This is a genomic window from uncultured Ellagibacter sp., from assembly GCF_934617235.1.
Classification (GTDB): Bacteria; Actinomycetota; Coriobacteriia; order Coriobacteriales; family Eggerthellaceae; genus Ellagibacter.
The window spans coordinates 1-115,343 of record NZ_CAKTTZ010000001.1; the positions used below are offsets into that span (position 1 = coordinate 1).

98 protein-coding genes and 1 tRNA gene (1 of these 99 running past the window's edge) are annotated in these 115,343 nt (G+C 59.7%); 22 read left to right on the forward strand and 77 right to left on the reverse strand.

Going from position 1 to position 115,343, the window contains the following annotated elements:
* Positions 1–231: 231 nt before the first annotated feature.
* From hisS to Q0G85_RS00030, 6 genes are all read right to left on the reverse strand, one after another.
* Positions 232–1,599 carry a histidine--tRNA ligase gene (gene hisS / locus Q0G85_RS00005; RefSeq protein WP_297153329.1) on the reverse strand — a complete coding sequence of 456 codons (1,368 nt, stop codon included), beginning with the start codon at positions 1,597–1,599 and terminating at the stop codon, positions 232–234.
* A gap of 138 nt (positions 1,600–1,737) precedes the next feature.
* Positions 1,738–5,559 (reverse strand): phosphoribosylformylglycinamidine synthase, encoded by a 3,822-nt coding sequence (locus tag Q0G85_RS00010; protein WP_297153334.1) that lies wholly within the window; start codon positions 5,557–5,559, stop codon positions 1,738–1,740.
* A gap of 27 nt (positions 5,560–5,586) precedes the next feature.
* On the reverse strand, positions 5,587–6,234 hold the full coding sequence (locus Q0G85_RS00015) for a hypothetical protein (RefSeq protein ID WP_297153337.1): 648 nt from the start codon (positions 6,232–6,234) through the stop codon (positions 5,587–5,589).
* A 119-nt stretch (positions 6,235–6,353) separates the two neighbouring features.
* On the reverse strand, positions 6,354–7,235 hold the full coding sequence (locus tag Q0G85_RS00020; RefSeq protein WP_297153339.1) for a phosphoribosylaminoimidazolesuccinocarboxamide synthase: 882 nt from the start codon (positions 7,233–7,235) through the stop codon (positions 6,354–6,356).
* A gap of 104 nt (positions 7,236–7,339) precedes the next feature.
* Positions 7,340–9,043 carry an ATP-binding protein gene (locus Q0G85_RS00025; RefSeq protein WP_367116842.1) on the reverse strand — a complete coding sequence of 568 codons (1,704 nt, stop codon included), beginning with the start codon at positions 9,041–9,043 and terminating at the stop codon, positions 7,340–7,342.
* A 14-nt stretch (positions 9,044–9,057) separates the two neighbouring features.
* Positions 9,058–9,768 carry a response regulator transcription factor gene (locus Q0G85_RS00030; protein ID WP_297153343.1) on the reverse strand — a complete coding sequence of 237 codons (711 nt, stop codon included), beginning with the start codon at positions 9,766–9,768 and terminating at the stop codon, positions 9,058–9,060.
* A 329-nt stretch (positions 9,769–10,097) separates the two neighbouring features.
* On the opposite strand from Q0G85_RS00030, the gene Q0G85_RS00035 reads away from it, so the two are divergent.
* The gene (locus Q0G85_RS00035) at positions 10,098–11,387 is read left to right on the forward strand and encodes a Tat pathway signal protein (protein ID WP_297153346.1); all 1,290 of its coding nucleotides are present in this window, start codon (positions 10,098–10,100) and stop codon (positions 11,385–11,387) included.
* Between the two features lie 49 nt (positions 11,388–11,436).
* Here the strand turns inward: Q0G85_RS00035 and Q0G85_RS00040 are convergent, their stop codons facing one another.
* Positions 11,437–14,406, reverse strand: coding sequence for an S-layer homology domain-containing protein (locus tag Q0G85_RS00040; RefSeq protein WP_297153348.1), 2,970 nt, complete (start codon positions 14,404–14,406; stop codon positions 11,437–11,439).
* A 248-nt stretch (positions 14,407–14,654) separates the two neighbouring features.
* Between Q0G85_RS00040 and Q0G85_RS00045 the strand changes: the two genes are divergently transcribed.
* The gene (locus tag Q0G85_RS00045; RefSeq protein WP_297153351.1) at positions 14,655–15,809 is read left to right on the forward strand and encodes an FAD:protein FMN transferase; all 1,155 of its coding nucleotides are present in this window, start codon (positions 14,655–14,657) and stop codon (positions 15,807–15,809) included.
* A 634-nt stretch (positions 15,810–16,443) separates the two neighbouring features.
* On the opposite strand, the gene purB is transcribed toward Q0G85_RS00045, so the two are convergent.
* The 9 genes from purB to Q0G85_RS00090 all read right to left on the reverse strand — a co-directional run bounded on the left by purB (position 16,444) and on the right by Q0G85_RS00090 (position 24,867).
* Positions 16,444–17,787 (reverse strand): adenylosuccinate lyase, encoded by a 1,344-nt coding sequence (purB, locus tag Q0G85_RS00050; RefSeq protein WP_297153354.1) that lies wholly within the window; start codon positions 17,785–17,787, stop codon positions 16,444–16,446.
* Between the two features lie 78 nt (positions 17,788–17,865).
* A complete protein-coding gene (locus Q0G85_RS00055; protein ID WP_297153357.1) occupies positions 17,866–18,537 on the reverse strand; it encodes a TrkA family potassium uptake protein in 672 nt (223 codons plus the stop codon).
* Positions 18,538–18,606: 69 nt separating this feature from the next.
* Positions 18,607–19,269 carry a TrkA family potassium uptake protein gene (locus Q0G85_RS00060; protein WP_297153360.1) on the reverse strand — a complete coding sequence of 221 codons (663 nt, stop codon included), beginning with the start codon at positions 19,267–19,269 and terminating at the stop codon, positions 18,607–18,609.
* Between the two features lie 91 nt (positions 19,270–19,360).
* Positions 19,361–20,137: a CMP-2-keto-3-deoxyoctulosonic acid synthetase gene (locus Q0G85_RS00065; protein WP_297153363.1), complete on the reverse strand. Its 777-nt coding sequence runs from the start codon at positions 20,135–20,137 to the stop codon at positions 19,361–19,363.
* A 258-nt stretch (positions 20,138–20,395) separates the two neighbouring features.
* A complete protein-coding gene (locus tag Q0G85_RS00070; protein ID WP_297153364.1) occupies positions 20,396–20,734 on the reverse strand; it encodes a PspC domain-containing protein in 339 nt (112 codons plus the stop codon).
* Positions 20,735–20,753: 19 nt separating this feature from the next.
* Positions 20,754–21,623, reverse strand: coding sequence for a hemolysin family protein (locus Q0G85_RS00075; RefSeq protein WP_297153367.1), 870 nt, complete (start codon positions 21,621–21,623; stop codon positions 20,754–20,756).
* A 90-nt stretch (positions 21,624–21,713) separates the two neighbouring features.
* A complete protein-coding gene (locus tag Q0G85_RS00080) occupies positions 21,714–22,592 on the reverse strand; it encodes a hemolysin III family protein (protein ID WP_367116843.1) in 879 nt (292 codons plus the stop codon).
* 5 nt (positions 22,593–22,597) lie between these two features.
* Entirely contained in the window at positions 22,598–24,379 is a 1,782-nt protein-coding gene (locus Q0G85_RS00085) for a PH domain-containing protein (RefSeq protein WP_297153369.1), read from the reverse strand.
* On the reverse strand, positions 24,379–24,867 hold the full coding sequence (locus Q0G85_RS00090) for a PH domain-containing protein (protein WP_297153371.1): 489 nt from the start codon (positions 24,865–24,867) through the stop codon (positions 24,379–24,381). Before Q0G85_RS00090 ends, Q0G85_RS00085 begins: the two co-directional genes overlap by 1 nt.
* Positions 24,868–25,104: 237 nt before the next feature.
* Between Q0G85_RS00090 and Q0G85_RS00095 the strand changes: the two genes are divergently transcribed.
* Positions 25,105–25,548, forward strand: a complete 444-nt coding sequence (locus Q0G85_RS00095; RefSeq protein ID WP_297153373.1) for a GatB/YqeY domain-containing protein — start codon at positions 25,105–25,107, stop codon at positions 25,546–25,548.
* A gap of 627 nt (positions 25,549–26,175) precedes the next feature.
* Here Q0G85_RS00095 and Q0G85_RS00100 read toward each other — a convergent pair.
* The 4 genes from Q0G85_RS00100 to Q0G85_RS00115 form a co-directional block, all read right to left on the reverse strand.
* Complete coding sequence (locus Q0G85_RS00100; protein ID WP_297153375.1) at positions 26,176–26,400, reverse strand: hypothetical protein; 225 nt, start codon at positions 26,398–26,400, stop codon at positions 26,176–26,178.
* A gap of 77 nt (positions 26,401–26,477) precedes the next feature.
* Positions 26,478–29,108, reverse strand: coding sequence for a ferrous iron transporter B (locus Q0G85_RS00105; RefSeq protein ID WP_297153378.1), 2,631 nt, complete (start codon positions 29,106–29,108; stop codon positions 26,478–26,480).
* 146 nt (positions 29,109–29,254) lie between these two features.
* Positions 29,255–29,494 (reverse strand): FeoA family protein, encoded by a 240-nt coding sequence (locus Q0G85_RS00110; RefSeq protein ID WP_297153382.1) that lies wholly within the window; start codon positions 29,492–29,494, stop codon positions 29,255–29,257.
* Positions 29,495–29,650: 156 nt separating this feature from the next.
* Positions 29,651–29,935 (reverse strand): FeoA family protein, encoded by a 285-nt coding sequence (locus tag Q0G85_RS00115; protein WP_277012178.1) that lies wholly within the window; start codon positions 29,933–29,935, stop codon positions 29,651–29,653.
* Between the two features lie 278 nt (positions 29,936–30,213).
* Between Q0G85_RS00115 and thrC the strand changes: the two genes are divergently transcribed.
* Together thrC and Q0G85_RS00125 are read left to right on the forward strand one after the other, a co-directional pair.
* Positions 30,214–31,797, forward strand: coding sequence for a threonine synthase (gene thrC, locus Q0G85_RS00120; RefSeq protein ID WP_297153386.1), 1,584 nt, complete (start codon positions 30,214–30,216; stop codon positions 31,795–31,797).
* 44 nt (positions 31,798–31,841) lie between these two features.
* Positions 31,842–32,186, forward strand: coding sequence for a winged helix-turn-helix domain-containing protein (locus tag Q0G85_RS00125; RefSeq protein WP_297153389.1), 345 nt, complete (start codon positions 31,842–31,844; stop codon positions 32,184–32,186).
* A gap of 15 nt (positions 32,187–32,201) precedes the next feature.
* On the opposite strand, the gene Q0G85_RS00130 is transcribed toward Q0G85_RS00125, so the two are convergent.
* The 13 genes from Q0G85_RS00130 to cpaB all read right to left on the reverse strand — a co-directional run bounded on the left by Q0G85_RS00130 (position 32,202) and on the right by cpaB (position 42,297).
* Positions 32,202–32,525 (reverse strand): hypothetical protein, encoded by a 324-nt coding sequence (locus Q0G85_RS00130; RefSeq protein ID WP_297153391.1) that lies wholly within the window; start codon positions 32,523–32,525, stop codon positions 32,202–32,204.
* Positions 32,522–32,764: a hypothetical protein gene (locus Q0G85_RS00135; protein ID WP_367116844.1), complete on the reverse strand. Its 243-nt coding sequence runs from the start codon at positions 32,762–32,764 to the stop codon at positions 32,522–32,524. Before Q0G85_RS00135 ends, Q0G85_RS00130 begins: the two co-directional genes overlap by 4 nt.
* Positions 32,765–32,868: 104 nt before the next feature.
* Complete coding sequence (locus Q0G85_RS00140) at positions 32,869–33,393, reverse strand: hypothetical protein (RefSeq protein WP_297153394.1); 525 nt, start codon at positions 33,391–33,393, stop codon at positions 32,869–32,871.
* Complete coding sequence (locus Q0G85_RS00145; protein ID WP_297153396.1) at positions 33,393–33,803, reverse strand: hypothetical protein; 411 nt, start codon at positions 33,801–33,803, stop codon at positions 33,393–33,395. Before Q0G85_RS00145 ends, Q0G85_RS00140 begins: the two co-directional genes overlap by 1 nt.
* Before the next feature lie 53 nt (positions 33,804–33,856).
* Positions 33,857–35,935, reverse strand: coding sequence for a molybdenum cofactor biosynthesis enzyme (locus tag Q0G85_RS00150; protein ID WP_297153399.1), 2,079 nt, complete (start codon positions 35,933–35,935; stop codon positions 33,857–33,859).
* Between the two features lie 58 nt (positions 35,936–35,993).
* A complete protein-coding gene (locus Q0G85_RS00155) occupies positions 35,994–36,518 on the reverse strand; it encodes a TadE/TadG family type IV pilus assembly protein (RefSeq protein WP_367116848.1) in 525 nt (174 codons plus the stop codon).
* Positions 36,506–36,748 carry a hypothetical protein gene (locus Q0G85_RS00160; RefSeq protein ID WP_297153402.1) on the reverse strand — a complete coding sequence of 81 codons (243 nt, stop codon included), beginning with the start codon at positions 36,746–36,748 and terminating at the stop codon, positions 36,506–36,508. Before Q0G85_RS00160 ends, Q0G85_RS00155 begins: the two co-directional genes overlap by 13 nt.
* A complete protein-coding gene (locus tag Q0G85_RS00165) occupies positions 36,745–36,966 on the reverse strand; it encodes a Flp family type IVb pilin (protein ID WP_297153404.1) in 222 nt (73 codons plus the stop codon). Before Q0G85_RS00165 ends, Q0G85_RS00160 begins: the two co-directional genes overlap by 4 nt.
* 20 nt (positions 36,967–36,986) lie before the next feature.
* Positions 36,987–37,661, reverse strand: coding sequence for a type II secretion system F family protein (locus Q0G85_RS00170; protein WP_297153407.1), 675 nt, complete (start codon positions 37,659–37,661; stop codon positions 36,987–36,989).
* A 254-nt stretch (positions 37,662–37,915) separates the two neighbouring features.
* Positions 37,916–38,893: a type II secretion system F family protein gene (locus Q0G85_RS00175; RefSeq protein WP_297153410.1), complete on the reverse strand. Its 978-nt coding sequence runs from the start codon at positions 38,891–38,893 to the stop codon at positions 37,916–37,918.
* The gene (locus Q0G85_RS00180) at positions 38,863–40,188 is read right to left on the reverse strand and encodes a CpaF family protein (protein ID WP_297153413.1); all 1,326 of its coding nucleotides are present in this window, start codon (positions 40,186–40,188) and stop codon (positions 38,863–38,865) included. Before Q0G85_RS00180 ends, Q0G85_RS00175 begins: the two co-directional genes overlap by 31 nt.
* Positions 40,185–41,453: a P-loop NTPase gene (locus Q0G85_RS00185; RefSeq protein WP_297153416.1), complete on the reverse strand. Its 1,269-nt coding sequence runs from the start codon at positions 41,451–41,453 to the stop codon at positions 40,185–40,187. The genes Q0G85_RS00180 and Q0G85_RS00185 overlap by 4 nt, the downstream gene beginning before the upstream one ends.
* Positions 41,443–42,297 (reverse strand): Flp pilus assembly protein CpaB, encoded by an 855-nt coding sequence (gene cpaB, locus Q0G85_RS00190; RefSeq protein ID WP_297153419.1) that lies wholly within the window; start codon positions 42,295–42,297, stop codon positions 41,443–41,445. The genes Q0G85_RS00185 and cpaB overlap by 11 nt, the downstream gene beginning before the upstream one ends.
* A 151-nt stretch (positions 42,298–42,448) precedes the next feature.
* Here cpaB and Q0G85_RS00195 point away from each other — a divergent pair, with 151 nt between their 5' ends.
* Positions 42,449–42,607 carry a hypothetical protein gene (locus Q0G85_RS00195; RefSeq protein ID WP_297153422.1) on the forward strand — a complete coding sequence of 53 codons (159 nt, stop codon included), beginning with the start codon at positions 42,449–42,451 and terminating at the stop codon, positions 42,605–42,607.
* Between the two features lie 5 nt (positions 42,608–42,612).
* Here the strand turns inward: Q0G85_RS00195 and Q0G85_RS00200 are convergent.
* Together Q0G85_RS00200 and Q0G85_RS00205 are read right to left on the reverse strand one after the other, a co-directional pair.
* Positions 42,613–42,687, reverse strand: a tRNA-Val gene (locus Q0G85_RS00200).
* Between the two features lie 40 nt (positions 42,688–42,727).
* Positions 42,728–43,549 carry an arylamine N-acetyltransferase gene (locus tag Q0G85_RS00205; RefSeq protein ID WP_297153425.1) on the reverse strand — a complete coding sequence of 274 codons (822 nt, stop codon included), beginning with the start codon at positions 43,547–43,549 and terminating at the stop codon, positions 42,728–42,730.
* A gap of 152 nt (positions 43,550–43,701) precedes the next feature.
* Here Q0G85_RS00205 and Q0G85_RS00210 point away from each other — a divergent pair, with 152 nt between their 5' ends.
* From Q0G85_RS00210 to Q0G85_RS00220, 3 genes are all read left to right on the forward strand, one after another.
* A complete protein-coding gene (locus tag Q0G85_RS00210) occupies positions 43,702–44,160 on the forward strand; it encodes a hypothetical protein (RefSeq protein WP_297153428.1) in 459 nt (152 codons plus the stop codon).
* A 254-nt stretch (positions 44,161–44,414) separates the two neighbouring features.
* Positions 44,415–45,494 carry a DUF262 domain-containing protein gene (locus Q0G85_RS00215; protein WP_297153431.1) on the forward strand — a complete coding sequence of 360 codons (1,080 nt, stop codon included), beginning with the start codon at positions 44,415–44,417 and terminating at the stop codon, positions 45,492–45,494.
* 10 nt (positions 45,495–45,504) lie between these two features.
* Entirely contained in the window at positions 45,505–46,554 is a 1,050-nt protein-coding gene (locus Q0G85_RS00220; RefSeq protein ID WP_297153435.1) for a DUF262 domain-containing protein, read from the forward strand.
* A gap of 156 nt (positions 46,555–46,710) precedes the next feature.
* Here Q0G85_RS00220 and Q0G85_RS00225 read toward each other — a convergent pair whose 3' ends face one another.
* The 8 genes from Q0G85_RS00225 to Q0G85_RS00260 all read right to left on the reverse strand — a co-directional run bounded on the left by Q0G85_RS00225 (position 46,711) and on the right by Q0G85_RS00260 (position 57,232).
* On the reverse strand, positions 46,711–46,989 hold the full coding sequence (locus Q0G85_RS00225; RefSeq protein WP_297153438.1) for a hypothetical protein: 279 nt from the start codon (positions 46,987–46,989) through the stop codon (positions 46,711–46,713).
* A gap of 95 nt (positions 46,990–47,084) precedes the next feature.
* Positions 47,085–49,496 (reverse strand): methyltransferase domain-containing protein, encoded by a 2,412-nt coding sequence (locus tag Q0G85_RS00230; protein WP_297153441.1) that lies wholly within the window; start codon positions 49,494–49,496, stop codon positions 47,085–47,087.
* A gap of 27 nt (positions 49,497–49,523) precedes the next feature.
* On the reverse strand, positions 49,524–51,161 hold the full coding sequence (locus Q0G85_RS00235) for a VWA-like domain-containing protein (RefSeq protein WP_297153443.1): 1,638 nt from the start codon (positions 51,159–51,161) through the stop codon (positions 49,524–49,526).
* Between the two features lie 8 nt (positions 51,162–51,169).
* Positions 51,170–53,476, reverse strand: a complete 2,307-nt coding sequence (locus Q0G85_RS00240; protein ID WP_297153446.1) for a leucine-rich repeat domain-containing protein — start codon at positions 53,474–53,476, stop codon at positions 51,170–51,172.
* Positions 53,477–53,621: 145 nt separating this feature from the next.
* The gene (locus tag Q0G85_RS00245; RefSeq protein ID WP_297153449.1) at positions 53,622–53,957 is read right to left on the reverse strand and encodes a hypothetical protein; all 336 of its coding nucleotides are present in this window, start codon (positions 53,955–53,957) and stop codon (positions 53,622–53,624) included.
* 223 nt (positions 53,958–54,180) lie between these two features.
* Positions 54,181–54,456: a hypothetical protein gene (locus tag Q0G85_RS00250; RefSeq protein ID WP_158048850.1), complete on the reverse strand. Its 276-nt coding sequence runs from the start codon at positions 54,454–54,456 to the stop codon at positions 54,181–54,183.
* A gap of 83 nt (positions 54,457–54,539) precedes the next feature.
* Positions 54,540–54,899: an oxidoreductase gene (locus Q0G85_RS00255; protein ID WP_297153456.1), complete on the reverse strand. Its 360-nt coding sequence runs from the start codon at positions 54,897–54,899 to the stop codon at positions 54,540–54,542.
* A gap of 17 nt (positions 54,900–54,916) precedes the next feature.
* On the reverse strand, positions 54,917–57,232 hold the full coding sequence (locus Q0G85_RS00260; protein WP_297153459.1) for a molybdopterin-dependent oxidoreductase: 2,316 nt from the start codon (positions 57,230–57,232) through the stop codon (positions 54,917–54,919).
* A gap of 445 nt (positions 57,233–57,677) precedes the next feature.
* Between Q0G85_RS00260 and Q0G85_RS00265 the strand changes: the two genes are divergently transcribed.
* Complete coding sequence (locus Q0G85_RS00265; protein WP_297153463.1) at positions 57,678–58,454, forward strand: hypothetical protein; 777 nt, start codon at positions 57,678–57,680, stop codon at positions 58,452–58,454.
* A 177-nt stretch (positions 58,455–58,631) separates the two neighbouring features.
* On the opposite strand, the gene Q0G85_RS00270 is transcribed toward Q0G85_RS00265, so the two are convergent.
* From Q0G85_RS00270 to Q0G85_RS00280, 3 genes are all read right to left on the reverse strand, one after another.
* Positions 58,632–59,150 carry a peptidylprolyl isomerase gene (locus tag Q0G85_RS00270; protein WP_297153466.1) on the reverse strand — a complete coding sequence of 173 codons (519 nt, stop codon included), beginning with the start codon at positions 59,148–59,150 and terminating at the stop codon, positions 58,632–58,634.
* A gap of 62 nt (positions 59,151–59,212) precedes the next feature.
* The gene (tig, locus tag Q0G85_RS00275) at positions 59,213–60,523 is read right to left on the reverse strand and encodes a trigger factor (RefSeq protein ID WP_297153468.1); all 1,311 of its coding nucleotides are present in this window, start codon (positions 60,521–60,523) and stop codon (positions 59,213–59,215) included.
* A gap of 173 nt (positions 60,524–60,696) precedes the next feature.
* Positions 60,697–60,930 carry a hypothetical protein gene (locus Q0G85_RS00280; RefSeq protein WP_297149368.1) on the reverse strand — a complete coding sequence of 78 codons (234 nt, stop codon included), beginning with the start codon at positions 60,928–60,930 and terminating at the stop codon, positions 60,697–60,699.
* Positions 60,931–61,401: 471 nt separating this feature from the next.
* Between Q0G85_RS00280 and Q0G85_RS00285 the strand changes: the two genes are divergently transcribed.
* Positions 61,402–62,007, forward strand: a complete 606-nt coding sequence (locus tag Q0G85_RS00285; protein ID WP_297153469.1) for a hypothetical protein — start codon at positions 61,402–61,404, stop codon at positions 62,005–62,007.
* A 256-nt stretch (positions 62,008–62,263) separates the two neighbouring features.
* Here Q0G85_RS00285 and Q0G85_RS00290 read toward each other — a convergent pair whose 3' ends face one another.
* Positions 62,264–63,943: an MFS transporter gene (locus Q0G85_RS00290; protein ID WP_297153472.1), complete on the reverse strand. Its 1,680-nt coding sequence runs from the start codon at positions 63,941–63,943 to the stop codon at positions 62,264–62,266.
* Between the two features lie 659 nt (positions 63,944–64,602).
* On the opposite strand from Q0G85_RS00290, the gene Q0G85_RS00295 reads away from it, so the two are divergent.
* Both Q0G85_RS00295 and Q0G85_RS00300 read left to right on the forward strand, forming a co-directional pair.
* Positions 64,603–66,285, forward strand: a complete 1,683-nt coding sequence (locus Q0G85_RS00295; protein WP_297153475.1) for a helix-turn-helix transcriptional regulator — start codon at positions 64,603–64,605, stop codon at positions 66,283–66,285.
* Positions 66,286–66,327: 42 nt separating this feature from the next.
* Positions 66,328–70,317 carry an acyl-CoA dehydratase activase gene (locus Q0G85_RS00300; RefSeq protein ID WP_297153478.1) on the forward strand — a complete coding sequence of 1,330 codons (3,990 nt, stop codon included), beginning with the start codon at positions 66,328–66,330 and terminating at the stop codon, positions 70,315–70,317.
* 173 nt (positions 70,318–70,490) lie between these two features.
* Here the strand turns inward: Q0G85_RS00300 and Q0G85_RS00305 are convergent, their stop codons facing one another.
* From Q0G85_RS00305 to Q0G85_RS00335, 7 genes are all read right to left on the reverse strand, one after another.
* Complete coding sequence (locus Q0G85_RS00305; protein WP_297153481.1) at positions 70,491–71,405, reverse strand: 3-phosphoglycerate dehydrogenase; 915 nt, start codon at positions 71,403–71,405, stop codon at positions 70,491–70,493.
* Positions 71,406–71,515: 110 nt separating this feature from the next.
* The gene (locus Q0G85_RS00310; protein WP_297153484.1) at positions 71,516–72,598 is read right to left on the reverse strand and encodes an S-layer homology domain-containing protein; all 1,083 of its coding nucleotides are present in this window, start codon (positions 72,596–72,598) and stop codon (positions 71,516–71,518) included.
* A gap of 257 nt (positions 72,599–72,855) precedes the next feature.
* The gene (locus Q0G85_RS00315; protein ID WP_297153486.1) at positions 72,856–73,767 is read right to left on the reverse strand and encodes a DmsC/YnfH family molybdoenzyme membrane anchor subunit; all 912 of its coding nucleotides are present in this window, start codon (positions 73,765–73,767) and stop codon (positions 72,856–72,858) included.
* 9 nt (positions 73,768–73,776) lie between these two features.
* Complete coding sequence (dmsD, locus tag Q0G85_RS00320) at positions 73,777–74,418, reverse strand: Tat proofreading chaperone DmsD (protein ID WP_297153489.1); 642 nt, start codon at positions 74,416–74,418, stop codon at positions 73,777–73,779.
* A gap of 117 nt (positions 74,419–74,535) precedes the next feature.
* Complete coding sequence (locus Q0G85_RS00325; RefSeq protein ID WP_297153492.1) at positions 74,536–75,399, reverse strand: DmsC/YnfH family molybdoenzyme membrane anchor subunit; 864 nt, start codon at positions 75,397–75,399, stop codon at positions 74,536–74,538.
* 1 nt (position 75,400) lies between these two features.
* Positions 75,401–76,024, reverse strand: a complete 624-nt coding sequence (locus Q0G85_RS00330) for a DMSO/selenate family reductase complex B subunit (protein ID WP_297153495.1) — start codon at positions 76,022–76,024, stop codon at positions 75,401–75,403.
* 14 nt (positions 76,025–76,038) lie between these two features.
* On the reverse strand, positions 76,039–78,504 hold the full coding sequence (locus tag Q0G85_RS00335) for a DMSO/selenate family reductase complex A subunit (protein ID WP_297153646.1): 2,466 nt from the start codon (positions 78,502–78,504) through the stop codon (positions 76,039–76,041).
* Between the two features lie 388 nt (positions 78,505–78,892).
* Between Q0G85_RS00335 and Q0G85_RS00340 the strand changes: the two genes are divergently transcribed.
* Entirely contained in the window at positions 78,893–80,536 is a 1,644-nt protein-coding gene (locus Q0G85_RS00340) for a LuxR family transcriptional regulator (protein ID WP_297153498.1), read from the forward strand.
* Positions 80,537–81,033: 497 nt separating this feature from the next.
* Here the strand turns inward: Q0G85_RS00340 and Q0G85_RS00345 are convergent, their stop codons facing one another.
* The 5 genes from Q0G85_RS00345 to Q0G85_RS00365 all read right to left on the reverse strand — a co-directional run bounded on the left by Q0G85_RS00345 (position 81,034) and on the right by Q0G85_RS00365 (position 87,380).
* Positions 81,034–81,690 carry a vancomycin high temperature exclusion protein gene (locus tag Q0G85_RS00345; RefSeq protein ID WP_297153501.1) on the reverse strand — a complete coding sequence of 219 codons (657 nt, stop codon included), beginning with the start codon at positions 81,688–81,690 and terminating at the stop codon, positions 81,034–81,036.
* Positions 81,691–81,846: 156 nt separating this feature from the next.
* On the reverse strand, positions 81,847–84,402 hold the full coding sequence (gene leuS / locus Q0G85_RS00350; RefSeq protein ID WP_297153504.1) for a leucine--tRNA ligase: 2,556 nt from the start codon (positions 84,400–84,402) through the stop codon (positions 81,847–81,849).
* A gap of 78 nt (positions 84,403–84,480) precedes the next feature.
* Positions 84,481–85,473 carry an ATP-binding protein gene (locus Q0G85_RS00355; protein WP_297153507.1) on the reverse strand — a complete coding sequence of 331 codons (993 nt, stop codon included), beginning with the start codon at positions 85,471–85,473 and terminating at the stop codon, positions 84,481–84,483.
* Positions 85,474–85,483: 10 nt separating this feature from the next.
* Positions 85,484–86,488, reverse strand: a complete 1,005-nt coding sequence (locus Q0G85_RS00360) for a hypothetical protein (RefSeq protein ID WP_297153510.1) — start codon at positions 86,486–86,488, stop codon at positions 85,484–85,486.
* 4 nt (positions 86,489–86,492) lie between these two features.
* Complete coding sequence (locus tag Q0G85_RS00365; protein ID WP_297153514.1) at positions 86,493–87,380, reverse strand: LytTR family DNA-binding domain-containing protein; 888 nt, start codon at positions 87,378–87,380, stop codon at positions 86,493–86,495.
* 283 nt (positions 87,381–87,663) lie between these two features.
* Here Q0G85_RS00365 and yihA point away from each other — a divergent pair, with 283 nt between their 5' ends.
* Positions 87,664–88,251: a ribosome biogenesis GTP-binding protein YihA/YsxC gene (yihA, locus tag Q0G85_RS00370; RefSeq protein ID WP_297153518.1), complete on the forward strand. Its 588-nt coding sequence runs from the start codon at positions 87,664–87,666 to the stop codon at positions 88,249–88,251.
* A gap of 99 nt (positions 88,252–88,350) precedes the next feature.
* Complete coding sequence (locus Q0G85_RS00375) at positions 88,351–89,577, forward strand: glycosyltransferase family 4 protein (RefSeq protein ID WP_297153521.1); 1,227 nt, start codon at positions 88,351–88,353, stop codon at positions 89,575–89,577.
* A gap of 173 nt (positions 89,578–89,750) precedes the next feature.
* Here the strand turns inward: Q0G85_RS00375 and Q0G85_RS00380 are convergent, their stop codons facing one another.
* From Q0G85_RS00380 to ngr, 3 genes are all read right to left on the reverse strand, one after another.
* Positions 89,751–91,268 carry an IMP dehydrogenase gene (locus Q0G85_RS00380; RefSeq protein WP_297153523.1) on the reverse strand — a complete coding sequence of 506 codons (1,518 nt, stop codon included), beginning with the start codon at positions 91,266–91,268 and terminating at the stop codon, positions 89,751–89,753.
* Between the two features lie 215 nt (positions 91,269–91,483).
* A complete protein-coding gene (locus Q0G85_RS00385; RefSeq protein WP_297153526.1) occupies positions 91,484–93,106 on the reverse strand; it encodes a lipopolysaccharide biosynthesis protein in 1,623 nt (540 codons plus the stop codon).
* Positions 93,107–93,321: 215 nt separating this feature from the next.
* The gene (ngr, locus tag Q0G85_RS00390; protein WP_297153529.1) at positions 93,322–93,930 is read right to left on the reverse strand and encodes a nigerythrin; all 609 of its coding nucleotides are present in this window, start codon (positions 93,928–93,930) and stop codon (positions 93,322–93,324) included.
* Between the two features lie 224 nt (positions 93,931–94,154).
* Here ngr and Q0G85_RS00395 point away from each other — a divergent pair, with 224 nt between their 5' ends.
* Positions 94,155–95,594: an aminopeptidase gene (locus Q0G85_RS00395; protein ID WP_297153532.1), complete on the forward strand. Its 1,440-nt coding sequence runs from the start codon at positions 94,155–94,157 to the stop codon at positions 95,592–95,594.
* Between the two features lie 261 nt (positions 95,595–95,855).
* Here Q0G85_RS00395 and Q0G85_RS00400 read toward each other — a convergent pair whose 3' ends face one another.
* Positions 95,856–97,151 carry an ATP-binding protein gene (locus tag Q0G85_RS00400; RefSeq protein WP_297153534.1) on the reverse strand — a complete coding sequence of 432 codons (1,296 nt, stop codon included), beginning with the start codon at positions 97,149–97,151 and terminating at the stop codon, positions 95,856–95,858.
* Positions 97,152–97,452: 301 nt separating this feature from the next.
* Positions 97,453–97,995 (reverse strand): metallophosphoesterase family protein, encoded by a 543-nt coding sequence (locus Q0G85_RS00405; RefSeq protein WP_297153537.1) that lies wholly within the window; start codon positions 97,993–97,995, stop codon positions 97,453–97,455.
* A 404-nt stretch (positions 97,996–98,399) separates the two neighbouring features.
* On the opposite strand from Q0G85_RS00405, the gene Q0G85_RS00410 reads away from it, so the two are divergent.
* Both Q0G85_RS00410 and Q0G85_RS00415 read left to right on the forward strand, forming a co-directional pair.
* The gene (locus tag Q0G85_RS00410) at positions 98,400–98,849 is read left to right on the forward strand and encodes an Hsp20/alpha crystallin family protein (protein ID WP_158048917.1); all 450 of its coding nucleotides are present in this window, start codon (positions 98,400–98,402) and stop codon (positions 98,847–98,849) included.
* A gap of 175 nt (positions 98,850–99,024) precedes the next feature.
* Positions 99,025–99,654: an NUDIX hydrolase gene (locus tag Q0G85_RS00415; protein ID WP_297153540.1), complete on the forward strand. Its 630-nt coding sequence runs from the start codon at positions 99,025–99,027 to the stop codon at positions 99,652–99,654.
* 113 nt (positions 99,655–99,767) lie between these two features.
* On the opposite strand, the gene Q0G85_RS00420 is transcribed toward Q0G85_RS00415, so the two are convergent.
* From Q0G85_RS00420 to Q0G85_RS00475, 12 genes are all read right to left on the reverse strand, one after another.
* Positions 99,768–100,061, reverse strand: a complete 294-nt coding sequence (locus Q0G85_RS00420) for a YerC/YecD family TrpR-related protein (RefSeq protein ID WP_297153543.1) — start codon at positions 100,059–100,061, stop codon at positions 99,768–99,770.
* A gap of 4 nt (positions 100,062–100,065) precedes the next feature.
* Positions 100,066–101,655: a citramalate synthase gene (cimA, locus tag Q0G85_RS00425; protein WP_297153546.1), complete on the reverse strand. Its 1,590-nt coding sequence runs from the start codon at positions 101,653–101,655 to the stop codon at positions 100,066–100,068.
* A gap of 178 nt (positions 101,656–101,833) precedes the next feature.
* Positions 101,834–102,853, reverse strand: a complete 1,020-nt coding sequence (locus Q0G85_RS00430) for a radical SAM/SPASM domain-containing protein (RefSeq protein ID WP_367116846.1) — start codon at positions 102,851–102,853, stop codon at positions 101,834–101,836.
* Entirely contained in the window at positions 102,814–103,371 is a 558-nt protein-coding gene (locus Q0G85_RS00435; protein WP_297153549.1) for a hypothetical protein, read from the reverse strand. Before Q0G85_RS00435 ends, Q0G85_RS00430 begins: the two co-directional genes overlap by 40 nt.
* Before the next feature lie 20 nt (positions 103,372–103,391).
* Entirely contained in the window at positions 103,392–103,874 is a 483-nt protein-coding gene (locus tag Q0G85_RS00440) for a hypothetical protein (RefSeq protein WP_297153552.1), read from the reverse strand.
* A gap of 315 nt (positions 103,875–104,189) precedes the next feature.
* On the reverse strand, positions 104,190–104,435 hold the full coding sequence (locus tag Q0G85_RS00445; RefSeq protein ID WP_297153555.1) for a hypothetical protein: 246 nt from the start codon (positions 104,433–104,435) through the stop codon (positions 104,190–104,192).
* On the reverse strand, positions 104,432–104,650 hold the full coding sequence (locus Q0G85_RS00450; RefSeq protein ID WP_297153558.1) for a hypothetical protein: 219 nt from the start codon (positions 104,648–104,650) through the stop codon (positions 104,432–104,434). Before Q0G85_RS00450 ends, Q0G85_RS00445 begins: the two co-directional genes overlap by 4 nt.
* Before the next feature lie 313 nt (positions 104,651–104,963).
* A complete protein-coding gene (locus Q0G85_RS00455) occupies positions 104,964–105,215 on the reverse strand; it encodes a hypothetical protein (protein WP_297153561.1) in 252 nt (83 codons plus the stop codon).
* Between the two features lie 163 nt (positions 105,216–105,378).
* Entirely contained in the window at positions 105,379–105,648 is a 270-nt protein-coding gene (locus Q0G85_RS00460) for an AbrB/MazE/SpoVT family DNA-binding domain-containing protein (protein WP_297153564.1), read from the reverse strand.
* A gap of 898 nt (positions 105,649–106,546) precedes the next feature.
* Positions 106,547–108,880 (reverse strand): carbohydrate-binding domain-containing protein, encoded by a 2,334-nt coding sequence (locus tag Q0G85_RS00465; RefSeq protein WP_297153566.1) that lies wholly within the window; start codon positions 108,878–108,880, stop codon positions 106,547–106,549.
* A complete protein-coding gene (locus Q0G85_RS00470; RefSeq protein ID WP_297153570.1) occupies positions 108,850–109,548 on the reverse strand; it encodes a DUF4956 domain-containing protein in 699 nt (232 codons plus the stop codon). The genes Q0G85_RS00465 and Q0G85_RS00470 overlap by 31 nt, the downstream gene beginning before the upstream one ends.
* Positions 109,549–109,637: 89 nt before the next feature.
* Positions 109,638–110,459 carry a polyphosphate polymerase domain-containing protein gene (locus Q0G85_RS00475; RefSeq protein WP_297153574.1) on the reverse strand — a complete coding sequence of 274 codons (822 nt, stop codon included), beginning with the start codon at positions 110,457–110,459 and terminating at the stop codon, positions 109,638–109,640.
* Between the two features lie 402 nt (positions 110,460–110,861).
* Here Q0G85_RS00475 and Q0G85_RS00480 point away from each other — a divergent pair, with 402 nt between their 5' ends.
* The 3 genes from Q0G85_RS00480 to Q0G85_RS00490 all read left to right on the forward strand — a co-directional run bounded on the left by Q0G85_RS00480 (position 110,862) and on the right by Q0G85_RS00490 (position 114,841).
* Positions 110,862–111,560: a response regulator transcription factor gene (locus Q0G85_RS00480; RefSeq protein WP_297153577.1), complete on the forward strand. Its 699-nt coding sequence runs from the start codon at positions 110,862–110,864 to the stop codon at positions 111,558–111,560.
* 30 nt (positions 111,561–111,590) lie between these two features.
* Complete coding sequence (locus Q0G85_RS00485; RefSeq protein WP_297153579.1) at positions 111,591–112,964, forward strand: cell wall metabolism sensor histidine kinase WalK; 1,374 nt, start codon at positions 111,591–111,593, stop codon at positions 112,962–112,964.
* A 245-nt stretch (positions 112,965–113,209) separates the two neighbouring features.
* Positions 113,210–114,841, forward strand: coding sequence for an S-layer homology domain-containing protein (locus tag Q0G85_RS00490; RefSeq protein WP_297153582.1), 1,632 nt, complete (start codon positions 113,210–113,212; stop codon positions 114,839–114,841).
* A 129-nt stretch (positions 114,842–114,970) separates the two neighbouring features.
* Here Q0G85_RS00490 and Q0G85_RS00495 read toward each other — a convergent pair whose 3' ends face one another.
* Positions 114,971–115,343: the 3' portion of a coproporphyrinogen III oxidase family protein gene (locus Q0G85_RS00495; RefSeq protein ID WP_297153586.1), read on the reverse strand. It continues 968 nt past the right edge of the window; the window shows 373 of its 1,341 coding nt (coding positions 969–1,341); its start codon lies beyond the right edge, outside the window — the gene reads right to left on this strand; it ends in the stop codon at positions 114,971–114,973.

The following is a 115,343-nucleotide window of genomic DNA, read 5'->3' on the forward strand; positions in this document are numbered from 1 at the left end:
CCACTATATAGAGTGAAGGCTCACTCTATATAGGCATCCTCTCTCAACTACGACTCCCCCTGTTACAGAAAGAGACTGGACGCTGCGCGCTTTCGCCCTATAGAGGCACACCCCCCGTTCCATCGAGACGCCTTCCACTACAGAAAGAGGCCGGCACTCCCCGAGCACCCGGCCTCCTCATGGACGGGGCGACGCCAACGGCATTCGCCCCAATAGCTATCTTTGTTAGCGCTACTCGACTTCTGCGAGCGCTTCGCTCATCTGCTCCAGCGTAAGGACGGCGCCGTCGTCGGAGAACTTCGCGAGAACCGCCTTTACTGCCGCCAAGTCGACCAGGCGCTCGGCATGCGACGTCATGTTGCGCACCTTCACCTTACCCGCGGAAAGCTCATCGGGCCCAAGGATGGCGACCATCGATGCGCTCAACTTATCGGCAAGCTTGAATTGGCTTTTCAGGCTGCGCTTCTGGTGATCCATGTCGGCAGACTGGCCCGCATCGCGGAATGCCTGCACGAGCGAGAACGCCTCGGCGTGCACCGAGTCGTCGACGCATGCGACGAACAGATCGCAATGCTGTGCACGGGGAAATTCGACACCCGCCGCCTGCAGGGCAAGCGCGCAACGCTCGTATCCGAGGGCGAACCCGAGGCCCGGCGTCGGGCGTCCGCCAACTTCCTCGACGAGCTTGTCGTAGCGACCGCCGCCGCCAATTGCGTTCTGGCTTCCCATGCCGTTGTCCACCTGAACCTCGAACACGGTTCGGGTGTAGTAATCCAGGCCACGCACCAATTTATAGTCTTCCACGTAGGAAACGCCCGCCGCATCGAGGTACGCCTTCACCGCTTCATAGTGCTCGCGGCAATCGGGGCAAAGGTGATCGGAGATCTTCGGGGCGTTCTCCATCACGTGAACGCAGCCCTCGTTCTTGCAGTCGAAAGCGCGCAGCGGGTTGATTTCGGCGCGCGTCATGCACGTCTCGCACAGCTCTTCGGCGTGGTCGTTCATGTAGGAGCGAACGAGCTCGCGATAGGCGGGACGGCACTTCTCACACCCCATTGAGTTGATGAGCAGGCGCATTGACTCGCGCGGGATGCCGATCGTCTCGTAGAAGCGCATGAGCATGATGATGGCTTCGGCGTCGATCGTCGGCTCCTCGGCACCCAGGCATTCCACGCCCACCTGGTTGAACTGGCGCTGACGACCCTTCTGCGGGCGCTCCGCGCGAAACATGGGGCCCGCGTACATCAATTTCGCGGGCGCACCACCCTGGGGAACGAGGTCATGCTGCGCCACCGCGCGCACAACGCCGGCCGTGCCTTCGGGACGAAGCGACAGACGGCTTTTGCTCTTGATGGTGCCGCCGTCGATGAGGCGCTTGAGATTCTCACCCGAAACAGCGGTGAACATCTCCTTGGACACGACGTCGGTCGCCTCGCCGATGCCGCGAACGAACAGGTCGGTCTGCTCGAATATCGGCGTCTCAATGGGCACATAGCCATAACGGGCGAAGACGGAGAACGCCGTCTCCTTGAAATGCAGCCAAAACGCCGCCTCGTCAGGTAGAAAGTCCCTCGTGCCTTCAGCAGCCTGCATTGCCATTGCGCCCACCTTTTCCTTCGTTTAGCTTGATTGCGATTTGCATTGTAACGTAAATGAAGCGCGGGCTCCGATTGCCCGCGCTTCAACATATTCCATCGGGGAGTGGCGACCGTGCCAGAATCGGCCGCCGCCCGCCCCTTACTTAAAGTACTCCACACCGCCTTCGATGAGCGGCTGGTACGTGAAGTCCGGGATGTTGCGATAGAGCCCAGCGCCCGAGCGCTCCGTGTGGCCCATCTTGCCGAGCACGCGGCCATCGGGACTTGTGATGCCCTCGATGCAAAGCACGCTGCCGTTGGGATTGACCGAAAGGTCCATCGACGGCTTGCCCTCCGCATCGACGTACTGCGTTGCCACCTGGCCGTTCGCAATGAGCTTCTCGAGCAATTCGGGGCTTGCGACGAAGCGGCCCTCGCCATGGCTGATGGCGACGGTGTGCGTGTCCCCCACCTTGCACTCGGAAAGCCACGGGGAAAGCGACGACGCCACGCGCGTGCGGACGAGGCGGCTTTGATGGCGGCCGATCGTGTTGAAGGTGAGCGTCGGGCATTCGTCGGTCATGGGAACGATGTCGCCGTAGGGCACGAGGCCGAGTTTGACAAGCGCCTGGAAGCCGTTGCAGATGCCGAGCATGAGACCGTCGCGGTTCTGCAGCAAGTCGCGCACTGCCTCGGTCACCTCGGGAGCGCGGAAGAACGCCGTGATGAACTTCGCCGAACCATCGGGCTCGTCACCGCCGGAAAAGCCACCGGGAATCATGACGATCTGGCTTTCGCGGATGGCGGCAGCAAGAGCAGCAATGCTCTCGGCGACCGCATCGGGCGTGAGGTTGTTCACGATGAGCGTGGTCGGCAGGGCGCCGGCACGTTCGAATGCGTGCGCCGTGTCGTACTCGCAGTTCGTTCCCGGGAACACGGGGATGATGACGCGCGGTTTCGCAATCGAGCCGCCATAAACGAGCGGCAGCTTATCGTCGCAGGTGATAGGCGCAACGTCGGCATCGTCGGAACCAGACTGGGCAGCCGTGCTGCGATACGGGAACACCGACTCGATCGAGCCTTCCCACGCATCCTGCAAACGAGCCAAGTCGATAACCTCACCTGCAGCCGCGAACGCGTACTCCTCGGTCGTCACGCCAAGAAGGGCAACGTCGAGGCATTCGGTCGCCTCGGGGAGCGTCGCGCCATCGGCGAGCTCGACGATGAAGCTTCCGTATGCGGGCGTGAAGAGGGCGTCGGCGTCCACATCCTCGAGAGCCACACCGATTCCGTTACCCACACACATCTTGAACAGGGACTCCGCCGCGCATCCGTAGCCAGGCGTCGAGACGGCGAGCGCCGCGCCCGACCCGATAAGCTCCTCAACCGCAGCGATGGCCGCAAGCTCATCTTCAGCAGCAGGTGCCACGTCGTTGGCATCGTAGCAGCGCGGAGCAATCAGCGCGATGCGATGGCCAGCACCCTTGAATTCGGGGCTCGTCACACGATCGACCTTGCCGACTGCAGTCGCAAAGGAGACAAGCGTCGGAGGAACGTCGAGATCTTCGAACGAACCCGACATGGAGTCCTTTCCCCCAATCGAGCCCAGCCCCAGATCGAGCTGCGCCTGGAGTGCACCGAGAACAGCGGCGGCAGGCTTGCCCCAGCGAACCGGATCGTTGCGCAGGCGCTCGAAGTATTCCTGGAACGTGAGGTACATATCAGCGCGCTTGAAGCCCGTGGCCACCAGGCGCGAAACGCTCTCGACGACGGCGATATAGGAGCCGACGAACTGATTCTTCTCGGTGAGGTAGGGGTTGAAGCCCCATGCCATGCCGGAGCAAGTCGTGGTCTCGCCGTCGACCGGCAACTTCGCCACCATAGCGAGCGCAGGCGTAAGCTGGTTTTTGCCGCCGAACGGCATGAGCACGGTCGCCGCGCCGATTGTGGAGTCGAAGCGCTCGGAGAGCCCCTTGTTGGAGCAGACGTTCAAGTCGCGCACGAGCGATTCCATGCGATCGGCAAGCGTGTCGCCCGCCCATGCGCGCTCGTAGGCGGCGCCCGCCTCGATGTGCACGTCCTGGTGCTTCGGGGCACCGTTCGATGCCAAAAACTCGCGGCTCACATCGACGATCGCCTTGTCGTTCCAGAAGATGCGCACGCGCGGCTCAGCGACCACCTCGGCGATCACCGTCGCCTCGAGGTTCTCTTCCTTGGCATACCCGAGGAATTCTTCCACATCGGCAGCGGCGATGGCGCAGGCCATGCGCTCCTGGCTTTCGGAGATGGCGAGCTCGGTGCCATCGAGACCGTCATATTTCTTCGGGACCTTATTGAGATTGATGCGCAGGCCGTCGGCGATCTCGCCCAAGGCCACCGACACGCCGCCTGCGCCGAAATCGTTGCAGCGCTTGATAAGGCGGCAGGCCTCGCCGCGACGGAACAGCCTTTGAAGCTTGCGCTCGACAGGGGCGTTGCCCTTCTGCACCTCGGCACCACAGTGCTCGAGGCTTTCCAGGTTATGCGCCTTCGACGATCCCGTTGCGCCACCGATGCCGTCGCGGCCAGTGCGACCGCCCAAAAGCACGATGACATCACCCGGCTCGGGTTTCTCGCGACGAACATGGTCGGCCGGGGTCGCCGCAACGACGGCCCCGATTTCCATGCGCTTGGCAACGTATCCCGGATGGTAGAGCTCGTGAACGGAGCCCGTGGCCAGGCCGATCTGGTTACCGTAAGACGAGTAGCCGGCAGCAGCCGTCGTCACGAGCTTGCGCTGCGGCAACTTGCCTTCGAGCGTATCGGAAACGGGAACCGTGGGATCGCCCGCACCAGTCACGCGCATGGCCTGGTAAACGTAGCTGCGTCCCGAAAGCGGGTCACGGATAGCGCCGCCCAAGCACGTGGCCGCACCGCCGAACGGCTCGATCTCGGTGGGATGGTTGTGCGTCTCGTTCTTGAAGAGGTACAGCCAGTCCTCGTCGTGGCCGTCGACGTCGACCTTGCACTTCACGGTGCAGGCGTTGATTTCCTCGGACTCATCGAGCCCGGTCAGGATGCCCTGGGATTTCAGCCACTTCGCGCCGATCGTGCCCATGTCCATAAGGCAGATGGGCTTCTCGTCGCGACCGAGCTCATGGCGCAGCTCGAGATAGCGCTCGTAGGTTTCGCGCACCTGCTCGTCGTCAATCACGACGTTGGTGAGCTCGGTGCCGAACGTAGTGTGACGGCAATGATCGGACCAGTAGGTGTCGATCATCTTGATCTCGGTGATGGTGGGGCAGCGCTTCTCGCCCGCGAAATACTGCTGGCAAAACGCGATATCGGCAAGGTCCATCGCCAAACCGCGCTCATCGATGAACGCGGAGAGGCCCGCCTCATCCAGATCGAGGAACCCTTCGATCACTTCGACGGGCTTGGGCGTCGGATGGGCGATCTGGAGCGTCTCACGTGCGGAAAGGCACGCCTCGCGCGTCTCGACCGGGTTGACGACGTAGTGTTTCACCGCAGCGAGGGCGGCGTCGGTGCACTCGCCTTCGATAACGTAAACCTGCGTGAAGGCAACCTCAGGACGTTCTCCCTGGCTGATGAACTGGATGCACTGCGATGCGGAGTCGGCGCGCTGGTCGAACTGGCCGGGCAGCGCCTCGACGGCGAACACGTGAACATCGGCAGGAGCCGAGGCGATTCCGGAGATGGCCTCCCCTTCCGCGGCAAGCTGCTTGGCGCTTTTGTCCGAGAATTCGACGCCCTTAACGGGGAATTCGCGCGAAGCGTCATCGACTTGCGGTTCGGAGAAGACCGTGGGGATGCAGCGCTCGAATAGTTCCTCGTCGATGCCCTCGACGTCGTAGCAGTTGATCAGGCGCAGGCGGGCCGCCTTCGCGAGCCCCTCGGGCACGGCAGTGTGCAATTCGGCGAGCAGCTGCTGCGCTTCAACGTCGAAGCCGGGCTTCTTCTCCACGTAAACACGCGAAACCATGATGATCCTTTCCAGGGTGGCAGGCGATTACTTGTCGGCGGGCTTTGCGGCGTCGGCGGCACTAGCCGCATCGGCCGTCTTTGCGGCATCAACCTTCTTGCGGCCGAACAGACCGCGCTTGGGCTTGATCTGCTCCTCGGCGACCTCCGCAGCGGCATCTTCCTTCTGCTTTTCCGCCTCGCGCTCGGCTGCGCGCTTCGCCTTCTCGGCACGGCGGCTCTCCTTGGTGTTCTGAGACTCCATTTCCATCTGGTACTTGCGGCGACACTTGCGAATCTTGGAGAAGTCGAGGTAGAACGCAAGGATGATGAGAACGTAGGACGAGCCGAGCGTCACGTAGCTGATCCAAGCCGGCTCCCACGAACGCGCGAACCACGAGAGCGCAACCATGATGACCGCAGCGATCAGGACGACCCACCAAAGGCGACGCAGGCGCTTATATTCCGCCGTGGGCGGGTTGTAGTACTTGCGGTCAAGCTCGTTTTGCTTGGCGCGCTCGGCTTTGCGGCGAGCCTTCTGCTCCGCCTTCCTCTCCTGAGGGGTCTTCGTCGAGGACTGGATATGCACCGAAGCGGCAGCCTTCGTTTTCGGCTTTGCCGAAGCCGCGCTCTTGCGCGTCGCACCCTTAGGGCCCTCATCTTGATAGCGGTCGTTCATGTAGTTACGTTGTGACATGCGATGGTTCTTTCTCGTGGACACTTACTTCAAAAGCCGTGGAAACCTTGGCCGGACGCCGTCGGCGGACAGACCTTTCCCCTTCCACCTTGTGCAAGGCTTACGCGAGACGAAATTCCTTATGCGAACGGGAATTTCTCGCCCGTGATCTTCTCGTAGGCCTCGATATACTTCTCGCTCGTGCGCTTGATGACATCCTCGGGAAGGCGAGGCGGCTTGGTGCCGGATTCCTTGTCCCAATGCGCGGTGAGCCAATCGCGGACGTACTGCTTGTCGAAGCTCGACTGGCTTTTGCCCGGCTCGTATTCGTCGCCCGGCCAAAAACGCGAGGAATCGGGGGTGAGGACCTCGTCGGCCAAGATGAGGCGGCCGTCAACGCGACCAAATTCGAACTTGGTGTCGGCGATGATGATGCCGCGGTCAGCCGCATGGTCGCGTGCGGCGGTGTAGACCTTGATGGCAGCGTCGCGCAGCTCGGCAGCCTCTTCGTCGCCAATGAGCTCAGCACAGCGCTCGAAGCTGATGTTCTCGTCGTGGTCGCCGATTTCCGCCTTGGTGGAAGGCGTGAAGATGGGCGTTTCAAGCTTGGAGGAATTCACGAGGCCAGCGGGAAGCTTGATGCCGCACACCGTGCCTTGCCCCTGGTACTCCTTAAGGCCGCTGCCGGCGAGATACCCGCGCACGATGCACTCGACGGGATACATGTCGGCCTTCTTGACCAGCATGAATCGCCCTTCCAGCTTGTCGGCATAGGGCTTGAAGCGCTCCGGCAAGTCGGCAACGTCGGCGGAGATGAGGTGGTTCTCGATCACGCCATCGAGCAGCTTGAACCAGAAGCACGAAAGCTGCGTGAGCACCTGGCCCTTGTGGGGAATCTCGTCCTCAAGGATGTAATCGAACGCGGAAATGCGATCGGAGGTTACCACCAAAAGACGATCGTCCAAATCGTAAAGGTCGCGAACTTTGCCTTGCGCATCGGGTTCGATGTCGATAACGCTCATGATTTCAGGTCCTTTCAAAACCTCGTTGCGAATATGCGGCGCGCGGGAACGAGCCCGCGCGTTGACGCGCGATAATGAGTCGCGACCCATTATCGCGCACTACCTTACTTTTTGCGATTGGAAGTGGCTTTTCCATCGGACGAACGTTGCTGACGAGCGCCCGAGAGCAGCTGCTGACGATGCTGCTGTTTTTGCTGCTGACGCTGGCGTTGCTGCTCGCGCTTGTCGTTCGAGCGCGTGCGCGCCTCGTCGTAGAGGGGGAAATGGAGGGTGAAGCAGGCGCCTTTGCCCTTCTCGCCTTCCACCTGCACCCAGCCGCCATGGCGATCGACGATTTCCTTCACGACCGCAAGCCCGATTCCCAAGCCGCCGCTCGCGCGGTTGCGCCCGGCGTCCGCACGCCAGAAGCGCGAGAAGACCATCTTCGCCTCCTCGGGGGAAAGGCCGATACCCGTGTCGCGCACGGCGATCGAGGCCATGATGTCGCCCTTCGAAACGGTGACCGATACATGTCCGCCTTCGGGGGTATAGCGCACCGCGTTCGAGATAAGGTTGGCCGTGGCCTGGCGAATCATGTCGGGATCGCCCACGACGAGCACGCCCTTCTCGGCGCGGTACTCGAAGGTGAGCCCGGAATCGGCAACGAATGCCTCGTGCGTGGAGACGATGCTTTGGATGAGCTCGCCTACGTCGACCACTTCCTCTTTCATGGGGGTGGCGCGGTTCTCCAGGCGGGAGAGCTTTAAGAGCGCGTCGACCAGCCGGCTTAAGCGCTGCACCTCGGAGTTCACGGTTTCCAGGCGCTCGGCGTCGGCTTCGAAGACACCGTCGACCATCGCCTCGACGGTGGACTGGATAGCCATAAGGGGCGTGCGCAGCTCGTGAGCGACGTCCGTTGTGAGGCGACGCTCCAGCTCGCGGTCCTTCTCGACCGATTCCGCCATCTCGTCGAAGGTCTCGCCCAGGCGAGCGATTTCGTCCTCGCCGTGGAGTTCGGTGCGCGCAGAAAGATCGCCTTCCTTGATAGCGCGGGCCGTTTTCGTCATGCGATTGATAGGGGCCACGAGATTGCGCGCGAACAGAAAGCCGATGCACGACGCGAGCACGATGGCCACCAACGACGCAAACAGCATCGCTTGATAGGAATTCTCGCGGAACTCCTGGTCGGGCCCGCGCATAAGCGTGTCGGACCCGTAAACCCAAATGCGCACGGAGCCAACGACCTTGTCGTCGACCACAATTTTGGCGAGCGCCACCTTCGACGCATCCTTCGGCTCGAAGGAACTCGTGGCGTTCGGGATGCCGTTGATGCGGTTCGAGGAATCGAAGACGGCGACGTCGTTCTCGTCGACGACCTTGATAGCGATGCCCGGCGTGACCTCGAGCGCAGCTTCGACGGGCGTAAGGGCCGCAGCGCTTTTGATGGTAAGCGCGCTGTCCGACTCCATCCGCTCTTCGATGCGGCTGGCGGTCGTCTCCGCAAGGGTCTCCATGTTGGACGCGGTATAGGTTTGGAAATGCTGCTCCCACACAAAAGAGATGACGCCGATGGCGACAAGGCCGGTCATCGCGGCGATAAGGGCAAAGGCCAAGGTGACGCGCGCAGTATAGGACAGGCTCGTCCAGCCGAATTTGCGGCGGCGCTCCTTTCGCGCGAGCTTTCCCTGATGGGGTTCACCCGTAGAAGGCCGCTCTTCGGGGAAGTCGGACATGACGCGAATGCGGGCAGCCTCGCCGCCCGCATTCGCAGAGAGACTCGACGACCCCTCGGCCGTCGAGTCGTTATGGATTGGATTCGTTTCGCTCACGGGTCACCCGCAGGCTATTTCCCGGTTTTCGTGGGATCCTCGAAACGGTAGCCCACGCCATGGACGGTATGCAGCCACTTCGGGTTGCGTGGATTGTCGCCGATCTTCGCACGCAGGTTCTTCACGTGCGAGTCGATGGTGCGCTCATAGCCCTCGAAGTCGTAGCCGAGCACCTTCTCGACCAGCTCCATGCGCGAATACACGCGGCCAGGGTAGCGGGAAAGGGTGGTCAGCAGCTTGAACTCGGAAGCGGTCAGGTCGACTTCCTCGCCCTTCACGAGAACCTTGTGGCCGGAAACGTCGATTGTGAGGTCGCCGAACTCGAGGACTTCGCGCTGCGGCTCGGAGTCGGCATGCACACGGCGGAGCAGGGCGCGCACGCGCGCGACAAGCTCGCGGGGGCTGAAAGGCTTCACCAGGTAATCGTCGGCGCCCAGCTCGAGTCCGATGATACGATCTTCCACCTCGCCTTTCGCGGTGAGCATGATGATGGGCACATCGGAGTTGTCGCGGATGGCGCGGCAGACGCGCTCGCCGGGAACGCGGGGAAGCATAAGGTCGAGAACGACCAGGTCAAAGTGATGCTTCTGAAATTCTTCGAGTGCTTCTTGGCCATCGCCTACGGCGGTTACCCAATAGTTCTCGCGCTCGAGATAAGCAGCGACGGCGTCGCGGATCGCCTTCTCGTCTTCCACAAGAAGAATGCGTCGGGTTTCATTGTTCATTGACGTCTCCTAACATGGGATTTCCCTACGTACATGGTGCATGCACAAGGTCTGCGGACCGCGCATCGCAAACGCTTTGCGGGGCGACCCGTCAGTTTCGTCTTTGGGTTTATTGTAGCAATTGGCCGTATTCTCGCGCGAGGTGTAGGCGAAATGACACAATTACCACCATGCCAACGAAACGACCCACTCCAGGAAAGAACAGCGCGCACGCGCAAAGAAGCCCTCGCCAGAGCTCTCGGCGGGGCACTTCGGCGAGCTATCATCCGCGCGCGAATCATGCGCCGACGGTCCGCGCCGCTGAGGGGAGCCCGAAGCAGGGCATCTCTGTGCCCTCTCCAAGCGGCGGGCAAATCCTGCTTACCCGACGTCATTTCCTTTACGGTGCCATCGGCATCGGGGCCCTCGCCGTCGTCGGCGGAGGCATCGGCGCAGGGGTGAGCGCCGCCTCGAAGTCGAACGAGCCCACGTTCAACACGCTGACCGTCCCCAAAGACGCCGTCTCATCGTGCTCCGCCGCAACGCCGGGCGATTTCACCGAGATAGAAGATTCAAGCACCGTGCTCGGGCTTTCCGGAACCTATGAGCTTCCTTACGGAACGCTCATCTGGGCAAGCGATGATTCCGTTGCCGCGTGCCTTGTACCCGAAGACGGCTCGAAGCCGCTCACCAAAGTGGTGCTGCTCTCGCTTTCGTCGGGCAATCAGACCACCGCCGTTTCCCAGGCGAAAGGCCAAGACGAAGGCTTCGAGATTTATGACGTGCGCGCGTGCGCGACGGGCGTCATTTGGACCGAGGCGAATATCCTCGATGGAACGTGGCGCATCTACAGCGCAGCACTTTCGAACGGATCGCTTGGAGCTGCGGCTTTGGCGGAAGAAGGCGGCTCCGATTGGGAAACCCCGACGCTCGCCGCCTCGAGCGGATATGCGTTTTGGCAGGTCCTCCCCAAGAAGGACGGCGCCGCAAGCAAGGAAGCGTCGCGGCTGATGCGCGCCCGCTTCGGGTCGAGCGACGCCGAGGAGGCCTACACCTCGAACGGCCGCATGTGCACACCGCCCTACGCGACGGGCGACTCCGTCATCATCACCCCGCGCGCCGCGGCGTCTTCGTCGCGCTACCAGCTCACGCGCATCGATGCGCAATCCGCGAGCATGGTCGACTCCCTCGTGCTGCCCTCTTCGATGAAGCCGCTCGAGGCGGGCTATGGCGACACGGGGTTCATGTTCTCGTTCGAAGCGATTTACAACTTCGGCGAAGGCATCGCTAACCTGGGAACATACATTCCCGCAAACGCCGTGCAGCCCGAGGCCGATACGGCGGGCAACGACGCCTACAGCTCAGTGCCGTGGTTCCGCCATGGCGTGACCCCCACCGCCCCGCCCGCGTGGTGCGGCGGATGGGTCATCGCGAAGGACTCGTACAACGTGTGCGGATTCGACCCCTCGAACAAGCAGTATTTCATGCTCGAGGTGAAATCGGGCGCGCCGAGCTTCGGCGACTACCTTGCATCGACGGGGTCGGTCAAGCGCGTGGTCACGTATTCCAACATCGACAACACCACGCTTCAGGGCGAATCTCAGCAATACTGCTGCGTGCGCGTCTGGGAACCGGCCTAACAGCCCCCAGCCCGCGCACGCTTCTCATGAGGTAAGGCTCCTACTGGTTTTACAGGATGCCCTTTTCAAGTGCATTCGAGAGAACCATTGCGACGCGTTCGCGCGCGATGAGCTCGCCCGGAACGAGCCAGTGCGTCCCATCAGCCGATTCGTAACCGCTGACCACGCCTTGCTGAACCGCCCAGGCCGCAGCGGACTTCGCCCAAGGGGAAATGCTCTCGGCGTCGGAGAGGGACGAAAGCGACGACTCGTCGGCTCCAGACACGCCCTTCAGGTTGGCGAGAATCTGGAGAAGCTGCTCCATCGTGACCGCGTCGTCGGGGCCGAACGCTGTGCGAGCACCCGTTTCGTCGGCATAGCCGTTGATGATCCCATTCTTAACCGCCCAGTTCACAGCACCCGTATACCACATACCGCTGCGCACGTCGGAGAATGCGGTCTCGTTTTCCGCAGTGCTTGCAACATAGGAACCCTCGGCGGAGGGATCGGCGTAGCGCCAAAGAATCATCGCGAGCTCGGAGCGCGTGAGCGACACGCCAACGCCGAACAGCGACTCCTCGCTGTATCCGCGCATGAGGCCGGCGTCCGCAACCTTCTTCACGCCAGGCGCGTACCATGCGCTTGCGTCAACATCGCGGAACATCTCCTCGATCGGAGGGGTGCCGGGGTCGGGATCTTGCGCATCGGGGTCGTAGGTTTTCGCCACTTCCGAACTACCGGGAGTTGCGCCCTGACCACCGGTGGCCGCGATATCCGACTTCCGAGAAACCGCGACATCAGCGGCAACTCCGTCGCCCGCCTTGTACTTGGAGGGGTCCCCAATCGAGCCCTCGCCCGCCGCGGGGACGTTGCCACCCGTTGCCACAACGGTCGCTACGCCGACCTTGCCTTCGCCACCGATGCCCGCGCCGCCGTTTCCAAGGCCCAGGCCAACCGAGCCGCCCGTAGCAGTAAGCGAGCCCTCGCCGACGATGGAGCCGCCGTCGAGCTTCACGCCCGCGCCGCCGTTGCCGCCGGTCGTGTCGACCGAGCCGCCCGTGGCGACAAGCGACGAGCCGGCCGGGATGGTGACCGTCGCACCCTTGTTCACCACCAGGGCAGACTGCGCGTCGGAGCCCGACGTGATACCGCAACCAGTAATCGAGTTCGCGCCCTTAAACGTGACGCTGCCGTTCACCGCAACTGGCGCTTCGGGTACTTTCACCTGGTAGTTTCCATCGGAGAGGAAGTTAGCATGCGAAACGATTGTGGCATCTTCGAGCGTCGAGCCGTCGTTGAGCGCAATCTGTCCCACAAAGGACGCCGAGTTCTTCGCTGAAAGCGTGCCGCCGTTCACTTCGACCGCCCCGTACGCCACGGAATCGTCGAGGGTAAGCTTCGCGCCCTTCTCGACAACGATTTTCACGCTGGAGAGCACCTTCATGTTGTGCAGTGTGACGTCGGCACCTGCGGGAATAGTGAGCGTTTCGGTGGCAAAGTTCCCGTTTTCGCCCTTGCCGATGGTCCCGTACGTGCCAGACTCGTGCGAGCCGTAAATGTCGGTCAGCGTGGAGGGGATGGTCGCGTTGCCCGTCTCGGCGATGGTGTAGGGCTCCATGTCCCACGAAGTCGTGCCCTCGGGAAGGTCGGCGATGCGCTCGGCAAGCGTCTTGTCGTTGTCGTAGATGCGCATTTCCACCGCGTTGCTCTGCTCCGTGCGAGCGCCGGAGGTCACCGTGGCAACCACCTGATAGGTTCCTGATTTTGCGGGAGTGCCGGTGATGAAGACGGAGCCCATCGTCACCCCTGCCGCCATGCCACTGCCTTCAGGGGAAATGGAGACGCTCACCTTATCCTGGCGCACGCCGTCGTTTTTCGCCCAGTCATTCCAGGACGTCCACTCGCCGTCGCCCTCTTTCACCTCGACGTCGAGCTTGTTGTTCTCCGACGAACTGCTGCCACCGCTCGCCCCGCCGCCGGCAGACGCGAGGGCGATGCCGTCGTGATCGAGGCTCATCATGCTCGTGCCGTCGACGACGAAGCACTGCAGCTTGCCGGTAAGCCGAACCTGGATCTGCTGCTGGACCTCGAAGGAGAGCATTTCGGCAACGGAATCCGCCGAGCCATCGTCCTTCGTCGCTTCGGCGGTGAGTTTCACCTGATAGGTGCCCGCCGCGGGAGCCGTGCCCGAAAGCGACACCTGGCCATCTTCGACTGTCACGGAAAGACCCGCCACGTCCTTGCCCTCGGCATCAGTGACGGCAGCCGAGAACTTTGCGTCCGCCGCCTTCGTCCCCTTCGTTTCGAACGCGAGCTTCTGGTCGACCGTGCTGCCTTCGACCGCGGGGGAAAATGCCTTGTCACCTGCAAAAACAAGCGAGAGCGCCTCGTACGTTTCGACGGGCTTGCTGATGTTTTCGGGCTCTTGGGTCGACCCGGTGTAGGTTGCCGTGCCGTTGTTCTCGATTTTACCCGTAGCAAACGTGCAATCCTCGAAAGTCGCCTCGCCGTTCACGATAGGCGTGTTGGAGAAGGTGCAGTTGGAGAACTTCACCTTCGCGCCTTTTTCGACAGTGACCGTTGCACCCTTTTCCCCGGATTTCGCGAAGAAGTTCACGCGGTCGATAGCAATATCGCTGCCTGACGGAATCACAACGGAAAGCGCACTTGCGTATCCGACATCGACCGTTTTCGGGCCCTGACTGAAAAAGCCCTCGGAATAGCCGGCGATTTCGGTGAGCGACGAGGGGATGGTCACCGTCCCCGAATCCGAAAAGCTGGTTCCGACGTGGACTTTCGTGTACCCGTTTGACACGGCCTGGCCGAGATAATAAGACAGTCCGTAAGAGCTGTCGTCCACGTAGTAATACCCGTCGCTCTTGCTCAGCGGCTGGATTCCGCCGTCGTTACTTGTCGATGCACCATTGTCGGCGAAAGCTGCCGCAGGCGTGCCTACCATACCCGCAGCGAGCACCGTTGCAACGCCGGCACGCGCCGCCGCTTCCCATGGCTTAACTGCTTGCGTCTTCCGTTTCTCCATATGTTTCCCAGCCTTTCTGTGGGCTCATTTCGGGACAATCAATTCATGTCACCCCGTGTCGGCAAGGAAGTTTACCACAGTTGACATATATTGGTAAGCCGTGTATAACTTTTTTTGATACATTTCACGCCTGATTTCAAGGAACACCGGTGAACGATTACACAAGCAGCCCGGATGTCGATTCGAGCAACAGCCACCGCGCGTCCTGCCCTTCCTCGGCAGGCATGCTCCAACCTTCTTCGGCTGACATGCCGCAGCCTTCCTCCGAGGACGCACCCCGCCCTCCCCTGGCGGACGCGTTCCATTCTTCCTCAGTGCAGGCGTTCCATTCTTCTTCGGCGGATGAACCCCACCCCGAGGAAATCCAGTGGCGCGAGCGTTGGTTCCACGCATTCGACACGACCTGCCTCGTGAAGGCACGCGCAAGCGAAGGCGACCTTGATCAGGTAGTTTCCCTTTGCACAAGATACGAGCGGCTCCTCAGCCACACGCTGCCCGAAAGTGATATCTGGGCCGTGAACCATGCAGAGGGCAAGCGCACGAAGGTTGATCCGGAAACGGCGGCGCTCGTTCGCGAGGCGCTTCGATATTGTTCGAAATCGGGCGGCCTTTTCGATATCACGCTGGCACCGCTCGCCCGCCTTTGGAATTTTCACACCGCGCGCGTCCCCTCGGAAGACGATGTTGCCCGAGCGCTTCTACACGTAGGCTGGCAGCGAGTCGATGCGACCGCCGACACCATCGTCGTCACCGATCCCAAGGTGGAGATAACGCTTGGAGGCATCGCGAAAGGCTACATCGCCGATTGCGTGCGCGACTTGCTGGCAACGCGAGGAGTGCGGGACGCGTTCATAAGCCTTGGCGGGAACGTTGTCGTCATAGGGCAATCACCTCACGGCAGGCCGTGGAACGTCGGTGTTCGCTCGCCTGATTTCCATCGCGACCAGCAGAAAAAGCGAATCGAGTACGAGGCTATCGCCCGTTCGCCGCACGGCATCGACACGCGTGCGCTTCACGATTTGGAAAGAAAGCCCGAAAAGCCCCTGTGTGTTCTTTCCTGTTCTGATTTGTCGGTGGTAACGAGCGGAATCTACGAGCGATGTTTTCTCGACAAGACGACGGGAAAGATGTATCACCACCTTATCGACCCGAAAACGGGATACCCCTGCGAAAGCGACCTCGCGGGCGCAACGGTGCTTTCGCGCACGTCGTTGGAAGGAGACGGCCTGTCGACGGCGCTCGTCATCATGGGGCGCGAACGCGCTGCGGCCTTTATCCGCGAACAGACCGATGCCGCCGTCCTCCTCGTTGGGCGAGACGGAACCGTGGCCATTGCTGGTAACGAGAAGATTCTCGAAGAGACCCGAGCTGGCGAGATACCCGGCGTCGAGCTCCTGAAGTAACGCGCGGGCGCGAGAACTGCGCGAAAAGCGAGAGCTGCGGGTGCCCAAAATCGAGGGTTCGCCCGTCAACGCGGGGCGCGCCCGCGAACGCGGGAAATGCAGGTTGTACGAGGTCTCTGGCTGAACGAGAGCGCGAGGGTTTGCACGAACCGAGCGAGACGCGCGCGGCGAGAGAATCAAGGGGCACGAAGCGCGGATTGCACGAGAATAGGCTCACTCCGTAGCATTGTTAGGCACCTATTTGTACAAAAACGACAGTAAGTTGTGACGGAATGGTGAAGATGAGCGATTTCGAGCTTCAATTGTCCCAAAATCGTCCCATACAAGACAATTATTGAAATAGTTATTCCACATTTTTTATTATAATGGGGTCTACTTTACAGTTTCGTCATAAAAAAGTGGCATTTTCGTACAAAAACTCTCAGCCTCAAGCGCCGAGGCGGATTGCAAGTTGCCGAGGGGCTCGAATCACCCGAAACTCAAGAGCATCAGCATCAGCACCAGCACCTCTAACCAGACGTACTTTTCGTCCAGCGGAACAGCCGACCCAAAAGCTTTTCCATCAAAAATGGGCGTTGGCCTGCGCCAACGCCCACTGATAAACGCCCCTTGCGTTCTACAAGCCTAAAAGCCTCTAGAACTCCAGCCCTTCGAGACGCTTGAAGACCTCGTCTTTGCGCGTGAGGAAATCCCACGGGTCGAAAATCTCGTCGAGCGTTTCCTTCGAAAGCTTTGCCTCGGGGTCTGCCTCCAAACGCTCGCGATAGGTCGGTCCCTCGACGGCATTCTGGATGTCTTCCCACACTTTCATGGCGTTACGCTGCACGATGACGTATGCCTCTTCGCGCGTGATGCCCGTCTGCACGAGCGCAAGCAGCACCTTCGAAGAGAAGATGAGCCCGCGGGTGCGCCACAAGTTGTGCTCCATCTTGTCGGGATACGTTTGCAGGCCGTCCAAGATCCACTGCATCTTGCCGAACATGTAATCGAGCGCAGTGAACGAGTCGGCTAGCGCCACGCGCTCGGTACCCGAATGCGAAATGTCGCGCTCGTACCAAAGCGCCACGTTATCAAGCGCCACCTGGGCATTCGCCTTCACCACGCGAGCGAGGCCGCAGACACGCTCAGCCGTGATGGGATTGCGCTTGTGCGGCATGGCCGACGAGCCCTTCTGGCCCTTCTTGAACGGCTCCTCAGCCTCGATCACGTCAGACTGCTGAAGCAAGCGCACCTGCATGGCGATGGACTCGAGCGTCGCCGCGGCGCATGCGAGCGCGCACATCACCTGCGCGTGACGATCGCGCGCGAGCACCTGAGTCGAAAGCGGGTCGGGCGTAAGACCCAGCTTCTCGCACACATACTGCTCGACGAACGGGTCGATGGAGGAATACGTGCCCACCGCGCCCGAGATCGCTCCCGTCGCAGCAACCTCGCGAGCCTGCTCAAGGCGCGTCTGCGCACGCTTCAGCGCCCATGCCCAGCTGCCGAACTTCATGCCGAAAGTCATCGGCTCGGCATGGATGCCATGGGTGCGGCCCACGCACAGCGTATTTTGGAACTCGAAGGCGCGGCGCTTGCACGTCTCGCCAAGCTGCTTCACGTCGGCCAAGATGATGTCGATCGCCTGGGTGATCTGGTAGGAAAGAGCCGTATCCCCCAGGTCGCTGCTGGTCATACCGTAGTGCACCCAGCGCGACGGCTTCTCCTCGCCCTCCGGCACCTCGGCGTCGATGTACTCGGCCATGTTGGTGGTAAAGGCGATGACGTCGTGGTTGGTAACCTTCTCTATCTCGTCGATGCGCTCGACGGTGAAGTCGGCATGGTCGCGAATCCACTTCGCTTCCTCTTTCGTAATGCCGGCTTTCCCCAGCTCAGCCTGAGCCTCGCACGCGAGAATCTCGATTTCCTTCCAGATGAAGAACTTGTTTTGAAGCTCCCAGATGGCGCCCATCTCAGGACGCGTATAGCGGTTGATCATTGCGCTTGCTCGCCTTTCCCGTGTTAATCGTTCCCGTTTCGTTTTCCGCTTAGCATACTATACGCTCGCGCGCGCAGGTTAGAGCCCCTTGAACAAAGCGCGCACGCGGTCGAGCGCTTCGGTGTCGGCGACGACGACCGCCTTGTCGCCGGGGTGCAGCACGGTGTCGTGGCGCACCACCTCGACGTCATCGGCCGTGTCGACGGCAACGATCAGGCTGCCGTCGGGCATGGGGATGTCGCGCACGAGCACCCCGTCGGCGTTCGAGTGGTAGCGCATGCGTGGCACCGTGACCTCGGAAAGCGCGACATTACCGTGCGTAAGCGAGGACACAACGCTCACCGAACCCATGAGGGCCTCTTCCTCGATCATGTTCGCAATGAGCGTCGTGGAAGACACGCTCTCGATGCCGACCTCGTGGAAGATGCGCATGTTCTTCGGGCTGTTCACGCGCGCAATACAACGGGGCACGTTGAACACGCGCTGCGCGATTTCGCACGACACGAGGTTGCTGTCATCCTGACCGGTCGTCGCGACGAACACGTCGGCGTGGCGGATGCCCGCGTCCTCCTGGAACTTCGAGTCGCAGCCGTCGCCGTGGATGATGAGGTAGCGGCCCGTGAGCTCCACCGACAGCCTGTCGGCGGTGCGTCGGTTCTGCTCGATGACCGCGACCTCGTTACCGCTTTTCAGCAGCACGTTCGCAAGGTAGGCGCCGATCTTGCCGCCGCCGTTGATCACTACATACATGGATGCCCTTTCACAGAGAGGGAGCTATCTTGCGCAAGGCGTGAAACGCGATGCGGCCAGGCTGGCTTCCTACTCTTGAATATACTTGCTGAACAGGGGAATCAGCTCGTGGCGCACGCACGCGAGCACCGAGTCCCCATGGTAGAGCACGCTTTCCTTGTTGGGAATGGAGCTCGCCGATCCGTCGCCGCGCTCGAAGGCGATGATGCGGATGTCGTGGTCGCGCTCGAGTTCGCCCACGCGAATCGTCCGTTTCCCCTCGCGAGAGCTCAAATCGAGGGAAAAGCGCAGCACCTCGAATTCCCCGAAGGTGTCGATATGCGCGCCATGGCCCGACACCACTTTCGAGAACACGTCCTCGGCAACGAGCGATGTGCCGCACACGTAATCGATACCAAGTTGCATGTAGGCGCGCTCGTGGTCGGGGTTGTACAAGCGCGCGATCACGTGGGGAACGCCAAACAGATGGCTCGCGACCTCGGCGACCATGAGGTTCGTGTTGTCGAGCTGCGTGACTGCCGCAACGACATCGCATTCGTCCACACCCGCCTTCACGAGGGTTTCCTCGTCGAATCCAACACCCTGCAACGTGGAGCCGTTGAAATTCCGACCGAGGTTCGCGAACGCGTCGGCGCTCTTGTCGATCACGCAGACATTGCTCCCGTTGTCGGAAAGCATGTTGGCAAGCTGGGAGCCCACGCGCCCGCATCCCACCACGATGACATTGCTCATAAAACGCCTTTCGCCGTATCGCCGTTAGGGCATAAGCATAGCGCATACGGAAAAGAAAAGGCCGGACGTGCGCCCGGCCTTCAACCATACGTTAGATTTTCGACATTTCCCGAAGCGTATCGCGGAACCAATTGTCGTAGTTCGGCGGGCAGTACTTCTGCGCATTCGAGTAGCTGATGGTGTAGCCATACCCCTTCGCGAGACCCGCGACATGGGCGTTGATAGCTTCTTCCCACGAGCTCCAACCGGTGGAACCCCAGCCCCACGCGTTGTGCGGCAAGAAGCAGTTCGTGCCCTTGGTGGACTCGGTGTTGGAAATGGCCGGCGACCAACGAGGGTCGACGCCGTTGTTCCACGCAGCGGTGGCGAACGTCTCGCCTTGACCGGCAAGCGGGGAACCTGCGAGATAATTGTTGATGCGAGTTGTCCACTCGGAGATGAAGGCGTCCTTGCCGCAGCTCCAATCCACTTCGGTGAGCTGGGACATCGCAGACGCGGCATCGGTGGAGCGGGCCTTGGCAAGCGCCTGCTCGGCAGCCTGGATGCGAGCCTGCTCCTCGGCGAGGGCAGCTTGCTCGGCAGCAATGCGCTCGGCTTCCTTCTCAGCTTCGACAGCCTGTACGCCCTGGGAAATGTCGCGCGATGCGGGCTGCGACAAAACGCCGCCAACCGACGCGTCGGATACGTTGGATACAAGCGCCTCAGAAGCCGGCGCGGAAGAAGCCGTGCCACCGAACGGAGACGACGAGCCGCCTGCCGCGGCAAGGCCGTAGCCGAAGCAGCCGACCGCCACGACGGAGGCGCACCCGATCGCGGCAATTTTCGCGACCAAGCCCGTCTTCTTCATATGCTTTTGACGTGTTTCCACGCAGTGTCAACCTTTCTCGAACAGCACGAGACCTAACCGCCAAGGCGGTGACAGCGTGTTGAATTGTGAGTGGGATTGCTGCCTGAGTAAGAGCTTATGCTGTTGTTTGCAAGGCAAGATTTTACCCTATGCGGGGGTCTTCGCGCAAAATCTTGTGGAGGGCGCTCCACGGTTTGTTCGATAATCTACGAGATAAAATCTGTTGCGCCTGATGATTATTATTCCCGTTTTAGAATCAAAGCCAAGCGAGCTTCACACTTAGCGGAACGAACGCGGCGGCTTCGGCGGCAAATGGCCAACCCCCACATAGGTCTGTCGCTCGTTTTCGACCGGCGGCGCACTGCAATCAATAGGCCCGAATTTGTCGGAAGACGCCGACTCGGGGCGGACATCGAACACGTCCTCGGAAACCGACGATTTAGGCAAAACAAAGATCATCGCCACATAGGCAACAGCAAGAAGACCGCCCGTGAGAAGCGAGCCCGCAACGACGATGATGCGCACGATGATCGGGTCGATGCCGAAGTAGCGCGCGGCGCCAGCGCACACGCCGCCAAGGCGTGCACCCGCAGCTCGCGTAAGCTTCTTTTCGGCCACGATGCCCCTTTCCCTCGCCTTAGTGCGCTCGCGCCTCCGACACCTCCTCCGATTCGGTCGAAGCGCCGGCCCCGTCGGCCAGGCGCTCCACGCGAATGGTGGAGATGCGCGAGCGGCGCATGCGTTCGATCTTGAACGAATAACCGCCCAGCGTGAACTCGTCGCCCATCTCCGGCACGAAATCGAGCGTGTCAATCAACCAGCCGGCGATGGTCTCGTAGTCCTCCGATTCGGCAACCGGCCAGCCAAGCGCCGCCGCCTCGTCGATCGGAAAACGCCCGTCGACGCGCCATACGCCATCGGAGACCTCAGTGATTTCCTTGCCTTCCATGTCGTACTCGTCGACGATTTCGCCCACGATTTCCTCGATGATATCCTCGATGGTAATTAAACCATCGGTTCCACCGTACTCATCCACCACGATGGCCATCTGTTGCCGATTCGTTTGCATTTCCTTGAGCAGCGGGAAGATGTCCTTGGACTCGGGAACGAACAGGGGCTCGAAGGCGTACTTCGCCGCAAGGTCGTCCTCGTGGCCGTCGATAAGCGGCCCGACGAGGTTCTTGTAGTGCACGATGCCGATGATATGGTCGGCGTCTTCGTGGAAGATAGGAAGGCGCGAGTAGCCCGTGCCGTGCATGCGCTCGACCGCCGTGCGCACGGTTTCGGTGTCCTCGACCATGATCATGTCGACGCGCGGCTGCATGATCTCGTGAACCGACATGTCGCCCAAGTCGATGATGTCGTGGATCATGCGCTTCTCGTCGTCGGCAAGCTCGTCGTTGTCGGCGACGATGTCCTTGATTTCCTCCTCGGAAACCGTCTGCTTCTTCGCCGATCCAAAACGTGAGAAGAAACCGGTCAAGCCCTTCTGCTCCTCGTCGCCCATCGCAACCATTCACTCCTTGTACTCATCGGGGATGTCAACCCCGATAAACTCGCTGGTCACGCCGCGCGGGCGCAACCGGTCGATTCGCCGCTACATCACATACAGCGCCACGGCCAGAAACTGCAGCACGCTCGCCGCATCGACCATCACGTGGAACACCGAATGCATGTAGGGAATCTTCTTCAACACATAGAATATGCACCCGATCGAATAGACCAGGCCGCCCGCCACCAAGAGCACGAGGCCCTCCATGGGAAGGTTCGCCAAAAGCGCCGGCAGATACCAGATAACGCACCACCCCAAAAGAAGGTAGAGCACCGCCGAGATCCAGCGCGGGCGGAATACCCAAAACGCCTCGCAGGCAACGCCCGCAAGTGCGACGACCCACACGAACACCGCCAGGTAGATGCCGCCATCATTACCTAGCGTGACCAGGCAAAATGGCGTGTATGTTCCCGCGATGAACAGATAGATTCCGCTGTGGTCGAGCACTTTGAACACGCGCTTGGCGCGATCCACCGCGATAGCGTGATAGAGCGTGGACATGAGGTATTCCACCAGCATGGTGATGGTGTAGACAAGCGCCGCGGCCAGCTTCACGCCGCCGCCCGCGCGCACCGCAATCACCACGAGAATGGGAATCGCTGCGATGGAGAGCAGCGCCCCGATGCCGTGCGTCACCGAGTTGGCGATTTCCTCGCCAAGCGTGTACTCGCGCACGTTGCGGCGAGCGCGATCGGCGTTTGCGGAAGTGTTGGCGGGTTCGTCTTTGTGTTCGCGCGCTTCGGAAATGGTGCGCGGCTTGAACTGGGAAGGAGTCCATGCGCGAGGCGCGGAAGGATGACCCTGCGCACACGACGGAGACGTGCTAGTCAGAGGAGCGTCGTGAGAAGCGGCAGGCCCAGGCGCTGAAGGATCTGGCGCCGAACTTCGGCCGCCTTTCGAATCGGATGTCGCATGTGTGTCCATGGCTATCACTCTATCACATTTCCCCCTGGGGTAAGCCACGCCAGCCATGCGGCGGCATCTTCTTCACATGCGTCGATCAGCCTGGTCGAGGTGCCCTGCAAACCCGCAGCCGTTCGCGCGGTAACGGTCGCCACCTTCGCACGGCGCTGGAAGGGGTTCGACTTCGAGAAGCCGAACTGGATCTTCTCGCGTGGCAAGCAAACCGAGACCGAGCCGAGGCCGCCGTTTTCTACCTGCATAAAGCGCCTGTTGAACGAGAACCACGACGAGCGCGCCCAGAGAATCGCGCTTATGGCCGCAAGCACTTCGGCGACCGCGCACGCGACGTAACACACAAGGGCGATGCGATCGAACCAGAAAAGCTCCCCCGCCGTCATGAAATCATCGCCGCAGGTGCTGATGCCGAACGCGACGCCCAGCTGGAGAAGCGCGAGCGCCACCGCGCACCACAGCCCCCAGCCCTGGATGATTGTGCGCCTGACCAGCGCCCGGCGAAGCGCGACCTTGGGAACGCGGCGGCGCTCGGCGGGCAGGTCGGCGAACTCGGGGATAAGCCCCGCGAGAATCTCGGGCACGCGATCGACCTTCACGAAGGGATGGATGACAAGCGCGCCCTCGGAAAGCGAGTCCTCCATGCTGCCCGACCCGCTCGACGCGTCCACTTTCCCAAGCGACACCTCGCAGAAGCCGAAGATGCGCCTGGCGAAGCTCTGCTTCACTATGACGGATTGCACGCGATCGACCGACACGCCGTGGAAGCGGTGCTGAAGAAGGCCGCGCTCGACCTCAATGCGGTCGCCGCGGCGGCGCGCCTTGAAGCCCCCGAAGGAGATGCAGGTGCCAAGCGCCGACATCATCCAGATGAGCAGGGACAACGCGATGAAGGCAGCGGCGATAAGGGCGATGAGGCTGTTCCCGAAAAGTGCGAGGCCCGCATCGGCAACCGCCCCCGCGACGGCGCCGCCCGCATCCCCCGCAACCTGCGAGATGATATCGGCGACCTGGGAGAACGCGCCGATGATGCCGACGACGACAAGCAGCAGCGTCGTGTTGTTGGAAAGCCCGGTGAGAATGAGCTCGCCGTTGGTCATGCCGTACTGGAAGGAGATGCGCCCCGTGTCGACCTCGCGCCCAGCGAACACGCCGCGCACGTCGTCCCACACCTCGGCAGGCGCATCGAGCACGTTGCCGAAGTTGCTCGAGGCGTCAGCTTCCCGAGAAGGCGCCCCGACGGCCGCTGACTTGCGCGCGAACAGGTCGGCCCGCAGCGCTTCCGCGTCCGCCTTGCGCAGAAACGGCACCGACACGGCCTTGTTCGAGGCACCGCCCGCCGTGTCGATTTGCACCGTGCACACACCGAACACCCGCTGGAGCAGCGAGGCAACCTGATCGACCGATTGAATGCGCCGATAGGGCACATGGACACGCTTCTTATTGAAAATGCCTGAATAGAAGCTGAATTCCTCGTCGCCGAACTCGTACCAGATATGCTTGTATGCCGCGAGGTGGTAGAGCAGGCTCACGGCGAACGAAATGACCACCGTGACAAGAAACACCAGGACGATGATGATTACGGCAAGCCCGCCGTTCACGTACCCGCCAAGGCTGTCGGGATCGAACAACTCGGGGATGAGCTGGGGAAGCACGCCAACGAGGAGCACCGCGAACACCGCAGCGGCACCCTGCAGCCCGCCAAGCCAGATATAGCTGGAATGAACCGCATGCTTCTCGCGGTTCTCGCGGACCGCGTGCTTCTCACGGTTCTCGCGGTTCTCGGGCCCGCCCATTACATGTCCTCGCGCGCGAGGCGGGCAAGCTCAGCCGCGCGGTCGCGCACCTGGTCAGCGACATCGTTTGCGAGCCCAGGGATGACATGCTCGCCGGCTGCCGTGGCGACGGTGACGCTCGAGAGCCCGAACGCGCGCAGAATCGGCCCCTGGCGCGTATCGGTGTTCTGAACGCGGATGAAGGGGATGATGTAGCGCTTGCGCCAGATGATGCCCTTGGCGATGTCGAGGTAGTCGTCGTGAAGCTCGTAGCGCCAGCGGATGTAGCGAATGGGTGGCAGCACGGCGAGGAAAACGACGAGCAGCACCGCAGCGACGACCGAGAGCACGGCAACGACGGCGAAAGCCCAGGGAGCCGGATCGACCGCGGCGCAGATGACGAAGGGGACGGCGCAGCAAAGGTAGCCGAGCACGATCCAGATGGCGTCGTTCGCCCGCCACACGTTTTTCACCCGAGAATCGAGCTTGCTTTGGGGGATACCGTTCATGGGGAGAGCCTTTCTCGAATGCGCACACGGCGCGAACGCTTTCCCCATAATAGCAAGCGGAGGCAAATTTTAGGTAAAGCGAATGGGGAAGCCAGCGCCTCGCAAAGGCGATATCGGCATTGCACCTGCTCACGGCATCGATGACATTTGTCACCTTTTTGCAGAAGCCTGCATGGCCCAGCCAAATTGTGTACGATGGGGAGGCTGAATCGATTGCGCAGCAGAAAAGAGGGAACCATGAAATACCAGGAGCTGCAAGACGAAATCAAGGCCGCGCTGAAGGCGCACGACAAGGCGCGGGTGTCGATCCTGCGCCAAGTGCACGGCGAGGTGAAAAACATCGAGGTCAACGAGCGCCGCGACATCACGGATGCCGACGTCGACGCCATGCTCAAGCGCGTGATCAAGCAGACGAAGGAGACGCTTGAGGGCTCCATCAAGGCCGCGAACAACCAGGAGCGCACCGACCTTCTGACCGCGCAGGTAGAAATCCTCGAGTCGTATCTCCCCAAGCAGGTTTCAGGCGACGAGCTTGTCGCGCTCATCGAGAAGACGCTCGCCGAGACTGGCGCCTCCTCGAAGAAGGAAATGGGGAAGGTGATGGGAGCACTCACGAAGGCGACCGGCGGCAACTTCGACAAGGCGCAAGCCGCAGCCGAGCTTGGCAAACGCCTCGCCTAGCGCAGGGCCCGTTAGTCGCTTTCTGCAGCGCCCGACTGTTCGATGCCCGCAAGGGTCTCGAACGGCCGGGCGCTGTGTTTTTTGCGGCGAGCGACGTACGTTGCGCGGGTCGACCATACGGAAAGTCGGGCGCGGGGAAGCTGCGCGGAAGGTCGCGGGCGCGATTGCCGTGCGGGGAGTCCATACGGAGGCAAAAAAACGCCCGCGGGCGTTTTCGTTTCGAAGGAGAGGAGGCCGGTGAGGGCGAGGGGGGGGTGAGCCCTCACCGGCTAGTGTGATGGATGGCCAGACGAGAGGAGCCTCCACCACCGGGTCAGCATTAAGAGGTGTGCTGGTCAGAGGGTTCTTTTTTCCTGAGAGAGGGAGGGGGTTTCGAACCCTTGCTTCTGACATTTGTTATCTTAGGTTAACCTTACGAATGAGTCAATGGGGTTAACCGTGGTTTACAATTCCTCCACAAATGTCTTGCGATTTGGTAGGAGAATTCGCAGGCACCGCGAGCGACGTTGGCAGAAGAAGACCCGCAGGGCACCCCACGCGCCGTTTCGCGCAAGAACCCTCCCCAAACGCAAGGAGGGCCGAGCGCTTTCGCACCCGGCCCTCGCTTCATCTCACGTGAACGACGCGCTACCTGAGCGCCTTGTTCATGTCAGCCACCATGCAGTCGACGGCGCCGCAGCCAGAACAGCCATGGCAGCTTCCGCATCCTCCGCGAGAGCTATCGCCGTCCCCGCAGTGGTCGTGACAATCGCACAGGCCGCGCGTCACAATGCGGCGCACCGCCAACACGGCCAACACGGCGATGACAAGCGCGACGACGATCGTCGACGGCGTCCAAACCAAACCCATCATAGGTGCGCCTCCTTTCTCACCGTTCGATATCGGGGACGCGCCCGAAAGCGCATCCCCAAAGTTTCACTAAGTAGACTTTACGCCGCTTCGTTCTCGGTTTCAAGCTTGCGAGCGACCTTTTCGTCCTTCTTGTCGTAATTCGGCATCGGGCGGAAAATCTGGAAGAGCATGAGCACCGCGATGATAATGGCGATCACCGTCCAGATGCCGAAGCTCACCTCGCCCAAAGCCAGGCCAACGAACTGATAGAGCATGCAACCCACGCACCACGCGAAACCGCACATGTAGCCGATGGTGATCCAGAACCACTTAGCCGAACGCTGTTGCTGGCGAATGGTGCCCATTGCCGCGAAGCACGGTGCGCACAGCAGGTTGAAGGCGCAGAAGGCGACGATTGCAGCGGTCGATCCGCCGAGCATCTGGGCAAAGCCGTACCACAGCTGCGGGTCCGCTTCGCCGAAGTCGCCGAGCTGGGTGATGATGCCGACGGTCGCAACGACGTTCTCCTTCGCAACAAGGCCGGTGACGGCGGTTGCAGTTGCCTGCCAGTTCGCGAAACCGAGCGGCGCGAAGATCCAGGCCAGCAGGTTGCCAAGGCCCGCCATGAGGCTGTACTCCATGTAGTCGGGCGCCTCGGAGTCAAGCAGGCCGAAGCCTTCGCCCGCATCGCCGAAGTTCATAAGGAACCAAATGACGATGGTGGACAGGAAGATGATGGTACCTGCTTTGATGATGTAGCCCTTCACGCGCTCCCACATCGAGAGCAGGATGTTCTTCACGCCCGGCATGTGGTACTGCGGAAGCTCCATGATAAACGGCGTGGTCTCGCCAGCGAAGAGCTTGGTCTTTTTCAGCATGATGCCGGAGATGATGATTGCGACGACGCCCATGAAGTAGAACATCGGGGCAACATACCAGGTAGCGTCGGAGTTGCCAGAGGCAATCGCGCCAAACACGAGGGCGATAATCGGCATCTTCGCACCGCAGGGGATCATGGTGGTGGTCATGATCGTCATGCGGCGATCCTTCTCGTTCTCGATGGTCTTGGTCGCCATGACGGCAGGCACGCCGCAGCCGGAAGCGATGAGCATCGGGATGAAGGATTTACCGGACAGGCCGAACTTGCGGAAGATGCGGTCCATGATGAAGGCGACGCGGGACATGTAGCCGCACAGCTCCAGGAAACCAAGGAGCAGGAACAGAATGACCATCTGCGGGATGAAGCCGATGACGGCGCCAACACCTGCGACGATGCCGTCCATGACGAGCGACTGGAGCCACGGGGCGACGTCGGCTGCCTCAAGAGCGTTGCCGATGATAGCGCCAAGACCCGGGATCCACAGGCCCCAAGAGCCATCGGAGGGGTCGGGCTCTTCGACTTCAAGAGCGGCCTGGTAATCGGCGAAGGTGATCGACTGCTCCTCGACCTCGCCGTCGTCGCCCTCGACCTCCATCGTGGCAACAGCATGCTTGGCCTGGGCCTCTTCATCGAACGCCGCAATCGTTGCCTGGGCGTCGTCGTACTCGGCAACGGCATCTTCGTACTCGGCCATAGCGTCGACGTCGGTGGCGTCTTCGGGAGCCTCAGGCTCAGCTAAGGCCAGTGCGTCGAGCACTTCCTGGGAGTCATCGGAGGGAAGGCCCGAGACCTCGTCCTCGCCGAGGATGTTCTCAACGTAGGCGGTAATCTGCGCCTGGGCGTCTTCGTACTCGGCCGTGGCCTCGTCGAACGCCTCGCCGCCGGTGTAGAGCCAGCCGTCGCCGGAGATGCCATCGTTGGCCCAGTCGGTCACAACGCCGCCGCCGACAGAAACGGCCAGCCAGTACACGAAGAACATGATGACGATGAAAATCGGCAGGCCGAGGAAGCGGTTCGTGACGACACGGTCGATCTTCTGAGTGGTGGACATGCCCTTGGTCGACTTCTTCACCGTGTCGTCGACGACACCGGCGATCTCGTCGTAGCGAGCGGAGGTCACGATGGATTCCGCGTCGTCGTCAAGCTCGGTCTCGAGCGCATCGCGGATGGCGTCGACCGTTTTCTTATCAGCATCCGTCAGCTTGAGCTGGGCAATCGTGCGATCCTCGCCCTCGAGCACCTTGATGGCGAACCAGCGGGCCGTCGCAGGGGAAACCCTCGAGCCGAGAACGTCGATGATCTTCGCAAGCGCCGTCTCGATCTCGTCGGAGAAGCGGATCTGCGGCGCGGCGGGAACGCCCTTCTTGCCGAGCTCAATCGCGGTCTTCACAAGTTGGTCCATGCCGCGGCCCTTGAGCGCCGAGGTGGGAACGATCGGACAGCCGAGTTCGCGGGAGAGCTTGTCGACGTCGATCTTGTCGCCATTCTTCTCGACGAGGTCCATCATGTTGAGGGCGATGACCACAGGCAGGCCCAGTTCGAGGATCTGCGTGGTCAGGTACAGGTTGCGCTCCAGGTTGGTCGCGTCGATCAGGTTGATGACGACGTCTGGGTCGCCATCGAGCAGATAGTCGCGCGCGACGATTTCCTCGGGCGAATACGGCGAGAGCGAATAAATGCCAGGGAGGTCAGTAACCGTGACGTCCTTGTCCTTGGTGTACTTGCCTTCCTTCTTTTCAACAGTAACGCCAGGCCAGTTGCCAACATATTGGTTGGCTCCGGTCAGGTCGTTGAACATGGTCGTCTTGCCGCAGTTCGGGTTGCCGGCAAGCGCAATGCGAATTCCCATGATCTACCTTTCCAAAATCAACGATGCTTACCTTTGCTGCTTCGCCGAAACGGCGGCACCCTGAAGGGTCGGTGCGGTCGCTTCGATAAGTTAGATGACACTAACCGCCAAGCAAAGAAAAAGGCCCCAGAAAGGCCCTGCTCGAACTAAAGAACGAGCACGCTTTCGGCTTCGCTCTTGCGCAGCGAAAGCTCATAGCCGCGAACGGTGACCTCGATAGGATCGCCGAGCGGCGCCACCTTGCGAACGAAAACCTCGACGCCTTTGGTGATGCCCATGTCCATGATGTGACGCTTGAGGGCACCTTCGCCCACAAGGCGACGCACCGTGGCGGTCTCACCGATGGCGACATCGCGCAGCGTCTTGTTCTGACCCGCTTCTGCCATAGTTCCTCCTCCTTTTCCTTCCTGTCTCAAAAGTCGTCCTATTGCCGTAGCTTTCCCGAAGTCACGGAAATGGGCACGATGCGCCCTTAGCTGCGGCTTAGCTTTTCACGGGGCTGCCGCACTCCCCTTTGCGGAAAGTGCAACCGCCCACGAAAACTAACGGGTAATGATTCGCTGCGCGACCTGCTTGTTCAGAGCGACCTGCGCACCTTTGACCTCGACGATGAAGTTGCCCGCCTGCTCGGAGACGACCTTCACTTCAGCGCCGGCGACAAAGCCGAGATTCTCGAGATGATGAAGCACGTCGCCCTTTTCGCGAACCTTGACAACGGTGCCCGTCTCGCCCGTCTTCATGAAGGTGAGCGGCATCTGCGCCATGGAAGGTCCCGCAACAGTTGCGGTGCTCATGCCTTTGTCCATCGCCATTGCTTCCTGCATCATAACTACCTCGTCTTTCTTTGCTAACCGTGGTTAACATCTAGTTATCATATGCCATCGCTGGCTCGGTTTGGAAGCCTTGGTGAACTTTTTTTGTTTCCTGCGGCTAATCTCCATAATTCGCCGTGGTTAATTTTCTGTTACGAAGTGCCTTAAGACCGAATGCCGAAGCAACGGCTGCAATAATGGTTGAATTGCAAAAAATGCGGATAATTTCCCATCGAGATGTTTTCGCAGATAGTATAGTAAGCATGACTTATCTGAACGCGGAAGGTTGCAATATGAAAGACAGCTTCGCCCCGGCCGCAGGCGTAAACGAGAACTTCTATTCCGACACGCGCGGCCTCGTGAGCGACCCCGTCCCCTTCACGAAGGCGGTTATTGACGGCCTAGCCCATGGAGGCGGCCTCTACGTCCCTGCTCACGTGCCGACACTTTCAATCGACGAAATCTGCAGTTTGGCGGAAATGCCCTATTTCAAGCGCGCCACCACGGTTTATCGCGCCTTCGGCGTCGACCTGCCGACCGAGCGCGTAGAGGCACTCATGGAGAGCGCTTACGGCGACCAGTTCGACGACGAGCGCATCTGCCCGATCACCTCGCTCGATGAGAACACCCACGTGCTCGAGCTGTGGCATGGCCCCACGAGCGCGTTCAAGGACATGGCACTGCAATGCCTGCCCCGCTTCTTCTCTGCAAGCGCCGAGGCGCTTCGCGAACGTGGGGAGCTTGACCACGACTTCCTCATCCTGGTGGCAACTTCGGGCGACACGGGCAAGGCCGCGCTTGAAGGCTTCAAGAACGCCGAGCACGTGCGCATCGGCGTGCTGTTCCCCGATGGCGGCGTGAGCGACATCCAGCGCAAGCAGATGGTCACGACCACCGGCGACAACGTGCAGGTCTGGGGCGTGCGCGGCAACTTCGACGACTGCCAGACCGGCGTGAAGAACGTCTTCGGCGACGAGACGTACGCCGAGAAGCTGCTCTCCGAGCACAACGTGACCCTATCGAGCGCAAACTCCATCAACTGGGGGCGGCTCATGCCCCAGATCGTGTACTACATCTCGAGCTATGCCGAGCTGGTCGCCAAGGGCAAAGTCGAAGCCGGCAAGCCGATCGATGTCTGCGTCCCCACGGGCAATTTCGGGAACATCCTCGCCGCATGGTACGCCAAGCGCATGGGAACCCCAATCGAGATGCTCTTTTGCGCGAGCAACGAGAACCGCGTGCTCACCGACTTCATCAACACCGGCACCTACGACATCTCTGAGCGAGACTTCGCGCTGACACCGTCACCGTCAATGGATATCCTGGTGTCTTCCAACCTGGAGCGCCAGCTGTTCGAGCTTTCCGGGCGCAATGCGGACGCAGTTCGCGGCTGGATGTCCGACCTGCGCGAGAAGAAGTGCTTCCGCGTCGACGCCGATACCTTCGCCGCGGTGCGCGCCGAGTTCGCGGCCGACTCCGTCGACAACGAGACCTGCCTTTCAACCATTAAAGAAGTTTTCGACGCCAACGGCTATCTTTTCGACCCGCACACCGCGGTCGCCTACAAGGTCGCCGAGCAGCTGCGCGGAGAAAACCCCGTGCTCATCGCGAGCACGGCGCATTGGGCGAAGTTCGGCGACAACGTATATCGCGCGCTTCACGGCATGGCACCCGGCGAACCGCTTCCCGAAGAGGCTGCTGCGCTTTCGGGATGCCAGCTCAACGAGCTGATCGCCAACGAGACCGGGCAGCACAACGTGCCCGCCAACCTAGCAACCCTCGACGCGGCGCACGTGCGCTTTGAAGAGGTTATCGATAACTCAACCGAGGACATCGAGCGCGCCGCCACGGCGTTTCTCGGCAAGGGCAACGACTAATCGCAACATCAAGGATAAAGGACACCATCGATAAAGGGGAACCCATGAGCAAGCTCACCAATCTCACTCCAACCATCAGGCTTTCTATCAAGAACCCGAATTCCGAAAGCGGATCGGTGTTCGGCCGCGGCATCGCCGATCTATGCCTCGGCGTGCGCGAAAAGGGCTCGCTGAACGCCGCCGCGAAGAGCATCGGCATGGCGTACAGCAAGGCCTGGCGCATCATCAAGGAAACCGAAGCAGCCTTGGAGATTCAGCTGCTCAATCGCGATGGCGCCCACGGAAGCAGCCTCACCGATGAGGGTAACAAGCTCCTCGACTCCTACCTCGAAATCGCCGAGCGCGTTCAGGAAGCCGCGGAAAAGGAATTCCACAAGCTCGTCGGCTAGGCACCAACCGCCCGATTAATGGGCGCACCCCGCAAAATCGACGGAAACCCTCACACCTGCGGCGCCTTTCGGAACCGCAATATGGAGTACGAGGTCCCGCGCGATTGGCGAAGCTTCAACGTTATCTTCTTGGCGCACGTCCCTGGGGCGTGCGCTTTTACTTTCCCCCTTGGCGGCAAGGGGTTTGCAAGCAGCCTCTTGGTAGTCGGGCGGCTCTTCCGGATCGAATCCGCTCTCACCCGCATCCTGGGCAGCAGACGACTCGAACCGATGCAAGCATCCATAGCAGGTGTCCATGTCGTCGAACACTCGCGCCTTGCACACAGGGCACACTTTCATTTCGATAGTCCTTTCCGCTCACTTCGCGCCGCGTAGGCAGTAAGCCCCACGCGATCCCCTTCCGAGAACCACGCCCCGCATTCGGCGAAGCGCTCGATGGTCGCCACTGCACGAGGACAGCGCAAGCGTCTCATCGGGCCCACTGCACGATAGGATTCGAGTACCACGCCGCACCGATCGACGAACGCGATGTCGAGCTTTCGAACCATGCCGACGGTATGCACGTCGTTACAGGGCATGAGAATCAAAGGCTCGCTGCACCTGTGCCGCAAGAGCAAACCCCGTGCTCTTGAGAGGGTATCGGTAGCCACCATGAGCTGCGATCGAGTTCGATCATCCAACGTCACCCCTCGCCTACCGTGCACTGCACGACCACGCTTGTCCCCACTCCCACAGGCACGCACGACACCATCGCCCATCGGCATATCCCTTCCTCTTTTACGAAAACCGAACATCCTTCAACTCCCGTTCTCGACTCCACCCAACCTTTGCTTGAAAGCTGCTCCCGCAATCGCGAAAGCTCGTCCTCCGCCGATTCCGCGCACGAGAACCCGACGACGCCGCCTGCTTCCGCCACGCGCACCGACCTGGCGGAATCAAGCGCAAAGAGCTCCTCCTCGAACCATGAGGGCAACGCTTCTTCCCCCGTTTGCTCGCCGGCAAATGATGCCACGGCGCCGTCATCACTTGCGGCCGACCCGCCCCCGAGCACAAGCTGCGCCCGAGCCCCTTCTTCTCCTGCGGAAAACGCACGCCCCATCTTCGTTGCCGCATTCGCAACGTCGAGCGCATCGTCAATCGCAATCGCAAGCACGACAGCGGCCGCAATCGAAAGCAAGGCGGTAAGGACCCGTTGCCTCTGCCCCATCAGAACAGCACCCCCGGCTTATAGACGTCCACCACCAATTCCGTCGAATGTTCCAGCTGCGGAAGTGACACACCGAAAACAGAGGACTTCAAGCCCAAACCGAAGAGCGTCGGGGTGAAGCGAAGAGTTGCACGGAACCGCTTTTGCCCGAACGATTCGCCCGCAACAGATACGCTTGCTTCCAAGTATTCCTTCTCCGCTATGCCCATCCCTTCCTCGATTGCACTAAGGGCGGCATCGCAGCTTTGCGTTGCGTCCTCGCCATAAGCGGGGGACGTCGCGAACACGCGTACCGCGTTGCGGGCGAGCCTATCGAATGCGGCGCACTCCGAGAAGAAGAGCATTGCGTTCATCGCGATTACCGCAACGATGACAAGCACCGGGATCATCACGGCGAGCTCGACGGTCATCTGCCCTTGTTCGTCAAGGCGGCAGGTTCGCTTCCTTTTCTCTAGGGTCCTCATTAATGCCACACCCTTGTTCCCGTGATGCTCGCGACAGCTCCCCGAAGCGCATCGGCAGCAGCACTGATAAGACCACCCGTTGCCTGCTTCAACGAATCAGGCAATGTGATGGTTATGGGAATCGTCCCGCCGCCGAGAGGGAAATCAATCTGAACGATTTCGATTGCGCCGTCCTCCCCTTCAAGAGCCCGCAACGCTTCGTCTTCGACCTTACCGATAAGGGAGTCGAACAAGCTTGTCGACGACCCAGATAGCGATAGCGCTCCACTACGGATTACCTGATAGCGGGCAGAAAACGAACCTGAATCAGCCGCGGCAACATACCCCGTGCTCACGAGTACGGGCTTCAGCGCATCCAACTTCGCTGGCGCAAATCCCGCCGCTTCGACAAGATCGGACAGCTTATCCGCCGCCCATTTGCCCAAGCCGCTCGCACTGACAAGCGGTATCGAGTCGAGCGAATGACGAATAGCATCGTCGAGCGCCTCTTGTCCCTCGCAATAAACGCGAAGGGAGCGCGACCACATATCTAAAACGAAGCGCGGAGCGCCAAGCACCGAGCCCCCTTCTTCGGCCAAACCATCGAGAAGCGAGGAGATGACCGTGCGCCCCTCTTCGCTCTCCTCTTCGAGCAGCGTTGCGCCGGAAACAGCGGCACGCGCCCCAAGCGAAGAGGTTCCCTGTACAAACGAACTTGCGAATCCCGTGTCCGCCGGAGCTGCAACAAGGTTCACGACCATCGAGATAGCCCCCTTGTATCCAGGGGGTTTCGCATCGATGCGCATTCCCCCGATTTCGGAGAGCGCCTCTTTGCACTTTTCAAGCAGCCCGCCCGCCTTTTCTTTCGCCGCTCCCGCCGCCTCGTCCTGCTTCTTTCGGGCGGCTGTGTAGTCCGCAGCAGCCCGCGCCACGGCGTTGTAGTGGTACTCAAAGCCATTCGAGATAGAGCTCGACGCCGCAGCAACCTTGCCCAAGCTCAAAACCGAAAGACGGCAGAGGTCGCACATCGGGTAATTTCCCGCTTCCATCTGGGCAATGGAAGCCGACCCCATGCTGGGAGACGCATTTGGGCATCCACCCCATGCATGAAGCGTCGTCTCACCCGCTTCGTTCTTTCCAAGCGGAAAGACAGGGTCGGTATAGAGCCTTGTCGCCTTCATTTCCATCGTGTTTTTAGGAAGCAAGGGGAAAAGAGCGTCGAAAGAATCCCCCGTATCGAGCACGAACCCACGCGACACCTCATCAACTGCGAAACGATAGAACACCTTGCGCAAAGCGGAATTAGCCTGCTCTTCCATCGTCGAAGACTGAGGAACTTCGTTTTCGTAGCGCGCCGAGTAATAGGCCTTCGCACGATTGAGCGCAACGGAAAACGACCATGCATCGACCGTACGGAACAAAGGATTGTCCGTCGGGGAAATGCTCGAAAGCGCTCCCGCGCGTTCATACATGCAGTACGCAGGGTCATCGCCGCAATCGCGCTTGAAGCCCGCCTCCTTTGACGAGTTAGCCTCCTTCGCAGCCTCTTCCGCCTCCTCAGATGCTTGCTTGAGCGCTTCGGCATCCTCGTTTACGGCATCGGCGGCATCAGCGAGCGCCTTCGACGCCCCCACTTCGATCGCTTCCCCTTGCGCAGGGACAAGCGTTGCCACGCCAAGATAGCTCGCACCCATGACGCCACCCGAATTGGAACTTGCCGTCGCATAAGCGTTCGCTGCCGCGAGAAAAGGCAGGGCCTCCTGAAGGGTATTGAGCCCCGAAGCAGCACGCTCAGCAAATGTATTTCTCGATTGAAGCACCTTAGACCCCAGGTCAATCAGCTCAATTCCCAGTTCTGCCGCAGGCGGAGCACAAAGCGCGACAACCCCCAAACCGAATAGCGCCGCGCTTGTCAGCGAGAGGGAAAGGACGACAGCGTCGCATACGCGCACGGCGATCATGAATTCGGCAACCTCGTTTTCCGCGGCGAGAACGCAGGCATCGGCAACGTCTTGGATGTCCGCGGAAGCCGAGGAAACCCGATATACCTGAGCCGCCGAAAACACGAGCGACAAGGCGACCAGCAACGCAACAGCCATGCCGAGCGTCGAAAAGCCCCCGTCGTCATCCCAAAAGGCACCACGCCCTTTTGCGCGCTTACGCCTCATCAGCCCACGCTCCAATCCATTCAGAAGGCGACCTTCCCGCCGCGGCCTGGGCAACCCATGCTGGCTGCGTTGGAGCCGAGGCCTCGACGGAAACTTCGAAAGCATCGCCATCGTTCACTATCCCCAGAAGGCGAGCCCCCACCCCGATGAGCGGCAGCGGCTTCGCCTTCGTCGTGATGCGCACGCGAACAGCATCGCTCGCCTCGCCACCCTCGAGTTCAACTTCCCACGTGCACCCACCCTGGTGGACATGAAAGCAATCCTGCTCGGGCACCGCGCCTAAACGTCTCAGGGCAAACGCCTTGCATGTTCCCGACGGATCGCCCTCGGGAGTTGTCGCAAGAAGCCGGCACGTCTCCGCAGCAGCCTGCTGCATGACGATGCGGTCATAGAGCAGAATGCCCGGCTGCACGAGCAGCACTACCAAAGCCAACGCGACAGGAAGCGCGAATGCCGCTTCTATGGTTGCCTGACCAGCGTCTTCATGAAAAACCTTGCATATTAAAACGCGAATATGTCCGCCACCGACCCCAAGGCAACGAGTTGCAGATGATGGGACGCCGACATGAGCGCGTGCTCCACGAACAGCCCTTCCCCCATTGCTTTGGCAAGCGCTCCGAGCCCCATCACCGCGCACAAAACGCCAGTGAGCACCACGGCGTATTCCACCGTACCCTGCCCCTGCTCCGAGCGCATCTTGTCCGCAAGAAGCGCGAGCGCGCCCTTTGCCCTCGGGTTCGTCACAACCCGTTGATACCGTTTGCGATCGCATCCCAAAGCTCCTGGATTTTCGGGCGGAACAAGGTTATGGCGACTATCGCGATGACGACGAGCACACCGACGAGAATCGCGTACTCGGTCGTGCCCTGCCCCCTTTCGCAAGCGAGCTTCGACCTCATCGCGCACCATGCGCCTATTGCACGCTGTTCGACCGCGGCACGAACCTTTCTCATAAACATCATCTTGCATGCACCTTTCCTTTCTAAAATCCGCCGATCAGCTCAAGGAGCATCGGCCCTAACACCAAGATGAGCATCGCGGGGAGCATGAGCGCTCCAGTTGGAATCATCATCTTCACCGGCGCTTTCGCAACCTGCTCCTGCTTAAGCGCGCGATACGATGCCCGCGCCTCGCGTGCCGTCGCCTCAAGCCCCTCCGCAAGCGAAGAGCCGTAGCGCAAAGACCGGATCACGGACTCGATTGCCCGAGAGAAAAGCGCCGAGTCGTAGGTTCCGGCGGTATCGCGAAGCGCTTCGTCCCTGCGAGCCAGCCCCAACGCCCATTGCTGCCGAGCCGACGCCAGAGAACGAGAGAGCAGCGTGTCGAAGTGCTCGATATACACATCAAGGCTCCTATCGAACGACAAGCCGCTCCTTAAACCAAGCGAGATTACCTCAAGCATTTCGGGCAGATGCCGTTCGAGTTCTTCCGCCCGCACCTTTTTCCCTTTGACAACGGCCCTCTTCGGAGCCGACCAGCCCCACGCCGCGCCCGCTACCGCAAGCAGAACAGCAAGCTCGAAGGAAAGCGCGCATCCGAGGAGGGCACCCGCTGCAGCTGCGAAAACCGCCAGGCGAACCCGAGCGTCGGCAAACCCCGCAATCGACACCGACGAGGCCAAACCCGCCTGCCGAATGTCTCTAACGAGGGAATCCACCCGCCGAGGGGAAACCGGACGAAGCCTACCTGCACGCGCGACACGGCTACGTGCTTCAAGCAGGGAAATCACTCCATTCGAGAAGCCCCCGTTCCCGCGAGATACCGCCACTTCCGAGCCCGCAAGGGAAGCGCGGCGCCTTGCCGCAGCACGACTTCGCTCACGCGCCCGAACGGCTCCGATTGACGCGGCGAACCCCGCGCCGAATGCTCCGACGCCCGCAATCACCGCAAGGGCGCTTTCTCCCGCAACCATCACTCCACCTCGACCTTCAGCATGTGGCGCACGATGACGATGCCGGCGATTTGCATGGCAACCGCAATGCAGAGAAGCGCCATCCCTGCGAAACTCGAGAAGAAAGGCCCCAGGAAGTCATCACTCACCAGGGAAAACAGTGCAATGAGTACAATCGGCATCACGCTGACGATGCGCGCCGACAACTTCGCCTGGGCAGTTTGGACACGCAACGAGCGCGTAAGCTCGAGCTCGCCTTCCACAGTGTCTCGCGCTGCATCGAGCACGCGTTCCATGCTTCCCCCCGTTTGATGCTGCACGTCAAGCGCGACGGAGACAAAGGCAAGCTCAGGAACCGAACCTCTTTCCTGGAAGACGGAAAGCGCCTCATGGGTGCTTCCTCCGGTTTCGAGAAGATGGGCCGCACGCTGAAACAGCACCCCGACGGGGCCTTTCGTGGCTGCTCCAACCTGCTGCATCGTCTGAAGAAGCGATTGCCCTGCCCGAAAGCACACTGCCATCGAGCGCAGCGCATCGGGAACAGCCTCACGCATGCGCTCGCGACGCCTGTCCTCCGAACCCTTCGCGTAAATCGCGCACGCTGCGGCAACGCACAAGGCGAGGGCCGCACCGCATATTGGAGCCGCAGTGATCGCAGCGCCCCCCACTCCGACGACGAGCATCGCAGCTAAAACGAGCGACAGCAACGATTCTTTGGTCGCTATGAAGCCAAGCCCCTCCACGGCCGTGAGCAAGTTTGAAACCGACGTACGAGCCTGCGCGTTGCGAAGAACCGCTCGGGCAACAGGGCGCATAAGCCCCACCCCGTTGCGCACAAGCCACGAGACCCAACCCGCCCTGCCCTTTTCGTTGCCGATCGAGAACGCGGCCGAGCGAGGCTTCTTTGCTAGTCGCCTCGCAACAGCGCTCCCCAAAACGGCAGCGCCCCCGAACGCCGATAAGGCCGCTACGACGCACAGAGCAACATTTCCTTCCACGATTGCACCTCCTTATCGGTCGCAATCCCCAACTTCACCAAGTCGCCCACCCATTCCGGTGCAGAGAGCCACGCACCCGCACCGCCGCAGATATCCCGCTCATAAATCGGCGCAACAATGCACTCCCTTATGCTTTCACCTGGAGAAATCACTGCAATTTGAGAAACCATCCGCGAGCCGTCTGCTCCGCGAGCCGTTTGGACGATGAGGTCGAAAGCGCTCGCAATCTGCGACTCGATGACGTCAACGGGCAAATCGGCAACAAAGCGCACCATGGTCACCAAGCGAGAAATCGCCTCCTTGGGAGAGTTCGCGTGAAGCGTAGTAAGCGACCCCTCATGCCCCGTGTTCATGGCGGAGAGCATGTCGAGCGCCTCACCGCCGCGGCATTCGCCCACAATGATCCGATCGGGGCGCATGCGAAGCGCGTTCGCGACCAAATCGCGAATGGTGACCTCCCCCACCCCTTCCGCATTGCGCGGACGAGCTTCAAGGCGCACGACGTGAGGATGCTCCAAAAAGCGCAGCTCAGCGGAGTCCTCTATCGTAATAATCCTCTCATCAGGGGGAACATGACAGGATAGGGCATTGAGAAGCGTTGTTTTGCCACTTCCCGTTCCACCGGAAACCGCGATGTTCTTGCGAGCTCGAACCGCCCAGATGAGCAAGCGCCGAACGCCTTCCTCAATCGATCCGCTCTCCACCATGTCCTGCAAGGTGATGACTCGCGAGGAGAACGTCCGAATCGTGAGCATCGGGCCGTCGAGCGCAAGCGGAGGCACGATGGCGTTCACGCGATGCCCCTGCGCAAGGCGGGCGTTCACCATAGGCGACGATTCATCGATTCGACGGCCAAGCGGCCCGATGATGCGGTCGATCAGCACCCGCACCTCATCATCGCTCGCAAAGGAGAACTCGCTTCGGTGGAGCATGCCGTCGCGCTCGTAGAACAGCGAACGCGATCCGTTCACCATGATTTCGGTTATCGACTCATCTGCCAAAAAGGACTCGAGCGGTCCGAATCCCAGCATGGAGTCAATCAACGTGTCAGCGAGTGCTTCCTGCTCAGCAAGGCTGGTATCGAAGCGACCGCTTCCCTCGAACGCCGCTCGGCAAACCGCTCGGATCTCGTTGCGCGCCCGTTCGGGATTGCCCTTGGCGAGCGACGCTATGTCGTCGGCGGGAAGCTGCTCGCGAACTCGCTCCTTCAACCACTCGAGCAACTCATCGCGAGTCGCCCGAGAAGCGGCAAGGGTCTCATTTCCCGCAGCTCGAACGCGATCGAGAAGCGTCATGGCAGCACCCCCTCTCGGCGAGTGCGCCTAAAGGAGAAAAACCCGCGCGAAGGCGCCTCGGGCTCTTTGGATGAAGCCAATGGGCCCGTAGGCTCCCCGAGCACCTCGCCCATAAGCTCTCTCACGCTTTGCGCGAAGGGATTGCGCGAGGAAACCAAATCGTAAGCAAGCCCTGTACCGAGCGCCTGCTCGACTTCTGCTCCGCCATCTTTAAGTTCAGCGGCATGCGCACCCTGCATCGCGCACGACACATCAATTGATGAGAACAGCGAGCGCTTCGAGCAGCGATTCGCGACGAACAGGAAGGGGCTTGCCGCAATCCCGCAACGGGCGCACAGCTCGACCGCATGCTTGCAGGCCCGAAGAGAGGACACGCGCTGATCAACGAGGAACAACGCCCTCGACGATCGCTCGAGGAGCACCGCATGCTGTTCTCCCCAGTTCGCGCCCGTATTTGCAACGATTGCGTCGAAGTGAGCCATCGCCGAATCGAGCAACTCAGGCAATTCATGTGTTATCGCTTCGGATTGCTCGAGCCTTCTCGGTGCAGCGATAAGGCAAAGCCCCTGCTCATCGCGCGGCAAATCGGACAGAGAAACAGCGCCAGAAAGCACCTCATCAACTCCGTAAGCACGCTTGGCTCCGAGCAGTTCGCGCATGTCCCCGAATTGGAAGTCGCAGTCGAGAAGCAGTGTTTTTACGCCCATTGAAGCTAACGTCGCCGCCGCAACCGCAGATACCGCGCTCTTGCCCGCGCCGCCGCTTCCGCTGACGACGGTAATCAGGGAGGCTCGTTTTTCACCCGCAGAAACGACAGGTTTTGGCGAAACTGATTTCGCGCGGGGAATCGAGCAGGGGTCGGTCTCCCTTTCGGAATCGCACGAGCCCGAAGCTCCTGCGCGTACCTGCCGCTTGCGCGCTGCATAACGTTCAGCAAGCGCCTGGTGGGTCATCGTCTCGTCTATTCCCGCCGCCTTCGTCCGACTATGAAGCGAGCCGGACGGCTGCGAACAGAGCATCGACACGCAGCGCCTTGGATTGTCGCGTTTCACCGCCGCAGCCAAGTTAATCGGCTCGACGTCAGGGCAAGAGACCACCCATATTTCCTCAATCGAGGCGCTTTTCGCGGCCAAGTCCCGCGCTTCCCGAGCCGTCGTGCGAACCTCGAGCCATGATTGTTCGAGCAGATTTTCCTCACGAAGACCGATAAGCTCGGGGTGACGCGCGCTTTCCTCGTCTGCGCACAGCAAAACCTTAGCGTTCATGGGAAGCCCCCTCTCCAGAGCCGAGGTTGGAAGCAGGCACTGACGTGGCGCCCTCAGCCTGCGATGCGCCGGCAGCCGCGGGCCGATCATCGGGTTGCGAAACTTGAGACGAGCCCGAATCCAATGCCGCGTTCGATCTTTGTTGGGCGCTCGATTCCTTCTGGCCTTCGTTCGCATCGAGCGACTTCGACACCGTCGGCTCGGGAACGTCTTCACCAGGAAGGGTGAAATACAGCTCTGAGCTCTGCGCGACCGAGACGATTTCCTGAACATTCGAGGGGTCGAGCGCAAGCGTTACCCATGAAACCGAGTCGCTGCCAGATTTCGGCGAAGAGCTCGCGTTCGTCGCAAGCACCAAAACGCTATGGGCGATGAGCGTCGTCCCCGCCGATCCCGTCGCATAGACGTCGACGAACATCCCTGGGCGAATCGCACCCCCGACCGTTTGCACATCGCGCGCGGGAACGCTGACGGCAGTAAGCTCTCCGGGGACCTCGATAGAAGATGACGACTCCTCGAACCGCCTCGACGTCAGCACCTCGCCTTTCAGCACCGTCGAGGTCACTTGTTTGCCGAGGACATCGCTATCCTGCGTAAGAGGGTCGTCTGGCAGAAGCGCCGTGACCCACATTCTTTTCTCGAAGGCGGCAGCATCGACCACCTCACCAGCGGCGATATCTCTTTTCGCCACGCACACCTCGACCTGCTCGCCGCCAAAACGCTCGAGCGCCTCGGCGCGCGCCGCATCGACCTGCGCGCCCGCATCCTGCAGGTACATAAACACGCAGATGGCGCACAGCACACCGCATGCAATACCAACGATCCACAACTTCGTTCGCTTCATGAGTCCTCCGCTCATCCAAGTGAAGGACATGCTAGCGAGCGATTCAGGCAAAACCTAAACAGGAGGCTTCCCGAAAAGCGCCGCGTTATCTGCAGATTGCAGTCGGAAATGCGATAAAGACGCGCGGATTGCCGACAAATCGTCCCAGAAGATGCACGATTTCCCGGCAGAAACGAACCGCCGTTTCGCAAAAACCTGGCAGCATTTCGGCAAGCTTTCCGCAAACAAGCGGCAGAAGTCCATCGGAAAGCGGAAATCCGAGAAATTCCCGTTGAAAGAAAAAGCGGGCCACGAAACCGTGACCCGCTGAACAGTTGGTGGTCGCTGAGGGATTTGAACCCCCGACCCAGTGCTTGTAAGGCACTTGCGCTCCCGCTGCGCCAAGCGACCGTTATTGCGCGAATGCGCCTTGGTATTGTCCCACACCTTGCTAACGAGCGCAATACGGCGTGAAGCCGAAGTGCTCCTGAAGCGCCACGGAAACCGCAAAATCATTCTCGAGCGGCGTCTTCTCACTCGCGCCGAATTCGCGCACATTCAACATCCCACGGCCGATGCTCTTGAAGCCGGAAGCCGTGCGAATGTTCGCCATTACGGTATCGCGGAACACAGTCCCACGCTGTGAGCAGGCAAGATTCAGCGCATCAAAATCGATATCCTCAACGGTGGCGAGGCAGAACTCAAGTTCGGTCTGGCGCCTCGACGGGCCCTCATCGCCGTACAAATCACGCTTCGCCTGCGAAATCCGATCGATGGCCCACCAATGCTCGTCGATGCGGCGCGGAATGTACACCTCACCGCGAATCGTCTGCTCGCGCTCATCGTCGATAACGAGGGAACCCGCAGGAAGAGGGCCGCCGAACCCGACATCGACCGAGAGCAGCTCCCCGTCGAGGGAGACAAGCATACCCCGGTGGTTGATCGGCATGCGTCCCTCTCTGCCACGAACAGCCCTGCTAAGGCAAGGGCGCACGTCGAAGCCCACCGAGCGAAGCAGCAGCTCGAACAGCTTGTTCAGCTCGAAGCAAAATCCACCATGGCGATCGACGACAATCTTGCGATAAAGGTCGTCCGTCTCAAGTGAGGGCGTTTCCCCGACCGCAACCAGATCGGCAGTCTCAAAGGGAACGCTGCACTGATGCGCATACACCAGCTCGTCGAGCGTTTCCTGGCATATCGAGACCTCGCCTTCCCACCCGATTCTCGCCAGATATGCCGAAGTCATGGCGTCGCTAGGCATTTCGACTATCATAGGAACCTCCTTCGCGAACCGCGCGTTTTCCATCGGTTCCATGATACTAGAGCGAGCCGCATATCGGCTACACTCCAATTGAGTGTTGACTTACTTGTGCCGCAGCGTATCTTTCTTATCAGGAGCACACTATGAAGCCGAAGGGGGACACCATGGGATCCTACGAACGCGAACAGCAGATGATAGCCGAGAATACGGCGTCTCGAGGGGAAACCGCGCGCCGGTATTTCGCGGAGCTCGATGCCCAGCTCAACGAGGAGACCTCGCATCTCTCGCATCGACCCGATTACTCGAAAACGCTCTTCGCCCCAGAAAATGACGATATCTACCGCGAGTTCTGCGCGTTCGTCGACCTTCCTGAGCCGCGTCATTTCGACGATATCGAAGACCCGATCTCCGTCGATGGGCGCACTGCTGCCGACGTCTACTTCGCCATGAAATCGAAGAACGACCGCATCGTCGCCATCGACGGCGCGGCAGTCTATAACATGCTCGTGAAGCTTCGCACACAGCCCGAAATCGCCAACAAGGTGCTCAACTTCCGTCCCACCTGCTACCAGGGAGGATGCGGCTCAAAGGACGCTGGCTTCGACCTGGGATACTACGACTAGGGAATGCACCGCGCGATTGAGGAGGCGAAAGCTCAAAATCAGAAGCATCGCGGCATTATGGGGCGGGAATCCCCTCGATGCCTCGCTCTGACGCCGCGAGAGGCGCGCGGTAACTCACGGGCGCGAGGCCATCCCCGCGCCCGTTCCATAACAAAGCCGCGCGATTCGTCCCACAATTCCCGCACCGCCCAAGCGAACCCCCGCGCATCGCATACTTAAACGAAAGCACACGCCACCCTACCCAAGGAGGTCGCATGCAAACAAGCAATGCGCTTTTGCTCGATATCGTAGGCGCCCCCCGAACCCGTTTCGTCATCCCCCCTTATCAGCGGGCATATTCGTGGAAGCGCCGCCAATGTGAGGAGCTTTGGCTCGACATTTTCCGCGCCGCACGGTCCGCCTCACAGCACTTCGTGGGAACGCTTCTCTACGCCCCCGAGAAAAGCGACGCAAACGGCAACGCCCGCTTCTCCATCGTGGACGGCCAGCAGCGAGCAACGACCATCTCGCTCATCCTGATTGCACTCGTTCGGCACCTGAGGAATACGGGCACTTCCCTCGCCCACACCACGGCAGACGAAATCGAGGCGCACTACCTTTTGCTCGACGGCGACTCGAACCTTCCCGGCAAGCTTGTGCTTTCCCGGGGCGACCGTGCCTCCTTCTTCGACGCGCTGCGCGGGGCCACTCCCGACGCGATTGCCTCGGAGACCATTACGAACAACCTCGCGTTCTTCAGCGAGAAGATGGCAGAGCCCGACTTTGACGCCGACGCGCTCTGGCAGGGGCTCAACCTCCTTTCCGTCATCTTCGCCGAAGTCGAGAAAACGGAAAGCGCGCAGCCAATCTTCGAGAGCCTAAACTCCAAAGGCGCCCCTCTCACCACCGCTGACCTGGTGAGAAACTATCTTCTGCTTGCCGAAACGCACACGCAGCAAACCTATCTCTACGACACATACTGGAGCATTATCGAGAGCCTGTTCGTGCCCGACCCCGGCTCCCTTCGCCTCGACAACGCGATTCAGGGCTGGTTATCGGTAAGGTTCCGAAAGGTTCGCGCGCATGGACCCGGCGAGGTTTACAGCGTCTTCAAGCGCTACGTCGAAGACGATTACACCGGCACAACCGAAGACCTTTTGCGGGAACTGCGCAACTTCTGCTTCGTTTGGGCGGAGAACTATCGCTATCACGCGGTGAAAAAATTCCGCACCATGGAATGGGCAATTAACGGTGCGCCCACTTTGACCAGCGGATTCACTCGCCAAAAGGCTCACAACGAGACGTATGCGCAACGCGTTCGCGCCGAAATGCGCAATACGGACGCCACGCTTTAGGAGGCACGATATGAAAACGAAGCAGCGTGCGTTCCTCGATTATCTCGGCGAACCGAAGACGCGCTTCATCATCCCCGTTTACCAGCGCGTTTACACCTGGAGCGACAAGCAATGCGCGACGCTGTGGCGCGATTGCGTCCGCGCGGGCGAAGCGCAAAGCGAGCATTTCATCGGGACGGTGCTCTACTCATCCGACCCGGAGCTGACAAGCGAGGAGACGAGGGCGATCGACATCATCGACGGACAGCAGCGCACGGCAACGATCTCGCTGCTCATCGCCGCATTGGCCGACTATCTGGAAGAACAGGGGTTGACTCTCGAAGACGGCACCGATGCAGCTGGGCTTCGCGCGAGGTTCCTCTTTACGGACGGATCCCCCTCCGAGCCAATCCCGCGCAAGGAGAAGCTAACCCTCTCACGGCTCGATCGGGAAACCATGGCGGCAGTGCTCAACCACACCGACCCTCCCGAGGAGGATGACCTGTCGAAAAACGTCGTCTCCAACTATCAGCGGTTCAGAGGATACCTGCAAGCCGAATCCGATGCGGAAACAATCTGGCAGGGTCTCAAGCAGCTGACCATCATCGCCGCCGAGGTCGAAGAAAGAGACCACCCCCAAACGGTTTTCGAGAGCCTGAACTCGAAGGGAATGCCGCTTACCACCGCAGACCTCGCGCGAAACCTCCTCTTCTCAGACGTCGAGTACGAAGAGCAGGAACGACTCTACGACCACTACTGGAAGCCCATCGAGAACATGTTCTCGGGTGACGACGAAGATGACACGAGCATGAACGCCGCTCTGCGCGGATGGCTTGCCGTGAAAGCGCCGCGCTTGCGCAGCAGGGCAAGCGACGATGTCTACGACGCGCTCAAGGCGTTCCTGCAAACCGAAAATCGCGCATCGACCGAGTCGTTGCTGCGCGGATTCATGGGCTTTTGCGAAACGTTCCGCGCGCGCACCCAATCTAAGGGAGCGAAAACCGCCGACATGCATACGACCTGGGGAATCGGCGGAAGAACGAAGGGGCTGCCCGTTGATCGGAGCCTCTTCGGGGAATGAGTCCAAACGAGGCAGGATGGCGACGTTCGACATCACAAGCGCACCGCCATCCCGATTCCGCCACACGCTCGCCTGCCGCCTGAGCACCGTCAGTCCGCCCTCGTGCCACGCGAGCTCGCGCACCCGACGCCGCAAGCGCACCGCCTGCCGACGTTCTTATGCAGGGTCGGCAGAGTTCAGCCTGATGGCGCACGCCTGTAGCTCGTCAACCAGCTCCATCGTGAGAGGCTCCGCGAGCTCCTCGCCCGCTTCCAGCTGAGCATCGAGCGCAAAGCAGCGCCTCGTGAATGCCTCGTTTTCGGCATCGAACATCTTGAGCTCGCGCGCAGCCCGAAAGCCATCTTCCACATCGGTCGACTTCGCGATGCGCCACAAGAGCAGCGTCACCAGTCGAACCGATCCGCGAAATCGCTTGTCAACAGGCACTTCGGCCATTATTGTCCCCCTTTATGCGAAAGGCGCCTGCCGAGCCGCAGCGGCCCGACAGGCGCCTGTATCACCGTACAAGACATTGAACCCAGGCGCAAAGTTTAGCGCTTCTTGCGAACATAGAGAGACACAGCCGTGAACTTCACGTTTTCGTCTCCTGCAACCTTCGGCACGCTATGTCCTTCCTTGTAGCCGCGATCTGCCTCAACCTCGAAGGATTCTTCGACAGAAGGCGCTTCGAACCCTGCAGCCTCAAGCCACGCGACGTTTTCCCGCTCGGTTCGCGCCGCCTGTACGCTGTTGCCGATGGAGCGGGCCTCGTCCACAACTGAGTCCATGCGCGGTCGGTCGGCGAAAATGGTTTCCAAGATGAGCAGTCCGCCTGGCTTCAGGATGCGGCCGAACTCCCGAATCGCCTGCTCCTGATTGTAGAACAGTGTGATTACGTTATTCACGTAGATTGCATCGTAGACAGACGACCCGATACCCGCCCCGATCAGGTCCTCGGGGTAGGCGACGCGGAATTCCATGTTGTTGTGCGACAGCCCGCTCTCGTGCCAAGCGCGGGCCATCCCGTCCTTCGCCTCCTCGATGTACGACGGGCTCCAGTCGACGCCCATCACCTCGCCGCCGTCACCGACCATGGAGCTGAGCTTGTACGCGCCGCGCCCGCGCCTGCAGCATACGTCGAGCACTTTCTTGCCCTTGAGTTCCTCGCGCGGTAGAAGCATCTTGCATACGCTCGCGAAGCCGTATTCGAACTGTTTCCCGCCATAGTGCTTCGCAAGGGCGCCTGCAGGAATATCCTTCTTCGGCGACGTACCCTGGGAGTCCCCCTTCCCCGAAGGCGCAGGTGAGAAAGTCGCCGCGCCCCCAACACCGCCCATACTAGGCGCAGCCGCACTGCCTGCGACGCCACCCGGCTCGCCCTTCGGCTTCGACCCGACGCGCAGCCCAACCGCACCGGGCTCGCCCACCTCGCGCTCTTCCGCCAGCGAGGCGTCGATCTCGGCAAGCTTGCTCACCCGCTCGGTCAAGCCCATGCGAGCCGCATCGACCTGAAGTTCCTGATTATGCTCGTAATACTTCTCGTTCCCATAGTGCGAAATGAAGCGTGTCGTCGGCTTGCGCGTGGTGAGCTCCGCCAAGAACACAAGCATCTCGCGGCTGCCAAGCGTCTCATCGATGAAGCCGAACGCGTTGTCCATGCGCTCGCTCGCCGCATCGACCAGGGGAGAAATCTTAGATACCTCGCTTTTATACGCGCGCTCGATGGCATGGAACGCCACGTCTCCCACAGTCGCCTTCTCGAGCATGCACTGCGCCGCAAATCCCTTCAGCAAGTTGATGACCAGGCGTTCCTTCCGAATGAACTTCCGCGACGCCGTGCTGGACTCAATCTTTCTCGTCAACTTGCGCTCGCGTTCTGCCACGCGGGGATTGAGCGCCTCGTCGATACTCGCGCCCGCAAGAAACTCGGATTTCGTCTCACGCAACAAGTCGCGCAGCTCCACAACAACGCCTTCCTGGTCGAGCGCCTTCGAGCAATCCGCCGACAGCGTATCGAGCATCAGGCCCAGAAGCGCGACACGCTCATCGAACGGCGCCGCCTTCGCACGATCCTTGATAGAAGGCGTCGCGGTTCCAGAAAGGATCGAACCCACCTGGTAATCGGAACGGTACTTCTCGAACAGCGAGTAGTACACCGTGAACTGGTCGGATATGTCGTCGTCGCGCAGGAACTGCACGAACAGATCGCGATTCACCGGCTTGCCCATCTCCTCGTACAGCGAGATGACCTTGGCCAAGTCTTCCCAACCGCGGGCGGTCACAAACGACTTGCCACCGCCCGGCCGCGACTCAACCTTGTAGAAGCAGTCTTTCTTCGCTTCGAGGAACGTGGTCACCGCAGGATGAAGGCCCGCTTCGGAAGCGTAGGTTTTCCACGCGCCGTAATCGGGCTCGACGTCGATCTCACGCAGGCGGTCAAGCGTCACGATGTCGAACTCGTGCACCGAGCGGTTGTACTCGGGCGGGTTTCCCGCGCACACGATGACCCAACCTTCCGGTACCTTATGCTTACCGAACGTCTTGAACTGCAGGAACTGGAGCATCGAGGGGTAGAGCGTTTCCGACACGCAGTTAATCTCGTCAAGGAACAGGATGCCCTCGCGCAGCCCCGTGCGCTCCATGTAATCGTAAATCGCCGCGATGATCTCGGACATCGTGTACTCGGAGGCGTCGTATTCTCGCCCCTCGAATTCCCGATGCTCGATGCGGGGAAGGCCAAGCGCACTTTGACGCGTATGGTGCGTCATGGAATACGACACAATGCCGATACCCAGTTCGCGAGCGACTTGTTCCATGATGGCGGTCTTGCCGATACCCGGTGCTCCCACCAGGAAAATCGGCCGCTGATGCACAGAGGCGATCGAGAACAGCCCTGCGTCATCCCGCTTCAAATATGCCTCAACAGTATCTTTCACCTGCTGTTTTGCCGAGACGATATTCATAGTTCCCATCCTTTCGCGCGCCCGCAGCTAGCGGATGCCTTGGCTTTTGAACCGACTTATGCCCGCCTCGTCGATGACGACCTTCATCGCCCAGGGCGGCACCGGCGGAAGGTCTCGCCCCCCTTCGTCCATGAACACGAAGGCCGTGTCGTAATCGGGCGGCTTCTCGGGAAAGCTCCCTAAGCCGTCCGTGAAGTAGATAAGCCCCTTCATCTCGGTCAGCTCGCCGCGGTCGCGCAGCGTCTCGACGTAGTCGAAAACCGGTCGGAAGTCGGTCCCGCCGAATCCCCTGATGACAAAGTCCTTCATGAGTTTGTCAACCTCGGCAATGTCGGTAATACGCGTGTCGCACTGCACGCGCGCGTCGCACTGCACGATGTGCACGTTGACCTCGGTAGTGTAAGTTTCCGATTCCTTCAGGATATCGAACGTGTGCTGGATGAAACGGCGCACCAAATCGCCCCGCACCGAGCCCGACGTATCAATCGCGATCACGAATTCGCGCACGCGATCGGCTTCCTTGTATTCAAGCGGCTCGACAAGCGGCATGTTTCCGTAGAGCTCCATGCCGTAGGTGTAGTAGATGTAGTCGAATTCGTCCTGGTTAAGCAGCATTTCCTCATTCATCGTCATGAACTTGCGCAGGAATTCCGTGTAGTTATACACCTTGCGGTTCGCCACGGCCAGATGCTGCATCAGACTATCCGATTCGCGGCCCCATTCCTTCGAGAACGTCTCGAGGTTCATCTCGATTTCCTTCGAGATTTCCTCCCATTCCCGTTCGGCCTCGTCGTCTTCGGAATGGTCGCGTTCGGTCTCTTCGCCATCTGCCAAAGCGGGCTCGACACTTTCCCCCGGCTCAGCATCATTGTCGTCGATTTCGTCTTCGACCTGCTCAGCCTGGATATCTTCCTTTTTGCCGTTATCCTCCAACGGCTCATCGGTGCCACCGGCAGACTCAAGCTCCATGTCATCGGACTCGGGCGCTTCGCCGGAATCGCGCTCGCTCACCTCTTCCGGCGTCTGCGCATCACGGCGCTCGACAGGCGCATCGTCATCAATGTTCGCCGGCCACGCCGAGTGGTCGTCCCTCTCGAACAGCGCGAACCAATCGTTGAGCGTCGAGCGGCCCATCCCGAGATGCTGCTGCCCCGAAGGCGTAAGAACCATGGCTTCCACCAGGTCATACACCTTATTGGGAAGAAGGCTGCCCGTGATCATCTTTATCCTGTCGAGCGCCTCGGTCCTCGCCGCATCATCTGGAGAGGCGAAGCGCCCCGCACACATATCAAGCGCCACGCTTTCCGCGATGATATCGCACGTCAGATTCCATGCCTGTCGATTGCGATGATCCTTGTCGAACATATGGCGGAAAACACAGTGCATCACCATATGCAGATAGTCGCGAATGAGCTCGTCGAAGCCTTCCTCGAAACGCGCGATCACGCGCGGGGGGTCATAAGCAACCCGACGGGCATCGGTGGTCAGAGGGTAACGCGTCCCCGCGCGAACCGGCAGGTTCTCCATGCGCCAAAGCGCCATGTCGAGGAAGCGGAACTTCAACATAAGCTGGACACGGCATTCGTCGAGAATGTCTCGGGCAAGCTCATCTTCGCGCGCACGACGCGCAAGCTTCGCGTCGGCTATCGTCTCGTGCGCCGCCATGCCACCCCCTACAAATCGAAGTCCATCAATTTGGCACCGAAGAATCGGCGCTTCACTTCAAGAAGGTATCCCGTCATCGCGGCATCCTGCACATCACCTGCACGTTCAACCACGATGTCGATATTATCCTTGGTGAGATATCCTAAATCAAGCATATCATCCACCACCTGGCGGTCATCATGGCGCGCCGCCTGCACGATAATATCGACGAGATTGCTTCTCATCACGCGATCGCACATGCTCTTGTTCGACGGCGTCATAAGCACCGGGTCTTTCAGACGCGCGATTATCATCTTGCTCTGGTCGTAAAGGCCAATACCCCCGTCAACCATCGCGTCGTAGCTCGAACCGCTCACGATCGACCCGTCATAGTGATCGAGAATCGCCTCGATGCTCACGTGGTCGGGCACGCTAAAGGCAAGCTCGATCTGCTTGACGCTTCGATCAACCTCGGGAAAACGCACGTCGAAGCTGCTATGGCCTCCAATCGGCTCCTCGAGGTCGATGTGAATCAGCTCGATGAAGCACTGGAAGGCGAGGCCGCGCATCCCCACCAATTTAATGCGGTCGGAAAGATAGAGCTCACGGATGTTGCGGTCCCCGTTAAAGGCGTATGGCGCGATAGCGACGACCTCATCGGGAATCCGCACGCATTCCCGAGAGTCGGTGTTCACCACAACACGAGCCTTGCCATTGCTCCACTTCTCGAGCAACATGCCGGCCTTTTCCTCGTAGCGCACATTCCCCTGCGCCACCGTTACCTCGCGAAGCGTCGGTTGGCGCTTCCCATTGTGCGCGTAGTAGGTGACAAACGCGTTCTCCCCGATCTTCTCAAGCGATGCAGGGATATGAATCGACTCGAGGGCCGTATCCATGAACGCCTCGGCACCCAGCTCGACAACCCCTTCGGGTATGACGACGCGACGCAGGGAACGGCATCCTTTACACGCGGAAGCGCCGATGACGCGAACGCTTTCAGGCAAGACGAGCTCTTCAAGCTTCGCATGGTTGAGCAAAGCCTTCTCGGCTACCTCGATCGTTCGATCCGACACCTCGAACCGCGTCGCCGAGCCATCAAAGAGACAAAGCAGCTTAAGCCCATCGTCTTGGATCTCGTAGAGCGCGCCGAACTCGTCGAGCACGAGCTTGTCCGACCCCGGTTCCATAGTGAATGTCGAGGAATCACCTGCATAGGTTAGCTTCGTCCTCTCGGCGATCGGATACCCGATTTCAACTATGGAATTCGGAATGCGCAGAGACGAAATCGCCGTGCTGCTGAAGGCGTCGGCGCCAAGAGAGCGCAAGCCCCTGTTCAGCTGCACGTCGATCAAAGACGCGCAGGAAAAGAACGCTCGCTCCCCGATCCCCCTTAAAGCATAGGGCGCCTCAAAGGTCCTGATCCCCGTGCGTGAGAAAGCGTAGGGACCAAGCAGTTCAATTCCATCAGGAAGCTCGACCGACGACAAGCCAGCAAACGAGCTGAACGCCTTCTTCGCGATTTCAGTACAAGTCGGAGCAACCTCATAGGAAGCTAGCGGACAGGCAAGCGCCACAAGCGTTCGGGAATCTTTCGAGTAAATGGCAGCACCATCCGTTTGCAGCCAGGGGTTATTGGGATCGACTGCGATACCAAGCAGCTTACTCTTCTGGAACGTCCCAGGCTCAACACAAGAAAGCGCCGCACCGAATTCAACGTATTCAAGATTTGGGATATCGAACAAGCTCGGCCCGATTGCTTCCAAAAGCCCCGACAAACGCAACCTCGAAAGCGAGGGGCAACCACGAAACCAATCGGATTCGAAGGTGGCAAGATTGCGCGGAAGAACAACGCTTTGCAGGCGCTTGCAGAAGCGGAAGGCGCATCCGCCGATAAACTCAACACTCTCGGAGACGACGACCGACGTCACATCGTCCAAGCCCGAACACGCGTCAGGTGCAAGGGAACGCACCGGCAAGCCCTCAATCGACTCAGGGACGAATAGTTCACCTTCCGCATGAGTGCATCGCTCAACGCGAATCGACGACTCCGAAAGGACGACGTAGTCCCAATTCACCCCTCGCTCATCAACGAAACAGCGCTGCTCGGAAGTGTAGGCATCCTGAACAGCCTGAGCGCGCAAAGAAGCCTCGCGACGCTCGCGAATACGCGCCTCGACGGAGAGCATCATCTCCCTTGACGCCTCGCTATCATTTAGGGGCGTCGGGGTGAATCCCCCAAAGCTGACGTCAAGCTTGCTGACGTCAAGCGATTTGTTGCGATTCACCTGGGCCTTCGCATATGCAATATGGGGAATTCCTAAAAGACCGTCTGCCATTCCAGCACCTCGAAATAATGACCGTCCAACATACGGAGCACGCATAGCAAGGTTTTGCGTCGCGTAAGCTGAGCTCAAACACGCATTACCCCAAAACGACAAAACGGCCCGACGCGAGGGTGTCGGGCCGTTTCCGAAAATGCAACTAAGCGCGAGGGGCACCTGCAGGGTTGACAGGGCGACGAGCGGAAATCTCATCCCCGAACGTGATGCAATAGCGCATACCTTTGAGCGTCACGTACAAACAAGCAATCTCGTGTTTTCCGCCCTTATTGAAGATCTCGTACGTCAACATCTCACGGTCAATCATCGGCTGATAAATCTCGCTATCGACAACCTTCTCAAGCAAGAGGTTCGTCGCCTCTCGGCCAAGCTCATCCTGCTTCAAAGCGATGTTGTACAGAATATCTTCCTGAGCTTCCGTCAAGCGGCCAAGCTCTTCCACTTCGGCGAGAATTTCCTCTTCGTTCTTAGTAGCCATATCGAGAGCATTCCTCCTTGAGTCAATAGCACGCAATGCAAACACTGCTGATAGAAGTATCTTAGCATGCAGAAATACACCTTTGAGCTGGTCGAAGTTAGTGGAACAGTATGACCGAAATCGTTTCATCCCCAATTTGAGACATAAAAAAGAACCCCTTCTTGCGAAGAGGTTCTTAATGCGAGCTTTAATCAGGCCCCTAGAAAAACATCCCCTGGAGGAACTAGATGCCGTTGTAGCCCTTCGAAGGATCGGAGTCGCCAACGCCATTAGCGGTGTCGCCAGCCTCATTGCCGGTACGCTTCGTAGAGGTGTAGCCACCCCAGGCGCGAGCAATGAACTTATCCTTCACGAAGAAGATCTGAGCCTTCATAAGGTCAGCCTGAGCAATGCCGTGATCGGCGAGGACTTCGTCCTTGCTCTTGCCAGCCTCGAGGCCTGCGTTCAGCTCTGCAGCTGCAGCAGCAGCGTCGAGCTCAAAAAATTCATCGCGGGTCATGTTATCCCTCCTTATTGGTCTATCACACGATGTCGTGGTCGCCAGTCGCCCAGCGACCACGGACATCTTAACACACTAAAGAGTTAGAGCTGGAAGAGAACCATCGGACGATCGAACTCTGCCATCTTGGCGATCATGTCCTCGAGCGTACCGTAGTACATCGAGCCAGACTCGTCGACCTGAACAGCGAGCGGACGCTGGCCGGCCTTATCGCCATTGGTTCCCCAATGCTCGGAGAAGATGGACGTCGGGCAAGGAATGTAGAACCACTCCCAAGCGTCGCCGTCATTACCTTCGCCCTTCTTGAAGGGACCAACCTGAACTTCCTTGATACCGAACTGTTCGAGAGGAAGGCCAAGCTCTTCTTTGCAGCCGATCTCGGCGGCATGGTTACCGGAGTAGTACGTGTAGTCTACGAGCAGTGCGTACTTCTGATCTGCCATTTATGCCACTTCCTTTCTTAGTCGTCGGAGTTCAGGCTATGGACGCGGCGGATGTTGCACATAACACCCTTGTACGGAGCGCCAAAGCCAAGCTTACCAATGTTCTGATGCGGCACGAGGCTGTTGAAGTTGGACTTCCAAACGCCGAACAGGTTGGGCTCTTCGCCGTCCTGCTCAGGGAACCACCAACCATGTGCGCACATGAGGATACCGGGCTTCATGATCGGAGTAATCTCAGCCTTGAAGCGAGCCTCACCGAACATGTTGTAAACCTCAATCCAGTCACCGTCGGTCACATCGTATTCCGCAGCGGTCTCAGGATTGATCTGGCACCACGGCCACGGATCGATCTGGCGCAGCGACGGAACATGACGATGCTCAGAGTGGAAGGAGCTGTAGCGACGAGCACCAGAGGTGGAGATTAGAGGATACTGACCAGCCAAGTCGGGCTTGCTGATCGGGCTGTAGTTCGGCTCCTCGTAGTACGGCAGCGGATCCTCGCCCCAGGATTCGTAAAGAATCGAGTAGGCTTCGATCTGACCGGTAATGGTGTTGAAGCCGGGAGCGCCGTCGAAGCGGAGCATGCCCTTCGCGTACTTCTCGTACTCGAAGCCATGGGCACCAGGCTGATAAAGGCCGAGCTCCTGGAAGGTCTTCCAGTCGAAGCCGAGTTCCTTGAGCTGATCGCTGAAGAAGTCTTCGACTGCCTGCTGCAGCGCGGGGAGGTCAAGCGACTTGCCGTCTGCAGGCTTGTACCACGGCCACCACTCGGGGTTGAGGCGCTGACCGAACATGAGGCAGATCTCGATGTCGGACTTGCACTCGCCAACCGTGAGAGCCTTGTTCATGGGGCCCATGAACACGGTGTTGCGGCCATAGTGGGTGAGGACGATGCCATCATGCTCAGCCCAGGTGGACATGGGCAAGAAGTAGTCACCGAGAGCCATGGAAGTCGGCGTCTGGGTGAGGTCCTGGATGACAACGAACTCGAGCTTCTGGAGAGCCTTGTGCCAACGCTTCGGCTGAGCGGAGCAGGTCGGCGTCAGGAAGTTGGAGCTGTTGAACCAGCCCATCTTCAGAGCGTACGGCTGATCCGTCTCCATGGTGTTCAGAGTCTCGTCAGGCTGGGTGGTAGCCATGCCGGTGGACAGGCCAGGCCACTGTGCAGCACCGATACGCTTCGACCAAACGTCGTCGGTCATAGCGCCGCGCTGCTCCATGCGCCACTTGCCGAGAAGTGCCGACGGAGGACCAAGGGTAAGTCCGCCAGGACGGTCGATAGAACCGCACATAGCAGCCAGAATGATGAAGGACTGGGACAGCTGAACGCCGTTCTTGTTCTGGTCGAACGCCAGACCCCAAGCCCAACCGATAGGACGCTCGGTGCCGATGATGTGGGCGACGCGCTTGATTTCCTCAGCGTCGACCGTGGTAATCTCGGCGACCTTGTCCACGGGGTACTCAGCAGCACGAGCCTTCAGCTCGTCAACGCCGTAGATCCAGTTCTCGACGAACTCGTGATCGTACTCATCGTTCTCGAAGAGGAGGTTAATGAGGCAGAGCGCGAGAGCCGTGTCGGTCTGCGGGCGAACCTGCAGGTTGATGTTGCCATCATGAGCGCCGACCCAGGTAACGCGGGGGTCGATGGAGATGATGTGCGTGCCAAGCTTCATCATGTCGACGAGGCAGTGGCCGAAGAAACCGTCGCCGTTGGAGGGCAGCGGCTCCTTGCCCCAAACCACAACCCACTTGGACAGCGTGTAACGCGGGTCATGATAAGAGCCGGGCAGATGACCAGCGTAGTCGAGCTCAGGATAGCCTGCGCCGAGCACGTAGTCAGAGATGGAGCAACGAGGACCGTAGCAGGACCAGCCAGACTGCGTGTAGCAGCAGTTCGGGGACTGCAGAACGGAGAACGTCAGTGCGTAGTAGTAGATGCAAGCCTCACGGCCGGTACCACCGAAGCAAACGATGGACTCGGGGCCGTAGGTGTTCTGGAAGTAACGGACCTTCTCGCAGATCGTGTCCATTGCCTCGTCCCAAGTGGTGCGCTCCCACTTGTCCTTGCCGCGATCTTCGAATGCGCGCTTCATCGGGTAGATGACGCGATTCGGAGAATGGGTGTACTCGCGAAGAGCAAGGTTCATGGCGTTAACACGACCAGTGGTGATCGGGTTATCGTCGTCGCCTTCGATACGGATGAGCTGATCGCCCTTCGTAACGACCTTGACACCGTATCCAACCGGGTGAGATCCCGGAGGAGACCAAGTGTTGCTACGAGTGACTACGGTACCGTCTTCAAGCTCGGTACGCCACTGCTTACCATATGCCATAGTCTTCTTCCTTCCTTTTCCCTCGCCAATTTCTTTCTCCACATTTACCGAGCGGGGTTGCTTGGAAGCCGCTGTCTTGCTTCCTCGCGTCACCGCCTCAAGGCACGTTTCATATTAGAGACATTACGCGGCTTGGAATCGAATCAGCGGGTTGTTTTTAGGTAGTTCAACCTCATCCCAATGGGTTGATTTTCTCAATACAACCCTCTATTTCCCCTGGTCATGAAAAATTCCGCGAACGGCATGCCCATTTTTCAACTTTTTGGGCATCGCGATTCGCTCCCCTGAAATCGGGTAGGAAAAGGCTCGGAATCACACGCTGCATGACACTATCCATTGGTACAATAAGAAGTGGTATTCATGCTGTCTGATACCAATTTAGTATGAAGCAATCCACGTTACGTCCCAGGCTCGATTCACGGCCTGGTTTTGGGAGGAACGCACCATGGCCACTCAGCAATTCACCCTTACTTCCTACGATCCTGTCTACGCTATCGCTGAGGAAGTTCGCATTCCGGAAGACACCATCCGCGAGACCGCCGTCCGTTGGCTGGAGATCAATATCTGCAAGGAAGGCGAGAAGGCAAAGCTGACCGACGGTTGGGTTAACGCGCACTGTGAGGACTTCAAGTCGGTCGAGGAGCTTCTCATCTTCATCCGCTACAACATGTATCGCGACAATCGCGAGGTTCAGGAACTCGCCGATCAGGATGCCATCTGCAAGGAGCTTTCCAAACGCCTTGTCGAAGAGCTTCCCGCTGACCTCGTTGAGAATTCCCTCTACGCGTCCACTATGCGCATGGAGGAAATGATCAGCCGCCAGGGCATGACGAAAGAAGAGTTCTGCGAGCAGCGCGGCATCACGCCCGAACAGCTCGATGCTGACGTTCGCGAGCGCACCATCCAGAGCCTGAAGGAAGACTCCGCGCTTGCCGCTTTCGCCGATCACGCCAACTACACGCTTGAAGCTGAAGACTTCTACGCCATCATCCCGGGCGATTCCATTCAAGACAAGGCCTACAAGCGCCGTCAGATCGAGCTCGACGGACGCCTCCCTCAGATGGAGGAATACGCGCGCAAGACCAAGGCGCTGAAGGAAATCATGGAGAATGCCATGATCAAGCGCAAGGCGACCGATACCGAATGGCTGCGCTACGGCGATACGAGCAAGGATGTGCTGAACGCGAACAAGCAGTTCCCCGAGAACTTTGTGACGCTTTAGAATTCGCTGTAACACCTCGATTCTCGAAAGCCGCTGTTCTTACGAGTAGCGGCTTTTCTCTTGGCTTAGAAAGGCTCCTTTCGCGCCATCTAAGCCCCGAGTATGACTGCGATGCAGAAGGCCCCCGCATATGCGGGGGCCTTTAACGTAGCGGAAAGCTATATTTCGATCGAGAGCCTATCGATAGGACTCGCCCTGGTCGCCGCCGAGAAGCTTCGACTGCTCCCTCATATGTTCGCGCTTCTCACGCTCAGAAACGAAGTTCTCAGGAGCCGCCTCAACGCTCTTGATTTCCACTTCGAAGGTAAGGTCTTTGCCCGCAAGAGGATGGTTCAGATCGAACTTGGCATTGCCTCCCTCGATTTCGATGACAGTGCCGAGCGTCGGCTCGCCTTCATCGTTGGCCATCCACAAACGAGAGCCAACCTTGATGTCGCGCTTGGGAATCTGGTGCAACGGAATCACAGCGACATGATCATCGAGATACTCACCGTATGCCTCGTACTGACCGACGGTGAACGTCTTCTTCTCGCCTTCGACACCCTCCATCGCGAGGATTTCCTTCTCGAAGCCGTCGATTGCCATTTCCATTCCCGTCTGGAACACCATCGGGTTTTCCTCGGTCGCATAACCGAAAACGGTGCCGTCTTCCAACTTGCCCGTGTACACGAGCGTTACGGTAGAACCAAGATCCATGTTCATCTCCCCTTTTCAGCGCCTAGCTCTACGCCGAGACGCACTTTGCGTTTCCCTTTTGCTTAAGCGTCTTCGTCGACAACCGTCACTTCGGCCGTCTGGACGAGCCAACGAGAAGCCTTCGAGTGGCGGCAGACCTTGCGAAGCTCAGCCATGCGATTTGCCTTTTCCCACTTCTCGCGAATCGCCGCAGGATCATCTTCCTGAGCAAGCTCCTTCTCGATGTCCTCCTCGGTGATTTCGATGCCCTTTTCAGCGATGAGTGCCTCAAGAGCGCAATCGATGCGAGCGCGGCGAATCGCCTCTTGCGTCACGTTTTCCTTGATTTCGTCAGCCTTGCCGTTGTTGTTGAGCAGCCACTCCTGCAGAGACGTGCCTTGCTTCTCGAAGCTCTGCATCATCTCACGGCCAACATCCTGACGGATGAAGTCAACATAGTACCGAGGAACATCGCCTTCGAGTCGCTCGGCAAGCGCATCGACCGCACGCTGTACCATAAGGCCGGGAAGCTCAGCCTCTTTATGCTGATTGATCTGCTGACGCATCTGCTTGCGCATATCCTCGGCATCAGCGCAGCCAACCTTCGCCGCAAACTCATCATCAAGCTCGGGAAGGATCTTGCGGCGGAATTCCTGAATCTCTACGTTAGCATGCAGCTTGCCATCGCCAAATTGCGTGTTGCCTTCGTCGTCTTTCGCCTCGAAATCGAATTCAAGCGTATCGCCGATTTTGTTGCCGACAATATGCTCGTCGAAAGATGCAGGCATCGAGCCCGAGCCGAGTTCGATCATGCGCGTCGCGTAGCGCAGGCCGTTAACCGCATTGCCGTCTTGCGTAACCGTAACGGCCGCAGAAACGACGTCGCCCATTTCAGCAATGTGAGCCGGGTCATCAATCTCCTCGAAAGAATGATAGACATCCTGGAGATGCTTGAGCTGACGCTCGACTTCCTCGTCCGTTGCCTCATCAGGCGGCATCTCGATTGACACGCCGTCATAGCTTGAAAGTTTCATTTGCGGCACTACGGCACCTGAGACAGTAAAGGTGAAGGGCTGCCCTTCAACGACATCGTTATCAACGTTGAAGTCCGGTTCGCCGACGAAGATCACGTCAGCGTCGTCGAGTGCCTTGAAAGCCTTCTCGTTGATGAGCATCTCGGCAACGCCGCCCATTGCGTTCTTGTGGCCACCGACGTTCTGCTCGAGCACCGCGCGAGGTGCCTTGCCCTTACGGAAACCCGGGATATCGCGCTGAGCGATCTCGGCGAAGAACTTGTCCGCCGCCTCCTTCACCTCGTCGGCGGAGGCAACAATGGTCAGGACCAATTCCTGCTTGTCGCCATCGTCCTCGCGAACTTTGTCTTTAACCTGCACGGTTCCTCCTTTATGCCAACAATGATTTTTACACTGCGAGATTTACGCTGTTCATGCAGTTCATTGTACCTTAGAGGGCATTTCGGGGAACAAAAAAGACTGGCCCAGAAGCATTCTGGACCAGTCTTTGAAAAATCGTACTACAACTTTTACGTTGCGGAACGAGTGGCTTCTTACATGCCAGGAGCCTTGGGGGCACCAGGAGCGCCAGGAGCAGCCGGAGCGCCAGGAGCCGCGGGGGCACCAGGAGCACCAGGAGCAGCCGGAGCGCCAGGAGCAGCAGCCGTCAAATCACCTTTGCAGAAGGGGCAGTTCTTGAGAACCATGCCGCCCATTGCCTGGATGGCCTTGCCGCAGTGAGGGCACTTGTTCGGGCCAGCCGATGCGTCTGCAGGTCGAAAACACATAACAATCCTCCTTTGTAGCTTCCCGAAATACTCGGCTCTCAGCCAAGTCTTCGGGCTTCTTCTTTTCAAAACGCTGCCCCCGCCGGGCAAGCGCTTCGATTACCTTCCGCTTTGGTTAAACTTAACCATTGGCTGCTCCGGACCTTCCCAATCCGATTTTTGAGCAGTCAACAACTAAGCCTCGTTTCAAAGCATCTTTAGTTTATAGCTCAAGGAGGAAATTGCATCATCACAAAGGGACGTCTTTATATTTTCACCATCAACCTTAAAGGCTGATTTTCCTCATCTCATCAGGGAAAACATATAGGACATAGTCCTATATGTGAGGCATACTTATGATAAAATTGGATCGGTCGCTTAACGACGGTTTTCAAGAGCGAAAACTATGGGATTATCGGTCGCTCAAGCGCCGGAATCGCGCCTTGCACTATACTTTTCCTTAACGATTTTCGGCACTACCGAAGGAGTTCTATGCCCAAGTTCAACAAGATGTATTTCCCCGTTGACGCTATCGCGAAACACGAGGATTTCGATGTTTGGTATAGCGACGGAGAGCTCGCCCTGCGGTTCGAGGGACCTTGGGAGAAGGAATCCGACCGCATTGCGATGATCGGGCGAATGGGCGGCCAAATCGGACAAATCAGACCCGACAACAAAGCGCTTAACTACTATCTGCGCCACGATCGTTTCGAATACGAATTCCAGACGCGCGTCATCAAAGAGCACTACTATGTCGAGGGCATGCTGTGGGACATCCGCGGCACCGTCAGCAAGCCGCCAATTGACTTCTTCCAGATTAAGAAGGAGAAAAACGAGGTTCATGTTCGCAAGATGGTCTTCAAGGACCATGGCGAGTGCTTCGAGGTAACGGCACGCGACACAGCAACCCTGCGCATTGCCGTTGAAGCAACGGTCGCTATGTGCATCAAGGAAGAGTACAAAGGCTTAAGCGACCCCGACGAAGACGAGCGCGGCGGGAAGAAGCGCGGCACCTTCGGCAAGTTTTTCGACTTTATCCAGCCTAAGGGCGTGCCCTACGAGAAACTCTACGATGAGGAAGGCAATGCTATCGGCTAACTCGCCCATAGCATTTAGCCCGGCAAACGGCCTTTAGTAACGCGCCGCTAAAGAAACCCAAGGTGGTCTCGGACTTCGCAGTTCCGAGGCCGCCTTTTTTCTTGCCTCTCATTCAGAGGGGTCAGACCGCACTACCCTTGCGGCACCATAGTGGCAAGGGTGATATTGCAGCTCCTCCCTCCCTCGCAACATAAAAGAACCCCCGCCAAAGCGGGGGTTCTCGATGCAACCGAATGGGTAGCTTTTCGATCTTGCACTACTTCTCGAAGTAGGCCTTGCGATACGGAGTAGCGAAGATGAAGAAGTAGATGAACGGAAGCAGAACGCCGACGGCCATGAGAGGCAGAGCGACCGGGTTCTTCGACCAGCCGGAGACAGCCAGCGGGCACACGATGCAGGTGACGAACAGGAACGCAATCACGACGAGCATGATGATGAAGTTCGTCATGCCGGTGTCGGAGGCGTCGGTCTTGCCGTCGCCAGCCAGCTCATCCATGGACTTGCCGCCGGTTTCCTTGACGAACAGGAGGCAGCAGATGAAGCCGAGGACGAACGGAACGATGAGGACGAGAACGACCATCGACCAGTTGGTGGCACCTTCTGCGGTCTGGAACATAGCCATGCCAGCGATGCCGCCGAGGACGATCGAGGAGGCGGAGCCGCCGAAGCGGGCGAACGCCTGGCACCACGAAACGCCGGTGTTGCGGATTGCGGTCGGGTAGGACTCGGGCATCAGCGGCTGAACAGCGGTGATGGCGTAGTTCAGAGCGAAGCCGAAGAGCAGCATGAGGGCGATCGACAAGCCGAAGTTGTTCGGGACGACGAACACGGAGCAGATGACGATCGCGACGATGCAGAAGATCCAGGAGAACGCCAGGTTGCGCTTACGGCCGATGCGGTCAGCGACGAAGCCGACGCAGCAGTTGGAGGCGATAGCGGCAACGTTGTTCCAGGTCTGGAGAGCAACAGCCTCAGACGGGGTGTAGCCAATGCCCTTGAACCAGGTGGGCAGCCATGCATTCATGCCGTACACGCAGAACTGGCCAACGAAGTAAGCGGTCCAGATAGCAGCGGTCGGAACGATGAACTTCTTGGAGAACAAAATGTTCGGGGAGGTCTTGGCAGGCTTCGGCGGAACGACGAGCAGCTTCGGGTCGAAGTGGGTCTCTTCCTGGCCAGCGGAACGCTGCAGGTGGTTGAGAGCCTTGCAAGCCTCTTCCATGCGACCAGCGTTGGCGTACCAGTGCGGAGTCTCATGCATGAAGAAGTGAAGAACGATTCCGTAGATGATGGGCAGAGCGCCGATCAGGTAGCAGAGGCGCCAGTTGGCGTACATGGTGGCGGAGGAGCCGTCAGCGTTGAGGTAGGTGATCTCATTGGTGAAGCCGCCGAGAATCGGGGTTGCGGTGTTGCAGATCGGGTTGCCGATGACGCCGGCGAGAACCCAGCCAGCAACCATGCCCGCCATGCCGATCGTCACGAAGACGCCACGCTGCTTGGACGGAATCGTCTCAGAGAACACGGTGGTGACGATGGGGATGCAGGAGCCGACGCCGAAGCCGGCGATCAGGCGGAATGCTGCGAAGAACACGAGGTCATTCGCGAAAGCCTGGGGCAGGGTGAACAGACCGTAGAAGATAACGGCGATGGTCAGCATCTTCTTACGACCGATCTTGTCGGACAGGATGCCGCCGACTGCGCCGCCGAGGACCATGCCGAGCAGGCCCCACGTGGTAAGAGAGCCCATGAGAGCACCCGGGTTCGGGTTGTCGGGCCAGAACGTATGTGCAACGAACAGGTTGGTGGTGTTAACGACCATGAAGTCGTAACCGTCGAAAATCATAGCGAAGATCATGAGGAAGAACATGAGCCACGTGTGGCCGTTAACTCCCAAATGGTCTACAACCTCTGAAACGGTGAATTCCTTACCGTTCATTAGTCCCTCCTTTAAGTAAGATGCTTGAGTATCCCGACTCAAGCGAAGCGGTGGCGCCTATATCCCTTAGACGAACCGCCGTGCAATTACTCCCCATTTTGCCCTTGCGGTAAGAACATGATGCGATGGGCTAACCCTGGAATCAGATTCCGCAACTACGGGTAGTGAGCTTTCAATACCGGCCATTGCAGAAGCTTCGATGCCCTTCGCGCTCATTGCGAGAAACCGCGCGTGCAGATCCCCCTTTCCGACTTCTCTTCCACTTTGCCAATCTATCCCCTGCGGCCAGCGGTATAAAAATGCCGGCGAACAGACAAGCGGTACTTTACGTAAGGCAAACGGTATGAGCGTCAAACCATGAGGTTATTTTTGCCATTTTCGTATCAACCTCTTGGGTTGATATTTCCACATCCACACATGAAACCCTCCATTTTTGAGGTCTCTTCCTCAACCGCATTCGCCTCCTTGCAAAAATGGACAGCGTGTTGCTTTTGTTGCGCATTCTTTGGCGAATATAGCGGATTGCAGGCATTCAGTGGAAATACCCACCGTGGTGGGGTACTATGAACGCGTACATAGCATAAATCGCATAGGTTGAGTATTACTGCATAATAGAAGATAATCCGAAGCTCGCAAACGCATCATTTAGGGGATTACATATGGCTTCGACTTTTCCGCACGTCACCATTACCGTCGCAAGCAAGGAAGACGGCACCGACGCCTCGGGCGAACTGAACACGCTTTCTTTGGGGTATGGCTTTCATCAAGCGTGGATCTACTCCGCTATGTTCAGCGCCGGCGTGTTCTTTGGAACCGACGCACCGTTCACTATGCTTTTCGACGGTGCTTACCCCTATTCGTTCATCGTGTTGATAACCTCGATGATCTTCTTCGGCATCGCCCTTCTCGCTCTTGGCTTCACCAACCAGATGTTCTTGCGCTTCTATGTGTCGAAGCGTGCACTAGGGCTTTCCGCTCTGCTCACTTGCTTGGGCACCTACGCTTCGTTCTTCGTGCCAATCGGAGGTCCGCTCGGCACTTTCATTCTGCTCTTTGCGGGCTTGGCGGCGGGTATCGGCTCGAGCCTTATGGTCGTACTGTGGGGCACAGCGTTCGCTCGTTATGAATTCAGCACTATCATCCTGAATACCGCCGTTTCTGTTGCAATCGGCATCGGCCTCTACATGGTTCTCACCCATCTGGTGCCCCCCTTCTGCTCGGGCATCATCACCGGCATCTTCCCCATCGCTGAGGTTTTCATCCTCTGGCGCCTGACGCCGATTCCCTACTATCGCCGCCGCGAGATACCCATCTTCCATCCGCTGACGGTCAAGCCTGCACAATTCCTCGTCCGCCTGCTTATCCCGACGGCAATCTTCGGTTTCGCCCTCGGCGTGCTACGCACCGTCGCAAGCAACATCGTCCTTCCCGCTGCCGATTTGACGATGCTCCTTGTCATGGGCGCTGCTGCCTGCCTGGGCATGTTCATCATCATCGCGACGATTTTCATCTCGAAAAACGAAGGGCACTGGGACCTCCTCTTCAGGGCGCTCTTGCCATTTATCGCCCTCGGCGCAATCGCCTTGCCCTTCCTTGGCTCTCCGGGCTCGCTTCTCGCATGCCTCGCACTCATTGCGGGTTACATGTGTTTTGAGGCGCTCATGTGGATCTTCTTCGCCGACTTGGCGCAGGAGTTCCGTCTTTCGCCCATCTTCGTGTTCGGAACCGGGCGCGGAACGCTTGCGCTCGCCTCTCTTTTCGGAACGGTATTCGCTATGACGCCGGTTGGCGATATCCACCATATGGGAGCGGGCATCGACTACGGCTCCGCAGCGCTGCTCGTGCTATTTGCGCTTATCGTGGGCTATGCGCTATCGCCTCGTCAGCGCGAGGTAAAGGCGATCGTCGTCGCTCCAATAGAAGGAGTGAATGTCGATCAGGGAACGGAAAAGCTGAAGAAGCACATTGCCGCGCTGGACGAGAGGGATGCCGCTGCTACTGCCGCGAAAGAGCCTGCTCCCGTGACCGAGGAGCCCGAGCAAACGCCGCAGGATGCTGAGGAAGGGCGCCGCGCGAAGGGGCGCTTCCATTCGCAGTGCGAGGCAATTGCCGACCGATACCTTCTTTCCAGGCGCGAAACCGAAGTCATGTTCCTTCTTGCAAAAGGACACAACGCCGCGTTCATTCAAGATCAGCTCTGCATTTCCAAGAGCACCGCGAAGACGCACATCAACCACATTTATCGCAAGCTCGACATCCACACGCAGCAGGAACTGCTCAGCATGGTTGAAGCGGCCAAGCGCGAGGCATATGACCAGGAGAACAACCCACAACGACGCTAACTTGGCAGCTGGCGCCTATTCCCTGTCGATGAGAGCTCTTCGATGACATACCGTTTCGGAATCGACGCGGGGTCGAAGACCGTCAAGGTCGTGATCGTCGACGAGAACGGTACTATCGTGAACTCGATCTACCGGCGCCATCTTTCGAACATCCGCGAAACGCTCGTCGACATTCTGCACAACCTAGTTTGGCGCTACGGCGATTTGCCCGGCAAGGCGGCCGTCACCGGATCGGCGGGAATCGCGCTTGCCGACATGCTTGAGCTTCCCTTCGTACAAGAGGTTTTGAGCACGGAGCGCGCCGTGCGGGAACTTTACCCCGATGCCGACGCCGTCATCGAACTCGGCGGGGAAGACGCGAAGGTGATGTACCTTTCCGGCAACCCCGAGCAGCGAATGAACGCTACCTGTGCAGGCGGGACAGGCGGGTTTATCGACTCGATCGCGTTTATGCTCGGCGTACGATCGAGCGATATGAGCAGGCTTGCCGGAGGTGCCTCTCGCATCTACCCCATCGCCTCGCGCTGCGCTGTGTTCGCGCAAACCGACGTGCGCCCTCTTTTGAATGCGGGTGCGAAGAAAAGCGACATTGCAGCCAGTGCCCTTGAGGCGGTCGTGCGCCAAACGATCACCGGGCTTGCATGCGGACGGCCGATCGAGGGAAAGGTCATTTTCCTGGGCGGTCCCTCGCAATTTATCCCTGAACTGGTCAGGCGCTTCCAGGTTGCCCTTGGGCTGAAGCGAGGCGCGGGCATCAAACCCCGATGGGCGCACACCTTCACCGCCCACGGCGCGGCGCTTTATGCAGGGGAGCTTTCGGGGAACGCGTCCACGTCGCTTGCGCGGCTCGAGGAGCGCATGCGGCAAGCCGACGCGCCGAAGGACGACCTGGCGCGACTCGAGCCGCTGTTCAGCAGCGACGAGGAACGCGCCGCCTTCAAAGAACGCCATACGTCAGCGGACTTCCCGCGAAAGCGTCTCTTCGACTGCGAAGGACCGCTCTACTTAGGGATAGACGCGGGATCGACCACCGTGAAGATGGCCGTGATAGACGATGCGGGCAACCTAGTCTACTCGAGTTACGCTCCCGTTAAGGGCGACGCGCTCGCCACGGCGACTGAGGAGCTAATCGAACTCTCAAGCGCCCTTCCCCATATTTACGGCACGGACGAGACGACAGCTTGGGTTGCTCATGCCACGGCGACCGGGTACGGCGAGGATTTGCTGCGTGCCGCACTCGGGATTGATTCGGGCATCGTGGAGACGACAGCCCACGCCCGCGCCGCACTAGAGCTTACGCCCGACGCGACCTTCGTGCTCGATATCGGCGGACAGGATATGAAGGCGCTCTGGATTAAGAACGGCATGGTGTCGAGCGCCATCCTCAACGAAGCATGCTCGAGCGGGTGCGGGTCGTTCATCGAGGGAACCGCGCATTCTCTCCGCTGCACCCCCTATTCCTTCAACAGCGCGGCGCTCACTGCCGAACACCCCGTTGACCTGGGAACAAAGTGCACCGTATTCATGTCTTCCCGCGTGAAACATGCCCAGAAAATCGGTGCGAGCGTGAACGATTTGGCAGCAGGCATTACGTATTCGGTCGTGAAGAACGCGCTTTACCGCATCATCGGCGCCGAGAGAATTGACACGCTTGGCAACAAAATCGTTGTGCAGGGCGGCACGTTCAAGTCCGACGCCGTGCTGCGCGCCTTCGAGAAGACGTGCGAGATTGAGGTCATTCGCCCCGAAAACGCCCATCTCATGGGCGCGATTGGAGCGGCGTTAATCGCGCGCGAACGGGCGCACGATGTTACAACGAGGACAGGCAATCTTCCCAGCGACGCGATTCGAAGCTCACTTCTTCCCGCGCGCGAGCTAGAAGCACTGTCAGTTGAGCGGTTTTCCTCCCGATGTCCGGGTTGTTCGAACGCCTGCAGCGTTGCCGTTGCCGATTTCGGGCACGGTAGGCGCTTCATCAGCGGAAACAAGTGTGAAAACGCGAACGAGTACGAGTTCTCGCGCAACGAGGAGCCAAAGATTCGCCGAAGCGAGGGCGCAGTTGTCGAGGAAGCAGAAGGTAGCAAGCGACGTCGTTCTTGCGTCCCGAACGCAATCGCCGGCGAGCAGCGCCTGCTGCAATCGGCTGAGAACGAGAAGCAATCAGGGCTTCGTGCGAACTGCACAATCGGTATCATGAATTGCTTCGAAACCTATGAATACACGCCTTTTTGGGAGACGTTTTTCCGAACGCTCGGATTCAGCATCATCATGCCCGACGACTCCCGCGGAGCCGCCTTCGAGCAGGCAGCACTTGCGAGCGTCCCTGCCGAAAGCGCCTGCTTCCCTGCGAAAATTGCGCATCTGAGAGCATTCGACCTGATGAATGCCGGGGCTCACATCATATTCATGCCGCGGTTCAGTCGCGTCGGACGCTGTACGGTATCGTGCGAATACGCGGACGCACTTGCTGACGCCGTGCCCGCATTCGAGCGGGGGCAGGTGCGTCTCTCGCGCCCCCTTCTCTCCTCCTTCAAGGTCACGCGCCTCGTGAAAAGCGACGATGACCTGCTGACACTCTTTTCCGAGATAGCCAGCTTGTGCCCCGACGAGGCCCCGCTTACCCAAGAAGAGTTCGACCATGCACTTGAAAAGGCGCTCGATGCACAAAAGGCGTTCTTCGAGGCGATTGCGCGCGCAAACGAAGCCGCGATGGCTTGGCTCGCCGAAGACGAGCAGCGGCACGCCATCGTAATCGCGGGGCGACCTTACCATAGCGACCCTCGCCTCATGCGGGGCATCGATACGATGCTCACGAAGTTGGGTTTCGCCGTCTTGTGCCCCACAAGCTTAGACGCATGGGCAACGCGACGTCCGCACGATCCGGCGTGTCCACCATGGAAACCCGGCAAGCACCTCGCGCGCCTTGCGCGTTTTGCCGCCGAGAACAAGCAGATCGACCTCGTGTGTCTGCAGTCGTTCGGCTGCGGCTACGATGCGCTGAGCCTTGAGGATGCACGCGATATTCTCGAGGCGGCGGGCAAGCCCTTCACCGCGTTGAAGATCGACGACCTTTCGGACAAGGCCCATCTCAGCATCAGGCTTCGCACGCTGGCTGAAGGAATCGAGTCCATGTCGCGCCGTAATACACACGCGCAAAAATCGCTGGTCGCGGATGTGAGCATAGGCACTGCGAGCGAACACGAACACGACAACCCGATCAGCGGTCCAGCCAGTGGCAAGCCAATCACAGCATCCCATATCGAAAGGGAGCGCATCGCGACCGAGAGCGCCGCCGATACCGCTCGGGTCCTCGAAGCTGCGGGGTGCCCGCTCGAGCGTATTCCGAATATCATGAACGCGGAGATATCGACCGACGACGAGGAAGTGGCAAGAAGACAGGTTCCTGGCGATGTGTGCTTTACCGCAGCAGCGCTTATCGCGCGCACGCTTCGCGTTGTCAAGGAGAATCCGCAGATCGAGCGCCTTCGCATTCCGCTCGTATGCAATCGATGCCTGCTCGACGGACTTGCCCACACGGTTTGGCGGCTGAGAGGAAGCTGTCCAAAAATCATCTGGGAGGAGCAGTGGCCGCTTTCCATTCATAAGCCTCCTAAGCAGGAGAAGGCCGACGCAGATCGCGTGGTCGTTGGAATCGTCGGCAATCCGCTTCTCTGCTTCGACGCGTTTATGAACGATTCTGTCGTGAAGCTGTTAGAGCACTTGGATTGCGACGTCGCGATGCCCGATCCCGACAAGCTCTTTTGCGAGGATGTTCGATATCTTGACCAGCTTGACGAGTTCGCGCGCCAGGGGGTCGATTGCGTCGTGTACCTGCAAAGCTTCGGTTGCATGAAAGCGCATGTGCACGCACGCGGGTTTGCCCACGAATATGCGCGGCGCTACCCCGATATGCCGATTACTATCATCGACTACGATCCAGAGTCGTCGGCGTTGAACAGGGAGAATCGCATTCGCCTCGCGGTTGGGGCGGCTCGGCGAGCCAAGAAGGAAAATTTAGGTTCCGAAAAATAGCGCGGCCTCGCCAGACAAGCCCACACGGCGCGAGGGGTTGAAGCGAACGCCGCATGGGCGCGCCTCAGAGCCCCAAGCGCCGACCAAGCGCCCGGGCGCGGTCGCGCGAAAAGGTCGCATTCGCCATCCGCGGGCCTAAGGGAATCAGACCCGCTAACGCGAACTTTCAAACACTAGTTAACGCAATGGACCTTCTTGCCCGTTTCCAGGTAATCCATAACTTCGCGGACGGCCATTTCCGCACAGTTCTCCTCGGCCTCGGCGGTCGATGCGCCCAGGTGCGGAAGCACGAGCGCACCTTCCATTGTCATGACCTCGGGCGTTGCGAAATCCGTCACATAGCGGCGAACCTTGCCCGATTCAAGCCCCGCGCGCATGGCATCGTTGTCAACCAGGGTGTCGCGCGAGAAATTCAAGAACGCCGCACCCTCTTTCATCGCCGCGATCTCGTTCGAGCCGATCATGCCCTTCGTCGTCGGCGTTGCCGGAACATGAATCGTGATGTAGTCACAGCTCGCGCATAAATCGAGCAAGTCGTCGGTGAAACGGAGGTTCGGGGAAATGGAGGCTGCACGCTCGGCATCAAGGAAGGGGTCGTATCCGACCGTCTTCATGCCCAGCGCCTCGGCTGCGGGGATGACCAGACGCCCGATAGCGCCAAGCCCGATCACGCCAAGCGTCTTCCCCATGATTTCCGTGCCGGCGAACTGCTTTTTCGCCTTCTCGGCGCTCTTCGCGATGTTCTCGTCATCTGCGTTGTGACGGCACCAAGCAGCACCGCCCACAACATCGCGCGCGGCCATGAACAGAGCGCACAGGACGAGCTCCTTCACGGCATTCGCGTTCGCGCCCGGCGTGTTGAACACGGGGATGCCGCGCTCGGCAAGCGCATCGAGCGGAATGTTGTTCACGCCCGCGCCCGCACGCGCGACCGCTTTCAGGTTGTCGGAGAATTCCATCTCGTGCATGTTCGCGCTGCGAACGAGGATGGCATCGGCCTTTGACACGTCGTCGGTCAGCTCGTAGTCGGATGACAGGAGAGCCAAGCCTTTTTGCGAGATGTTGTTCAAGCAGTGCACTTTGTACATGGAATCCCCTTTCAGTAGGTAGGTTTCCTGCACAGGATAACGCGGCTGCGGCGCGCCATAGCGAAAAATACTGTAGGCGGCTAAAGTGGCACCTGTTAAGACGCGCTTCCCTAAAGCGAGAACACCCCGACCGCTATCGCGTTCACCATAATCTGAGCCATCGTTGCGCGATCGACGGTGGCCGCGGGCTCAACATAGCGCGTCCCGCTTTCGTTCACACCGTTCACCACGCCCTCGCTCAGGCACCACGCAATTGAGTCCGCCGCCCAATCGGGCACGCTTTGCGCGTCGGGCATGCTCTCAAGTTTTGCGCGATCCGCCCCCTCGACACTGTGCCCGCAAAGCTCGTGCGCGGTGTTCGCAATCATCACGCAAAGCTGCTCGCGGGGAATGCTCGCATCAGGATCGAAGCAGAGAACGCCATTCTTCTCCACACCGTGGATCACGCCGTTTTCAACCGCCCAGTTCGCAGCCTCGGTATAGAACGTGCCGGATTCCACATCGTCCATCTTCGTGCGATTCTTCGCCGCCTGGGCGTTGTAGTTCTTTGAAGCCGTCGGCTGGAAATAGCGCCACAGTATGGTCGCCGCCTGAGCGCGCGTCAGCGAATCCGACGGGCCGAACGTACCGTCATCGTAGCCGGTCATAAGGCCCATCGCCGAAACCTCGAGCACCGCGTCGTGATACCAGGAGCCCTCGGGCACATCGGGATAGGGCGCTTCCGTGGAATAGCAAGCCGCGAACGAACCCTCCTTGCCTTGATGGCCCGCGCGATACGTCACCTCGACCCGATACTCGCCCGCCTCCAAATCCACCGTGCGCGACAAGGCGCAATCCTTTTGGATATAGGAGAAGTACACATTGTCGGCGGCAACTTCCTCCCCCTCGGAATTCACAATCGACACTGAGAAGTAGTTGTGCCCGCAGGGAAGCGTCCAGGTGTAATCAAAACGCACCTTGCCAGCTTTTGCGAGCACGATGCGGTAGGCGTACCCCGAGTTGTTCTTGAGATAGGTCGTTTCCTTAGCAACGCCCGTGGGAAGATCGACCGTCTCGTATTTTTGGGCAGGCGCGCTGACGAGGGCATCGCCTCCATCTTGCAACTTTTCGCTCGCCAATGCCGGAGTCGGCAGGCAGATTCCCACCGCAAGAACGATCGAGAGCACCGATGCCATCAGGGGCCGATTCGCCATTGTTCCTCCTACGTTATTCCACATTTGTGGCATTAATGATAACGCGAAGGGGTATCGGTTTCACCCAGGGATGACTAAGAGCCGCAAAAACTGCGGAGGCGGAGGGGCGGCAAGAGCGGAGGCTTCGGGTTTGAAGCTGGGAGAGCGAAGGCTTCGGGGGTCGTCAATCGGGAACCCGAGGGCGCAAGGGCGAGAAGAAGGAGGGGTATTCAAGAGGCGAAACTGGGACAACCTTGAGAGCGGCAGCCGCAAGCGCCCTAGAAGCTGATGCCTACCGTCATGTGCATCATGTAGAAGGAAAAGCGCATCACGAAAATCCCCGCGAGCACGAGCAACGCCGCAACCGAGGAGCGGACGACCGTAATCGTCATCTCGTCGGGAGAGGCCTTATCGTCGCGTGAAACGGAGGGCCTGAACAGCGACGTCGCGTCCACGCAGATTCCCGCTGCCGAGAAAATGGCGAAGACGCCGACAAGCAGCGCATAGTGCGGCACCAGGTCGCCAGCGGTCGAGACCGCGTTCTCTGCCTGAAGCACGCTTGCCCCTTGAAGGACATACACGACGAGGCATGCCGCGAAGGCGACAATCGCAAGCAGGAGCATCAAGCGTCCAAAGCGATTTCCCCGCGACTTCCATCTCGCTGCTCGCAGGCCCACAATCGCGAGGATCGGACCGCCCAAAAGCGCGTTCGTCCAAAGGCTCACCGGGGAAAACGGCGTATCCCACGTGATGATGGTATCTGCGGAATACGCGAAGGCGATAGCCGTAATGCATACAACCGCGCTGAGGCACGCCCCGATGGCAAGAAGCCGCTGAACCAGGCGGCGAGGTTTCTGGGCGAACGAGTAAAGCCAGTACACGCCCGCGAACGCGAGGAAGATGACGGCATTGAGCACCTCGTTGGAAAGCGGGCTTCTCCCCACCCCCATAAACACGTAGAGCGCGTTCGCCGGATTCCCCAAATGCGTTGCCGACGCGACAAGCCCCACCAGGGACACGATGAGCGGGATGCAGAGCGCCTTGTCGATGCGGCGATGAGCATCGTCGGGCAGCCCTCCCCGTATGATGGGAAGCGACATGAGCGCGTATGCCACCGCCCCCGACGGCGCAAGCGTCGTGAACAGCACGAGCGTAATCTCGCTGAATGCGGTGGCGAATCCCGTCGACATGATGGACCCCTACTTGTAGAAGCGCGGAAGCTTCACGGAAAGCCCGCGGAAGTCCTGAATACCGAGAAGCGTGGATCGCGTCAGCGTGGCAAGGCCGCAATAGAAGGGATGGCTGGCGGCTTCGGCGAGTTTTTCCAGGTAATGAGGGGCCCAGGTGAGCAGGTGGCCGCAAAGGTACTCATCGAGCGCATCGGGTTTCGTGCGACAAAGATGGGACATAAGCGCAAGCATGAGCCCGATGTGGTCCTCGGGAGTCTTCTCGTCAGTCGCCCGCGCGACGCCGTGTTCGCGCATCCATGCGCGCAGCGCAAGCGTCGTCTCGCCGAAGATGACGCACTCGCGATCGGTGTAGACCGACCCCCATGGCGGAGCGGCAAGGTGCCCCGGTCCCACGAAAAGCGCCCGGTATTCCCAAACGAGGTCGTCGGTAACGCCGTCCGCAAGCCCCGCGACCATTTCCCGAAGCGCCTGGGCAGACGAGGCCGCCTCGGCAAAGGGCCATTCACGAGCCGCCGCGTCAGCATCGAGCGCCGCAAAGGCGGAAAAGGACGCCTGAGCCCCGCCCGTCTTCGGGTCTTCCAAGAAAAATGGCGCAAGCGTGTCGCCCACGAAAGCGATGGCTTCGAGCATCTCGTCAGTCTGTTCGGCCATGTCGAACCCCCTCTAATTCTGCCAGTTGAATATAGCACAAGCTCCGCTACTGGGAAGGCGGTAGCAGAGCTTGCTTCTCTTGGGCCGTATAGGCTGGTCAAGAGCGTGTAAAGTGGACTATCCGAAGTAGATGCCCACCGACATCTGGATTGCGTAGAACGCCATGCGGGCCAAGAAGATGCCCACCACGGCCGCGACGAGGGCCGCTGCGGCAAGTCCGGTTGCAGCTTCCTTCTTCGTGGCGACGAAGACGAGCGCTGCGGCTACCGCGACGAGTGCCAGGCCCACGATGGCGGGAAGAAGCGCACCAGATACCAGGTCAGCCCCTGAGACGAGCGCGTTCTGCATACCAGAGGCCATGGCAAGCTGACCAGCAAGGCCCACGATGGCAAGCACTGCGCCCGCAACAGCGAGCCCCATGATGGTCGTCTTGAAGGCACCCTTACAGGCATCGGCCCACACGCCCACGCTTGCGAGGACGAGCGCCGCGGTGGCAGCACCGCCGACGAGCGTGAAGCCGAGCATCTGCACGGGAACAAGCGGCGTGTTCCACGTAGCGATGGTGCTCATGACGTACGCAAGACCGGTGAAGATGGCGAAGATTACGGCCAGCACGGCCACGACGGCGGCGAAGCCCTGACGTGCAGATCCGCAAAGCTTGCCCGCATTCACAACGATCACGTATACGATGGCGACGATCGCGAACACGCAACCGGCGATGATCTCGTTGGACATCGGAGAGCCCGCGCCCAAGAACACCGAGGGAGCGTTCATCGGAGTTGCAAGGTGGAAGAACGCGCAGATGAAGCCAACAATCACGATTGCGAGCGGGAAAATGGTACCGCGATCGATCTTCTTCAGCTGCTCGCTTGAGAACCTCGTGGTGAAGAAAGCGCACGCGAGGGCGATAAACGCGCCCGCACCCAGCGGCGCCAGTGTGGTGAAAAGCGCCAAAGGCAGCTCAGCAACGGAAAACTGCATGCTACATCACCTCCAGGGGGTTAGCTACCAGACCAGCGACGTTTTGCGCACGCTTGGCGGCAGGGCATTCTTTCACGACAATATTCGGGTGGGTATAACTCGCGTCAGGCAGAGGGGGAACGCTGTCGACGCCGTCGTACTTTTTGCGAATGTCCTCGATGGGGCCGAAATCGAGGGCGCGAAGCGGGCAGGCATCCACGCAGATGGGGTTCTTCCCCTCAGCCACGCGTTCCGCGCAGCCGTTGCATTTCACGCTGTGGCCCTTTTCGCGATCAACCTTTGGGGCGTTATAGGGACACGCCATATGGCAGTACCCGCAGCCTATGCACTTGTGCTCGTCGACGGAGACGAGACCTGTGTCGGCATCCTTGTGCATCGCCGTAGTCGGACACACGTTTACGCAGGCGGGGTCGTCGCAATGCTGACAGCCGAGCGACACGTGGTAGACGAAGCAATCCTGTGTGTAAGTGCCATCGGCCTGCGTTTGCCAGCCGCCGCCTTCGCAGTCGTACACATGTCGATAGGCGAAATCGACGCCCAAATCCTTGTAGTCCTTGCAAGCTATCTCGCACGTGCGGCATCCGGTGCAACGCGTGCTGTCGAAATAGAATCCGTACTGTTTCATTCTCGTCTACCCCCTTACGCCTTCGAAACCTGAACGATCATTGAGTGAGCAGTGCCGTTGCCCTTCGCGAGAGGCGTCGGCTTGTAGACGGACAGCGTGTTGACGCACCCGCCGGTGTCGATCTTGTCGCCGAACATGTCCGCCTTATGCCATGCGCCCTGCGGGATACCGACAGTGCCGGGGACGATACGCGGGGTGACCTTCGCCTCGATGCGGATTTCGCCTGCCGGGCTCTTAACAGCAAGCATGTCACCGTCCATGATGTTGCGCGGTTCCGCATCGGCGGGGTTGATCCACAGCTGCTGACGTGCGACTTTTTCGAGCTCTTCGATAAAGCCGAACGAGCTGTGGGTACGGCTCTTGTGGTGGAATCCCGAGCAATAGAGCGGGAACTCGCTGGTCACGCTTCCGTAGCCATGGAAGCCTTCAGAAAAGACCGGAATCGGGTTGATGACTTCATCCTCGGCGAGTTCCCAAGTATCGTTCAGGTTCGCAAGCGTTTCCGAATAGATTTCGATCTTGCCCGACGGCGTCGCCAAGGGGTGCTCATCGGGGTCATCGCGGAAGCTCTTGAGACCAATTGCCGGCTCGAGCGCGCGCTTGTAGACGCCCTGCTTCTGGATTTCCTCCCAGCTCGGCATCTTATCGTCAGCCTTCGCGCCCTTCTTGTACAGGTACTCGATCCAATCGTCGTGCGTGCGGCCCTCGGTGAATTCCTCCTTGAGCCCAAAGCGATCGGCGATATCGGCGCACACATCGTAGTTGCTGCGGCACTCTCCCGGCGGCTCCTGCGCCGGGGTTCCGACGACGACACCGGTGTAGTACTCGGAGTAGCCCTGCGTCTGCAGGTTCATCTGCTCGGAGCGCATCGCGTCAGGAAGCAGCAGGTCAGCGTACTTCGCGGAGTCGGTCATGACGGTATCCCACACCAAGATGAACTCGCACTTGCTCTCGTCGGAGAGGACATCGTGGGTGTAGTTGATGTCGCCATGCTGGTTCGTCAGGCAATTCCCCGCGTAGTTCCAGATGAATTTCAGGTCGCTGCCGAGTTTTTCAGCGCCCATGATTCCTGCGTTCGTTGCGGTCATCTTGCGACCGTGATCGACCGCGTTAACCCACTGGTACACGGGAAGCGTCGTCTTGATCGGATTAGTGAAGGGGATTTTGCCAACCAGGTACGTGGGGGGCTCCGCCTCACGCTGGCCCGTATTGGTTCCAGGCAGGCCGATTTGTCCGATCAGGATGGGCAACATGCAGATGGCGCGGGTGGCGTCCTCGCCATTGGTGTGGCGCTGAGGACCCCATCCCTGGCAAATGAACGGAGCTTCCGCCGAAGCGATCATGTCGGCAAGCTCGCGAATCTTGCTTGCCGGGATTTGCGTGATCGGAGCCGCCCATTCGGGGGTCTTCTCGATCTTGTCGTAACCGGTGCCCATGATGTAGTCCTTGTAGGACTTGTTTTTGCCCTTCGCAGATTCGGGCATCGTGTCGTCATCGTAACCAACGCAGTACTTGTCGAGGAATTCCTTGTCGATCTTGTCTCCCTTGATCCACTCGTAGGCGATGGCCGAAACGAGGGCGGCGTCAGTACCTGGACGAATGGGGAGCCACTCATCGGGATGACCCGAAGAGGATTCGTTCAGGCGGTAGTCGATATTTACGATCTTTCCGCCACGACCAAGGACAGCCTCGCGCATGAGAGCATAATCCCAGACGGCATTCGCGCCGCCCATGCGCGTCTCAGCAGGGCTGTTGCCGAACATGACCACGAGGTCGGAATGCGCTTCGGCTTCCGAGAAGGAGCTCGCGTTCACGTTATCGTACGGGCTGAACTTAGTCGCCTTCTTCCCCAGCGTTTTATGGATACCCGTTTTCGCGTCGGCAATGTTGCTCGAGCTGCCGTACATGTAGGGCATGATCGCCTGGAGCATATGCGTGGAATAGTCGTATCCCTGATTCACATAGCCGCCGAGCAGGGAGAGAAGGCGCTGAATGGGCGCGCGACCCGTCGCGCTGTACATTCCCGTTGCGTAGTTGATGTAGATTGCCTCGTTGCCGTATTTGTCGATGGTCTTTTTCAGCTGCTCCACGATGATGTCGATGGCTTCATCCCAGCTGATTCGCTCGAACTTGCCTTCGCCGCGCTTACCCACGCGCTTCATGGGATACAGCAAGCGATCGGGGCTGTTCAGCCAACGACGCATGGCGCGGCCCCTCAGGCAAGCACGCGCCTGCAGATCCGTGCTCCCAAGATTGTCGGTTTCCATGTACTGGATTTTGCCGTCTTTGCTGTGCCACTGGAAGATGCAGTTTCCACCGCAGTTCACGTTGCACTGAGACCAGTGGATTTCATCGGCCGCCTCGGCGAAAGCCGGCGCTGTCGAGTTGAACAGCGGCCCCGTCGCCGCGGTTCCGCCGACAGCCGCTAAGGCGCCGAGAGCACCCGCCGTCTTGACGAACGTGCGACGGTTTACGTTCATGTTTGGCATTTCAGTCTCCCTTCCTATCGCTTCCCCTGAGAAAGGGCGAGCCTCTGTGCTCGCCGCGAATCGCGGGCGTGGCTCCCGTTCCACCCCGCACGCGCCCTCCCGTCATGGGGTCTCGTCACAAGGACGCGCTTTCACACTGCACACGATATCTTCTTTCGCAGTCTCTCGTGTCACATAAAACGTGCGAATTGTGAATTGTCGCAGGTCATACGCTTGCATGCGAGAAGGTATGTGACAATTTCGTCTCACATGAGTACAGTTAAACGGCCGACGCAACCCACGGTCGACCCTCATGATTGCTATACTGAACCAACTTACAGCGCCTTCGACTAGCATCCCTGAACCAAAAGGGCGACCGCGGAGCAACCCGAGGAGGAACGTGGCCAAGACCGCGCTGACATATCTTTCGCGTCCCAACGTGGCCTCGCTGGGGTACGCGCTTTTCCTCGCGATCAATGCTGCGGGCGTTTGGGGCGGCGTGTTCCCGTTCCTTCCTTTGAGTTTTCAAACGCCGGAAATCATCTTCTGGTTCTTCCTCGCCCAGTCGCTCGTGTTCTCGCTGTGCTACTTCGCGAGCGCCGTGGGCGTGTACTTCCTTCCGGGGCCGACACGCCGATTTCTTGTGCGGCTCGCCTGCATCCCCTATCTCCTGGGATGGTGCTGCCTTATCGCCGCGATTTACATCGACTGGGCCGCCCTCCCGCTCGTCATCGTGGGTGGTGCGTTTTTGGGACTCGGATCGGCCGGCTTCTACATGCTGTGGCAGCGTCTGTTCGCAAGCTTTGACTCCGACCGCGGAAACCTCGACCTCATCCGCGGCACGGCATATGGCGCCGTTTTGTACTTCGGGCTCTACGCCATCCCCCAAGCGGTGACCGCCTTCCTCATCCCGCTGGTCTTCATGCCGCTGTTCGGGCTGGCCATCGTGCTGAAAAGCCGGGAAATCGACCTTGACCAGCCGATGTTCGAAGACGTGCCGCACGAGAACGCGGCGGTGTACCGCGCCGTGGTCCGCGACTACTGGCGAAGCGCCCTCTGCGTCGGCGCCATCGGCTTTTGTACCGGCATCATGCGTGCACTTGCAATCGGAGAACCCCAGGTCGGATCGCTCGTGAACATGCTTTCAATGGCCGCCTCATTCGTCGGCGCCATCACCATGCTCGCGCTGTGGAAGGTGAAGAGCGTGCGTTTCAACGTCGTCGGCCTCTACCGCATGGCGTTCCCCTTCGTGATTACGTCGTTTTTGCTTCTCCCCTTCACCCCACTCGAGTACGCGCGCTGGCAGGCCGCCATCCTGTACGCGGTCTACAGCGTGGTCATCATGCTCATGATGATCCAATGCGCCCAAGCCTCGCGCGACCGCGGTATTAACCCGGTGTTTATCTATGGCTTCTTCGGCGGCATCGTGTACACCTTACATGACGTGGGCTTTCTCGCTGGAACTTTCTCCGAGCAGGTGCGAATCTTAGGCATCGATCCTTTGGCGACGACCGCGCTTGTCTCGCTATACCTTCTGGGATTTATGTTTTTCATCGGGCAGGGAGGCTTCAAGCGAGTCCTTCGACACGACCCGTCCGCCGAGAATATCGAGCTGATCATGCTCGACAACCAACCCGACGGAAGCAAGGGCGGCGAAGACGCTCACGACTTAAGTGAGCACGACGAGAGCGGTCGCGATTCGGGTGGTCGCGACGGCGATCATGGCCTAGGTGGCCTCAGCGGCAGCCCCGTTTCGCAAACGGACGCTCCACGAGGGCGCGGCCGACGCAGCTTCGAGGGCGATTTCGAGTTGACCGACCGCCTCTCCAAGCAGGCGCAAGTCCTTCGCGAGCAATACCGGCTGAGCGCACGCGAAACGGAGGTCATGGAGTACATCGCGCGCGGGTACACCGTCGCGCGCACTGCCGAAGAGCTCATCGTGTCCGAGAACACCATCCGCACGCACAGTAAGCGCATCTACGCGAAGCTCGACGTCCATAAAAAGCAAGAGCTCATTGACATGCTCAAAGCCGTCGAGCTGTAGGCCCACACGCCGCCTTCTTTCTTGAAAACCGCCGAGCGGGTGGGCAGTGTCGCCCGCCCGCTTCCCCAAGGCCGCCGTGTCGGATAGCATTCCGCGACCGTTCCACGCCGCCTTCTTTCTCGATTTGCAGCCATGGGGACAAAAAGTGGCGATATGTGAGGAGTTTCCCATAGAGAACTTCTCTTCAACAAAATTGACCAGGGAAAACGCAGGGCAATACCAGCCAAGGCTTCTGAAGCCGCCCCTATCGGCTCACATATCGACGTTTTTTGTCCAAGGAGGGGCCGTTTTCGGATAGATGCTAATCGAGGCATTCGCGATACGAAGAAAAAGTGCCCACCTCATCAGGCTCCGACATCGCGAGAGCCAAGAACACCCCGACTCAGACGCTCGCTGAATTAGCCCCAATTCCTAACAGTAGGAAATGGGGGGTTACGCACTAACCCGAGAACGAAGCACGATATCGAGGCCGGAAAAGGGGCACGCAAGGCCTTCTCCTACCCTGCGACATCGCCCGACTGATCGAGCGAAATCGGCTCGCCCACGAACGTCGATGGCACATCGAATAGCGACTTGAAGAAATCCTTCGTACGAGCAGGAATTTCGCGCACATCGTACCAGGTCTGCTTGTCGTAGCTGCGATAATCGCTTGCAACCCCGATTGCCTCGACGCCAAGCGCATGCGCAGAGAACAACGCACGATAGAGGTGGTACGTCTGCGTGGCGACCACCACGCGCGTGCAGCCGAACACGTTTTTCGCGCGGTACATGCTCTCGTAAGTGGAGAATCCCGCGTGGTCGCAGAAGATGTCCTCGGAAGGTACGCCCTGCTCAACAGCATAACGTTTCATCGCCGCGCACTCGTTGTAGTGCTCGGTGCTGTTGTCGCCCGACATGATGATCTTCGGCGCGGCGCCCGCCTTGTAGAGCGCGATACCGCAATCGAGACGGTCCTTCAAGATTGTCGACGGCGTACCATCGGCGAACACCGACGCACCAAGCACGACGACCGCATCGGCGTGATAGCCCGCTGCATCGTCGGTGTTCACGATGTCGTTTTGCGTCGTGACAACCACAATCGCATTCGTCACGCCGACGACCGCTGCCGCGACAACGGCACAGGTGCACACTATTTTCAAGAACGCCTTAATCATGCAGCAACCACTTCGATGCCTTCCAAACTGCGAGAGGATAAAGAAGGGTCGACAGCTGCAAACTGCCGACCCCGACTTCTTCTATCACCCGCCCAGCACTCGCTCGGCGGAATCCGTCCATACGACGATTGTAGCGTGATGGGCGACGCGATGGCCCTACTTCGCGACGATGTTCACCAAACGTCCCTTGACGACGACGACCTTCTTCACATCCTTGCCCTCGACCGCATGGGAAACGACCTCGAGCGCCTGCGCCTTCACGTCTTCATCGGCGGCGTCGGCAGCAACCGTAATCTTCGCCTTCACCTTGCCGTTGACCTGCACCGCGAGCTCCACCTCGTCGGCCTTTGCCTTCTCGGGGTCGAATTCCGGCCAAGGCTCAACGTGCACGCTGCCCTCGTGGCCAAGCGCCGTATGCCACAGTTCCTCGGACCAATGCGGGCAAATCGGGGAAAGCAGCTTCACGAGCGATTCGGCAACCTCGATCGAGAGCGCCTTGAGCTCGGCGTTGGCCGCGCGCTCTTCGGCGGAAGCCGCATGCAGGAAGTCGCCCGTCGCATTCGCAAGTTCCATGATGGCAGCGATGGCGGTGTTGAAGTTGTTGCGGTCGAAGTCCTCGACCACCTTGCCGCACACGCGATGACGCTCGCGCGTAAGCACCTTCGCGGCCTCGGCGGCGGAAAGCTTGCCGCCCTCTTGGAAAAGCGTTTCCTCCCCTGCAACGCCAGCCAGGTCGCCGACCATGCGCCACACGCGGTTCAGGAACTTGTACATGCCCGCAAGGCCGTCCTCGTTCCATTGGAGCTCCTTGTCGGGCGGGGCCATGAACAGGATATATGCGCGCACAGCATCGGCGCCGTAACCCGCAATCATGTCCTCGGGCGAGATCACGTTGCCCTTCGACTTGCTCATGACGTCGCCATGCTCGTCGAGCACCATGCCCTGGCACAGCAGGTTCTTAAACGGCTCGTCGAAATCGACCATCCCCATGTCGCGCAGCACCTTCGTGAAGAAGCGGCTGTAGAGCAGATGTAGGATGGCGTGCTCGATACCGCCGATGTACTGGTCGACGGGCATCCAGCGGTTCGCCTTTTCGGGGGCGAAGGGCGCGTCGGTGTTGTGCGGGTCGGTGTAGCGCAGGTAATACCAGCTCGAGCACGTGAACGTGTCCATCGTGTCCGTCTCGCGACGCGCGGGGCCTCCGCACTTCGGGCACGTGCATTTCGCGAACTCGGCATGCGTGGCGAGCGTTTCACCTGCGGAAAGATCGATATCCTTCGGGAGCATAACGGGCAGGTCCTCTTCGGGAACCGGCACGAGCCCGCACTTGTCGCAGTAGATGGCGGGGATGGGGTTTCCCCAGTAGCGCTGGCGCGAGATGAGCCAGTCGCGCAGGCGGAACTGCACCGACTTCTTCCCCTTACCCGCGGCCTCCAAGTCGCCGATGATCGCGTCCACGGCAGGCGAATGCTTGCCGCCAACCATGCCGGTGTACTTGCCGGACTGGACGAGCTTGCCCTCGGCCTCGTAGGACTTCTCCCAATCGACCGACGTCACAACGCGATTCTGCTCGTCTTTGAGCTGCGGATAGAGCGCGTCTTCCTCGCCCAAGATGATGGGAACGATGGGCAGGTCGTATTTGCGGGCGAACTCGAAGTCGCGCTGGTCGCCGCACGGCACGGCCATGACCGCGCCGGTGCCGTAATCGGCCACGATGTAGTCGGCAACCCACACGGGGACTTTCTCGCCGTTCACGGGGTTCACGACATAGCGGCCGGTGAACGCGCCGTGTTTCTCGCGGTCGCCCTGGGCACGCTCGACGGCGCTCACCTTAGAGGCCGCCTCGACGAGCGCCATGACGTCGGCCTCGTATTCCGTGCCGGCAACGAGCTCGGGAACGAGCTTGCTTTCGGGAGCAAGCAGGAAGAAGCTGCACCCGAAGAGCGTGTCGGGGCGCGTCGTGAACACGGTGATCGTCTGGCCGTCGTCTTTGCCTTCGGCGGGAAGGAGCTCGAAATCGACCTCGGCGCCTTCCGAACGGCCAATCCAGTTTGCCTGCATCTGCTTCACGCGCTCAGGCCAGCCGTCGAGCTGGTCGAGGTCGTCAAGCAGCTCCTGCGCGTAGTCGGTGATCTTGAAGTACCACTGCGTGAGGTCGCGCTTTTCGACCGCACCGTGGCAGCGCCAGCATTCGCCTTCGGTGACCTGCTCGTTTGCGAGAACGGTCTTGCAGTTGGGGCACCAGTTCACCGGAGACTCGCGGCGCTCGACCAAGCCGCGCTTCCAAAACTGCAGGAAGATCCACTGACCCCAGCGATAGTATTCCGGATCGCAGGCGACGACCGTCCGGTCCCAATCGTAGGACAGGCCCATGCGCTTGAACGACGCCTTCTGCGTCTCGATGTTCGCGTAGGTCCACTTTGCGGGGTGGCTGTGATGCTTGATCGCGGCGTTCTCGGCGGGCAGGCCGAAAGCGTCCCAGCCCATGGGATGGAGCACGTCGAAGCCGCGCATCTTCGAGTAGCGGGCAATCACATCGCCGATCGTGTAGTTGCGCACGTGCCCCATGTGGATGTCGCCCGACGGATACGGGAACATCTCGAGCACATACTTCTTCGGCTTCGATTCGTCTTCTTTAACGGTATTCAGGCCTGATTCTTCCCACGCCTTCTGCCACCGTGGTTCGATCTCATGCGGGTTGTAAGCTTTCATGGTTGTTGCCTTCTCGTTTTCATTCTCGCTGGGTAAAAACGTGACTCCATATTGTAACGCATTCGGAGCGCACGCCGACTACGTATGCGCCGCTAGGTCGACCATTACCGACATGCGGAACTCGCCGTTGGTGCGTTCGAGGGAAACCGCCCCGTCGTAGCGCTGCACGATCGTGTCGATGACGGACAGGCCCCAGCCGTGTTCGGCGAGAGACCCACTGCGCGTTTGCTCCTTGGCGAAGCGGATGCGCTCGAGAATGCCGCGGCGCGTCGTCTCGCGATTCTTGTCGCCCGCGGCCACCGACTCGCTGTTGCGCATATCGAGCACGAGATAAGATCCCGCGACGGACGCCTTGAAGATCACGAAGCGCTCGGCTGGCTCGACGCTCTCGCAGGCCTGGCGTGCGTTGTCGAGCATGTTCGACACGATGGCGCTCAGCTCGGAATCGGAAATCGACAGTTCGGCGGGCACCTTAAGCGAGCACGTCACGTCGATGCCCTTCGCCTTAAGTTCGCGCACCTTAAGCGACACCAGGGCATCGAGGGCCGCATGGTCGCAAAGGCGCAGCGACTTCCTGGCCGCGAGCACGATGATGTCGTCCACGCTCTTCTCGCTTAACGACACTTCCCCGCGGGAAAGCTGCTCATCGAGCTCATGGAGCTGTTCGGCCATTTTCCTGCGGATATCGCGCGCCTCGTTCGCAACGGAAGCAAGCCCGCAAGCCCCTTCACGCTGGGTCTCAATCTGCGCTTCGAGCAGACGCGCCCTCTGGAGGAGAGCATCGGTGCGCGCGGCTCTTCCCAGCGCGGTGAACAGCAGCGAGTCGAGGGGGATGCAAGCGGCGCCCAGCGCGAGCACCGCGAACAAAATCACAGGTTCCGAACGAATGGCCATCGTTCCCACCGCGATTCCCGCAACGCAGGCGATCTGACTTGCGGGGAACAGCATGCACGACAACACATAGGATCGCGACGCATGGTTCAAGCGGTTGCACAGGCGAGCGGCGCTCACCGTCATCGCGGTCAGCACAATGACGGTGAGCGCAATCGATACCATCTGCAGTGCGGCCATACCCATGCTCTCACCGCTCTCCGCCACTTGGACCGCTTGGGAACGAGGGCGATTCGACAGCCAAGGGAAATTCCGCAAGCTGTTTCTCGGAGCGGAGAATCACCGATTCATCCCGGGCGTTCATCATCTCGATTTCCCCGAGAAGGTCACGCACGTGATTGCGTGCGGCATCGAATTCCCCCCGCGATGCGAGCACCTCGATGATCTGCAGGTGATTGCGCAGGTTATGACGAAGCTGGGCGGAATTCTCGAGCACCGTGGACAGGTCGTCGAAAAGCTGCAGCTCCTCGGCAAGCTGCCGTTCGAGCGCCTCGATGCGCCAAGCCTCGAAGTGCTCGAGCGCGAGGCGATCGATGGCGCGGAAAAGCGCAAGGTCGGACACGAGAAGAAAGACCCCCATAAGCAGCACGAGCACAACAAGCAGCAGGTTCCATGCACCGACCGCATCGATACCGACGAGTGCAATGAGCAAGAAGGGAACTTGGAGCAGGGGAAACCATATGAAGTATTTCGGACCCTCGCCTTTATAGCGGCCAACGGCGGGCGTCAGCCAGCGGCTTTGGGCTCGGCGAAGCAGCACGAACAGCGCATCGAGGACAATCCAATGGAGGACGGAGGCTACCGCATAGTGGGAAAGGTGCGCGTATTTTACCTGGTAGCTGAAGGGTTCATCGACAATGAGCATCCACAGGAGCAAAAACGCGAGGTACGCCACGATTACGACGACGAACGACGAGGCGATCATGAGCACGCGATGGGACACGCGATCGCGTGCGATGAAACTGGGCACGATGCAGAGGATCGTCTCCATCGCGATGTAGGCTGGCATCCCGAACAGCGACGAGAGCGGCACGAGCACAAGTGCGCACAGTGCGTACGCGACGGTGAAGAGAGTGGGGCGCGGAATATCGAGCAGGCGCGTCATCACGTAGCCGTACAAAATTTGGATAGGGACGTCGCCCACAAGAGCAACTATGGCGTTTTCCCATGTCAGGCCAAGTATCGCAGGGCCCATCGCGCTATGCCCTTACCTTCAGGTAATTAAGCAGCGCCTCTTTCACGTCGCGGCGACGCTTTTGGCCCACGGGAACGCGCGCGCCGGACCTCATGAAGATGTCCTCTTTACCGATTTCGACGACGTCGGCAAGGTTCACCGCAAAGCTTTTGTGGCATCGCACGAAGTTTTCGGGAAGCATAGCGAGGGCGTCGGCAAGCGAGCAGTACACCTCCATGACCTCGTCGTCGGTATGGAGGCGCAGTTTGCGGCGCTCACTTTCCAGATATTCGATACGGTCGGCGTCGATCACGATTGTTCTGCCGCGCACCTGAAACGTGAGAGCGCAGGGCGAGAGTCTTGGAGGAGCTCCAGTCGCCGCGCGCTGGTTTGCTTGCTGATTTGCCTGGAAGCCCTGGCGCGTCTGCGCGTTTTGGATCGACCGCACGTCTCGACCTGGCTGCGTACGCCGGTCCGCCCGAGCATCTTGGTCCGGCCAAACTCCCTGGCCCGTTAGCGCGTCCTGGGCCGCAAGGTTCTCCAACGCCTTTTTCAGGGCGTCATCGAAGGTGCTTTGCCTGATGGGCTTTACCAGGAAGTAAACGTGCTGCGTCTCATAGACGGGTGTGCAATACTCAATATAACCAGTTGCATAGATGACCTGGGTTTTCGAGCCCACTGGAAACAAGTCGCGCACCATGTCGATGCCGTCTGCCGCATCGGTGCCCAAGTCTATGTCGGTGATGAGAATGTCGATTGAGTGGCCCTCGGAGACGAAGAACTCGAGTTCGGCGCGCGAAGCCATCTCGTGTATGACCAATCCTTCCGAGAAAGGCGAAGCCGAAACCCTGTCGATGAGCGCCGCCGCACACTCCGCGTTGTCTTCGACTATGCAAACCGTGTAGGAAGGCATGCTCGCAAACCCACTTTCGCTCGCTTCCTTATAAACGTCTTGAGTATACCCGAAAGGGCATGATTGACGCGACCCGACCCTGATTGCGAGAACCGCGAGAGGGGCTCTTCGGCAACGCCCAGTCGCTCAGACAGTCCCCGCAACGCTGCGGAACTCGCTTTGTGGGCGTCGCCGAAGAGCTCCAACCAGGGACCGCGAGGCGAAGCAGCACGACCCCGCGGAAAGCGCGGGCAGCTGCTTTCTGATACCATGGGGCGAACACGCACGAAGAGAGGCAATCGCCATGAATTACCACATCGCATCGTTTAAGGCAGCTTACGGCACCTCGTCGCAGATTCCCGAGTCGACCCGACCCGAAGTGTCATTCGCGGGGCGCTCGAACGTGGGGAAGTCGTCCCTTCTGAACAAGCTGATGTATCGCAAAGGCCTGGCCAAGGTGTCGCAGACACCTGGCAAGACAGCCACAATCAACTTCTACGATGTCGACGGCACCGATTTTGTCGACCTGCCCGGATACGGCTATGCGAAGGTGGCAAAATCCGAGAAGGGCCGCTGGTCGGAGCTGATCGAGGGCTACTTCAATCAGGATCGCCGCTTTGCGTTGGTGGTGTCGCTTGTTGATATCCGCCACGACCCCTCGGCGCTTGACGTGCATATGTCGAAGTTCCTCTGGGAAAACGACTTTCCCTTCGCTATCGCCCTCACAAAAGCCGACAAGCTCTCGAAGCAAGCGGCCGCCAGGCAGGCGTCTGCCATTCGCAAAAAGCTCGACCTGCCGAAGGACATCCCCTTCGTGGTGACGTCTTCCTCGAATGGCACGGGCATCGACGAGCTGCGCCGCTTGATCGATTCTTACGTCGCCGAAGCCTAGAGCCGCTGAAAACACGAGAAGAGCACGCGCGAGAACTTTGAGGTGAACAGCACCGATGGACCCACTGCTAAGTTGCCGCGATTTTGGAGGGGACGACGTATGAATATCCTGGTCATCACCGCGCAAAAGCCCGACAGCACCGGAAGCGGCGTCTATGTCGCCGAAACGGTGCGCGCACTGTCGTTGGCAGGGCACAACATCTCGCTCGTCGCCGGCATCGACACCGACGACGATGTAGCCCTTCCCGAAGGCGTCGCCTTCCACCCCGTGCGGTTCCGCACGCCCGAGCTGCCCTTTCCCGTTTGCGGCATGAGCGACCAGATGCCTTATGAGGCGACGCGTTATCGCGATATGACGCCCGAAATGTGTGAACAGTTCAATCAGGCATTTGAACAGGCGATTCGAGAAGCTTGCGAAGAGCGATTCCCCGATGTGGTGCTCTGCCATCATCTGTATCTAGTATGCGGCGTCGCCGTGCGATGCGTGCAGGATGTCGCCGCGAAGATTGATCGTGTGTGCCCGAGCGTACGTGGCATCTGTCATAGCACCGACCTGCGACAGATGGGGAAGCACTCGCTCGAGCGCGAGTTCATCATCGCAGGCGCTCAAGAGCTCGACTGCATCTTCGCGCTGCACGAAGCTCAGAAGCGCGAAATAGTGGAGATGTACGGCGTGCCCGAGGAGCGCGTGCGCGTCGTAGGGTCTGGCTACAACGACGAGCTTTTCAACCAGGAGGGTCGCGCGCCGCGGGTCGAGAGAGCACCCGTCCATGTGCTCTACGTCGGCAAGATTTGGCGGAAGAAGGGCACCGAAAGCCTTATCCGCTGCGCTCGTTATTTGAATACGACACCAAGCAGCATCACGTTCAACCTGGTCGGAGGCCATAATGATGAGCGCGAGTTTGCCGAATTGCGCGCACAGGGCGACGCCTCTCCCTATCGGTTCGACTTTCACGGCAAAGTCGAACAAGAGCGGCTTTTGGGAGCATATCGCGAAGCCGATGTGTTCGTGCTGCCGTCGTTTTTCGAAGGTCTGCCGCTCGTGGTGATCGAGGCGCTTGCCTGCGGATGCAAGGCCGTGGTAACCGATTTGCCTGGTATCCGTCCTTGGGTCGCCGAGAACATTCCCGCAGCGCCCGTGTGGTATGTCGAGCCCCCGCGCATGGAAAGCGTCGATGAGCCTATGGCGGATGACCTGCCAGCCTTCGAGCAGCACCTTGCCAAAGCGATTGACGAGGCCGCAGCAGCGCCTGCGCCGCGCGCTGCCGATTTCGAGGGAATCGAACGTGTGACCTGGTCGGGGCTCGCGAAAAAGCTGATTGCTTAACGATAAACCTAAGCACATAGCCCGCACGGCATAAAGAAAGCGACCTTCCGGCCGCTTTCTTTATGGCTCAGCGAACCGCCGAACTACCAGCACTTCGCCCTTTTATCAAAAACCGCGCCAACGGGCGCCCTCGTGCCAACGACGCATTCCGCAGGCCAATAGCCCGCGAAACCCTACCTCATGTTGGAAGCGTAAGGAGCCTTGTCCTTCAGAAGGACGTCGTGCGCGCCGCCCTCGACGATCGACGTGGAGCTGATCACCGTGAGCTTGGCCTTGTCCTGGAACTCGGGGATGGTAAGCGCGCCGCAGTTGCACATGGTCGACTTGATCTTCAGCAGCGTGACCGCGATGTTGTCCTTAAGCGGGCCGGCGTAGGGCACGTAGCTGTCGACGCCCTCTTCGAACGACAGGCTCTTCTTGCCGCCCAGGTCGTAACGGCCCCAGTTGCGGGCACGGGCCGAACCTTCGCCCCAGTACTCCTTCATGTAGGTGCCGTTGACCATGACCTTGGCCGACGGGGACTCGTCGAAGCGGGCGAAGTAGCGGCCCAGCATGACGAAGTCGGCGCCCATGGCCAGGGCAAGCGAGATGTGGTGGTCGTAGACGATGCCGCCGTCGGAGCAGATGGGCACGTAGATGCCCGTTTCCTTGAAGTACTCATCGCGCGCCTTGGCAACCTCGATGGTCGCCGTCGCCTGACCGCGACCGATGCCCTTGGTCTCGCGCGTGATGCAGATGGAGCCGCCGCCGATACCGATCTTCACGAAGTCAGCGCCCGCCTCGGCCAAGAAGCGGAAGCCCTCGCCGTCGACCACGTTGCCGGCGCCGATCTTCACGGAGTCGCCGTAATGCTCGCGCACCCACTCGATCGTCATCTTCTGCCAGTCGGAATAGCCCTCGGACGAGTCGATGCACAGCACGTCGGCGCCCGCCTCGACCAGCGCGGGAATGCGCTCGGCATAGTCGCGGGAGTTGATGCCGGCACCCACGATGTAGCGCTTGTGAGCATCGAGCATTTCGTTGGGGTTCGACTTGTGGGAATCGTAGTCCTTGCGGAACACCATGTAGGCGAGCGTGTCGTCGTCGTTCACGAGCGGCAGCGAATTCAGCTTGTGATCCCAGATGATATCGTTAGCGACCTTTAAGGAAGTGTCCGCGGGCGCCACGATCAGCTTCTCGCGCGGAGTCATGAACTCGGAAACCTTCTCGTCGCCGCTCATGCGGGAAAGGCGGTAATCGCGCTCGGTGACCACGCCGAGCAGCTTGCCGTGCGCCGTACCGTCATCGGTGACGGGCATGGTGGAGTGGTCGGTTGCCTCTTTCAGAGCCACGACTTCGTTGAGCGTCATATCGGGGGAAAGGTTGGCATCGGACTCGACGAAGCCAGCCTTGTAGTCCTTCACACGCTTGACCATGGCAGCTTCCTGCTCGATGGTCTGGTTGCCGTAGATGAAGGAAAGGCCGCCCTCGGTGGCAAGGGCCACGGCCATGTTGTCGTCAGAGACGGCGGCCATGATAGCGGACACCATCGGGATGTTCAGCGAAAGCGGGCACTCCTCTTCGCCCTTGCGATACTTGACGAGCGGCGTTTTCAGGCTGACCGACGCCGGAATGCACGTAGCAGGCGTGTGACCAGGCACCAAAAGATACTCGTTGAACGTGCGTGACGGCTCGTCATAGTAGTAAGCCATGGGGAATATGCTCCTTCGCGAATGGGACGACTATAGTGTTGTTCGACATTATAGACACCCCGTCGCAGCTTGCGCGAGACGCAACGGCGAAATACCCGCGTTTTCGGAGAAATTCCCGCAAGTCGAAACGCGCGAACGGGGGAAGGGGAGCGCGACGCGGCCTACCTACGCGGGAAGAGGCGCAAAGCCGAACGGAGGACGCGGCGCGGCGCAACCTAGCGACGTGGGGAGCGCGGCGTGCGAGGCTTGGCTGAGGTGTCGCGGGCACGGCGCCGACGCGCGGACCCCTCGCGCTCGCGCGAACGGCCGGATTCCCCACGCTCCCGTGCGCGGCTTTCCCGCTCGCGAGCAGCACCTTCCCCATCACGCGCGGGCCCCTCAGCTCGCTCGCCCGAAGCGGCAGCGCGGCGCTCGGAACCCTCGCGCTCGACGGAGTCTTCCCCGGTCGTCACAACGTGCCCAACCACGCGCGTTGCGTGCGCGGCGGCTTCCTGCTTATCTCGCTCGGCCAAAGCCATACGAACCTTGCCATATTCCCAGACCAGGAGCACAAGCAGGATGCACATCACGATGAGATACCCGATGATGGCACCCGGCAGCCCCGTGAAATTCACCAGCAAAACCGGCACGAACAGCGAGAACCCGAACGTGATCAGGTAAAGCTTCGTCACCGTACGCTGCTGGCGCAACACCGTGACCACCTGGTAGAGGAAATCGATGCAAGCGGTCACGCCGCCGGCGGCAAGCATGATGAAAACGAGTCCGCGGAACTGCTCGAAATCGATGCCGTAAAGGAAGCTCATAATCGTGATGCCGATCCATCCCATGATGAACGCCATCGCGACGGTAATGCCCAAAATCACCGCCACGATCACCACGATGATCATGTCGAATCGCTTGCGCTTTTCGGGGTCGGCCCACACGGCGGCCATCTTCACGAGCATCGGCTTGTAGATAAGCTGCGCGGTGAGTAGGATGCCCATGGCCGGGAAGTAGAGTACGTTGTAGTAGAGCTGGTTGTCGTAGGAAAGCACGCCCTCCATGACGAACTTCGGCATGTTGTCGATGAGCGAGTAGAGGAACAGCGCTACGAACAACGGGGCGCACTGTTTGAACAGCGTGACGACGCTGTCGAAGTTCACGCGCGCCGACCTGGGCGTTTCCCAAATGGCAAGCGGCAAGGTGAGCACGATGAACGAAATGCCAGCGGCGACGGCCATGGCGATGCACGAAACGCTGACACTGCGCGTGATGAACAGCGCGACGGAGAACACCACAAGCACGAGCACCGAACGGAATGCCTGCGAGATACCCGCGAGATAGAGCTTGTCCTTCTGCTGAAGGCGTCCCTCGTAGACGTCGGCTAAGCCATCGACCATCTTGTAGACGTACACGCCCATGCTGATCGTGAACATTTCGCCCGCGTATCCCCTGATGGCGCAATATATCCACCCGACGATGAGCATCGCCGCGCAGGTGATCCAACGGTTGATCTGGTAATCCGAGAACGAATGCGCCTCGTCCAAGTCGGAAATCTGGTAGGTGCGCACGCCGTAATTCGCGAGGATCATGAGCAGCGAGCCCGTCACGAATGCAAGCGAGAACATGCCGGCGAGCTCCACGCCCGCAAGCTGCGTCACCACGATGGTGAGGACGGGGAACACCATGCCCCACGCGCTCGTGCCGATTGTGTTACATATATAGTCGCGCGTCGTGCGGTGCGAGGCATACTCGGCCGGCTGATCGGCGAGCTCGCCTTCGGTTACCGCCCCCAAAAGACGGTTGCACCAACCGTTGATAGCGCGTGTGAGGAAAAATTTATTCGGGTCGAATGCCATGGAATCGCGCGTGCTGTCCCTTCGTGTCGTGTCTCATCCAAGGATTATAGAAGCGTCTTCTTCGCACTTCGCCAATTTGCACAGAAAGCCAAGAAGCCGAGCCCCCGGGAGGACTCGGCTTCGTGTGTTTCACGTGGAACGCGCGGGGTGCGCTCGCGCTCGCATGACACTGCGGCAGCCCGCTCGCCGCGAGTCACGCGCGTCAAACCATGCGACTAGAAGCGCTGGAACTTCGCCTTCGGAGCGCCGCAGATCGGGCACTTCTCGAAATCCTCGCCCTTGTGGATGTAGCCGCAGCCCGGGCAGAGGTAGTACGCGTCGTCATCAGCGGCGTCGATGTTGTTGTAAGCCTCGAGGTACTTCTCAGCGTGAACAGCCTCGGCGAGCTTTGCCTTGGTGAACACCTTGACAGCCTTGGCGTGGCCCTCTTCCTGCGCCTTCTTGATGAAGGTGGGGTACATGTCGGAGGTCTCGAAGATCTCGCCGTTGGCGGAGGCGATCAGGTTGAGGTCGATAGCCTCGGGAGCCGGAGCCTCGGCGGTCGGGCGGACGTAGGAGGGATCTTCGGCTTCAACCAGGGAAGCCTCGAGGTTGATGTGAATCTGCTCGGCGGCAGAGGTAGCCTCCCACAGGCGTGCGAGCTGGTCGAAGCCCTGCTCCTTCGCGGCCTTGGCGAAGGCGGCGTACTTGGCAGAAGCGCCGGTCTCGCCAGCGACGGCGGCCTTCAGGTTCTCGAGCGTGGTGCCCGCCTTGGTGGCGGCGTCGGCAACAGCGTTGAAGTTGCTGGAGTTCTCAGCGGTAGGAAGTTCGGTGCGAAGGTTCATAACGTGCCCCTCTCAATTGTTCTTGCTAACTGTTTTGTTAACCTCGTCTTATTGAGAATTTATCTCAATAAGGAACTATACTCAGTTCCCGACCTGTTCGCAAGTCGCGCAAGCCGCATTCGCTTGCAATTCGCAGAACGTTCACATCCGCCGAGGCGCAGGCGTCGTGCACTATAATTGGCCGCATCACGATACGCCTTGGACAACACGAAAGGCTGAAGGACATGGAACACGAAGTAGCTTGGAAGAAATACGACGAGGTCGACCTCGAGGCTCTTGAGGGACTGGCCAGCAATTACATCGACTTCATTTCGGAGAACAAAACCGAGCGGCGCTGCGCTGCGACCGCCATCCGCATGACAGAGGAAGCGGGCTACGTCTCGCTCGCCGACGCCGTCCGCGAAGGGCGCGCGCTTTCTGCGGGCGACAAGGTATGGGCGCACTCCCACGGCAAGGCCCTCATCCTGGTGCAGCTGGGCAGCAAGCCTTTAAGCGAGGGCATGAACATCCTGGGCGCGCACATCGACAGCCCGCGCCTCGACCTAAAGCAGAACCCGCTCTACGAGAGCAACGGTTTCGCGCTGCTGGACACGCACTATTACGGCGGCATCAAGAACTACCAGTGGGTTACCCTCCCGCTCGCCATGCAGGGCGTCATCGCGAAGAAGGACGGCACGGTCGTGGACGTGAATGTGGGCGACGACGAGGAAGATCCCGTCTTCTGCGTGTCTGACCTGCTCATTCACCTTGCAAGCCAGCAGATGGACAAGAAGGGCAACAAGATTGTCGAAGGCGAGGACTTAGACATCCTCATCGGCAACCGCCCGCTTTCCATCAATGGCGAAGGCGAGGACGGCGAGGACGCGAAAGGCAAGGACACTGAGAATAAAGACGTCGCCAAGGAGCCGGTGAAGGCCTTTGCGCTGAAGCTTCTGGCTGACAAGTACGGCATCGAGGAAGAGGACTTCCTTTCCGCGGAAATCGAGATGGTGCCAGCAGGACGTGCCCGTGAGCTGGGATTCGACCGCAGCATGGTCATCGGCTACGGGCAGGACGACCGCGTGTGCGCCTACACCTCACTCGTCGCGCAGCTCGAGGCGCCAGCGAATCTGGCGAAGACGGCTGTTACCGTACTCGTCGACAAGGAGGAGATCGGCAGCGTGGGCGCCACCGGTATGGCGTCGAACTTCTTCGAGAACACCATCGCCGAGATTATGGAACTTGCCGGCGAAGGCGGGATGCTCCCGCTGCGACGTGCTCTTTCCGCGTCGAGCATGCTCTCTTCCGATGTCTCGGCCGGCTTTGACCCCGCCTACGCGAGCGTGTTCGAGCCGAAGAACGCGGCGTTTCTCGGGCGCGGACTCGTGTTCAACAAATACACGGGCGCCCGCGGGAAGAGCGGCAGCAATGACGCAAGCGCGGAATATGTGGCGCGCGTACGTCGCGTGATGGACGACGCGGGCGTGTCGTTCCAGACCGCTGAGCTGGGCAAAGTCGATACGGGCGGCGGCGGAACGATTGCGTACCTGCCCGCGAAGTACGGCATGGACGTCATCGACTCGGGCGTCGCCGTGCTTTCCATGCACGCGCCTTGGGAAGTGACGAGCAAGGCCGATATCTACGAGGCCTACAAAGGCTACCTGGCGTTTCTAAAGAACGCATAAAGGCGAGAAGGCTGTCGGCGGCCGCGAAGCGAGGGACGCTGCCGCCGACAGGTGGTGGCGTCCGCTGAGCGGGAAGCTGGCTGCCAGACTTGCCGGCGAACTGAACACGCCTGCGGCGAAGGCCAGCCCACAGGCATGCCGCGGAACGAAACGGGCTGCTCAGTCAGGCTGAGCAGCCCGTTTTAGATTCGCAGGGGAGAGCAAGCGAATCATGATAATATCCCGACTCGCATTCACTTACTTGAAACACGAGAAACATCTTTAAGCACCAAGCATCGCTGCAGGAATCACGCACACGCCATCGTCGCGCTGATATGCTATGCTTCCACGGCCAACCACCACTGCCAAAAATGCTGGCTCTGCGTTTTTGGCTGCGGGATTCAACGCAACCTTGTCACGAAGCGAAAGCAGGGACTTTGCCCCCTCGTCGGCCTTGGTGTCAGACAGCTTGATCTCGACACCTCCCCAGACGCCACCGCATTCCACGATTGCATCGACTTCAAGACCAGTATTATCTCGGTAGTAGAATAGTTCGTTCCCTATACCCGAATAAGAGGAGAGGAATACGCGCAAATCGCGGATGACCAAATTTTCGAATAGCATTCCGAGAGTTTGCGTGTCGCGCAAAAGTCTCGTGGGCTCAGCTCCTAAAAGAGCCGCCGCCAATGATGGGTCACAGAAGTAACGCTTCGGCTTTACTCGAGCGCGCGCCTTTCCACGCATGGGGGGCGACCAACCACGCAGCTCTTCTGTTATGTTCAACCGATCAAACAGCTCAAGATATGATGCTATCGTCTCATCGGTCGGCACCGCCTCTCCATTCGACATATCTTTTGCGAGGGTTTTGTAAGTAACAGCCTGACTCTCGTTGAGCGCGAGAGCTCGCATGAGAGCGAGCGCAATTGCAGGCGATCTGCCTTCCTCTATAACATTGACATCAAGCACCGACTGAATATATTGCGACGCGGTCTCGCCTGCAGCCTCGTCGGAAAGACCAAGATTTGCAGGCCAACCGCCGCGGCAGCACCACCGAGCAACATCAAGGAGCCCCGACTCTTTTCTTGCGGGGACAACCGCTTCTCCGTTGAGCAAGGACGAAAGCGACACCATGGCCTCACCATCACCTGATTCGCATAATGTCATGGGGCGCATTGACAAGCGAGCAATTCTACCGGTTCCCGAATGGCGAACCTTTTGGCGCTCATCCTTTTTCAAGGCGGTTGAGCCCGTAAAAAGAAGGATTCCGCGCTTATTGCCCGCCTCATCCACAAAACGACGCGCAGCGTCCCAAACCTCAGGCACCTCTTGCCATTCGTCAACGAGATGCGGGGGATCACCGAGCAACGCAAGCGTTGGGTCAAGTTCAGCCGCTTCCCGTTGCACAGGGTCATCAAGCTTGGTCATGCTGGCGCTTCGCGACATTGCCGTCCACGTCTTCCCGCACCATTTAGGACCATTAATCTCAACGCAGCCAAACGCCTCCATCAGAGCGTCAAGCCGCCGCTCGATCAGGCGAGGCCTATAGCCTTCTGGCGTGAGGGTTTTTGCTCTTCTCATGATGCCATCCTTCGCCGTTGATGCTCGCTTTTGACCTTTTCGTTATTCCAGGTCATTATTGTACCGCATTGCCATTCGGTATTTCGCAATGTTTTCAACCGTGATTTTGCAACTATTTCATTCGGCATTTTGCAATGTTCTCAACCGGGTTTTTGCATGAAACAAGCAGGTTTGATTGCCCGATCCCTGCGCCCCGCGCCCTTAATCCTACGAGTCGCTTTTTCCCTAATGCCCCTGTCCCACGACTGAGACAAATCACCCGACCCCTGTCCCAGACCCGGAAGTGCGGATACGGCTGGCCTTACACGAAATCGTGGCGCAGCACGACCGCACCGCAGTGGCAACCGCGCGAGGTCCGCTCGACCCAGGCGCGCAAGATGCGACCCTCCCACACGTCGATCTTCGCCACGCATTGCGGGAAGCCCCCGCGGGGTTTGGTCGGCGACCCTGGGCACAACAGCAAATCCGCCGGACGCGCATCTTTCCCCACCACGATCTCGGGCACATGGGTATGCCCGTGAATGCACACGTTCGGCAACGGATCGCCCGGCGCGAGCGCACTCGAGCCCGCAAACGTGATGCGCACATCTTGCGGGTAGTGCGCCACGAGAAAGCGTACACCGTCGATGACGGGGTGGGCGAAGCGGCGCACCGAGGAACCGTACTCGTTGAAATCGTTATTGCCGAGCACGGCCGTCACCGGCGCAAGCGCTTGCAGATCGTGGAAGATTTCGGGGCTGCAGATATCACCTGCGTGAATAATGTGCTCACAATCGACAAGCGCGTTGAAAGCCTCAACAGGCAAAAAGCCGTGCGTGTCGGAGATGATGCCGATTCGAGCCATGCCACGCCTCGCTTCCATTCGTCCATTACTCCGCAAAGGATACTCGTTTGGCGAAGATTCGAGAATACCTGTTCGCAATCGCGATGCGAAGCAGGTCTCACTCGTCCATGATTCGTCTTCCGATTATCTAAGCGTCACTAACTCAAGTTTCCTTCTAGTAAATGTGTCAGGTTTGTGACGAACTGGCACTCTCCATTGACGAGTGCTAACGAGGAGCTTATAACGATAGTCGAACAAAGAAGGGACGCCGAGAAGGAGCGAAGGCAAGGCGCCGCAGGGTTTCCGCCAAGCGCGCAGGCACGACAAGGTTGCCGCCCACCGCGCTGACGCGCAAGCCTGCACAGCCCGAAAGCTTCCGCCCATTCCCAAAAACCCGCGTCCCCCGTTATTAGGAGATGACAATGATGACCATGCTTATGCCGACTCGTAGGAATTTCTTCAATGACCTGATGGCCGATCCGTTCGACGCGTTCTTCAACACCCCGTTCACCCCGGCGCCGAAGTCTTCCTCCACCCTGATGCGCACCGACATCAAGGAGCATGACGACGGCTTCGAAATGACCATTGACCTGCCCGGATTCAAGAAGGAAGATGTCCAGGCGGAGCTCAAGGACGGCTATTTGACCGTGAACGCCGAGACCAAGACCGAGACCTCCGAAGGCGACGAGAAGAAGGGCACCTGGGTACGCAAGGAGCGCTTCGAGGGCAAGTGCAGCCGTACGTTCTATGTGGGCGAAGATGTCAAGGAAGAGGACATCAAGGCTCGCTTCGAGAACGGCACGCTCGTGATCGACGTCCCCAAGCCGCAGCCTCAGCCCAAGCTCGAAGAGAAGAAGACCATCGCCATCGCGTAGCCTTTCCCTTCTCTCTCGATTTTCCTTTCCCTCTCTTTTCTCCGATTGACGCTGGGCGCGTCCGATAAGCCCAGCTCGAAAGCCCGCAAGGAACCTCCCCTTGCGGGCTTTCTTTTTCTCGCCTGGCACCTGGTGTATCATGGCGCCGAGCAACGATATGGCAAAGGATGGGCAGATGAACGCAGCAACAACCCGCGGTATTCCGCAACTGAAGAACATCGAGCAGGTCAGCGAGGGATGGATCAACAAATACATCCTCACCTACGAGCTGCCCGACGGCACCGACTACGTGTACGAGAGCACGTCGCGCAAGAAGCTCGAGGCGTATCGGGCGGGCCTTTTGGCGAATGCCCGCGGCGAGGCGCCGCGCGTGGACGCCGTTTGCATCGTGGGCGAAACGCGCGAAGGCACGCTGCTCATGATCCGCGAGTTCCGCTATCCCCTGAACTCCTGGTGCATCGCGTTTCCGGCAGGTTTGAAGGAGCCTAACGAGAGTATCCGCGAATGCGTAGATCGCGAGCTGCGCGAAGAGACAGGGTATCGCCTGCGCACCGATGTCGATGAGCCTATCCACCTTTTGCCCCAGGCGGGATTCTCGTCGACAGGGCTGACCGACGAGGCGATTCAGATCGTATTTGCCCAGGTGGAGAAAGCGGGCAACGCAAAGCCCGAGGAAAGCGAGCTCATAGCGCCCTTCCAGCTGCCCCTAGGCGACGTGCGCCGGTTCCTCGATGAGAACAAGACGCTCATCGGGACGCGTGCCCAGCTCATTTTGGAAATCTTCGCAGCGCGCGCCGAACGCTAGGGCTACTTAGCGAGGGGCGTGGTGCCCGCCCGTTTCTGCATGCGCTTCGAGCGAGCCAAGTTCGCCAAACGCATGGCGCGCCGAGCACCGAGCACCAGGCAGCGACGCGCGAGCTATTCCTCCTTGTCGCCGAGCGCCTCGAGCGCGGCGGCATAACCGCCCGATCCGTAGGAGAGGCACTTCGAAACGCGGGCGATCGTCGTCGCCGAAGCGCCCGTGGCCTCTTCGATCGCGGAATAGGGCTTGCCCGAGGAAAGCAATCGGGCCACGGCCAGACGCTGTGAAGTTTCGCGAATCTCGCGAATCGTGAACAAGTCCTCAAGCAGGGCAAACACCGTGTCGTTATCGTTTAGCTTAGCGAAAACGGATAGCAGACTCTCGACTTCGGGGGTTCTCAGTTCGCTCATTGCACTATCCTTTCGCTCGTATGAGGCCGTACTCGATGGAATCGACCAGCGCATTCCACGATGCCTCGATGATGTTCTCGCTCACGCCGACCGTGCCCCAGCTGCCGCGCTTGTCGCTCGTCGTGATGATGACGCGCGTCGTAGCGCTCGTGCCGGCGCCCTCCTCGTCCAAGATGCGCACCTTGTAGTCGGTGAGCTCCATGTTCGCGACCTCGGGAAGATACTCCGTGATGGCCATGCGAAGCGCCGCGTCGAGCGCGCCGACAGGACCCGTGCCCTCGCCCGTGGCAACGATGCGGCGATCGCCCACGTGGATCTTGACCGTAGCCTCACTTGCTGCGTCCTTCGCGAGGGCGCCTGTGTCTTCCCGGTCGTCCACGATGACACGGAAGCTCTCGAGCCGGAAATGGGGCTCGTACGTGCCAAGATGCCGCCTGATCAGCACTGCGAGCGACCCATCGGCCACCTCGTAGGAGTAGCCGTGCGCCTCGCGCGCCTTCACGTCGTCCAAAATCGCCTGGAGCGTGCGCGCGTCGTCCGAAAGGTCGATTCCCAGGCTCTTTGCCTTTGCGGCGAGCGACGCCTTCCCCGCAAGCTCGCTCACGAGCATCCGCGTCGCGTTGCCGACGTTTCGAGGGCTCGTGTGCTCGTAGGCCTCCGGGAATCGCGCGATGGCGCTCGCGTGGAGGCCGCCTTTGTGCGCGAACGCCGACGCGCCCGTGTAGGGGTGATGCGCGGGAACGGACAGGTTGCACGTCTCGGCGACGAACTGGGCAGTCCGCGTGAGGTCGCGCAGGTTGTCGGCGCCAACGCAGTGAAGCCCCATCTTGAGCTCCATGTCAGCGATGGCGGTGAGCAGGTCGGTGTTGCCCACGCGCTCGCCGATGCCGCCGACGGTTCCCTGCACCTGCAGCGCGCCCGCGCGAACGGCCGAAAGCGCATTGGCAACCGCGCAACCGGAATCGTCGTGACAGTGGATACCCAGCTGTTGGTCAGGAAGCATACGCGCGACAACGCCGACGATATCTTCCACCTCGAAGGGAAGCGCGCCGCCGTTCGTCTCACAAAGGTCGATGGAGTCGGCGCCCGCCTCGCTCGCTGCGCGAATGCACGCAAGCGCATAGTCGGGGTTGGCCTTGTAGCCGTCGAAGAAGTGCTCGGCGTCGAACACGACGATGAGCCCGTGAGCTTTCAGGTAGGCGACCGAGTCGGCGATCATGCGCAAGTTTTCGCCGAGCGTGGTCTGCAGTGCGCGCGTGACCTGGGCATCCCACGTTTTCCCCACGATGGTCGCCACGGGAGCACCGCACTCGATGAGGTCGGCGAGGCCCTGATCCTGGTCGGCTGGCGTGCCCTTCTTGCAGGTGGACCCGAACGCGGCGATGCGCGCATGGACAAGCGGCATCTCCCTCACGCGGCGGAAGAACTCGATATCCTTCGGGTTCGACGCAGGGAAACCGCCTTCGATGAAGTCGATGCCGAAAGCGTCAAGCCGCTCCACAATGCGCAGTTTGTCGTCGAGTGAAAGCGAGATGCCCTCGCATTGCTCGCCGTCGCGCAGGGTGCAGTCGTATGTGAAGATGTGCTGAGTCAAACCCCGCCTCTCCCCAGTGGAAATGTCGATTGAATAGCCGTTCGTTCACGGGCTATTCTACTCTAACAGACTAGAGCGGAAGAGCGTTATTCGGGGAAGGCGCAACCGTCAAACATGAAGTGCGGCTTGAACGGGTAAGCCGTTAGGAAGCTAGAGGTTTTCGCCGCAGCTCCGCCCATCAGCAAAGACACGGATCAGGGCCCGAAACGTCTCCGCCGTATACGTGCGCCGCCTCGCGGCAACCGCCGTCGCAGATGCCCTCATGCTCACAACCAGCGCACATTCGCGGCCGATATTCCCTTTCGGCAAACAGGTTCCAGTAGTCGCTGTTCTCCAACTCATCGAGGTTGAAGACGCTGCAAAGCCTTTGCTCCGAATGGTTGCACACCCGCACGTACCCGCTCGGGTCAATCACATAAAACGACTTCGCGGCGCCGCATTGATAGCTTATGCCAAGCGACTCGAAACTTGCGGGATCATCGACCGCGCAGTAGGGCAGCTCCGTCCCCACGTGCCCGCGCGCGCCAGCTTTCCCCAGCGTTTCCTCCGCAATGCGTAGCATCTCATTGATTTCGGACTTGTCCAGCAAGAACCTGCTGTTTTCCAGGCCTCTCCCTCCGGGAAGAAAGCGGTTGAGGAGGATATAAGATGCTCCGTTGATCAACGGGTAAGCAATGGTCTCGTAGAGCTCGGGAAGGTTGATCTTCGTTACCGCAATGTTCGCGGCGACCCTCATGCCCATCTGCCGCGCCGCCCTGAAAAGGCCCATCACATGCTCGACTCCGTTGTAGCCCGTCTGTCGCTCAAACGTCTCGATGCCGGGAACGCTAATGCTCAGATTGACCTCCCGGGCATCCAGTTCCTGCAGCATTTTTTCGTCCATCGCCCTACCGTTCGAGACAAGACAGGGGTGCAAACCCTCGTATCGAGCGGCGTCGATGATGCTAAGCAAATCAGACCTCAGCGTTGGCTCGCCCCCGCTGAGCGACACGACATGAGTACCCCTCTTCCTGATTTCTCGGAAAGCCTGCCTCCATGTATCGGCGTCGAGTTCCTGCTCTTTGGCAAGCGCGTCCGCCTCCCAAGGACATGAGCAGAAGATACAACGATGATTGCAGCGATAGGTGAGTTCCACCGCTGCAACATCGGGTAGCCCCCTCACCGCTCCGGCTCCAAGCCCAGCACCCGCTCTATGCACTCCTTGATGTCGTCGGCAGAATCAAAGAGACTGTGGCTGATATAGCCTTTGTCCAGCTCCTGATAGCTTCTCACGCCCATCAAGAACTCGAGAACCATTCTGAGCTCGGCGTCGTCGCAGCTCTTTTGATTGAGCGGCGTCAAGCGATACTCCTCTTCCCCTTTCGCCTTAAAGCCAAAGAACACGTTTGTCGACTCGTCTTCAAGGCCGAGAAGCGACCGCTCGTTCACGCATTCGTCGCAGTAGTAAAGAATCCGCGCGTCATAGCCAAGATCGCGGAAGTCCTTGGCCACTCGCCGATAATCATTCAACACGTTCTGGACACCATAACTGCGAACGGCCACATCGAACTGCCTCCCGCAGCCTTCGCAGGTCTTCGACACAACGGCGTCCGGCATCATTCGCACCGGCGAGTAGCACATAGCGAATATCCCGACGGGCTCGAAGCTATCTCGCGTCGCTTCCAACGCGCGCAGCTTCTCTTCAAGCTCTTCTTTGGTAAGCGAGAAATCCATCATCGTTCGGTCCTCCTTTGGCCTTATTTCGATCCGCCGCCGCCAAGCCCGATTATCAGATAGAGAATCCAACCTGCGGCGATAATGCCGTATCTGGCCTTCTTGCTCATGTCTTTCTTGTTCAGCATGATAATCGTGAGCGGAACGGGAAAAATGCAGAGCCATCCCAGGACCCACAGCCACGTCTTGCGCTTCTTCGGGGGCTCTTGAGGTGCTGGCTGATAGGGGCGCGTCTGAGAGGCCGGCTGATATTGCGCCGGTTGGGAAGCTGGCTGATTGAAGGCCTGCTGAGGCCGCGAAGATGCCTGCGCCACTTCCGCCTGAGCCCTCTGGCGACCCTTCTCGAATTCGTAACCAGCCTTTTCTGCCCCGTCGAGCTGGACTTTCTGAATCTCGTCGTCTATCGGCAAGGCGGCACCGCAATAGCTGCAGAAAGCCATTTTCCTATCCATGTCGACTTCAAGCCGAGCGCCGCAGCCTGGGCAGGTTAGGTTGACGATTTTCACGAGAATCCCCTTCGCATCATGAGCACCAACGCGTCTAGAAAGACGGCAACATTCTCGGCCGCCGCCGTTCCAAATTCGCTATGCTTACCATACTCAACTCAAGGTTGATGAATGTCCCGACCATAGTACAAGTGCGAATAATTCACTACTTCGGATCCTCGTATACCAGAACCGGATTCGTTTATATGGCGCGAATGGGCTCGACTAAGAGCACAGACCTAGGCAGTCGGCGTTAAAACTAAGAAAGCTCTCTATCGTCGGGCAGGTCGGCAAGTGTTCCGTCATGAGCGGTTCGCGGCGCTCGCAGTTTGCGCGCTAAAGAATAATGAGCAGCAAGAGAAGCAGCGCGGACCCACCGGAGCAGAAGATGACGACAAATATCGCGAGCAGCCAGTACCGATAGTTCTTCCCCACGAATTTAGCCACCTTGGGAAAGCGCGTCGACACGGTCTCTGCGACGAGGGAGAAGACGAGCCTGGCCACGGTCGCGACGAATGCGATGGCGCACACGAGCAGCACAAGCTCCGAGATGAAAATCAGGAAATCCAGCACCGGCCTCATTGCGAACCGTTCTCGCTTCTTTCCCTGTCCTCGCGGATGAGGCGCTTCAGATATGCCGACATGCTTTCCTCTCGGTTTCTCGCGAACTCGTACAAGTCGTAATCGGGCGGGAAGAAGTTGCACTGGATTTTCTTCTGCTTCGCCTTTTTGTACTTGTTTTCCGCCGCTCGCTGCGCATCGGTGCGTTTCACGGTGCGCTTCTTCGATTCCGCCATCGCAAACCCTCTCTAGAAAGCGGCGAAGCCAGGGCCATCCCTAAAGTTCGGGAAAGCACCCGCGAAAGGCGTCCGCCACGGGGCCCGCTGATTTGCCCGCGCGCGGGGAGCGCTTAATGACTCGCTGTCTCTTCGCCGCGCCCTCTGTTGGTTTCACTATACTCAGCCCGAAGCGGCCGCATGTCCCCACCATAGTACAGGTGCGAAAACCGCCCGCTCGACACGCTTCCGCCCATGAATGGAGTTGCTGCGGCCGCCCTGTACGACGGCATAAAAGAAGCCTGCGAGAGCGCAAAGACTCCCGCGACTCGCATTAATCACAAGCAAGGTGCTGGACAAGCTCACGAGGCTCGGCTTTCGGCACGGTTGAGCCCGTAAAGCCTTTCTCGTCTCGAGTAGCAATAAAGTCAGCCCCGAACTCCTCTGCCGCCTGGCGGATAAGCCCATCCTCGAAGTCCGGCTCATCGGATTGCAGCGCATCGCGAAGCAGGGATTGATCGACTGCGCAAACCGAGCAGCAATCCAGAATCAGCCCGACGCTTTCTCGCCTTTTCTTGTCGGACATACCTCCCTTTCAGGCGATGTAGCAGAAGTCAACGAGCTGACTTGGCATAACGAGACCAGCGACCTCACCGTCAGCTATAGCACAAAAGACATCGAAGGCCTCTGCACTCTGTGGCCGACCCTCGACAAGGGCGTCGAGCAAGAAATTCGTGTCAAGAAAGATGCTATTCACGCTCATGCGCCGCCTCTTTCTCCTCCTCGATGCTCATATCGACGAGAGCAGTGCAGCGTGCGTTGTCTTTGCGCAATGCAGCAAGACGTTCCTTTATTTCCGTCGACCCGTCTCTCTTCGGTTTGAGCACGATGCTTCCGTTTGGGAGTTCACTGGCTATGAGGTAATCGCCCGCCGTCACCCCATGCTTGCGCCGCCACGCGGCGGGCAGTGCCACAACCTCGCTGTTGCCGCTGCGCATCACCTTCATCACTGCGTCCATGACCACTCCTTTCAGGATGTCATGACATTTATCAACTCGTCATGACGCGGAATCGCAACCCCCTTGCGCTCAAGAGGGCCCCAACCTGCCAGAAATCGGGCGGTTTTCATCAACATGAGGTCCTTGAGAGGCGATCTTCACCCCCTCCGGTGGATCACCTCGAACGGCATGCGGGCGTAAGGCCAGGTCAGCGAATATCGACATCCGAGTCGCCTTCCCCGACTTCCCGCGTTCCGCTCCCCGAGATGATGAAGAGTGCCCGATTTCTGGCATGACCCCCTCCAAAAGCGCACCTTGCCAAGGGGGGCGAACTCTCGGCCCCAGCCGTCCCGCACCGCGTCACGAAGGAGACACGATTCTCAACCTCGGCAGGCCCGCACCACGTCGCGCCGCGGGGTTGCGCCTTCACCGAGTTGTTGCCTTCTTCCTGCGCCTCATTCGTAGGCCATTCCACAGAACGAACCACTAGAGTCGCGGCGATGAGGCCCGCGCGGCTATGGGGAATAGGAGAAGCGAAGAAGGTGGGGCTAGGAACATGAGCCCCGTGGGGCGTGCGCGATAGAAGCGCATGCCCCCGCGAGGGCGCTAGGGAAGCGCGTTCGCGGGGGCATGGTGCCCCAAGGCGCGGCCAATGCAGGTCGAGGAAGCGCCAAAAAAGGGCCAGGAAGGAGCAGCTATGGAAATGGCCCCGCGGTGGTGCAAGCGGTCGCCGCGGTTCTGATGCTAGCGATTGAGATATATCGCCTGCTGAAAGAAACGCGGCCCCGCAAGCGGGACCGCTAAACGCCCGGCGCGGGCGAAGTTTTTACCAGACGAAACCCGCGCCGATGCTGCTCAGTAGCAGCTATGGAAACACTGGGAAGTGTAGCACATCGAGAAAAGAGGCACTATGGAATGATTACCTTACAGCGCTGCCCGCGCCGGGTCCTGCCCCTATGCCTCCCGTACTCGCCGAAGGCGTGGTACTCGCGGTTACAGAAGTCGAGCTACCGCCCGTAACGGTTCCGGAATCGGTATAGCCATGCACATCTGTGCTGGTCAGCACTCCACCTATCACCAGGGAGTATTCCCCGCCTTCGGTAAACTTCGGACTACTTGCCAGCACCATGCCGAATTGCTTGGTGGCTGTTATCGACGCAATCACGTTACCGTTTGCGTCAGTGATCGCAACCGTATCGCCCGCACTACCGCTCACGTTTGTGGTGAAGAGAAACGGCTGCGTACCGCTCGAGAAGCTCTGCGCCATGCGCGACGAACCGATCATGAGCACCGTGCCGCCCGAAACGGTCGCCTCGCTGTCGTAGTCGAACGCACCGTCGCCGTCGCTTGACGGACCGTTCACGAGCACCGTGCCACCCGTGATTTCCACACTGCCGTTGCTGTCGATGGCGTCGCCCGACGAGTCGAGCACAAGCGTTCCGCCGTTGACCTGGACAAGGCAGTCGGAAGAATCTGCGTCGGGGGCGCCACCTTGATCGCCAGCGCCCTGGGGAGCGTCTTCTTGGCTGCCAGCGCCCTGGGGAGCTCCGTCCTGCATGCCGCCTTGGCCACCCTGCGGCGCACCACCTTGGGTCGACTCGCTTTGCGGGGCGTTGTTTTGAGGTTGCTCCCCGCCCTGCCCCTGGGCACCGCCTTGCGGAACCTGGCCAGTCGATCCGCCCTGGTCACCGCCTGGGAAGTTGCCGCCATCCGCAGGGCTTCCACCCGCAGATGAGCCTCCCTCACCCGGCATTTCGCCATTGGCTGCAGGGCCGCCCCCGTCATGAGCACCACTATCGTTAGCATCCTCAATATCGTTCGAGCTGTCCGAGAGGTCGGCAGCGCTTGCGTTCACCGCATCGTCGGACGCCACAATGGACGTATCGCCGCCGTTCACGTATATCTTTTCCGCTTCGAGACCTTCATAGCAGCTGGTCACGTTGATGGTTCCGTCGTCAACCGTGAGCACGGTTTCCGCGTGGAAAGCGTCATCGCCCGCGCTTACCGCGAAATCGCCGCCCGCAATCGCCATCTGCAAGTCGGAGTGGAAGGCGTCATCGATCGAGGTCACGTTGAAGGTGCCGCCCGTAACGCCGATGTAGGTTTTCGCCTGCACCGCGTCGTCGCCCGCATTGATCGAGAAAGTGCCGCCCGTAATGCTCACGAAGCCCTGCGTCGCCTTGGTGTCCTTGTTCGACTTGATGCCGTCAGCGCCCGCCACCAGGTTAAACGTACCGTCGGCGATTTTCACGCAATCGTGACCGCGCAAGCAGTCCTCGACCGCCGTCACGTTCAGCGTGCCGCCCGTGACGACCAGGTCGTCCTTCGAGCAGATACCGTGGCGGTAATTCGCCGTCACGCTGAGGGTCCCCGTGCCGTTGATGGTGAGGTCGCAGCGGCAAAAAAGCGTTGCGTACGGCTCGTCGGAGTCGTCCTCAAGCGTGTAGTCGGTGCCATCGGAAAGCGAGTTTTGCGTGCCATCCGCTAAGGTTACGAAGCATTTATCGGCGTTCTTCGCATAAATCGCGGGTCCATTCTCGTTGCGGACAGTTGCCCCCGCGAGCACCAGCTGGACCTTCGCGTCGTCGGATGCGTCGACCACGATCTGCCCCGAAGAAAGCTCGCCCGAGATAATGTAGGTTCCTTCCGATGATATGGTCACCGTAGACCCATCGACTGCGACGCCCGAGCCGTTGACGCTTGCGGACGATTCCGAAAGCGTGATTCGCGTCGCGGACGATTCATCGTAGCTTGCATCCGAATCGCGCTTCGAATAGTCCAGGTCAAGCGCCGAAACGTCAAATGTCGCAGCGATAGTTTCAAAGGAGGAGGGGTCTGAATCGGCCGTTGCGGCAACATCGCTCGACGCCACGGAAGAGGAACCCGTCCCCGAACAGCCGCTCAACCCCGAAAGCGAGAAGACGAGCACGGCGGCAATGCAGAGCGCCGCAAGACACCTTCCGCGACCCGACCAGGCCCCTTCGGCGGCGCCCACAAAGCGAGTTCCGCAGCGCAGCGAGGACTGTTTGAGCGACTGGGCGTTGTCGGAGGGGCCAGTCTCGCTGTCGGAGGATTCGCCCCCTCGACCCGACCGGGGCTCTTCGGCGGCGCCCACAAAGCGAGTTCCGCAGCGCAGCGAGGACTGTCCGAGCGACTGGGCGTCGGCGAAGAGCCCCTTCCCGCAGTCCGCGCCCACCTTTTCAACCGTGCGCTTCTCCATCTCTACAGCACCCCCTGCGGCTTGAGCTCGCACTTCCCGAGCGTCACCTTCAAATTCCCATTAAGGCAGCGCACCTCATCGATCAGGCGTTTTTCCAGGCCAGGCTCGCGAAGGCGCAGCGTGTACTCCAGCGTGTAGAGGCTTCCCATGTTCGACGTGGTCACCTCGGTAAGCTCGTGCTCAGCAGCGAAACGGTCGAGCATGTCGTCGAAGATGCCGTCGAATTCCAGGTCCTCGGGGACAACAATCTTGAGCGTCTTTTCGGCTTCGCGCGGACGCCCGAGGGGCGAGAGCACGTAAACCACGTTCACGACGGCGATGATTGCGGTGAACAGCACCGCTAGGCCGAGGAAGCCCATGCCCGTGGCAAGACCCACGGCCATCGCCAGGAACACGCTGCCGATGTCCTTCGCGCTGCCGGGAATGGAGCGGAAACGCACCAGGTTGAACACGCCCATGACGGCGATGCCCGCGCCGAGGTTGCCATTGACCAGGGTAATCACCATCTGCACGATGAGCGGCAGAAGCGCCAGCGTGACCACGAAGTTCTTCGAGTACCGGTGGCGGAACATGTAGACCCCAGCGATAACGAGGCCGAGGACGATCGACACGACGGAGCACAGAAGGAAACTCGACGCCGAAACCGACGAAACGAGCGAGTCGGCGGTTCCGAACACCGACGAGAACATAAGGTCTGACATGGGAATCCTTTCTTGAGGAGGGGTTATCGAGCGACGAGTCGCTCACGTGGACGGGACGAACGTCGCCTTTCCCCGCGGTGCCCCACCCTCTACGACGCTTTGCGCACGCTCGCCTGATACGCCGCACCGTACTTGGAAAACGACGAGGGGTACGCCCCGCAGCAATCAAGCGCATCGACGAGCCACAGTGGGAAGGGACCCGCGCACTTCACTTCCATAATCGCCTCGCCAGCAGGCAGAAGCGGGCGCGGAGCGCCGAACCCTACAGGAGGCCGGCGGTGCGAGGCCCGCGCAAGACGCGCCTCCTGGAACAGGTCTCGATACGACACGTTCTCGTCGAACGTGATGCGCAGCGTCGAGGGAACTTCCGCCGCCTCGCCTTCCCCGCCAATCGCGAGAGGAGCAAACGCCGTACGGTCGCAAATCGTCACCATCGACGCACGCAGCGGGGAATAAAGCTCCTTGAAGGCGTCGATCTCCCGCGCAATCTGGAGGCTTCGGGGAGAAAGCGACGCCTCGGCCAAAATTGCATCAGGCAGCGGATACTCGCAACATGCCTGCTCGTAGGGCATGCCGCTCATGTAGGCACGCGCGGCCGCATACGAGCAGCCGACACGGCGCTTGTACACGATGCCTTTGTACTTCTTCTTCAGCTCAACAAACACCTGGTCGTCCTCGGCGGGAATCCCGTAGCTGCGCACGCGGAGCTTCTCCTTGTAGAGCGGCTTGTCGAGCGAGCGTTCGATAAGCGCCCGGTCGGGCGTGTCGAAATAGCGGCTGACGATGCTCGTCGTGCCGTAAGCGTCGACGGCCATGCGGCCCTCAAGCGCCGCGAGCATCGCATGATGCTGCGCCGCGTCGAGGCGGTACTTGACTTCCTTGCGCTCGAAAACTTCTTGATAGCTCGTCATGGGTGTCAACCTCCTTTGTCAGCGGGAACGCAAAATCGCTCCCGCAAAACGGCTCCGTCGTCGGCGGCGGCGCGAGGCCGATGTTGGAAAGAGGAAAGGGAGGGGGAGGAAAGCCTCAAGCGCCCGCCGACATCCCGAATGCTACGAAGCGCCCCTGAAAGAACCCTGAAAGAATCGCCCAAACTTAAAAATCGGCCAGTTTCTTTCAGGTTGTTTTCAGGGTCTTCCCCCACAATAGCCTCACGGCCGCAACCGCCCCATCCACGATCCCCAGCGCGGAGGCGGATGCGGCCGTTCGCGTCTCGGCGAGGCCTCCGCGAAGGATCCGCGCCGGGACATTTCCTTTGCAAAACCGTGCTAGTATTCCAATCAAGAAAGCACTGAACGTGAAAGAGGAGCGTTGTGCAGATTCTCGTAGTCGAAGATGATGTGCGCCTCGCCCAGGCGCTTTGCCGCATCCTCGAGGAAAGCGGCTACAAAACCGACGCCGTGCACGACGGACAGTCAGGACTCGATTATGCGGAAAGCGGCATCTACGACGTCGTCATCCTCGATGTGATGCTGCCGAAAATGGACGGCTTCACCGTCGTATCGAACCTGCGGCGCGCCGGCGTGAACACCCCTGTCCTGCTGCTGACCGCGCGCGACGCCGTGCCCGACAAGATTTGCGGGCTCGATTCGGGCGCTGACGATTACATGACCAAGCCGTTTTCCCCTGCCGAGCTCATGGCGCACCTGCGCGCCCTCACGCGCCGTCAAGGCGAGGTGCTCTTCGAGGTAATCGAGGCGGGCGATGTTTCGCTGAACCTAGAAAGCCACGATTTGACCTGCGGCGATCAATCGATTCACCTCAGCTACAAGGAGTTCTCGCTCGCGCGCGTGCTCATGGCGAATTCAGGCGCCGCGGTGTCGAAGGCCACGCTGATCGAGAAAGTGTGGGGCCTGGAAGCGGCCGCCGACGAGAACAATGTAGAAGCCTACGTGTCGTTCCTGCGCAAGAAATTGAAGTTTCTCGGCTCGGCATCGCGCATCGAGACCCTCCGCGGCGCTGGGTATCGCTTCGCTGCGGAAGACGCCGCCGACAATCGCGCGAGCGCATAAGGCCGCGCCGCATTCCCTAAAGAGGCCCGCATGCTGAAAAAGCTCCGCATCAAGTTCATCGCGCTCAACATGGCCACCGTGGCTGTGGTGCTCGTCGTGATCTTCTCCGCCATCTGCGTCATCAATTACCAGCAAAGCGTGGCATCCGTCCACGAAGCGCTGAGCAATGCCATCGCGTTCACGGAATCGAAGAGTCAGGCTGCGGGCTCAGGCGAAGCCCGCGATGCAGATGGCTCCGCCCGAAACGGCGAGGAAGAGACCACCGACCAGGGACAAGATAGCCCCGACCTCCAACAGGATTCGGGCAAAAGCGACGAAGCCCGCCGCGGCACTCCCCCGCAAATCGGCGGCGGGCCTGCGGGAAGCGGACCGCATGTCCCCGTGGCGGTATATCGCATCCTCAAGAGCGGCAGCTACGCGCTCGCAAGCTCGGCGGCTTCCGCTTCGATCGCAGACGATGTGCTCGAAGAGGCGATAATCCAGCTCACAAATGCACCCGACGGGTCGGGCGAACTCTCTGAACTGGGATTATTCTACGAGAAGCGAACCTCCGACACCGGCATCGCGCGCGTCGCCTTCGCGGATATCAGCGCCGCAAGCGGGTGGCAAACGCTCGCGCTCACCCTCGCGGGCGTCGGCGTGGTCGCACTCGCCATCTTCTTCGTGATCAGCGTGTTCTTCTCCCGCTGGGCCCTGCGCCCGGTGAAGCGCGCGTGGGAGCAGCAGCGACAGTTCGTGGCCGACGCATCTCACGAGCTGAAGACCCCGCTCACCGTGATTCTCGCGAACACGTCGATTCTCATGTCGCACCCCGAGCGCACCATCGCAAGCCAGAGCCAATGGGTGGAAAGCACGCAAGCAGAAGGCGAGCGCATGCAGGGGCTCGTGGCCGACTTGCTGCTCCTCGCACGCCTCGATGCTGAGGAGACAAGCGTCGTGGAATCGAAACCAAAAGACCGCGTTGACTTGTCGAACCTGGTAGAAGGCGAACTTCTGCAATTCGAGTCGGTGGCGTTCGAACGCGCTATCGAGTTAGAAAGCGACGTGGGCGAAGGCATCGCCGTGCAAGGGGCGACCGAGCGCTTGCGCCGACTGGTGACGACGCTTCTGGATAACGCCTGCAAATACGCCGGCAAGGACGGAAAGGTGCGCGTCGAGCTGCATGAGCAGGGTGGCACCGCGCAGCTTACCGTGCACAACACGGGTTCGCTCATCTCGGCAGAAGACCTGCCGCATGTGTTCGACCGTTTCTACCGCGCCGACAAAGCGCGCACAAGCGGCACGGGCGGCTTTGGCCTGGGGCTTTCCATCGCGAAGGAGGTCGCAGAAGAGCACGGCGGCACCATCGAGGCGAAAAGCGACGATGAAGGCACCACATTTACCGCAACCCTACCGACCGCGTAATCAAATACCCGAAAGCAGCCTTCCAGGTGAAACCCCCGCACGGAAAGCTGTCGTCTTTTCTTCGCATTCCCACTTCGCCATATATGGCGATTCGCAATATATGGCAATATTGCTTGCATTTTTGCCCATGATTTCGAAAAATGGCGGCGATGAGAGCGCCTCCGAGTGTCGCCTACGCTACAATCAGGGGAAACACGGTCACGTCACGTTAACCATAAACGCAGCCTAAACGAAACGAGGACCCCATGACCGACTTCCGAACGAAGTTCATCTCCGTTGCATGCGCGCTCGCGCTTGCCATAGGGTGCACACCCGCCGTAGCGTTTGCACAGGAAGAAAGCGCAACTCCCTCGCCTTCCCCCGAGCAACAGGCGAATTTCCTTTGTGACGAGAACGTCAGCTCGACCCTGCCCGCAAGCGAGGACGCCCCGTTCCCTGCGCCCACCCGCATCCCTATCGATAAGCAGGCATTTGCGCAGGCGGAAGATGAGGGCATCACCCTGCAAAGCGTCGACCTCAACGCGACCGTCGAGCCGCACGACGCGTTCTCCGACGAATTCCTCTACTTCACGAAATACGAAAGCGGCAACAGGCTCACGAGCGGCGAAGGCTACGACATGCTTCTCTCCGCAGGCGACAATTACCACGCCATGGGCTGCTACCAGTTCGACAACCGCTACGGCCTGCAAGATTTCCTCGTCGCCTGCTACAACTACAGCCCGACGCGCTATGCCATGTTCGCCTGGTTGAAGGATTCAAGCGTGGATATCTCAAACGTCAAGCTCTACGACTCGAGCAAGAAGGCCTTAACCGACACGGGGAAGAGGCTGAACGAGTCGTGGTCGGCCGCTTACCAGGCAAATCCCGAGGAATTCTCGCGCCTCCAGGACGGCTGGTTCTACCAGGAATACGTCGAGTACGCGCTGCGCCTGTGCAACAACAGCTCGCACAACTTCAATATGGACAACCGGAGCGATTGCGTGAAAGGCCTGGTCAGCGGCATTTGCAACCTGTTCGGTTCGGGCGGCATGCAGTTCTTCGTCGGCGGCACGCTCTACGGGAAGCACTACGATGGCGCAGGACTCTCCGGCACCATGAGCGACCGCGAGTTCACCACCACGCTGTGCAACTACATTGTTGACCACGTAGCGGAGCTGCCTTATGTGAACAGCCAGTACGTCTCCAGCTACCAGAATCGCTACCGAAACGAGCTCGCCGACTGCCTCGCCTACCTCGACAGCAAACCCGGCCCCAGCAACCCGACGCCAACACCTGGCGGCTCCACCACCCCGTCGCCCGAGCCCAACAAGTCGTTCAGCGACCTGGAGGATGGCGCCTGGTATTTGCAGGCCGTCGAGTATGTGTCGAGCCGCGGCATTATGAAGGGTTACGACGATGGCACGTTTGGCCCCAACGACACGCTTTCGCGCGGACAGCTCATCACTATGCTGTGGCGTCTTCAGGGTTCCCCGCAGGCCGACATGTCCACGACTGCGTTCTCCGATGTCGATTACAGCAGCTATTACGGAGACGCAGTCAGGTGGGCGCGCGCAACCGAAATCGTGAAGGGCTACGGCGGCAGCAATATGTTCTGCCCCGACGTGTCCATCACGCGTGAGGAAATCGCCGTCATGCTGGCAAACTTCGCCAAACGGATGGACGGGAAGAATCCCACGAGCGACGGCGTAAAGCTTGGTCAGTTCCCCGACGCCAGCGCAGTTGATTCCTGGGCGAAAACGCCGATGAGCTGGACTGTCGACAAGGGAATCATCTCCGGCAAGATCGACGCGAGCAACAAGGCATGGCTTCGTCCGATCGACAACGCCACACGCGCCGAAGCCGCGACCATCCTCATGCGCTATCTGCAAAACCGCTAGGGGGGCGCTCGCACTGCCGACAGAGGCGCAACCTGGAACCATAACCAAAAGCGGGCGACTATCCAGCCGCCCGCTTCGTTTCACCAACGTATTCCGCTTTCGCGAAGAGCCCTTTGACGAGGCCTTCCCTTAGCAAGCCATCTGAATCTCCGGCTCGCCATCGCCGAAGAGCAGCTCGCGCTCGGGGCCGGAAAGCGCCGCACGAGCCTGGTCGCGCAAGTTGTTCATGCCCGAAAGAAACTGGCGGTACATGACAAGCGTCAGGTAGCGGCCCTTCATCGTCAGCGTGAGCTCGTCGTCGTTGTCGATAGCGAACGACTTGTTCGCGCGCATGAACGCCAGCTCGATCGGCAGCGCCAGCTCAAGCGGCTCGCCGAACTCGCGCTCGAACTCGTGCTTGTCGAGATGCAGCTGGTAGAGATGCAGCAGGAAGTAGTAGCGCTCCAGGTCGCGCTTCGCCATGACCGACTTGCCCATGATGGACATGTGTCCCGCCTGAATG

Bases quoted from the DNA above. Each gene is read 5' to 3' on its own strand.
- Q0G85_RS00220 (WP_297153435.1), top strand. From the start codon at position 45,505: ATGAAAACGAAGCAGCGTGCGTTCCTCGATTATCTCGGCGAACCGAAG.
- Q0G85_RS00270 (WP_297153466.1), bottom strand. From the start codon at position 59,150: ATGGATCTTGGTTCTACCGTAACGCTCGTGTACACGGGCAAGTTGGAA.
- Q0G85_RS00215 (WP_297153431.1), top strand. From the start codon at position 44,415: ATGCAAACAAGCAATGCGCTTTTGCTCGATATCGTAGGCGCCCCCCGA.
- Q0G85_RS00375 (WP_297153521.1), top strand. From the start codon at position 88,351: ATGAATATCCTGGTCATCACCGCGCAAAAGCCCGACAGCACCGGAAGC.
- Q0G85_RS00075 (WP_297153367.1), bottom strand. From the start codon at position 21,623: ATGGGCGACGAGGAGCAGAAGGGCTTGACCGGTTTCTTCTCACGTTTT.
- Q0G85_RS00400 (WP_297153534.1), bottom strand. From the start codon at position 97,151: ATGAGAAGAGCAAAAACCCTCACGCCAGAAGGCTATAGGCCTCGCCTG.
- Q0G85_RS00060 (WP_297153360.1), bottom strand. From the start codon at position 19,269: ATGAGCAATGTCATCGTGGTGGGATGCGGGCGCGTGGGCTCCCAGCTT.
- leuS (WP_297153504.1), bottom strand. From the start codon at position 84,402: ATGAAAGCTTACAACCCGCATGAGATCGAACCACGGTGGCAGAAGGCG.
- Q0G85_RS00090 (WP_297153371.1), bottom strand. From the start codon at position 24,867: ATGAACGGTATCCCCCAAAGCAAGCTCGATTCTCGGGTGAAAAACGTG.
- Q0G85_RS00385 (WP_297153526.1), bottom strand. From the start codon at position 93,106: ATGGCATTCGACCCGAATAAATTTTTCCTCACACGCGCTATCAACGGT.
- Q0G85_RS00165 (WP_297153404.1), bottom strand. From the start codon at position 36,966: ATGATGTTTATGAGAAAGGTTCGTGCCGCGGTCGAACAGCGTGCAATA.
- Q0G85_RS00460 (WP_297153564.1), bottom strand. From the start codon at position 105,648: ATGGACGCAGTGATGAAGGTGATGCGCAGCGGCAACAGCGAGGTTGTG.
- Q0G85_RS00225 (WP_297153438.1), bottom strand. From the start codon at position 46,989: ATGGCCGAAGTGCCTGTTGACAAGCGATTTCGCGGATCGGTTCGACTG.
- Q0G85_RS00265 (WP_297153463.1), top strand. From the start codon at position 57,678: ATGGCCACTCAGCAATTCACCCTTACTTCCTACGATCCTGTCTACGCT.
- Q0G85_RS00135 (WP_367116844.1), bottom strand. From the start codon at position 32,764: ATGCCCTGTAACGACGTGCATACCGTCGGCATGGTTCGAAAGCTCGAC.
- hisS (WP_297153329.1), bottom strand. From the start codon at position 1,599: ATGGCAATGCAGGCTGCTGAAGGCACGAGGGACTTTCTACCTGACGAG.
- Q0G85_RS00145 (WP_297153396.1), bottom strand. From the start codon at position 33,803: ATGACCGTCGAGCTCGCCGTGATGATCCCGGTGCTTGTCATCGTTGCG.
- Q0G85_RS00180 (WP_297153413.1), bottom strand. From the start codon at position 40,188: ATGACGCTTCTCGATCGCGTTCGAGCTGCGGGAAATGAGACCCTTGCC.
- Q0G85_RS00080 (WP_367116843.1), bottom strand. From the start codon at position 22,592: ATGGACACACATGCGACATCCGATTCGAAAGGCGGCCGAAGTTCGGCG.
- Q0G85_RS00150 (WP_297153399.1), bottom strand. From the start codon at position 35,935: ATGGCTGTTGCGTTGCTGGTCGCCTTGTCGCTCGTGTTTTCGGCGGCT.
- Q0G85_RS00240 (WP_297153446.1), bottom strand. From the start codon at position 53,476: ATGGCAGACGGTCTTTTAGGAATTCCCCATATTGCATATGCGAAGGCC.
- cpaB (WP_297153419.1), bottom strand. From the start codon at position 42,297: ATGAAGCGAACGAAGTTGTGGATCGTTGGTATTGCATGCGGTGTGCTG.
- Q0G85_RS00365 (WP_297153514.1), bottom strand. From the start codon at position 87,380: ATGCCTTCCTACACGGTTTGCATAGTCGAAGACAACGCGGAGTGTGCG.
- Q0G85_RS00290 (WP_297153472.1), bottom strand. From the start codon at position 63,943: ATGAACGGTAAGGAATTCACCGTTTCAGAGGTTGTAGACCATTTGGGA.
- Q0G85_RS00210 (WP_297153428.1), top strand. From the start codon at position 43,702: ATGGGATCCTACGAACGCGAACAGCAGATGATAGCCGAGAATACGGCG.
- Q0G85_RS00300 (WP_297153478.1), top strand. From the start codon at position 66,328: ATGACATACCGTTTCGGAATCGACGCGGGGTCGAAGACCGTCAAGGTC.
- Q0G85_RS00100 (WP_297153375.1), bottom strand. From the start codon at position 26,400: ATGATGGGTTTGGTTTGGACGCCGTCGACGATCGTCGTCGCGCTTGTC.
- Q0G85_RS00420 (WP_297153543.1), bottom strand. From the start codon at position 100,061: ATGAGCGAACTGAGAACCCCCGAAGTCGAGAGTCTGCTATCCGTTTTC.
- ngr (WP_297153529.1), bottom strand. From the start codon at position 93,930: ATGAACCTTCGCACCGAACTTCCTACCGCTGAGAACTCCAGCAACTTC.
- Q0G85_RS00445 (WP_297153555.1), bottom strand. From the start codon at position 104,435: ATGAGGCCGGTGCTGGATTTCCTGATTTTCATCTCGGAGCTTGTGCTG.
- Q0G85_RS00415 (WP_297153540.1), top strand. From the start codon at position 99,025: ATGAACGCAGCAACAACCCGCGGTATTCCGCAACTGAAGAACATCGAG.
- Q0G85_RS00095 (WP_297153373.1), top strand. From the start codon at position 25,105: ATGAAATACCAGGAGCTGCAAGACGAAATCAAGGCCGCGCTGAAGGCG.
- Q0G85_RS00085 (WP_297153369.1), bottom strand. From the start codon at position 24,379: ATGGGCGGGCCCGAGAACCGCGAGAACCGTGAGAAGCACGCGGTCCGC.
- Q0G85_RS00285 (WP_297153469.1), top strand. From the start codon at position 61,402: ATGCCCAAGTTCAACAAGATGTATTTCCCCGTTGACGCTATCGCGAAA.
- Q0G85_RS00230 (WP_297153441.1), bottom strand. From the start codon at position 49,496: ATGAATATCGTCTCGGCAAAACAGCAGGTGAAAGATACTGTTGAGGCA.
- Q0G85_RS00330 (WP_297153495.1), bottom strand. From the start codon at position 76,024: ATGAAACAGTACGGATTCTATTTCGACAGCACGCGTTGCACCGGATGC.
- Q0G85_RS00325 (WP_297153492.1), bottom strand. From the start codon at position 75,399: ATGCAGTTTTCCGTTGCTGAGCTGCCTTTGGCGCTTTTCACCACACTG.
- Q0G85_RS00030 (WP_297153343.1), bottom strand. From the start codon at position 9,768: ATGAACAATGAAACCCGACGCATTCTTCTTGTGGAAGACGAGAAGGCG.
- Q0G85_RS00360 (WP_297153510.1), bottom strand. From the start codon at position 86,488: ATGGGCCCTGCGATACTTGGCCTGACATGGGAAAACGCCATAGTTGCT.
- Q0G85_RS00295 (WP_297153475.1), top strand. From the start codon at position 64,603: ATGGCTTCGACTTTTCCGCACGTCACCATTACCGTCGCAAGCAAGGAA.
- Q0G85_RS00405 (WP_297153537.1), bottom strand. From the start codon at position 97,995: ATGGCTCGAATCGGCATCATCTCCGACACGCACGGCTTTTTGCCTGTT.
- Q0G85_RS00045 (WP_297153351.1), top strand. From the start codon at position 14,655: ATGCCGCAGCCTTCCTCCGAGGACGCACCCCGCCCTCCCCTGGCGGAC.
- Q0G85_RS00450 (WP_297153558.1), bottom strand. From the start codon at position 104,650: ATGGCGGAATCGAAGAAGCGCACCGTGAAACGCACCGATGCGCAGCGA.
- Q0G85_RS00115 (WP_277012178.1), bottom strand. From the start codon at position 29,935: ATGATGCAGGAAGCAATGGCGATGGACAAAGGCATGAGCACCGCAACT.
- Q0G85_RS00435 (WP_297153549.1), bottom strand. From the start codon at position 103,371: ATGATGGATTTCTCGCTTACCAAAGAAGAGCTTGAAGAGAAGCTGCGC.
- Q0G85_RS00475 (WP_297153574.1), bottom strand. From the start codon at position 110,459: ATGACGAGCTATCAAGAAGTTTTCGAGCGCAAGGAAGTCAAGTACCGC.
- Q0G85_RS00235 (WP_297153443.1), bottom strand. From the start codon at position 51,161: ATGGCGGCGCACGAGACGATAGCCGACGCGAAGCTTGCGCGTCGTGCG.
- Q0G85_RS00015 (WP_297153337.1), bottom strand. From the start codon at position 6,234: ATGTCACAACGTAACTACATGAACGACCGCTATCAAGATGAGGGCCCT.
- Q0G85_RS00255 (WP_297153456.1), bottom strand. From the start codon at position 54,899: ATGGCAGATCAGAAGTACGCACTGCTCGTAGACTACACGTACTACTCC.
- Q0G85_RS00470 (WP_297153570.1), bottom strand. From the start codon at position 109,548: ATGTCAGACCTTATGTTCTCGTCGGTGTTCGGAACCGCCGACTCGCTC.
- Q0G85_RS00055 (WP_297153357.1), bottom strand. From the start codon at position 18,537: ATGTATGTAGTGATCAACGGCGGCGGCAAGATCGGCGCCTACCTTGCG.
- Q0G85_RS00260 (WP_297153459.1), bottom strand. From the start codon at position 57,232: ATGGCATATGGTAAGCAGTGGCGTACCGAGCTTGAAGACGGTACCGTA.
- Q0G85_RS00105 (WP_297153378.1), bottom strand. From the start codon at position 29,108: ATGGGAATTCGCATTGCGCTTGCCGGCAACCCGAACTGCGGCAAGACG.
- Q0G85_RS00040 (WP_297153348.1), bottom strand. From the start codon at position 14,406: ATGGAGAAACGGAAGACGCAAGCAGTTAAGCCATGGGAAGCGGCGGCG.
- Q0G85_RS00125 (WP_297153389.1), top strand. From the start codon at position 31,842: ATGAGCAAGCTCACCAATCTCACTCCAACCATCAGGCTTTCTATCAAG.
- Q0G85_RS00280 (WP_297149368.1), bottom strand. From the start codon at position 60,930: ATGTGTTTTCGACCTGCAGACGCATCGGCTGGCCCGAACAAGTGCCCT.
- Q0G85_RS00395 (WP_297153532.1), top strand. From the start codon at position 94,155: ATGGAACACGAAGTAGCTTGGAAGAAATACGACGAGGTCGACCTCGAG.
- yihA (WP_297153518.1), top strand. From the start codon at position 87,664: ATGAATTACCACATCGCATCGTTTAAGGCAGCTTACGGCACCTCGTCG.
- Q0G85_RS00195 (WP_297153422.1), top strand. From the start codon at position 42,449: ATGCACGATTTCCCGGCAGAAACGAACCGCCGTTTCGCAAAAACCTGG.
- Q0G85_RS00020 (WP_297153339.1), bottom strand. From the start codon at position 7,235: ATGAGCGTTATCGACATCGAACCCGATGCGCAAGGCAAAGTTCGCGAC.
- Q0G85_RS00010 (WP_297153334.1), bottom strand. From the start codon at position 5,559: ATGGTTTCGCGTGTTTACGTGGAGAAGAAGCCCGGCTTCGACGTTGAA.
- dmsD (WP_297153489.1), bottom strand. From the start codon at position 74,418: ATGGCCGAACAGACTGACGAGATGCTCGAAGCCATCGCTTTCGTGGGC.
- Q0G85_RS00490 (WP_297153582.1), top strand. From the start codon at position 113,210: ATGACCGACTTCCGAACGAAGTTCATCTCCGTTGCATGCGCGCTCGCG.
- purB (WP_297153354.1), bottom strand. From the start codon at position 17,787: ATGATCAACCGCTATACGCGTCCTGAGATGGGCGCCATCTGGGAGCTT.
- Q0G85_RS00185 (WP_297153416.1), bottom strand. From the start codon at position 41,453: ATGAACGCTAAGGTTTTGCTGTGCGCAGACGAGGAAAGCGCGCGTCAC.
- thrC (WP_297153386.1), top strand. From the start codon at position 30,214: ATGAAAGACAGCTTCGCCCCGGCCGCAGGCGTAAACGAGAACTTCTAT.
- Q0G85_RS00310 (WP_297153484.1), bottom strand. From the start codon at position 72,598: ATGGCGAATCGGCCCCTGATGGCATCGGTGCTCTCGATCGTTCTTGCG.
- Q0G85_RS00250 (WP_158048850.1), bottom strand. From the start codon at position 54,456: ATGACCCGCGATGAATTTTTTGAGCTCGACGCTGCTGCTGCAGCTGCA.
- Q0G85_RS00245 (WP_297153449.1), bottom strand. From the start codon at position 53,957: ATGGCTACTAAGAACGAAGAGGAAATTCTCGCCGAAGTGGAAGAGCTT.
- Q0G85_RS00410 (WP_158048917.1), top strand. From the start codon at position 98,400: ATGACCATGCTTATGCCGACTCGTAGGAATTTCTTCAATGACCTGATG.
- Q0G85_RS00485 (WP_297153579.1), top strand. From the start codon at position 111,591: ATGCTGAAAAAGCTCCGCATCAAGTTCATCGCGCTCAACATGGCCACC.
- Q0G85_RS00315 (WP_297153486.1), bottom strand. From the start codon at position 73,767: ATGTCGACGGGATTCGCCACCGCATTCAGCGAGATTACGCTCGTGCTG.
- Q0G85_RS00110 (WP_297153382.1), bottom strand. From the start codon at position 29,494: ATGGCAGAAGCGGGTCAGAACAAGACGCTGCGCGATGTCGCCATCGGT.
- Q0G85_RS00380 (WP_297153523.1), bottom strand. From the start codon at position 91,268: ATGGCTTACTACTATGACGAGCCGTCACGCACGTTCAACGAGTATCTT.
- Q0G85_RS00345 (WP_297153501.1), bottom strand. From the start codon at position 81,690: ATGATTAAGGCGTTCTTGAAAATAGTGTGCACCTGTGCCGTTGTCGCG.
- Q0G85_RS00130 (WP_297153391.1), bottom strand. From the start codon at position 32,525: ATGAAAGTGTGCCCTGTGTGCAAGGCGCGAGTGTTCGACGACATGGAC.
- Q0G85_RS00140 (WP_297153394.1), bottom strand. From the start codon at position 33,393: ATGGGGCAGAGGCAACGGGTCCTTACCGCCTTGCTTTCGATTGCGGCC.
- Q0G85_RS00305 (WP_297153481.1), bottom strand. From the start codon at position 71,405: ATGTACAAAGTGCACTGCTTGAACAACATCTCGCAAAAAGGCTTGGCT.
- Q0G85_RS00205 (WP_297153425.1), bottom strand. From the start codon at position 43,549: ATGATAGTCGAAATGCCTAGCGACGCCATGACTTCGGCATATCTGGCG.
- Q0G85_RS00335 (WP_297153646.1), bottom strand. From the start codon at position 78,504: ATGAACGTAAACCGTCGCACGTTCGTCAAGACGGCGGGTGCTCTCGGC.
- Q0G85_RS00355 (WP_297153507.1), bottom strand. From the start codon at position 85,473: ATGGCCGCACTGCAGATGGTATCGATTGCGCTCACCGTCATTGTGCTG.
- Q0G85_RS00455 (WP_297153561.1), bottom strand. From the start codon at position 105,215: ATGTCCGACAAGAAAAGGCGAGAAAGCGTCGGGCTGATTCTGGATTGC.